Here is a 115,343-nt window from a genome sequence, read left to right on the forward strand (position 1 = left end):
CAGGAGGTGCGTCGACAGCTCCGACGGGCGGTCGAACATCAGGCGCCGGTCGCAGACCAGATCCACGCCCTGAAAACTTGCCGCGTACGTGAGGCCGTCCGGCGGGTACGTTGCCTCTCCCAGGACCTCCCCCCTCCGTCGGATCCGCACGACAGCCCGGGAAGACCCGGGCGATCAGCGCCGCTGTGTCCTCGGCTGTCGGCTCACCGGCCGCCCTTCAGCACCAAGGCCACATCTCCGTCCGCGTACGCCAGTAGCGCCGTCTTCGCTCCCATGCGCTGCACGCTATCCGGAACCACCGACATTCCAGCTGTCCCGAAAACGCCCGAATTGTGGGCGGCGCCCGGCTACCGGCCGCGTCCGCGCAGGTCAGAGCCACCCCGCTCCCCCACCCACCAAGCGCCTTCCAATTATCCGCTCTATCGGCAGGTCATCAGTTCACAGAGCACGTCGCACACCCTCCCTCGCAACCCTTCGCGAACGGAATGTCTGCGGCGCCCGGTAAGTTGGCTCCTTCTCAGGGATTGGGGCGCCGGTGGCGGAGCGCGGAGGTCAGGCAGCAGCAGATGGATTCCAGTATCAGTACCTCGTCACGCTGGAAGCGCTCCTCGATGCTGCGGAAGACCGCGTCTCTGGAGTCGCCGCCGCACTGATCGAACCGATGATCACCGCAGATCAAGATTCGACCGACCCCGACGCAATCGACTTTGAGCTTGTCGACCACGAGCGCACCAGCCTGCACGCCGTACAGGTGAAATCCGGCGGTTCAGGTGCGGAGATGTCGGCTCCCGACGCCTTCGGCATCCTCCTTCGAATGATCCGCGCACGTCCCCGGGCGCGGTCATACCAGCTGATCACGAATATGCGACTCCATCCCAAGGCCGTGCAACTGAACCGGATCTTGGGCATAGACGATCCACACGAGCTCCGCGAGCGGTTGCAACGGTTGATGGATCGCAGCCGCTGGCGTCAAGAACCTGCGGCGATGAGCGACGAAGAGGTGAGCCGTCTACGTCACGCACGAGTCTCGGTGGACCTCCGGGAGCGGTTTCAGCTACGCGATCAGCTTCGGGAGAGGATGCGACGGCTTCGCAACGAGCATCGCAGCGGTCTCGGCTACGAGTCTGCCGGCCGCCTCACGAATTACCTGGCGTTCGAAATCCACCGCCGCGCTTCGGGGGAGTTCGACGGGTTGTTCTCGCTCGCAGAGTTCCGCGAGGAACTCCTGACCCCGGGGCGCCATCTTGCTTATGAGCTGGGCGAGTTCGACTGGGGCATCATGGTCAATGCGGTGCCCGCTCCTCCGGACGTCCCCCGCCCGGACCTTATCGGTCACATCCGTGCGGCGCTGACCGGCGGCCGAGGGGAACGCGCGGTGAGCACCTGCGCGGTACTCGGCCCCTCCGGCATCGGTAAGACCAGTATCGCCGCCGCGTATGCCCACGACCTGGCAGATTCCTACGACCACATCTTCTGGGTCAACGGCGAAAGCAGCACATCCCTGCGCGCCTCCTTCCAGGGCCTCCATGACTGGCTGCTCCCCCGCAATAGCTATGACGCCGGTGCGGACACCAGCAGGCTCCGCGACCGGGTTCGTACCTTGCTCAGTGCCTCGGCGCGGCCTTGGCTCATGGTCATCGACAATGTCGTTGACCGTCGGCTCCTGCAGCCTTGGATGCCGACCAGCGGCCGTGGCCACGTCCTCATTACCTCGACCAACCAGGCCAGTTGGGCAACTCACCGGGCCAAGGTCGTGGTTCAGAGCATGACTCCCGATCAAGCCACGACACTGATCCGGATGCGCCTGAGCCAAGACAATGACTGGGACGCTCTCAGCGAACGGACTGCCTCAGATCTGGCACAGCGCCTGAAGTACTGGCCACTGGCTATGGAACTCGCCTGCGGCCATCTCGCCGGCTGCGAGTTCGGACTCAACGAGGCAGCCCGCTATCTCGAGCAGATCCGTGATTGGGCACTGGACGACACGGCCTCCATCCCGGATGGATACCCCGAAACGCTGGTCGGAGCGATCCGGTTGGCTCTGCAGCGGCTGATGGACAAAGACGAGCTGCAGCCAGCGTCCACAGGCGCAGCCCACTCACTCTTTCCCGCGGCATACTTCGCCTCCAGGCAGATACCGATCTGGCTGCTCTACTTCTCCACACTGATGTCCAGCGACAACGCCATCCAGGCCGGCCTTCGCCATCCGGCGGTCTTTAGCCCGGCAGCCAAGGTCCCCTTCACCGCCCACGAGATGCATCGCGCATTGCGCACCGAGTCCCTGGCCCAGCGCGATGAACCACTGTGCACGCTGCCCCAGCAGGAATGGTCGACCGCCCACTGCGAGGGCATCGATGACACCATCAGCATCAACGAGATCGTGCAGCACGTCATCCGCACACTGGCAGAGCGCAGCAGCGACGTGCCCGAAATCCTGAGCCAGGCCGCCTTCCACGCTCAGGGCTGGCTGACGGCATTCATCGAAGCGAATGACGAGAAGCACCTCCTCGCCGTCCTGCCTCACGTACAGAGCCTTGACGACCATGCAAGCCGGCTGGGCATCGCCACCGACACCCTGGCTGTCATGTGGGGCAACCTGGCTGGGGCGTACGTCCTGCGAGGGAGGCTAGACGATGCCCGAGAGGCATTTGAGAACGAACTGGCATACCTGCTTACCCGCAAGGAGCCCGCGCCCTTGCTGGAACTCAAAACCCGCACCCAGCTCGCCGACGTACTGCGAAACACCGGAGAAGCGTCAGCGGTATGGCTGCAACATCTCCACCGTGCCCGAGACCTTGCCTTTCAACTGGCCGACTCCCGGCCCGAGGACGTCTCCCTGGCTGTTGCGAACTGCCTGACGATCCTCGCCAGTCACAGCGGCCGTGGGGCTGCGCAACCAGAGGTGCAGACCCTCGCCAACGATCTCGAGTCGCTGCGCCAACGGATGCCGGGCACCCCCCGCTCGCAGGTTCAGCGCGAGATCGGCCAGATCACCTTCGCGTTGAGCACCGGGCACATGTCGGACGAGGAAGTAGCGCAGCGCTGTCGGTCACTCCTCGAGGGCGACAGCCTTCCCCGCCCGCAGCGCCTACAAGTGACCGGGTTGCTCACGGAGGCCCTGGCGTTTCAGCATCGATGGGGCGATGCCCTGGAACACCTGCAGGCCCTCTACGAGTACATGGTCAAGTGGCCGCTGCACCCACAGTTGATGGCCAGGACCCTGCACAATGTCGGTCTGCGTGTGGGGCTGGCCGTCGCCTCCGGCGTGCCCGAGTGCCGCACCGCGTTCACTGTTCTGATCGGCGGAGTCGACCCATCGCCCGCCCCTGAGTGCCGGCCACTCCTGTCCACTCTCCTCAACATGGTGACGCACATGCCTGCCGGACACCTCGGTCTGGAAGCCGAGGTGACATGCATGCCATACAAGATGCAGACGCTCCGCCTCCTCGATGCCGTATGCGATCAGGACCACGACAGGCTTCGCACGATCCACGGGGACCTGGCCAATCACGACTCGGCGGCCCTCGCCCGGGACAACGAATTCGGTTGGCGGCTGCTCTCCGATGCCGTCACAGCGTCGGCTGTCAGCATGACGCTGCGCGGTGCTTGATCTGTTCAAACCGGTCACCCTCGTGATTTCTTCGCTCGGGCTGCCGGTGAAGGTAAAAGAGCGTTCTGTTCTGGTAGGGGTGCTTGGTAACTGGCGCGATGCCGGCCGCTTGGGGTGGCCCGTGCTGGCAGGCGCTGGTCCCGGAGGGGCCGGACGACCTGTTCCTCGCCGGCGACCCGCACCAGCGGATCTACGACGCCCGGGTCTCCCTGCGCTCGCTCGGCATCTCCGTCGCGGGGCGCGGGGCCCGGCTGCGCCTCAACTACCGTTCCACGGAGGAGATCCTGCGCTGGTCGCGGGCGCTGCTCGACGGGGATCCCGTGATCGACCTGACCGGCGACGAGCCCGACTCGCTGTCCGGTTACCGGTCCCTGCTGCACGGTGAGCGGCCCGTGTGCGAGGGGCACGGGACGGAGTCGGCCGAGGCCGACGCCGTCGTCCGGCGGGTGCGCGACTGGGTGGCGGTAGGGGTCGCGCCCTCGGAGATCGCGGTCAGTGCCCGGTTCCACACGCAGACCGCGCGGATCGGGCAGCGGCTCGTCGAGGCCGGTCTGCCGGTGGTACGGGTCAAGGACGGCGAGTCCGACGACACGGCCGGGGTGCGACTTTCGAGCCTGCACAGCCTGAAGGGACTGGAGTTCCGCTGCGTGGCCGTGGCTGGGGTGACGGCCTCCGCGTTCCCGTTCCAGGCCGCGGTGACGCCGGCCGAGGTCGACCCGCTCCAGCACGCGACGGACCTCGCCGCTGAACGGTGCCTGCTGTTCGTGGCGTGCACCAGGGCCAGGGAGGCGCTGTACGTGTCGTACAGCGGGCGGCCGAGTGCGTTCCTCGACGGGGCGAAGAAGGCTGCGTGAACGGTCCCCGCCCGCCCTGTGAACAAAGTCAATGGTCGTAGTAGCCTGTCGGGCGCAGGGGGAGGACGGGTGGCTTGATCTCGTACCCGCGGTGGGGGAAAGTCCTCGTTCGATCAGAAAACGCCCTGGGAGTGCAGATGTCCACGTCGCGTGCCGTACCGGTGACCTTGGCGGAAATCGCCCGTCTCGCGGGTGTGGGGCGAGCCGCCGTGAGCAACTGGCGGCGGCGGCATCCTTCGTTCCCCGAGCGGATCGCGGGAACCGACGTCAACCCCCAATTCTCCATGACCGACATCGAGAACTGGCTGCGCGACAACAAGAAGCTCAAGAAGTCCGCCGAGCGGGAATGGCTCTGGCCGCGCTTCGAGGCTCTCGGCGGGCGCGACGAGACCGGGGCAGTCATCGCACGAGTGGGGCGGCTCCTCTCCGGCCGAGAGGAAGAGGAGGGCCAGGAGCTTCCGGACGAGACGCGAGCGCTGATCCGACGGGCCGTGGAACTCGGGCGGAGCGAGGGGGGCGCGGAAACGTTCACGTTCCTGCTGCGCCGTTGGCTCGACGTCCACGTACGCCAGATCGCCACCACCCCGGAGCCACTGGCCGCGCTCATGGCGGACCTCGCCATCGCGGCGGCGGCCGGTGTGCGGGGCGGGGCGCGCGCCGTCGGCCAGGGCGGTACGGGCCGCACTGGTGGTATCGGCGGCACGGGCCGCATCACGGTGACGGACCCGGCCTGCGGCACCGGTCACCTGCTCGCCGCAGCGGCCGAAGCGGTGAAGGCGTCCGGCGCCGGGGCGGTCACCCTCCTCGGCGGGGACCGCGACCCCGTGCTCGCCGCACTCGCGGACGCCCGCCTGGCCCTCGCCACGAAGGAGGGGGAGGCAGAGCGGCCTCTCATCGATGTGAGGGCCGGTGACTCGCTGCGCGACGACCCGTTCGCCGACACCCCCGCCGACATCGTCCTATGCAATCCCCCCTTCAACGAGCGGGACTGGGGATACGAGGAGCTGGCCACCGACGTCCGCTGGAGCCACGGCCTGCCCCCGCGCACCGAGCCCGAACTCGCCTGGGTCCAGCACTGCCTGGCAGGGCTGCGTCCCGGTGGCGCCGCCGTGCTGCTGCTGCCGCCCGCCGTGGCGGCCAGAAAGGCGGGCCGACGAATCCGTGGCTCGCTGCTGCGCACCGGCCATCTGCGGGCCGTCGTCGCGCTGCCGCCGGGATGCGCGGCGCCGCACAGCGTCTCCCTGCACCTGTGGGTGCTGCGGATGCCCGCACTCGGGGAGGAGGCGCGGGCGGGTGGCCGGCTGGTGGTCGCCGACGCCGCGTCACGCTTCCCCCGGACCTCGGCGCGGGAGTGGATCCCGGACTGGGCGGCGATCAGCGCCTTCGTACGCGAGGCCGTCGAGGAGACCGGCCCCCCGGAGGCTCCCGCCTATGTACGGCAGGTACCCGTCATCGAACTCCTCGACGACGAGGTCGATCTCACCCCAGGACGCCACATCGCCCCGTCACCGGCCGACGCCGTACCTCGACTGGCGGAATCCTGGAGGGAGTTCACCGGGATCTCCGCGAGCGTGGACAGGTCGGCCCGGCTGCTCGCGGCTCTCGGACTCGCCACGGCCACGGCGGACACGCCGACGGCGACCACGGTCGCCGAACTGGCCCGGGCCGGGGCGCTCACCTTGCGCGGCGGAGGACAACCGCCGGAGGCGTCGATCCGCACCGGCCCGTCGCCCGAGAACGGCATCCCACTGCTCACCGTCCCCGACCTGCTGATGGACGGGGAACCCCGAGGCTGGCTCGCCCCCGCCGACGCCGCGGCCCGTGAGGCCGTGATCGCCGAACCCGGGGACATCGTGGTGGTGGGGGTGGCCCGGAAGTTCTCCGCCTGGGTCCACGAGGGGCCGCCGACCGCCCTCGGCCCACAACTGCACGCCGTGCGGGTGCAACCGGAGCAGCTGGACGCCTGGTTCCTCGCGGGTTCGCTCCGGGCGCCGGCGAACGCCCGGCAGGCCGGAACGCACACGACGAGCTCCTCCCGCATCGACGTCCGCCGCCTCCAGGTCCGCCAGGTGCCCCTGGGCGAACAGCGGCGCTACGGCGAGGCGTTCCGCGAACTGGACTCCTTCGAGCGGATGGTGCGCCGCGTGGCGGACCTCGGCGCGGATCTCGTCCGTGACCTCGGCGACGAACTGGCGGCCGGACGCCTGGCGGGCGGGGCATAGGGGGGCGGTTCCGTCCGCCGCCCGCCCCGCACGCGCCGCCTCTGCGATGTACGGTCACGCCTCCATGTCCGGGCCGGCGAGCCGCGCCGCGAGCTGGGCGTCGACGGTACGTCGTACGGCCTCGACCCGTGCCCCGAGGTCCGACGGCAGGCCCGCGGCCGTGTGCCCCGCCGTGTCGACCGCGGTGATGACTGCCTCCAGTTCGCCGAAGGCGAGGCGGCATTCGGCGAGGCGCAGGCGGATCACCGCGCGTTCGGCCCGCTCGGCTGGACCGTCCCCGTGGATGAGGTCGTCGTCGATCCCCTGGTAGAGGCGGGCCGCGGAGCCGAAGTCACCGGCGAGGCGGAATCCGTCCGCCGCTCCCTGCCACACGCGGCGTACCAGGGGGCGGCGCTCTCCCCACTCCTTGCGGACCCGCGCCGTCAGCCCGCGCAGACGTCCAGCTCCGTCGCCCGGTTCGCCGGAGGCGATCTCCGACTCGGCCTGCGCGCAGAGCTGTTCTACCGCACAGGTGTCCAGCCACTCGTCCTCGCCGGGCGCGGCTGCGGCGGGCGGGACGGCGAGAGCGGGGCGCGGCCGTGACACCCTGTCCGGTGGCAGGCGCAAGGGGGCGGTGGGGTCGGGGTGGGTGCGCGGCCGGGGCTCGGGGTCACCGGGCCGCGGCCCGAACGGGGCGAGGACCCTCAGGACCTCGTCGACGGCCGGGCGCTGCTCGGGTTTCTTGGCCAGCATCCGCACCACCAGGTCGTCGATCTCCTCGGGGACGCCGGCGGCGTACACGCTCGGCGGCAGCGGCTTCTCGTGGAGGTGCTTGTCCGTCAGACCGGAGTCCACGCCGAGCGGGAACGGGGGGCGCCCGGTGAGGAGTTCGTAGAAGATGCAGCCGAAGCAGTAGACGTCCGTACGCGGGGTGGGCTCCAGCTCCAGGAGCTGCTCGGGCGCCAGATAGCCGCGGGTGCCCAGTGTCGAACCGTGCGCGGTGTACCGCGTGGCGTCGGCGCGCAGCGGTTTGGCGATGCCGAAGTCGATGAGAACGACCGCGCCCTCGTCGCCGATCATCATGTTCGCCGGCTTGAGATCCCGGTGCACCACAGGAAGTCTGTGCGCGCAGGCCAGTGCCCCGGCCATCTGTACGGCGACGGCGACCGCGGCAGCCAGGGGCAGCGGGTTGTGCTCGTCGAGGAAGGTCCGCAGACTCACCCCGGTCACCAGACGCATGGCGATGTACGGCATGCCCTGGTGTGATCCGCTCCCGTACAGCTCCGTGATGCCCGGGTGGTCGAGCGTGCCCAGGAGATCGGCCTCGCGTCGGAACCGGGCGTTCCTGACGGCGAGCTCTGCCTCCCGCTCGTGCGCGTCGAGGCAGTACAGGGCCTCGGAGTCGTGGCGCAGGAACTTCACCGCCACCTCCCGGCCATCTCCGGACACCTCACGGGCCCGCCAGACCTGAGCCATCCCGCCCTTGCCGAGCGAGTCCTTCAACTCGTAAAGCCCGTCGATCAGATCACCCGCGCCGGGCTTGTACGCATCCGCGTCCACCGCCGTACCCCTTCGCACTCCTGCGCCATCAGGCGCACCAGAGTAGCGTGAAGGATTCACCACACGGGGCATCCATGGACTGAGTTCACAGATGTATGGCATGCTCGGACCCTGCCCGGATCTCTTGGGAGTCTCCTCGTTCCGGGCACCTTCCTGCCCATGCCGCCCTCCACGGGGGTCACCATGCAGAATTCATCGGGCGTCACCGGCCACGACTGGCTGATCAGGGCGAGCCCCCGGATGGCCCGGCCCGATGCCAAGGCCTGTCCGACCCACCGGCGCACCGCGATGCGCCCCCTGCTCGTCGCCGAACCGCCCGTGCCGTTCCGCCCCGCCCCGCGTGAGGAGTTCCCGTTCGGACCGCTCTTCACGGCCCTCGATCTCTGGGAACACGACAACTGGCCCGTCGAGCGGGTGCGCGAGGAACTCCGCGACACGCGGGGCCCCTTCCGGGGTTGGGGCGCGCCGGTCCACCCCGCCCACCTGGCCTGGACCGCACACGCCCTGGAGCAGTACGTGGCCGCCCGCACCCGGGAACAGGCCGCCGCCGTCGAAGCCGGACTGCCCCCCACCGCGCCGGTCAAGCAGCCGTGGACGTGGCGCACCCGTCGCACGGACGCCCCCGACCCGCGCGGCGCCCGGCAGTACGAACACACCCTGTGGGGCCGCATGTACGCCTCCGCCGACGGGTCGGTGCGCGACTTGTGGCTCCCGTCCATGGGCCGGGCCAAGACCAACCGCCCCGACGCGGAACTCGCGGCCGTGGCGAAGGTGATGGCGTATGGCGCGCCCACGCCCCGGCGCAAGGCGCGCGCCGACCCCCCGCCCACCGCGACCGACGACACACGCTTGCCGGGACTGGTCCGCGTCTTCGACATCGGATGCGCCGACGGCTCCGTGGTGAGACTGCTCTCCGAAGGCCCCGCCGAGGCGGGGCGACGATTCGCGGACGACGCTGCGCCGGCGTTCCTTTCGGCCGCGACCGGCACCGGCGCACAGCCCGGGGAGAGCTGCGTCGACTGCAAGGCCATCGCCGGCTGTACGGACCTGAAGCGCACCCCTCGGTTGTGGGGTGGGGAGCCCCCGGCCCTCGTGCGCAAACGCCGCTCCGTGTCCGCCTGGGACCTGCGCCTGCACGCCGAATGTCCCGCCCAGTACCACCTGGTGCGTCGGCTGCACCTCAACGACCTGTCCACCGAGGACCGGGGAGCACAGCGCGGCCGGGCCGTGGACGCCTGGCTCGACGCACAGCACTCCGAGCGTCCGGTGCGCGGCTGCCGGGACCGCGAGATCCCCGACCTGGCCACGATTCGCACCCGTACGGGGCTCGACGACGCGTCCGCACGCGAGGCCGCGGGAATGCTCGCCGAGCACCGTCTGCTGTGCCCGCTCAACGGACTCGGCGCCGACGAGCAGGTGCTCGTGCAGCACCGGGTGACGGCCTACGTACCCGAACTCGACGTCGTCGTCCTCTCCAAACCCGACCTGGTGCACACCTATCGCGGCCGGTGGATCTGGCGCGAGACCAAGACGTCGGCCCGCCCGCTGTGGGAACGGCGGTCCCTGCTCCACGCCTACCCACAACTGGCCATCGGAGTACTGCTGTTCCATGCGGGAGCGCTCGGGGAGGACCCGCGCCGATCCTGGGTCGAACTGGAACATCTGCGCGAGGGCCACGGCGAGAGCCGGCTCGAACGCGTCGACCCCGGCCGTGCCGAGAACGTCGAGGAAGCCCGGACCGTCATCGCCGAACTCGCCCAACCGCTCCTGGACGACACCACGTACGAGCCGAGGACCGGACGCCACTGCCACGGCTGCCAGGCACGGGCCTGGTGCCGGCCCGGCAGCGCCTACGTAACCGATCATCCGCGCCCGGGAAGTCTCGACGCGCAGACCCCGCCGCGAGGAGACATCCCGACCCATGACTGACCGGCAACTCGTACCGGACTGGCTGTCCAACCCCGACGTCGTTCTGCTGCGGGACGTCGCCACCGCCGTCCTCCACCTGGCGGCCGTCGACCGTCTCGACTCCTTCAGCCTGCCTTACCCCGCCACCGCACAGCGGGCGGTGAACGCCCTGGTGCTCCAGTGCTTGCGCAATGGGTCCAAGCCCCCCGCCGGTGTGCCCGAGATGATGCGCTGGGCCCGTGCCCGCCCCCTGGGCAGCTGGCCGCTCGACCGGCTGCCCACCCATCTGTTCGACGCCGCCGACCGGCTGATCGACGAGGACTCGGGAGAGCCCACGCAGCTCTGCCACGAACTCGCTGTGCGGGGATACGGCGACAGCACCGGACGGCAGTACGACCGCTTGGTGATCCACGAGGCGCTCCGCTCCTGTCGTGCGGTGTCGGCACCCGAGTCGTACACGGCCTTCCGCCGCCTCCTGGTCACCCGGCCTGTCCTCACCGAGGAGGACTGGGTCGAGGTCAGCACCGATCTCTTCCTCGACCCGGTCCGCTTCCTCATCGAGGAGATCTACGCACCCGTGCCCCTCGGGTTCCGGCGGGGCGGCTCGTACCTCTGCTGTCACCGTTGTCTGACCCTGCTCCACCCGGTGTCCGACACCGAGTGGTGGTGCGAGCGTGACCAGTGCCGGTACCGGGGGCCCGCGCCGCACGGCCGGGAACTCGTCGCGTCGGAGGTCGGAGAACTGCGTCAACTGCGCAAGCCCCTCAGGCAGTTCGTCACCGGCCCCGGGCAGGCGGAGACCTCACTGGAGCGTGAGCTGCGTGCTCTGGGGCTCACCGTCGAGATGTGGCCCGGCTTCGACGCGTACGACCTGCGGATCACCTTCCCCGACGGTCACGTGTGGGCCGTCGACGTCAAGGACTGGGCCCACCCCGCCTTCCTCGGGCGCTCCGCGACCGCGGTCCGCTCCGAACCCCCGTACGACGAAGCCTGCTGGGTGGTGCCCGGCTTCAGGGTGCGCGCGCGCCGGGACTACCTCGACATCTACGCCAAGGAGCGAGGCGAGGAGGCCGGCGGCCTGCGCCTGCTCACGGACGACCAGCTGAAGCGCGCCGCGCGGCTGCGGCTGTCCGGCCGACGCGGGACCGACTCGTCCATCGGACCCCACCCCACCGACCTGGTCCCGCCCCCGAGAACGGACCGGAGAACCGGACATACGGCGTCGTCGCCGGCCGGAGAACACACGACGCCGACCGACGGCGCCGGAAAGGACGGAGCGAACCATGCGTGACCGCACCAGCTGGTACCAGCCGGTCGTCGCCGCACTGGGCCCCTGGCCCGAGGAGCACGCCCGGACCCGACCCGCCCTACTCTGCCAGGTCGAACTCGCCCTGCGGCTGATGGAGACCGTGGCACCCGGTCACGCCGCCGAGGGCGCGTGGACGCTCCTCGGCGGTTACGGTCTCCCCTTCACCCGTGCCGCGAAGCTCCCCACCGGTACGGCCGAACAGCTCGCGCTGGCCGCTGCCCGGCACCTGCTCTGGCCGATGCGCCGCCGCCGGATGTGGCGGCAGAGCCTGGACGCCTACGTCGAACTGCCCGAACGGCTGCGCGCGTACCGTGTCCCGACGGCCGGGGAGCCGGCCTACCGGGTCCCCCTCAAGGTGGCCGCCGACCGCTTCGCCGCCTACGACGCCGCACTCGCGAACCTCCCCGGCTTCGCCGCCAAACCGCTCCCCCAGGCAGAGGCGGGCGAACACCGCTTCATGGACCGCCGCCACCGGCGCACATCCGTCACCGTCCCCGCCGACCTCGTACAGGAGCCCTCGCCCTGCCACCCCCTCGCCGCCGAACGCCCGGCCACCGCAAGCGCCCTCGACGTACCACTGGACGAACTCGCCGACGTGGCACGGTGGATGGACGCGGAGGAACAACGACGCGGCCTGAAGGCGGGAAACTGGGCACAGCGCCTCGACCACCTCGACCTCGACACCCGCACCCCGGACGGGACAGCCTTCGAAGCGGCCTCCGCGTTGCCACTCGACCGGCTCACCCACCTCGTCGGTATGGTCGGCGCCGGCAAGTCGACCCTGATGACACTGCTCGCCGTCTGGGCACACCGGAACGGCCTGCGCATCACACTCGTCGTCGGCGATGTGGCAGAACAGCTGACCCTGACCGAACTGTTCCGCACGCTGAACCTGAGCGCCGCCCTTGTTCAGGGTGGCACGACGCGGCCCCAGCACACCCAGCGGCTGCACCGCAGGCTCGCCGCACGCGGAGCGCACTCGCTGCTGGCCCACACTGGCCCCGTTTTCACGCACCTCAGCACCGCCTGCCCGCTGGACGCCCTGCGCTCACTCGACACGTCAGAGCCTCTGCGCTACACCGACGCGCCGTGCGGCGCCCTCCACCCCACGCGTCGCGAGGAGACCGCCGAGGCGCCGGCCACCGAGCGCGCCGTACGCGAGCTCGAACGTGCCCGGGGAGTCACCGGCAAGGAGGCTCTCCCGGACGACGCGGACGAGGAGGACCTGGGTACCCCACACGCCTGCCCTCTGTGGAGCGCCTGTCCCCGGCACTCCTCCGCGCGCGACCTCGTGGACGCCCTGATCTGGGTCGCCAACCCCGCCAGCCTCGTCCAGACGGCGGTACCACATCAGCTCAACGCTGAGCGTCTGCGCTACCTGGAACTGGCCTGTCTGCGCAGTGACATCGTCATCGTCGACGAGGCCGACCGCGTACAGATGCAGCTCGATCAGATGTTCGCGCCTTCGGCCACGCTCGTCACCACCGGGGTATCCGACTCCTGGCTCGACCAGTTGCAGACCCACGAGATCGCCGAACTCGCCCGGCAGGGGCGACTACAGCTTTCCGACCAGGACGTGGAACGGTGGTCTGCCGCCCTGGACGTCGTCGGATCCGCCGCGGACCGGCTGTACGCCATGCTCATCGATGACGAAGGGCTGCGGAACTGGGCGCAGATCGACTACTTCAGCGCCTGGACGCTTCAGGAGAAGCTGCTGCACGCCTGGTACCCGCCGACGCGAGGCCGGGGAGCGGGGCTGCCGGATCGCACGGACGAAGGGGACATCGAGGACGAGAACGCGCTGTACGAGGACGAGGATGAGGACGGCCTCGGGGGCGACGGCAGCAACGTCCGGGCTCCGGAGTCACCTTGGGCACCGCGCCGCACCGAGATCACCGCGTTCTTCGACACGTTCCGGGACGATCCGCTCGGCGGGCACGGCCCCTACCTGACCCCCGCCGACAAGCTGACCGCCCTGGCCCACGACGTTCTGCACACCCTCGACGAAAGGCGGACGCGAGGCCGCGTCCGCGCGCTCCTCGACTCATTCCTCGTCGGATCTCCGGGGCCGGAGCAGCGCCCGGCACCCCTCACCAGCCATGGCAGGGAACCGGCACTTGAGGACGTACCCCTCACCGAGGAGTGGCGTGAACTCAACGCGCGGCGACTGGAGTTCACCCTCGTCCTCGCCGCGTTGCATCAGCGTCTGGACCGGGTGACGTTCCTTTGGCCGCAGGTGGAGGCCGCGTTGCGGCTCGACTCAGCGAGCCACGAACTGACCCGGCGCCCGCCCCTCGACTACGCGCCGCTGCTGCCCGAAGCACCCATGGGCAACGTCCTCGGCTTCCAGTACCTGGTGGACGAACGGGCCGCCGCCCGCAACAAGGAGGGGCACCGCACCGGAACCCTGCGGTTCTTCCGCTGCGCAGGCGTGGGCCGCGAACTGCTCCTGAACCTGCCCCAGCTCGGCGCCGACCCAGGCCGGGGGCAGTCCGGCCCGCACGTCCTGCTCATGTCGGGCACCAGTTGGGCCGGCACATCCACCCGAGCCCACGTCCTCGCCCCCGTCCGTGCGGTGCTCAAACCGCAGAGCAAGGCGCTGCGCTCCATCCGGGACACCGTGTTCCGCACCGAGTTTCTCCACGACGCGGCCGGGCAACCAATCCGGCTCTCCGGGCAGGACCCCGACCAGCGCGAGGACGTCCTGCGCCTGATGATCGACCAGCTCGCCCGGCCCCGGGGCGACGGAAGTTCTTCCCCGCTGCAGAGCGAACTCGCCCAGATCCCCGACCAGCGCCGCAAGCGCGCGCTGCTCCTGGTGGGCAGCTACGCGGAGGCCCAGGTGGCCGCCACCGCCCTGGATGAGATCCCGCGCTGGCGCGGCCGGGTACGTGTCCTGGCCGCCGACGACGCCGAGCTGGAGACGGCCATCGGCGGCGCGGCACCAGCCGGGAGTCAGGCAGCGAGCCCAGGAGCGGTGCGGCGCGGAGACCTCGCCTCCTTCGCCGATGACCCGGACGCCGAACTGCTCCTGGCCCCCCTCCTCGCCGTCGAACGAGGGCACAACATCCTTACCGCCCCTCAGCGGCCCGGCGAGGAGAAAGTGGCGGCGTTCGGGACGGTGTTCTTCCTGGTCCGACCGCATCCCCGCCCGGACGACCTCTCCCTGGCCGTCTTCGCCATCAACGACTGGGCGACCCGCTTCGTGCGCGGTCAACTGACGACTCCGGAAGGGACGTTCAGCGACTTGGTGACCGCGGCCGGCGGCCTGGAGGCGGCCGGGAGCTCCTTCAGGACCACCGCGCGCCGCGTCTGGCGGCACCTGCTGTCACGGCCCTACATCTACTCCTCCCTCTCCGACGACGAGAAGGAGTCCTTCGTCTGGGACCAGCTCGTCACCATCTGGCAGGTCATCGGCCGGCTCGTCCGCGGCGGCGTACCCGCCCGTGTCGTCTTCGTCGACGCCGCCTTCGCACCCCGGCTCGCGGCCGCACAGGCGCCCGCCGTCGGGCGGGAACAGCGCCGACGCCGCACCAGCGACCCGGGGCTGCTCGTGCGGATGCGGGACGTCCTCGCCCCGTACTTCGCGGACACCGAAACCGCCGCCGTCGGCACGCACCCTGACCCCGCCGACACCGAACTCGTCAAGCTGCTTTACCGCCCGCTGTACGAGGCGTTGTGCGCGCTGGAGGCACCGCCCGGCCCGTGAGGCGCCCGGCCGAAGCACGTCGACCACCTCCGGATCGACGCTGTCGAAGGGCGGCGCGCACCCGATCACGTACGACATCGCAGGAAGAACCCACGTGTACAAGAGCATCCGCCGATCCGCGTATCACCTGGCCGGGGACAGCACCCCCTGGACCGAGGACTTCCGCGTGCTCCCCTTCCCCGAACACTGGCGCGCCCGACTCATCGAACTGCACAACCACGGGCGGGACGAGGAGAAACAACGGCTGATCCTGCCCACCCGCCGACTCGACGGCGTGCTCCAGACCCTCGCCCCCGATGTGATCGTGCGCCCCCGGCCCCGGACCCCCGTCGAACCGGGACCGCAGACCGCCGAGGACTTCTGGATGTACGTCCCCGCCTCGGCGCCCGACCCCCTCCCGAGCCGCTCGATGCGGCAACTCCTCGACGCCTGGCTGCGCACACTCGGCCCCAAGGACGTCGCACAGGATCCTGGGTTCCGCTCGCTGCTCCTCGCGAGCAGCGCAGACCTGAAGGAGAACCTTCCCAAGTGGCAGCCGGTCACCGGTGTCGAACTGCTCAACACCGCGATCACCCCGAGCGGGACCTCGGCCCCCGAGCCGCGGCAGTTCCAGCTCGCCACCGACGCGCTCGCGCGCCGCATCCTGGCCCTCGGCGCCTTCCCCTTCGAGGGCGGCGAACTGCGCTTCCGGGCGCTGCCCCGCGGGCCGCGTGACCAGGGCGCCGAGCTCATGTCGCAGCCCCTGTGCCGGACCATCAAGCGCAAGGAGTGGTGGTTCTCCGTCGTCCTGAACATCTCCCTTCACACCACGCCGTTCGACCCCAGGCCGCGCCTCCATCTCCACTGGGGTGTACGCCGATGGGCCACCCACGCGCGCGCGGCCACCAAACGCCTCAACCTGCCTTACCGAGAGGCCACGACCGTCCACCTCCGGCCCACCATCCCCTGGCTGCCCGGAGCACCGGCCACCGAACGCTACGCACTCGCCCGCCTGCGCCGCGACCGGGCGGCCGACACCTTCGTCTGGTCGGAGAACGACACCGCCGGCATTCTGCACGGACTCAGCCTCGCCGGTAACTTCCCCGACCCCGAACAGCTCCTCACCGAACCGGTCTCCTGGATCGGCGAGGGCCGAGGCGTCCGCGCTGCCGTGGTCCATAGCACCCGGATGGGGAAACACGAGATCGGCACCGGTTTCATGCCCAACCAGCGGGCGCAGCTGACCGAATGGGCCGAGCAGGCCCTCCCTGAAGCGGTGGTCCGGGTACCCGACCTGCTGCGCGGACGCGGTAAGGGCATCGGCGCACCGAAGAACCGGCGCCCCAAGCTCCGAACCGACGAGGCCAAGAAGGCCGAGCTGATGCGCGAGACCCAGGCGCGGCGCGTGGCACTCGCGACACAGTCCCGGATGGCCGGTCACGGACTGGAACAGGACGGTCCGCCAGTGGTGGAGGCCCGGCTGCTGTGGCAGTCGCCCGAGGCGCGGAAGGAGGCGGTGGCGAAGTTCGCCGTGGCCCTGGGACTCGACGGCGACGGCGGCGTCTCAACCGCCCAGGTCACGGAACGGGACTTCGACCAGGCCAGGCCCGGAGCACCGGTCGTCCTCGAATGGCAGACGCCGGAACTCACCCTCCGACTGCGCTGCCTGCCCCTCGCCGATGGCCTCGGCGACCGGCTCGTGCCCGACCCGGCCGTCAAGGGAAAGGGCGCGGCCCTTGCGGCGGCCGTCAGCGAACGCCGCCGTGCCCTGCGCTCATGGCTCCGCGCGGACGGCGCGGACCCCCTCTGTCCCGAGCTCGCCCTGGTGGAGGTCGCGCACCGCAGCACCTTCCGCCCGGCGTCGACGGACCCCAAGTTCGCCGTCCGCCTGGGATGCGCCGACGCCGGACTGCTGACCCAGTTCGTCGTGACGCCGTCCGCCGACCGGCAGATCGACAACGTGGACAGCCTCGACCATCGCACGCACAGCGCCTGGCTCGACGGACTGCGCCAGCTCGGCGTCCGCGTCCTGCCTCAGCACACCCTCGGCGACGACCTCCCCGACGGGCTGCAGTACGCGGCGGTGTGGATGGTGAAGCGCCGCAAGGACGGCCCGACCCGACTGCCCAAGCACCTGCCGGTGGCTGTCCTCGTCACCCCACTGCCGGACGCGGAAGGTCTCGCGGCGGTACGCGGCTGGGACGACAGCGCGGGGGAATGGGTGCCCTATCCGCAGTTCCTCCTCGGCCTGGTGAAGCAGGCCGAGATCAACCCCGAGGCATTCGCGGAACCCGAGACTCCGGGCGACGGCGCCCACTCCGCGGCACCCCGAGTCACCGGCAAGCAGTGGCGCACCAACCTCGCCCAGCAACGCAAGGAGACCGCGGCGTTCCTCCAGCGCGTGCTGCACTCCCTCCGCGGCCAGCCCACCATGCTGATCACCCATGCACAGAACAGCAGGCTGCACTGGCCGTGGCTGCAGGACGGCCAGGCCGAACGGGACCTGATCAAGGCGGGTCACGCCCCGGCAGGCCGGCTCGACGACGAACTCCGTCTCGTGCGTGTACGCGGGTGCGGCGGCCGTGAGACCGCCCAGTGGTGGGGCCTGGCCGAACCTGGCAAGCCGCAGGGACAGCCAGCCGGTTTCTGGGCACAGTCCCCCCAGCAGCATGACAGGGAACCATCAAGGGCGCGAGTCTTCTACAGCACCACCGAGCGTCCCGGAACCCATGCGGTCTCGCCCGCCCTCGATCGCCTTGCCACCCGGGTCAACGCAGCAGGCAACCTCACTTCGCAGGCAGGCACCAATGCCTGGAACCCGACCCTGGTCGAGATCGTAGTTCTGGGCTGTCACGGGGACGACGACTCGACCGCCACCGCACCGGGATCCCCTGACGACGCCGAGGCGCTAGCCCTTGCCGTTCACCAGCTGCGCCAGGCACCGGACTACGCCGCAGCACTGTCCCTCCCACTCCCTCTCCATTTGGCGGGACTGGCCCAGGCGTACGTCCTTCCGACGCTCGCAGAGCGCGACGGGAGTCCCACCGAGGAGGCGATGGAGTCTACTGCGGAGCCGAACGTGGATGATCTGGACCCGGACCTGGCGGACGCGGCGGGACTGGCTACAGAACCCGACGCGCACGACAACGACGGGGCGGAATCCAGTAGCGCATCGTGATCCGCGCAGTTGTTTGATCGCCGGCGGATCTTCCCGTCGTTGCAGACTCGTCCACGAACTGCACCATCCAGCCCGACACGGAGAGCGAACCGCCGGCGGGCGACTCGATTCGAACACCTTGAGGTAGGTGAACGAGCAGCCGGCTCGTCGCGTCCGCGGACATATGAGCAGATCTGATGGAGCTTCGGAACGTGCGTCATTTGAACGTCAGTAGTCCGAAGAGTGCTCTGGTGACGCCAGCACCGGCAGCATCGACCCTGCTGAATCTGCAGGTCAGGCCGTTTCAACAAGAACCGCCTGACCTTCACTCTTTGTACACTCGGAAAGATGTCGAGCGGATGGAGAGCACAAGAAACCGCAGGTCAGGCGTCCTTCTTCACCGGCTCCAGGATCGCCACGCACTCCACGTGGTGCGTCATCGGGAAGAGGTCGAAGGCGCGGAGGGTGCGGACCTTGTAGCCGCGGGTGGCGAAGTAGGAGATGTCGCGGGCCAGGGCCGCCGGGTCGCAGGCGACGTAGGCGATGCGGCGGGCGCCGAGGCCCGCGAGGTGGTTGACCGTCTGCTTGCCGGCGCCTGCGCGCGGGGGGTCCAGGACGATGAGGTCGACGTCCGTGATGCCCGTGCGCGGGAGGACCGACTCGACCTTGCCCTGTTCGATGCGGACGCGGGGGAAGCCCTCCAGGTTGTGGCGGGCGTCCTCGACCGCGCGCTTGCCCGACTCGATGCCGAGGACCGCGCCCCGCTCGCCGACGCGGTCGGCGATGGCGCCCGCGAAGAGGCCGACGCCGCAGTAGAGGTCGAGGGCGGAGTCGCCCTTGCGGGGGGTGAGGCCCTGCATGACGGCGAGCATGAGGGTCTGGGCGGCCTGCGGGTGGACCTGCCAGAAGCCGCCGTTGCCGACGCGGTAGGTGCGCTCGTCGGCCCGCTCGCGGACGAAGGCACGGCCGTGGACGCGGTGGACTCCGCCGTCCTTCTCGTCGACGCGGAGGACGGAGACCGGCTTGTCGAGTTCGACGAGGGGAAGGCGGCCGCCGGGCTTCGGGGTCAGGATGACCTGGCGGTCGTTCGAGCCGGAGGCCGCGATGGCCTCGACCGTGGCCATGCCCTCCCAGGTGCGCTTCTCGATGCCGAGTTCCGAGACGCCCTCGGCGGCGATCATGCAGTGGTCGATGATCTCGACCTCGTGCGAGCGGTGCTTGCGCAGGCCCGCGTGGCCCTCGGCGTCGACCGCGTACTGGACGCGCGTGCGCCACTGCGGGACCTCGCCCGGCGGCAGCTTGTCGCCCTCGGCCGGCATGACGGTGCCGTCCCAGCCGGCCTCCTCCGGGGTGAGCCCGGCGAGCCGCAGCAGCTGCTCGGCGATGACCTCGCCCTTGAGCCGGCGCTGGGCGCCGGGCTTGGCGTGCTGCCAGTCGCAGCCGCCGCACTTGCCGGGGCCCGCGAAGGGGCAGGGGGCCTCGACGCGGTCCTTGGAGGGGTCGAGGATGGTGATCGCGTCGGCGCGGAGGAAGCGGGAGGTCTCCTCGCCCTCGGTGACGCGGGCGACGACCTTCTCGCCGGGCAGCGCGTGGCGGACGAAGAGGACGCGGCCCTCCTCGGTGCGGGCGATGCAGTGGCCGCCGTGGGCCACCGGGCCGACCTCTACCTCGTACTCCGCCCCGACCAGCGACGTAACAGGGGTGTTCTGCATGACCGGGGACTCCAGAGGAAGAAGAAGGTGGGCTGCCGTTTGCACGGCAGCCCACCAGTCTAGTTGTTCTTTTCGAGACGGTCGTTTCCAGCTGCTCCGGCTGCTCCAGCCGTTCTGGCCGTTCTAGCCGTTCTGGCCGTTCTGGCCGTTCTTTGCCGTCGGTTCCTTCTGGCGCTTCTCCACCGGGCCCCGGCGGACCGAGCCCGGCGCGTTCCACTCCTGGCGCTTCCGGGCCCGCTTCTTCGCGACCTCGGAGGACTGGAGCTGGTACGGGACGGAGGTCACCATGACGCCCGGGGTGAAGAGCAGCCTGCCCTTGAGGCGGAGTGCGGACTGGTTGTGGAGCAGGTGCTCGTACCAGTGGCCGACGACGTACTCGGGGATGTAGACGGAGACGGCGTCGCGCGGGCTCTCGCGGCGGATGCTCTTCACGTACTCGATCACCGGGCGGGTGATCTCGCGGTACGGCGAGTCGAGGATCTTGAGCGGGACGTTGATGCCGCGCCGCTCCCACTCCTCCCTGAGCGCCTTCGTCTCGACCGGGTCGACGTTGACGGTCAGCGCCTCCAGCTCGTTCGCGTGCATGAGCTTGGCGTAGGCGAGCGCGCGGAGGGTGGGCTTGTGGAGCTTGGAGACGAGGACGATGGAGCGGACCCGGGAGGGGCGGACGTACTCGTCGGGCCGTTCCTCCGCGGCGGCGATCTCCGCGGAGACGGAGTCGTAGTGCCTGCGGATCGCGGTCATCGTCCCGTAGAAGATCACCATGCCGAGCAGGGCGACCCACGCGCCGTGGGTGAACTTGGTGGCGAGGACGACGACGAGGACGAGGCCGGTGAAGAAGGCACCGAACGCGTTGATCGCGCGGGAGCGGATCATGTGGCGGCGCTTGGCCGGGTCCTTCTCCGTCCTCAGGTGCCGGTTCCAGTGCCGGACCATGCCGATCTGGCTCAGGGTGAAGGAGACGAAGACGCCGACGATGTAGAGCTGGATCAGCTTGGTCGAGTCGGCCCCGTAGACCCAGACGAGGAGCGCGGCGGCGCCCGCGAGGAGCACGATGCCGTTGGAGAAGGTGAGGCGGTCGCCGCGGGTGTGCAGCTGGCGCGGCAGGTACCGGTCCTGGGCGAGGATCGAGCCGAGGAGCGGGAAGCCGTTGTACGCGGTGTTGGCGGCCAGGAAGAGGACGAGCGCGGTGGCGGCGGCGAGGACGACGAAGAAGAACGTTCCGTCGCCGAAGACGGCGGCCGCGACCTGCGAGATGACCGGGTCCTGGACGTAGGTCTCACCGACCGGCGTGCCGTTGAGCAGCAGGTCTTCGGCGGGGTTCTCGGCCATCCGGACGTCGGTGGCCATGGCCAGGAAGATGATGCCGCAGAACATGGTGACGGCCAGGCCGCCCATGAGGGCGAGCGTCGTGGCGGCGTTCTTCGACTTCGGCTTCCGGAAGGCCGGGACGCCGTTGGAGATCGCCTCGACGCCGGTGAGCGCGGCACAGCCGGAGGAGAAGGCGCGGAGCAGCAGGAAGACCAGCGCGAAGCCGGCCAGTCCCGCGTGCTCGGGCTTGATCTCGAAGTCCGCGGTGGGGGCCTTCATGGTCTCGTCGAGGACGATCCCCTTGTACGCGCCCCAGGCGATCATGATGAAGACGCCGGCGACGAAGACGTACGTCGGGATGGCGAATAGGCTGCCCGACTCCTTCACCCCGCGCAGGTTCATCACGGTGAGCAGGATGATGACCGCGACCGCGCAGGCCACCTTGTGCTCGACCACGAAGGGGATCGCGGAGCCGAGGTTCTCGATGCCCGAGGCGATCGAGACGGCCACGGTCAGGACGTAGTCGACGAGCAGGGCGCTCGCGACGGTGAGTCCGGCCTTCGGCCCGAGGTTGGTGGTGGCGACCTCGTAGTCGCCGCCGCCGCTCGGGTACGCGTGCACGTTCTGGCGGTAGGAGGCGACGACCGTGAACATCAGGACGACGACCGCGAGCGCGATCCACGGGCTGAAGTGGTAGGCCGACAGTCCCGCGACGGAGAGGACGAGCAGCACCTCACCTGGCGCGTACGCCACCGAGGACAGCGGGTCGGAGGCGAAGACGGGGAGGGCGATCCGCTTCGGGAGAAGGGTTTCCCCGAGCTTGTCGCTGCGCAGGGCCCGCCCGATCAGGATCCGTTTGGGCACGTCGGTCAGTTTGGACACGGAGAGGATCGTAAGCGTTCGAAATCCGCCATGCTCACCGGCACCCCCGATCAGCACCGAATCTCCCTGAGTACCACCTCGGATGCGGTCCCCGCCAGCGTTGCCGCATAAGCTCGGACCGGGCAACCCGGCAGGGCGTTGCCCGCCGCGGCCCGGGCGGATCGGGCGAGGAAAGTTGTGGGCAGGGTGTTTTCGCAGGTCAGCAGGGCGATCAGGAGTGCGGGGTAAGGGGACGTGCACATCGTCATCATGGGCTGCGGGCGAGTGGGAGCCGCTCTCGCGCAGACCCTCGAACAGCAGGGGCACACCGTCGCGGTCGTCGACCAGGACCCGACGGCTTTCCGTCGTCTGGGGTCGGGTTTCGGCGGACGGCGCGTCACGGGCGTGGGCTTCGACCAGGACACGCTGCGTGAGGCCGGGATCGAGGACGCCGGTGCCTTCGCCGCGGTGAGCAGCGGCGACAACTCGAACATCATCGCGGCGCGGGTCGCGCGCGAGATGTTCGGCATCGAGAACGTGGCGGCGCGGATCTACGACCCGCGTCGCGCCGAGGTCTACCAGCGCCTCGGGATCCCGACGGTCGCGACGGTCCGCTGGACCGCCGACCAGATGCTGCGACGGCTGCTGCCCTCCGGCGCGGAGCCGCTGTGGCGTGACCCGAGCGGCGGCGTGCAGCTCGCGGAGGTGCACACCTCCCCCGCCTGGATCGGCCACAAGGTGAGCCGCCTCCAGGAGGAGACCGGCGTCCGCGTCGCCTTCCTCACCCGACTGGGCGAAGCGATTCTGCCGACCTCCCAGACGGTGCTCCAGGAAGGTGACCTGGTGCACGTGATGATGCGTACGGACGAGATCGCGAAGGTCGAGGAGGCCTTCGCCGAGGGTCCTGAGGAGGGCGGTCACTGATGCGTGTCGCTATTGCGGGCGCGGGTGCGGTGGGCCGTTCCATCGCGGGCGAGCTCCTGGAGAACGGGCACGAGGTCCTGCTGATCGACAAGGCGCCGACCGCCATCTCGGTGGAGCGGGTGCCGCAGGCGGAGTGGCTGCTCGCCGACGCCTGTGAGATCACGTCCCTCGACGAGGCGGCGCTCCAGCGCTGCAACGTGGTGATCGCGGCGACCGGCGACGACAAGGTGAACCTCGTCGTCTCGCTGCTCGCCAAGACCGAGTACGGCGTGCCGCGGGTCGTCGCCCGCGTGAACAACCCGAAGAACGAGTGGCTGTTCAACGAGGCCTGGGGTGTGGACGTCGCCGTGTCGACGCCGCGTCTCATGTCGGCCCTGGTCGAGGAGGCGGTGAGCGTCGGCGACCTCGTCCGGCTGCTCCGCTTCAGCCACGGCGACGCGAACCTGGTCGAGCTGACGCTCCCGCCGGAGTCGGCGGTCGCCGGCACCTCGGTCGGGGACGTGGCCTGGCCCGAGGACACCTCGCTGGTGACGATCATCCGCGGTTCGCGGGTGCTCACGCCGAGCGCGGAGGAGACCCTGGAGGCCGGCGACGAGCTGCTGTTCGTGGCCGCGCAGGCCCGCGAGGAGCAGCTGGAGGACCTGTTGCAGGTCCGCCGCGAGACCACCGAGTCCTGACCCCGGTCGGGATCGGGAAGACGTCTCGTACGTCCGTGCACGGAGAAGGGCCCGGAACCTGTCACCAGGTTCCGGGCCCTTCTCCGTCGTGCACCGGTGCAGCTCAGGCCTCCGGCCGGCTCCGAGCCGCTTCCTTGCGGGCCTTCTCGGCGCGCTCCTCGGCCTCCATCTCGGCGAAGACGTCGATCGGCGGCGGCGCCTTCGCGAGGAACATCCAGGTGAGGTAGACCGCGAGCAGGAACGGCGGGATCTTCAGGGCGACCAGGACCCAGCCGAACTTGGTCGTGTCGGCCCACCAGTACATGGGGAAGAGGATCGCGCACTTGGCGAGCAGGATGAAGCCCCAGGCCAGGCTGGCCTTCGCGTACGCCTTCTTGCGGCCGGGGTTGCGGGTGCGCCAGGAGAGGTTCTCCTTGAACACCGGGCCGAGGATCAGGCCGATCAGCGGGACGCCCGCGACCGTGGTGACGAGGTACGCCAGGGCGAGGCCGAGGGTGTACAGCATGCCCGGCAGGTAGAAGTCCTTGGCGTTGCCCGTCATCATCGCGAAGACGACACCGAAGGCGACACCGAAGACGCCGCTGAAGGCGTGCTTGACGGTGTCGCGCCGGATCAGCCGGACGGCGACCAGGACCAGCGAGATCGCGAGCGCGGCGATCGCCGAGCTGCGCAGGTCCTTGTTGATCGTGAAGATCGTGACGAAGAGCAGGCCCGGCACGACCGTCTCGATCATGCCCCGCAGGCCGCCGAAGGCCTCGAACAGCGCGGCCTCGGTGACCTCCTTCGAGGCCTGGGCGTCCTGTGGGGCCTGGGCGTCCTGATCCGTCGTCGGCTTGTCGAGGGACGTCACCGGCTACTCCTGTCCGAGCGGTCGGAGCTCGTATTTGGGGTTGAAGAGGACCCGCCGGCCGTGGCTCATGGAGATCCGGCCGGAGGCGATCAGCTTGCGGCCCGGTTCGATGCCCACGATGGAGCGGCGGCCCAGCCAGACGACGTCCAGGGGTGCCGTGCCGTCGAAGAGCTCGGCCTCCAGCGCGGGCACACCGGCGCGGGGACGCAGCGTGACCGTGCGCAAGGTACCAGTCACCTTGACTATCTGGCGGTCGGAGCAGTCACAGATGCGCGTGCACCCCGTGGCCTCGGCGTCCTCCTGGAGCTCCACCGACTCCAGGTCCTCCGGGGTGGAGGAGAGCCGGTCGAGCATCCGGCGGAACCTACCGGCCGGCTTCTCTGTACGCGGTGCAGCACTCATACAGAAAGCGTACCGGCCTCCACCGTCACCAGGACCGGCCGCACACACGACTCCCGCTTCACCGTTCGAAGCGGTACCCCATGCCCGGTTCGGTGACGAAATGGCGGGGGTGCGAGGGGTCGGCCTCCAGCTTGCGCCGCAGCTGCGCCATGTACACGCGGAGGTAGTTGGTCTCCGTGCCGTACGAGGGGCCCCAGACCTCCTGGAGCAGCTGCTTCTGGCTGACGAGCCGCCCGCCGTTGCGGACGAGGACCTCCAGGAGGTGCCACTCGGTGGGGGTGAGCCGGACGTCCCGGCCGTCGCGGTGGACCTTCTTCGCCGCCAGGTCGACGGTGAAGCCCTCGGTCTCGACGATCACGACGCCGTCCTCGGCACCGCCGACCGGCTCGGCGCGGCGTACGGCCGCGCGCAGCCGCGCGAGCAGCTCGTCCATGCCGAAGGGCTTGGTGACGTAGTCGTCGGCTCCGGCGTCGAGCGCCTCGACCTTCTCGTCGGAGGTCTGGCGGGCGGAGAGGACGAGGATCGGCACCCTCGTCCAGCCGCGCAGGCCCTTGATGACCTCGACGCCGTCCATGTCGGGCAGGCCGAGGTCGAGGACGACGACGTCGGGGTGGCGCTCGGCGGCCAGCCGGAGGGCGGTGGCGCCGTCGGGTGCGGCGTCGACCTCGTACTTCCGCGCCTTGAGGTTGATCACCAGGGCGCGGACGATCTGCGGCTCGTCGTCGACCACGAGGACCCGGGTCATGGAGGGGGACCTACCTTCTTCGGTGCCCGTTGCGGGCGGCTTGGGTGGGGGCGGTGGACTTGGCTGGGCGGGAGGAGTCGGTAGCGGTGGGAGGACCGGCGGAAGCGGTACGAGAGCGGGCCCTGCGCGGCGGCGGTCGCGGGACGGGAGCCGCCGCGGGGCTCAGCTCACGGCATGCGCCGGAAGCTCCACGACCTGTTCCGGGGGCCCGCCCCGCACGGCCCTGAGGGTGAGCACCATGGTCAGGCCGCCGCCCGGGGTGTCCTCGGCGGAGAGGGTCCCGCCCATGGCCTCGACGAAGCCGCGGGCGACCGCGAGGCCGAGACCGACTCCGGCGCCGCGAGGGGCGTCGCCGAAGCGCTGGAACGGTTCGAAGATCCCGTCCTTGCTCTCGTCGGGCACTCCGGGGCCGCGGTCCACGACGCGCAGTTCGACGCGTTCTCCCAGGGTGCTGGCGGCGACCGAGACGGGTTCCCCGCCGGGGCTGTACTTCACAGCGTTCTCGACGATGTTGGCGACGGCCCGCTCCAGGAGGCCCTTGTCCACCTCGACCATCGGCAGCGTCTCGGGGATGTCGAGCTCGGCGCTGCCGTCGGGCACTCCCCCGAGGGCCATCGGGACGACCTCGTCGAGGTCCACGGCCCGGATCAGCGGCGTGACGGTGCCGGTCTGGAGGCGGGACATGTCGAGGAGGTTGCCGACGAGGTGGTCGAGGCGGTCGGCGCCCGCCTCGATGCCCTCCAGGAGTTCGGCGCGGTCCTCCTCGGACCAGTCGACGTCGTCGGAGCGGAGGGAGCTGACGGAGGCCTTGATGCTCGCGAGCGGGGTGCGCAGGTCGTGGCTGACGGCGGCGAGCAGGGACGTACGGATCTTGTTGCCCTCGGCCTGCTTCCTGGCCTGCTCCGCCTCTCCGACGAGCCGCTGCCGGTCGAGGACGACGGCGGCCTGGGCCGCGAAGGCGCCGAGGACGCGCCGGTCCTCGGCGGGCAGGACCCGGCCGGTCAGCGCCAGGGCCAGGTGGTCGCCGACCGGCATGTCCACGTCGGCGTCCTCCGGCCGTGCGACCGGCTGGGGGCCCACGCTCGCCGCCCGGGTCCACGGCTCGATCCCGTCCGCCCGTTCGAGGAGGGTCACCGACTCCATCGAGAAGGTCTCGCGAACCCGTTCGAGGAGGGCGTCGAGGCTCGTCTCGCCGCGCAGCACACTGCCGGCGAGGTACGACAGCACCTCGGACTCGGCGCGGAGCCGGGCCGCCTGGTGGGTGCGCCGGGCGGCCAGGTCCACCACGGAGGCGACCGCCATCGCCACGCCGAGGAAGACGGCGAGGGCGACGATGTTCTTGGGGTCGGCGATGGTGATCCGGTGGACGGGCGGGGTGAAGAACCAGTTCAGGAGAAGGGAGCCGGCGGCGGCCGAGGCGAGCGCGGGCAGGAATCCGCCGAGCATCGCGGCGGCGACGGTCAGCGCGAGGAAGAGCAGCATGTCGTTGGCGAGGCCGAGGTCGGCGTCGACGTGCGTGAGGAGCAGGGCCAGGCAGACGGGCCCCGCGACGCCGACCAGCCAGCCGCCGAGGATCCGGGACCGTCCGAGCCGCGCCCCGCGCGCGACGGGCAGCCCCCGCCCCTTGGCGACCTCGCCGTGGGTGACGATGTGGACGTCGAGGTCGGTGCCGGAGTCACGGGCCACGGTCTGGCCGACGCCGGGGCCGAACACGTACTGCCAGGTGCGGCGGCGACTGGAGCCGAGGACGATCTGGGTCGCGTTGACCCCGCGGGCGAACTCCAGGAGCGCGGAGGGGACGTCGTCGCCGATGACGTGGTGGAACGTTCCGCCGAGGTCCTCGACGAGGGTCCGCTGGACGGCCAGCTCCTTCGGCGAGGCGGCGGTGAGGCCGTCGCTGCGGGCGATGTAGACGGCGAGGACCTCGCCGCCCGCGCCCTTCTCGGCCAGCCGGGTGGCCCGGCGTATGAGCGTGCGGCCCTCGGGGCCGCCGGTGAGGCCCACGACGATGCGCTCCCGGGCCTGCCAGGTGGAGCGGATGTTGTGCTCGCCCCGGTACTGCTGGAGGTACTCGTCGACCCGGTCGGCCGTCCAGAGCAGCGCGAGCTCGCGGAGGGCGGTGAGGTTGCCGGGGCGGAAGTAGTTGGAGAGGGCCGCGTCGACCTTGTCGGACGTGTAGATGTTGCCGTGGGCCATGCGGCGGCGCAGGGCCTGGGGCGACATGTCGACCAGTTCGATCTGGTCGGCGCGGCGGACGACCTCGTCGGGGACGGTCTCCCTCTGCCGTACGCCGGTGATCGACTCGACGACGTCGCCCAGCGACTCCAGATGCTGGATGTTGACCGTGGACACGACGTCGATGCCGGCCGCGAGGAGCTCGGCGACGTCCTGCCAGCGCTTGGGGTTCCGGGAGCCGGGGACGTTCGTGTGGGCGAGCTCGTCGACGAGCGCGACGGCCGGCTTCCTGGCCAGGACCGCGTCGACGTCCATCTCGGTGAAGCTCGTGCCCCGGTAGTCCAGGGTCCGGCGCGGAACCTGCTCCAGGCCGTGCAGCATCACCTCCGTACGCGGCCGTCCGTGGTGCTCCACGAAGGCCACGACGCAGTCCGTACCGCGCTCGATCCGACGGTGTCCCTCGGAGAGCATCGCGTACGTCTTGCCGACGCCCGGCGCAGCGCCGAGGTAGATCCGAAGCTTGCCGCGTCCCATGGCACGACCATACGTCCAGCCAATCGGACATTCCGCACGCGGACGGAGACCCCCGTGCGGTATTGACGTGATTCTGATGTCCGGACGGCCGCGAACCGACCGCCCGGGCTCTCCGTGCGTCCGCCCGGGCTCTCTGTGCGTCCGCCCGGGCGCTCAGTGCTCCATGATCTCGCCGTCGCTGAGTTCCAGGACCCGGTCCGCCAGGCCCAGGAGCTGGGGGTCGTGCGTGGCGACCAGGGCCGTGCAGCCCTCGCTGCGCACCACCGCGCGCAGCAGCTCCATGACGGCGAGCCCGGTCTCCGCGTCCAGCTGGCCCGTCGGCTCGTCGGCGATCAGCAGGGCCGGCTTGTTGGCGAGGGCGCGGGCGATCGCGACCCGCTGCTGCTGGCCGCCGGACAGCTCGCCCGGCCGCTGGGCCGCGTGGTCGGCGAGGCCCACGAGCGAGAGCATCAGCGCGACCCGCTCCTCGCGCTCCTTCGGGTCGGTGTTGCGCAGCCGGAGGGGTACGCCCACGTTCTCGGCGGCGGAGAGGATCGGGAGGAGCCCGAAGGACTGGAAGATGAAGCCGATCCGGTCCCGGCGCAGCTCCAGGAGCCCGTTCTCACCGAGCGTGGAGAGGTCGGTGCCGTCGATGACGATCCGGCCCCCGTCGGCGCTGTCGAGGCCGCCCACGAGGTTCAGCAGGGTCGTCTTGCCGGAGCCCGAGCGCCCCTTCAGGGCCACGAGCTCGCCGCGCGGGATGTCGAAGGAGACCCCGCGGAGGGCGTGGACGGCGGCCTCGCCCGTGCCGTACGAGCGCCGGAGGTCCTCGACCCGGACCATCGGCAGACCCGCCGGGTCCTCGGCGACGGCCGTTCCGGACCGCGTGCTGCTCTCACTCACCGTGTGCTCCCCCTCCTCGAACATGTGCGCCCGCCAGTATGGTCCGCCGCCGGGCCCCAGGGCCAGAGCCCGGGCGCGGACGAGGGGGCACCGGAGCACGTACGAAAGGGCAGAAAGGCCGGTGGGCCGCTTCCCGTACCTCTCGTACGGGAAGCGGCCCACCGCTCGTTTCTCGATGCTCGAGCGCGGCTCAGCGGATCTCGGAGACCTCCGGGCCGCGCTGGAGCTGGCCCATGCCGCCGGAGAAGCGCGAGTTCGCCTGCTCCTCCTGCTGGACACCGTCCGGCACCATCTGCGCGTCGTTCGGCAGCTTGAGGACGATCGGGTCGCGCGGGGCCATCGGGCCCTCACCGCGGACGACCACGGTGTCCCGCACGATCTGCTCCAGGAGCCCGGCCGCCTCAGGCTGCACCGCGCCCTGCCCGGAGATCACTCCGCGCAGGAACCAGCGGGGCCCGTCGACACCCACGAAGCGCACGAGCTGTACGCCGCGGTTGCCGTCCGGCAGCTGCACGGGCACCTGGGCCCGCAGCTCCCAGCCGAGGGGGCCCTCGACCTCGTCGATGACTCCGCCCTGCTGGACGATGCCCGTGGCGATCTCGTCACGGACCTCGCCCCAGATGCCCTCGTTCTTCGGGGCGGCGAAGGCCTGCAGCTGCACGGCGCTGTCGCGCAGCACGACGGTGGCCGCGACGATCGCGTCGCCCGCCACCTCGACCCGCAGCTCCATGCCCTCGACTCCGGGGACGAAGACGCCCCCGAGGTCGACACGGCCGTCCTCCGGGGTGGTGACCTCGGAGATGTCCCACGGTCCGTCGGGCCGGGGCGCCGGCGGAAGGTTCACCCGACGCGGCGCGTCGGCCGAACCGTCGGTGCCGACCTCGTCGACGACCTGCTCGGCCTCGCCCGCTGCGTCCTCAGCGGCACCGCTCTTCTTGCGACGTCCGAACACGTCACTGTCCTTCCCGGTCGGATACGACCGAAGCGTATCGATTCCCACCCGTTGAGCCGTCCACGGCGGCATGGCCGCCGGTGGACCCGAAGCCCCCCTCGGCCCGCGCCGAGCCGGGAAGCTCCGCCACCTCGTGGAAGCGCACCTTCTCGACCTGCTGGACGACCAGTTGGGCAATCCGGTCGAACCGCTCGAACCGCACGCTTTCGCGCGGGTCGAGATTGACCACGATCACTTTGATCTCTCCACGGTACCCGGCATCTACCGTCCCCGGGGCATTCACGAGTGCGACTCCGCAGCGGGCGGCCAGGCCGGAGCGCGGATGCACGAAGGCCGCGTACCCGTCGGGCAGCGCGATGGAGACCCCGGTGGGCAGCACGGCGCGCTCCCCGGGGGCGAGGACGGCGGCCTCGGTGGTCACGAGATCGGCGCCGGCGTCGCCGGGGTGCCCGTAGGCGGGGATCGGCACCTCCGGGTCCACTCGCCGGATCAGTACGTCGACAGGGTTGCGCATCAGGGGTTCACCTCGAAGGCGCGGGCGCGCCGGACCTGGTCGGGGTCGGACATGGCGGCCTGGATCTCCTCCGGCCGTCCGTTGTCGATGAAGTGGTCGACCTTGACCTCTATGAAGAGTGCCTCGGCACGGACGGCGACGGGGCCCTCGGGCCCGCCGATCCGGCCGACGGCGGTCGAGAAGATCTTGCGGCCGTGTACGGCGGTGACCGCGGCCTCCAGGTGGAGCACGGTGCCGACCGGGACGGGCCGGGCGAAGTCCGTCTCCAGTCTGCCGGTCACGGCGATGACCCGCAGCAGCCAGTTCAGGGAGCCGAGGGTCTCGTCGAGCGCGGTGGCGAGGACGCCGCCGTGCGCGAGGCCGGGGGCGCCCTGGTGGTCGGGGGTCACGGTGAACTCGGCGGTGACGGTCACGCCCTCGCCCGCCCGCGCCTCCAGGTGCAGGCCGTGGGGCTGCCCGCCGCCGCACCCGAAGCAGTACTCGTAGTGCGCACCGAGCAGCTCGCCGGGGGCCGGGGCGTCGGGGTGGCGTACCGGCGGTATGGCGTCGGCCGGCGGGGTGAGGGCGGCAGATGTTGCAGTCACAGGCGCAGACCTTACCCGCGCGGCCGGGCGCGGGTCGCGCCGTGCCAAGCTTGGACGCATGCAGCCTTCCGTGCCGTCCCCCGCCCCCTCCTCCGAGCCTTCGCCCGCGCCGTCCGCCGAGTCGCCCGCCGAGACGCCCGTCGCGTCGTCGCCGGTGACGGCCTCGGCGCCGGCCGCGCCACGCTTCGACGAGCGGCTGACGGCGCCCCGCTCGTGGTGGCTGATCGCGGGTCTGCTCGGTCTCTCCGGCGGCCTGATCATGTTCCCGATGGGTACGGTCCCGATGCTGGGCGGTCTGATCGTGGCGGCGGTGCTCGCCGGTGCGGCGGTCTCCTCGTACGGCTCCGCCCGGGTCCGGGTGGTGGCCGGTTCGCTGGTGGCGGGCGACGCGCGGATCCCGGTCTCGGCGCTCGGGGCGGCCGAGGTACTGGACGTGGAGGAGGCGCGCGCCTGGCGCACCTACAAGGCCGATCCGCGCGCCTTCATGCTGATGCGCAGCTACGTGCCGCGGGCGGTACGGGTCGAGGTCACGGACCCGGCGGACCCGACGCCGTACGTGTACCTGTCCAGCCGTGAGCCGGAGGCCCTGGTGGCGGCCCTGGATTCCGTACGCGCCGAGGCCTGATCCGGCGGTCGGGCCCGGGGTCCGGTCCGGGGCCCGGTCCGGCCTGACCGGCAGGACGCCCGATCGGCAGGACGCCCGATCCGGCCCGATCGGCAGGACGCCCCGGGCCGGGTTCTCGTCCGGCCCGGAGAGGGCGGCCGGGGCTCATCCGGCCATGATCCGCCGGGCAGGTCCTAGAAGCCGAGCTCCTTGGGGAAGCCGAGCTCCTTGGGATTCTCGGGCTGCTCCAGTGGGGGCAGCTCCGGGAGGGCGTCCCAGGGGATCTGGCGGGCGCGGAGGTCCTTGCGGATGTGCGCGGCGAGCTTCCTGGTGTCGCGCCGGTTCATGACCGCGCCGACGGCGGCGCCGACCATGAAGGGCATGAGGTTCGGCAGGTTCCGCACGAGGCGTTTGGTGATCTGCTGGCGCAGCTCGCGCTTGAGCTGCCCGCCGAGCGCCGCGTTGACCGTGGTGGGCTTGGTGGGGTCGATGCCCCGCTCCTCGGTCCAGGAGGTCAGATAGGCCGTCGAGCGCTGGGCGAGGCGGCCCGGCGGGCGCAGTCCGTACACCTCGTGCAGTTCGGCGATGAGTTTGAGTTCGACGGCGGCGACGCCGGTGATCTCGGCCGCCAGTTCGGCCGGCATGGCCGGGGGTACGGGAAGCATGGCGGCGGCGCCGACGCCCGCGCCGACGGTCGAGCTCGCGTTCGCCGCGCCCGTGACGAGCTTGTCGGCGAGCTGCTCGGGGCCGAGCCCGGGGAACTGTCTGCGGAGGGTCGCCAGGTCGCGGACCGGGATCCGCGGGGCGAGGTCGATCAGCCGGTCGGCCAGATGGCCGATGCCCGCCTTGGCGCTGTCACCGCCGCGCTTCACGCCGTCCTTGACGCTGCGCGTGACGCCGCGCCGGACGGCGTCGATCCGGTCGCTGTCGATCTTGATCTTGTCGAGCTGGGCCCGCGCGGGGTTGGCCAGCCGCCTGACGGCGTCCAGCCGTCCGTGGCGCGCCTCGCCCCGGCCCTCGCGCTGCTCCGCGGGGAGCCGTGCCGCGTCCGGCCCGGCGCCGTGACCGGCGCCCGGCTCGACGCGCGAACCGGTTGCCGCCTCGATGTCCGCGACGACCGCTTCGAGCGAGGCCGAAGGGCCCCGCTCGTCGTCACGTACGCCGAGGGAGGGCAGGGGGACGGCCGGCACGGCGTCGGGGGCCTCCTGGGCACCCTCTGCCGAGCTCGTGCCGCCCTTGTACGTCTCCGAGCTCCCAGGGAGCCGGAGACGCCGCTTCCGGGACGGTGTCTCGCCTGCCACGGCCGAGCGGTCTCAGTCGCAGTCGCGGCAGATCGGCTGGCCGTTCTTCTCTCGTGCCAGCTGGCTGCGGTGGTGCACGAGGAAGCAGCTCATGCACGTGAACTCGTCGGCCTGCTTGGGCAGGACCCGGACGGCCAGCTCCTCGTTCGAGAGGTCGGCCCCGGGCAGTTCCAGGCCTTCTGCGGCCTCGAACTCGTCGACGTCGACCGTCGAGGTCGACTTGTCGTTCCGGCGGGCCTTCAGTTCTTCAAGGCTGTCCGAGTCGACGTCGTCGTCGGTCTTGCGTGGGGTGTCGTAATCCGTTGCCATGTCGCTCTCCCCCTCTGGGTAGTTGCGGTGTCTCCAGCGCACGTAACGCGTGAGAGGTCGGACTTGTGCCCGACCTGAGGCGGAGATTTTGCCTCACATCAAGGTCTGTTACTCAATCGACACCCGTCGCGCCCTCTCGCGAGTGGTCGGCTTCGGGTGGCGAACCGGACCGTACACGGTCCTCCGGGCACCCTTCACAGGCGCCACCCCGTGTACTTCCCGTCATTCCGGGCCCCGGAAACCCGGACTTTTCCTGGTTTTCCGAGGGATTTCTCGGTCACGGAGAGTGGAGGTCCGGACACCCTCTCCTGTGATCGATCACACATGAGCGTCTCAGAATCGGGGCCAGAGAATTCCGCGCAAAGCGAACGGAACCGGTCGGCTTGTGCAGTGTGTCAGATCGGCAGAGTGACACGCATCACGAGACCGCCGCCCTCGCGGGGCTCCGCGATGATACGGCCGCCGTGGGCGCGGGCCACGGACCGCGCGATCGACAGGCCGAGACCGACCCCCTTGTCGCTGCCGGTGCGCTCCTGCCGGAGCCGCCGGAACGGCTCGAAAAGGTTGTCGATCTCATACGCGGGGACCACCGGTCCCGTGTTCGAGACGACCAGGACCGCCTGGCCGTGCTCGGTCTCCGTGGTGACCTCCACCCAGCCTCCTTCCGGCACGTTGTACCGCACGGCGTTCTGGAGCAGGTTCAGGGCGATCCGCTCCAGCAGGACGCCGTTGCCCTGGACGACCGCGGGTGCGCGCTCGCCCCGGATCTCCACGCCCTTGGCCAGGGCCTCGGCGTGCGTCTGGTCGATCGCCCGGGAGGCGACCTCGGCGAGGTCGACGGCCTTGCGCTCGATGATCTGGTTGTCGCTCCGGGCGAGCAGCAGCAGGCCCTCCACGAGCTGCTCGCTGCGCTCGTTGGTGGCGAGCAGGGTCTTGCCGAGCTGCTGGAGCTCCACAGGGGCCCCGGGGTCCGAGAGGTGGACCTCCAGGAGCGTGCGGTTGATCGCGAGCGGGGTCCGCAGCTCGTGCGAGGCGTTCGCGACGAAGCGCTGCTGGGCGGTGAAGGCCCGCTCCAGGCGCTCCAGCATCTCGTCGAAGGTGTCGGCGAGCTCCTTGAGCTCGTCGTCGGGGCCGTCCAGCTCGATCCGGCGGGCCAGGTCGGAACCGGCCACCTGGCGGGCGGTACGGGTGATCCGGCCGAGCGGGGAGAGCACCCGGCCCGCCATGGCGTAGCCGAAGGCGAAGGCGATGATGCTCAGGCCGAGCAGGGCGAAGAGCGAGCGGCGCAGGAGGTCTTCCAGGGCCATGTCGCTCTGGTGCCGCAGACAGACCGACACGGCGTCGTTGAACTGCTCACCGGTACCCGCGTTGGGCAGCCGGCACCAGGAGGTGGTGGGCAGCACCTCACCCTTGACGATCTTGAACGGCAGTTGGGCCGCGCTCTCGCTCAGGGTCTGCGCGGTGAAGAGGTAGATGATCGACAGCAGCAGGATGCCGGCGATCAGGAACATGCCGCCGTACAGCAGCGTGAGCCGTATCCGGATGGTCGGGCGCAGCAGCGGCCGGACGGGGTCCCTGGGGTCCCACGTCGGTTTCGGTGGCGCCTGGGGGTGGGGCGCGGAGGTCGTGGGCATCGGGTCAGATCCGGTACCCGGAGCCGGGCACGGTGACGATGACCGGGGGCTCGCCGAGCTTGCGGCGCAGGGTCATGACGGTGACGCGCACGACGTTGGTGAACGGGTCGGTGTTCTCGTCCCAGGCCTTCTCCAGGAGCTGCTCGGCCGAGACGACGGCGCCCTCGCTGCGCATGAGGACCTCCAGGACGGCGAACTCCTTCGGCGCGAGCTGGACCTCCTTGCCCTCGCGGAAGACCTCGCGGCGGTTCGGGTCGAGCTTGATGCCGGCGCGCTCCAGGACGGGCGGGAGCGGCACCGTGGTGCGCCGGCCCAGGGCACGCACGCGCGCGGTGAGCTCGGTGAAGGCGAAGGGCTTGGGGAGGTAGTCGTCCGCGCCGAGCTCCAGGCCCTCGACGCGGTCGCTGACGTCTCCGGACGCGGTGAGCATCAGCACGCGCGTGGGCATGCCGAGCTCGACGATCTTGCGGCAGACGTCGTCGCCGTGGACGAGCGGGAGGTCGCGGTCGAGGACGACGACGTCGTAGTCGTTCACCCCGATGCGCTCCAGGGCCGCGGCGCCGTCGTACACGACGTCGACTGCCATGGCCTCCCGGCGCAGTCCGGTGGCCACCGCATCGGCGAGCAGCTGCTCGTCCTCGACGACGAGTACACGCACGTCGTAGTCCTTCCCTTGAGCCGCGATCCGAAGGCGGACCGGCTGAAACCTGAGCACTGACTGTGCGTGTCCATCCTGCCCCTAACGCGCGTAAACCGGCTGTAAGACGGGTGTGCGGGGCCCGGGGCGCGGGGGTGGTGCGGTGGGGGCGTGCGGCGGGGCGCGTGACTCCTCCGGGGGTGGCCCGCGAAGAATTCACCTGATTCACGGGCCAGTTGAGGTTTCTGTGAGGAAGGGGGTGGGGAGGACGACTGCACACCCCGTGATCACGCCCTGTATGTGGCGCGCCACCTATCGCCTTCTGTCCCCCAGAGGCAACAGTGTGTGATCCACCCACCCTCGGCACACCCCCGTGCCACCGGACCCACGACGAGGGGGCGCACGATGGACGCTTTCACCGCAGGACTGCTGCACCGGATCAGGGCCGCGCAGACCGACCTCACGCGTGCTCGTGAGACGGGCGACGACTTCCTCGCGGACGTCGAGCAGGCAGAGCTGGACGACCTGCACCGCCTGGCCGCGGAGCACGGCGTGGAGGTCGCCGCGCCGGGCTACTGACCGGCTCGCACACACGTCGAGGGCCCCGGAGCCGTTCTGGCTCCGGGGCCCTCGCTCGTGCCGTCTCCCGGAGGATCGGGAAACCGTGGCCCTCCTAGTCGTGCCAGGCCCCGAGCTCCTCGAGGAGCTCCTGGAGGGTCGCGAAGACGCCCGGGGAGGCCGCCAGGGTCAGCTCGCCCGACTCCGGCTCCCCCGGTCGGCCGCCCGTCAGGGCGCCCGCCTCACGGGCGATGAGCGCCCCCGCGGCGAGGTCCCAGGGGTTGAGGCCGCGCTCGTAGTACGCGTCGAGGCGGCCGGCCGCGACGTCGCACAGGTCGATCGCGGCCGAACCGCCGCGCCGGATGTCGCGGACGCGCGGGATCACGCGCTGGGCGACGTCGGCCTGGTGGGCGCGGCGGGACTGGACGTATCCGAAGCCGGTGCCCACGAGGGCCTGGTCGAGCTCGGGCGAGGGCCGGGCGGCGAGCCGCCGCTCGCCCGCGTACGCGCCGCCGCCGAGGACCGCCCGGTAGGTCTCGCCGCGCATCGGCGCCTCGACGACGCCGACCACGGTCTCGCCGTCCCGCTCGGCGGCGATCGAGACCGCCCAGGTGGGCAGGCCGTAGAGGTAGTTCACCGTGCCGTCGAGCGGGTCGATGACCCAGCGGATCCCGCTCGTCCCGGGGCTCGACGCGCCTTCCTCGCCGAGGAAGCCGTCCTGCGGGCGGCGCTCGGCGAGGAAGCCGGTGATCAACTTCTCGGCGGCGATGTCCATCTCGGTGACCACGTCGATGGGGCTCGACTTGGTCTTCGCCACGACCAGGTCGTCGGGCCGGCCGTCGCGCAGCAGCGCTCCGGCCCGCCGCGCGGCCTCCAGGCCGAGGGCGAGCAGTTCGGCGAGCAGCGGGTCGCTCACATCGGTCACACCGTTCACGTCAGTCACGTCGTTCACACCGGTCACACCGTTCTGGTCGGTCACGGGGGCTCCTTACGCGTACGGGCTGTCGGCACCGGCCGCCGCCGGCCGCTCCGCCCTTGCCGGGCAGCAGCCGATCGGACACAGGTCGTGGGAGGCCCCGAGCGCGCCCAGGGCGCACCGCTCCACCCGGGTGCCCCGCTCGCCCGCCGCCCGCTCCAGGACGAGGTCGCGGACGGCCGCGGCGAAGCGCGGGTCGGACCCGACGGTCGCCGAGCGCCGGACGGGCAGGCCGAGCTCGGCCGCCTTGGCCGTGGCCTCCGTGTCGAGGTCGTAGAGGACCTCCATGTGGTCGGAGACGAAGCCGATCGGGACCATGACGGCCGCGGGCGCCCCGGCGCCGTGCAGCTCCTCCAGGTGGTCGCAGATGTCGGGTTCCAGCCACGGGATGTGCGGGGCGCCGCTGCGGGACTGGTAGACGAGCTTCCAGGGGTGGGCGACGCCGGTCGCCTCGCGGACCGCCTCGACGATCACCCGTGCCACGTCGAGGTGCTGCCGGACGTAGGCGCCGCCCTCGCCGTGCTCCGAGACCGGGCCGGAGCTGTCGGCGGCGGAGTCGGGGATGGAGTGGGTGGTGAAGGCGAGGTGGGCCCCGTCGCGCACGGACGCGTCGAGCTCGGCGAGGGAGGCGAGGACGCCCTCGACCATGGGCTCGACGAAGCCGGGGTGGTTGAAGTAGTGCCGGAGCTTGTCCACGCGCGGCAGCGGGAGCCCCTCCGCCTCCAGGGCGGCCAGCGCGTCGGCGAGGTTCTCGCGGTACTGGCGGCAGCCGGAGTAGGAGGCGTACGCGCTGGTGGTGAGGACGGCGATGTGGCGCCGGCCGTCGGTGATCATCTCGCGGAGGGTGTCGGTGAGGTACGGCGCCCAGTTCCGGTTTCCCCAGTAGACCGGGAGGCCGAGGCCGGCCTCCGTGAAGTCCGTCCGCAGCGCGTCGAGCAGCGCGCGGTTCTGGTCGTTGATCGGGCTGACGCCGCCGAAGAGGAAGTAGTGCTGCCCCACTTCCTTGAGCCGTTCCTTCGGAATGCCTCGGCCGCGCGTCACGTTCTCCAGGAACGGGACCACGTCGTCCGGGCCCTCGGGGCCGCCGAACGAGAGCAGCAGCAGGGCGTCGTACGGGGCGGGATCGTGCTGATCGGACATGGCACCGATCCTCCCACCCGCTTCCGACGCGGGAGGGCGCGCCCCGACCGACCGCGTCCGCACGGGGGTACACGTCCGAAATCACGGTGCTCGTCCAAAAAAGGGGGATGACCGATCGACTTCAACACCGTAGGCTTTAGCTGTTAATTACACGTGTTGAGTCGTCGCGCGGAGCCCGCTCCGAAGCACGGAGATCCGGAGAGCCTCTTGCCCAGCCCCTACCGCGCGATCTTCGCAGCGCCCGGCACGACCTCGTTCTCCGTCGCCGGTCTCTTCGGCCGCATGCCGCTGTCCATGATGGGCATCGGCGTCGTCACCATGATTTCCCAGGTCACCGGCAGGTACGGCCTCGCCGGCGCGCTCTCGGCGACGCTCGCGATGTCCGCAGCGGTCCTCGGCCCCCTGGTCTCGCGGCTGGTCGACCGGCACGGGCAGCGCAAGGTGCTCCGCCCGGTGACGCTGATATCGCTCGCCGGTGCCGCCGGGCTCCTCCTCTGCGTCCAGCAGGAGGCCCCGGACTGGACGCTCTTCGTCTTCACCGCCGTGATCGGCTGCGTGCCGAGCATCGGGGCGATGACCCGGTCCCGCTGGGCGGAGATCTACCGGGGCGACGAGCGGCGCCTGCACACCGCGTACTCGTGGGAGTCGATCGTCGACGAGGTGTGCTTCATCTTCGGGCCGATCATCTCCATCGGTCTGTCGACGACCTGGTTCCCGGAGGCCGGCCCGCTGTTCGCCGGGGTGTTCCTGGCCATCGGCGTCTTCTGGCTGACCTCGCAGCGCGCGACGGAGCCCGTGCCGCACCCCCGCGCGAGCGGCGAGAAGAGCGTGTCCGCGCTCCGCTCCCCCGGCCTCCAGGTCCTGGCGCTCGCCTTCGTCGCCACCGGAGCCATCTTCGGCTCGGTGGACGTGGTGACCGTGGCCTTCGCCGAGGAGCAGGGGCACAAGGCGGCCGCGAGCCTCGTCCTGGCCGTCTACGCGCTGGGCTCCTGTCTCGCCGGCGCCGTCTTCGGGCTCCTGCACCTCAAGGGCCAGCCGTCCCGCCGCTGGCTCCTGGGCATCTGCGCGATGGCCGTGAGTATGATCCCCCTCCTACTGGCCGGGAACTTGCCGTTGCTGGCCGTGGCGCTCTTTGTCGCGGGTCTGTCCATCGCACCGACGATGGTGACCACGATGGCCCTCGTCGAAGCGCACGTACCGCGCACCAAGCTGACCGAGGGCATGACCTGGACGGGTACCGGGCTCGCGATCGGCGTGGCGCTCGGCTCCTCGGCCGCCGGCTGGGTGGTCGACGCGTCCGGGGCCGAGGCGGGGTACGTGGTGCCCGTCGTCTCGGGTGCGCTCGCGGTCGCGGTGGGTCTCCTCGGACACCGCCGGCTGCGCAGGCCGGCTCCGGACCGGGAGGGGAAGCGTGAGCGGGACGACGACAGCAGCGGGGTCGGGGAGCACCAGGACGGCGAGCAGCCCGTGGCGTAACTGGGCGGGGAACGTCACCTCCCGTCCGGTACGGGAGGTGAGCCCGGCCTCGGCAGAGGAGCTCGCCGAGGTGGTGCGCAAGGCGGCCGAGGACGGCCTGCGGGTGAAGACGGTCGGTACCGGCCACTCCTTCACCTCGATCGCGGCCACCGACGGCGTACTGATCAGGCCGGGGCTCCTCACCGGGATCCGGCGGATCGACCGCGACGCGATGACCGTCACGGTCGAGTCGGGCACTCCGCTCAAGCGGCTCAACGTGGCGCTGGCCCGCGAGGGCCTGTCGCTCACGAACATGGGCGACATCATGGAGCAGACGGTCGCCGGGGCCACCTCCACGGGCACGCACGGCACGGGCCGCGACTCCGCCTCGATAGCGGCGCAGATCCGCGAGCTGGAGCTGGTCACGGCGGACGGGCAGCTGCTGACGTGCTCGGAGAAGGAGAATCCGGAGGTCTTCGCGGCCGCCCGGATCGGGCTCGGCGCCCTCGGTGTGGTCACGGCGATCACCTTCGCGGTGGAGCCGGTCTTCCTGCTCACCGCGCGCGAGGAGCCGATGACCTTCGACCGGGTCGCCTCGGAGTTCGACGCGCTGCACGCGGAGAACGAGCACTTCGAGTTCTACTGGTTCCCCCACACGGACAACTGCAACACCAAGCGCAACAACCGCAGCGCGGGCCCCGCCGCCCCGCCCGGGAAGGTCGGCGGCTGGATCGAGGACGAGCTCCTCTCCAACGGGCTGTTCCAGGTGGCCTGCTCGCTGGGCCGTGCAGTCCCGCCGGTCATCCCCTCGATCGCCAAGGTCTCCAGCCGGGCCCTGTCGGCCCGTACGTACACCGACATCCCGTACAAGGTCTTCACCTCGCCGCGCCGGGTGCGCTTCCTGGAGATGGAGTACGCGCTGCCGCGCGAGGCGGCGGTCGCCGCGCTGCGCGAGGTCAAGGCGATGGTCGAGCGCTCGCCGCTCAAGGTGAGCTTCCCGGTGGAGGTGCGCACCGCCCCGGCGGACGACATCGCGCTGTCCACGGCCTCCGGGCGGGAGACCGCCTACATCGCAGTCCACCTCTACAAGGGAACGCCCCACCGCGCGTACTTCACCGCGGTGGAGCGCATCATGACGGCGCACGGGGGGCGCCCCCACTGGGGCAAGGTCCACACCCGTGACGCCGCCTACTTCTCCGAGGTCTACCCGCGCTTCGCCGAGTTCACGGCGCTGCGCGACCGGCTGGACCCGGACCGGCTCTTCGCCAACGACTACCTGCGCCGCGTCCTGGGCGACTGACGGTCAGCCGCCGGTGCCCGGGGCCGGCGCCGACGAGGCCGGCGGGGCCGCCGGATCGGCGGCCCCGGTGGTCGGGGCCCCGGTCGGCGGGGCCGTCGTCGGCGGAGCCGTGGGCTCCGTCGGCTCGGCCGGCTCCGTCGGGTCGGTCGGCTGTGCCGGATCGGTCGCGGGGCCGGTCGGCGTCGGATCGGGCGCCGACCCGCCGTCGGTGGAGCCGGAGGACGTCGCGTCCGGGTCCGGGGTCGCGGTGCCGGTACCGCCGGTGCCCGGGTCGCCCGGGTCCGGCGTGGCGCCCGTCGCGGGGGTGCCGTCACCGTCCTCCCGCTGTCCGGTGTCGCCCGCGGATCCGGAGGGCGTCGGCGCGGGGTTCTCGCCCCGGTCCGGCGCGTCCTGTCCGGAGCTCCCGCCGCCGCGCACGACGGAGCCGAAGGTGGTGGTCCCCTGGGTGCCGCTGAAGTCCTGGCCGGAGACCAGCTCGTAGGCGGTGATGCCGCCCATGGTGACGCCGAAGACCAGGGCCGCGGCGATCGCCGGGCGCTTCCAGCCGCGGACGCGGGTGCCGTGCGTGGTCGCCGCGCCGAACTCCTCGTCGAGCTCCTCACCGGCATGCTCGCCGGTGTGCGCGCCGGTCCGCTCGCCTGTCTGCTCGCCGGTCTGATCCTCGTACGGGAGGGCGTACGCCCCGGGGCGCGCGACCGTGCCGAGCATCATGGTGTGCCGGTCCCCGTCCCCCGCGGGACGCGCGGCCGGGAAGGGCACCTGCCGGGCCTTGGGCTTGGCGGCGGCGGTCGCGTCGCGCACCTGCTCGCCCGTGCGCTTGAACAGGTGCTGGAAGAGCGGTCCGCCGCAGGTGGCGATGACGCTGATCACTCCGGCGCCGACGATCGTGCCGTACACGCCGAGGGTGGAGGCGAGCTTGGCGGCGATGACCGCGGCCAGGGCGCTGCCCGAGACCTGGGCCACGCTCAGGTCGATCCTTCTCCTCGGGGCCCTTTCCCCCTGTCCCACCTCCGTCTTCTCCGGATTCTCCGGTTCGTCCGTGTCGGTCTCCGGCCTGTGACGCATCTCCAACCCCTGATGGCTCATCCGTTCGCCTTGCACCCAGAAGGGACAAATGGGCGAAGTGAATAGTTCCGCTTCTACTGGTTCTGTGAAGAGGGACACGTATGGGGGAAGATCGCGGAGACTCAACTCCCGTACCGCCCGAGAAGTTGGGCGGCGCGCCGGTCCACCCAAGTGGCCCGAATGGAGTACATTGGCGAACCCTGGGTCCGGACGCCTTCACGGGTGCCCGGGATCGGGGAGGGGGCCGAACGCGGCACTCGAACCGGCGGCGTCGCGCACCGCACGGAGACCCGCTGCACAGCGTGACCGTCAGTCACTCTGAGTGGCGAACAGGTAACCGTGCCATAACGGCGCCCCAGGGTCCATGCCCGACACGCCGGGCAACTCGGCAAGGTAGTGGCAGGCTGCACCCGGGCAGGCCACACTCGACTAGCGGAAGCAGCGACGCACGTGACGTCGGCAGGCACCACCCGGGAGGTCCCCATGCCCGAACTGCGTGTCGTGGCCGTCTCCAACGACGGCACACGACTGGTGCTGAAGGCTGCTGACAGCACGGAGTACACACTTCCGATCGACGAGCGGCTCCGCGCCGCCGTGCGCAACGACCGCGCGCGCCTCGGCCAGATCGAGATCGAGGTGGAGAGCCACCTCCGCCCCCGCGACATCCAGGCACGGATACGAGCCGGTGCCTCCGCGGAGGAGGTCGCCCAGCTCGCCGGCATCCCCGTCGACCGCGTACGCCGCTTCGAGGGCCCCGTCCTCGCAGAGCGCGCGTTCATGGCGGAGCGGGCCCGCAAGACCCCGGTCCGCAGGCCCGGGGAGAACAGCGGCCCGCAGCTCGGCGAGGCGGTGCAGGAGCGGCTGCTGCTGCGCGGCGCCGACAAGGACACCGTGCAGTGGGACTCGTGGCGGCGCGACGACGGCACCTGGGAGGTGCTGCTCGTCTACCGCGTCGCGGGCGAGGTCCACACGGCCAGCTGGACGTACGACCCGCCCAGGCGGCTCGTCCAGGCCGTCGACGACGAGGCGCGGGCGCTGATCGGCGAGACGGACGACACGATCGCCGCCGCGCCGGAGCCCAGCTTCCCCTTCGTGCCGCGCATCGCCCGGCTGCCCCGGGACAGGCCCCTCGACCGGGCGCTCGACCGCCAGCTCGACCGGCTGGAGCGGCCCGCCCCGGCGCCCGAGCCGGAGGAGGAGCGGGACTCGCTGACGAGCCTCCTGGAAGCCGTCCCGAGCTTCCGCGGCGACATGATCGTGCCCGAGCCTCCGGACACGGAGCCCTCGGAGGATCCGGAGGCGGAGGAGCCGCCGGCCCCGGCCGCCTCGGCAGGAGCGGGCTCCGCGTACGCCGACGTCCTCATGCCGCGCGCCGTCTCCGGCCACCGCGACCGTCTCACCGGCACCACCGACCGCCAGGCCGAGGCCGACGGCGTCCGCCCCGGCCGCCGCGCCGCCGTGCCCAGCTGGGACGAGATCGTCTTCGGCACCCGGCGCAAGAAGCAGGAGTGACCGTGCGGGACGTGACCCTCACGGGAGTGATCCGCACGGGAACGACCCGCACAAAAGTGATCCGCACGGGATCCGCACAGGAGTGACCGGCGTCCGCGCCGGTACGGGAAGGCCCGCGCCGGGCAGATCGCCGGCGCGGGCCTTTCGCGTCCACACGGCCGCGGGAGCCGCCGAACCGTGCGCGGGATCTACTGCGGGTCCGGTCCCGTGGCCACCGGGCGGGCGGGGTCCCCGGACCACTCCGACCAGGAGCCGGCGTAGAGCGCGGCGGGGATGCCCGCGATCTCCAGGGCCAGGACCTCGTGGGCGCCGGAGACGCCGGAGCCGCAGTAGACCGCGACCGGGGTGTCCCCGTCCGCGCCCAGGGCGGTGAAGCGGTCGCGCAGGGCGCCGGCGCCCAGGAACCGGCCGTCCGCGTCCACGTTCTCCGTCGTCGGGGCCGAGACCGCGCCCGGGATGTGCCCGCCGACCCGGTCGATCGGCTCCACGTCGCCCCGGTAGCGCTCCGCCGCCCGGGCGTCCAGGAGCAGCCCGGCGCGGGCCAGCTCCGCCGCCCCGTCGGCGTCGAGCAGCCCCAGCGCGCCCGGCTCCGGCCGGAAGTCGCCGGGATCCGGCTCGGGGGTCTTCTCGGAGAGCTCTCCCGTCCAGGCCGCGAGGCCGCCGTCCAGGACCCGCACGTCCGGGTGGCCCGCCCAGCGGAGCAGCCACCAGGCGCGGGCGGCGCCCCAGCCGAGACCGCCGTCGTAGACGACGACGGGCCGCCCCGCCGAGACACCCGCCCGGCGCATCGCGGCCCCGAAGGCCGTCACGTCGGGCAGCGGGTGCCGACCGCCGCTCCCGGCCGGTCCCGCGAGGTCCGCGTCCAGGTCGACGTAGACCGCGCCGGGGAGGTGACCGGCCTCGTACGCGGGCCGTCCGGGCGGTCCGGCGAGCGTCCAGCGGACGTCGAGGAGCACCGGCGGCCGCGCCCCTGCCGACTCGCTCAAAAGTTCGCTTGCGGAGATGATGGGGTTCATGGGTGCCATCCTCGCGCAGCCGGCGCGGCCGCGGAGGAACAACCAGGCGCCCTCCCGCGACAACGCGCCCCCCGGAAGGCGGTGCGGCCGGGACGCGCCGCCCGCCCGTCGGTGCGACCATCGGCCATGAGGCACGCGACACGGCCACGACGATGGTCCGAGGAGAGAGTGACGATGACCGAGGCGACTCGGCGCACACCCGGCACACCCTGCTGGGTGAGCCTGATGGTGCACGGGCTTGACGGGACCCAGGAGTTCTACAACGCGCTCTTCGGCTGGGAGTTCGTGCCCGGCCCGCAGCACCTCGGCCCGTACGTCCGGGCCCTGCTCGACGGCAAGGAGGTCGCGGGCATCGGCCAGCTGCCGCCCGACCGGCACCTGCCCATCGCCTGGACCACCTATCTGGCCACCGACGACGCCGACGAGACCTCCGAGACGATCCGCTGCTGCGGCGGCACGGTCGCGGTCGGCCCGCTGGACGCGGGTGAGGCCGGCCGCCTGGCGATCTGCTCCGACCCGGTCGGCGCGGTCTTCGGCATCTGGCAGGCGGAGGCGCACCACGGCACGGTGGCCGCCGGGCCTCCGGGGACCCCGGTGTGGAACGAGCTCCTCACGTACGAGACGTCCTCGGTCGGCAAGTTCTACCGGTCGATCTTCGGGTACGAGGTGGAGCCGGTCGTCTCCGCCGACTTCGACTTCGCCACGCTCCACCTGGACGGACGCCCGGTGGCCTCGCTGCACGGCGTCGGGAACGCGCTGCCCCGGGACCGGGGCGCGCACTGGATGACGTACTTCGAGGTCGACGACACGGACGCGGCCGCCCGGCTCGTCGCGGAGCTCGGCGGTCAGGTGCTGAGGCCGCCGAGGGAGGGCACGGCGGGACGGCACGCGCTGGTGACGGACCCGGAGGGCGCGGTGTTCACGCTCGTCAGGTCCGTCGACCGCTGATCCCCTCGGGGATGTCGACCACTCGTCCCTTCGGGGGTGCGGGTCAGGCCCGGCGGGCCCGGGCGAGGCCGCGGCGGAACCGGGACGTGCCGGTGGCGGCCGACTCCGGGGCGGTGGCCTCCCCCGCGCCCGGCAGGCCGAGCTGGGTGAGCCGCTGGGCGTCGAAGTGGTGCGCGATGCCGGGCTCCGCGTGGTGCTCGGCCAGGAAACGGGTGGCCTCCTCCCGGAGCCCCGGGTGGCTCTTGTGCCGCATGCAGTAGCCGACGGCCCGTACCAGGGGCGCGAGCGAGTCCGGGGCCGCGCCGGGGACCGCGGGCTCCTCTCCCCCTTCCAGGTCCGCGACCAGGTGGTCGACGACGGTGAGCGGGATCCGGTTGCTGTTCTCGAAGGGGGTGAGGCGTTCGAGGACCTCGACCGTGCCCACGCGGGCGATCGGGATGCCGTAGTAGACGGCGGCGGTGAGCATCGCCGTGGAGAAGCAGCCGACGACGAGCCGCGGCCGGCACCGCTCGTAGAAGGTCTCGGCGAGCAGCGGGCCGTCGAGGACCGTCAGCCGTACGCCGAGCTCCGCCGCCTCCTCGTGGAGGGCCTGGGAGTAGCGGACGGGCGCGGTCGGGTGCGGCTTGAAGACCACTGAACCGTGTCCGGCCGCGGCGGCTCCGCGGAGCATCCGTACGTGCAGTTCCTCTTCCTCCTCGGCGGTGAGGAGGTTGAGGGCGGCGAGGTACTGGCCGAGCAGGAGGGCCGTCGGCTCGGCGGCGACGGCGCGCGCGATCGGCGAGTCGGTGTCCGGCGCCCCGTTCCCGTCCGCGTCCGCGCGCTCGTGGGCGCGCTCATCGGCGCGCTCGTCGGCACTGGAGGCTTCGGCGATCTCGGCGAGCACCGCGCGGAAGGCGCTGTCGGGGACGAGCTCGGGCTCGACCCCGTACTCGCTCAGGAGCAGCGGCCGCAGCCCCGGCACCAGGTCGAGGTGGAGGACCCGGCGGATGCGGATGGCGATCGACTGGGCGAGGTCGGAGCGGGTCGGGCCGTAGCTCATGAGGCCGTCCGCGTAGACGTCGACCGAGCTCTCGGGGAAGGCGGCGGCGAGTGCCTTGGCGGGGTTGACCTGGATCGATTCGACGATCAGCTCGACCCGGGCGCTGCCGAGGCCCCAGGCGGTCCGCAGGACGCGCTGCCAGAGCGGGGTCTCCTCGGGCCGGGGTGCCCAGGCGGCGGGGTGGTACGGGTGGATCGTCTCGTTCCAGTCGAGCGTGCCGTCGAAGCGGGCGGCGATCCGCTCGTAGCCGGTCATCGTCTCCAGGCGCAGCGCGGTCTCCGGGATCTCGGCGTTGTGCGAGATCAGCAGGAGGCGGCGGGCGTCCTCGCGGGGGCCGAACTGTCCGGCGTCCAGCGCGGCCGCGAGGGTGGCCGCGCCGTAGAGCGTGGAGACCTGGAAGATCTGTACGCGGCGGGGGTCGGGGGCCGTGCCGGAGGCCATGGCGGAGGTCGTGTCGGGAGCCATGGGTCAGGCGGTCCTTCCGGGTTCGCGCAGGCTCCGGAGGAGGGTGCTGCGCGGGATGTCCATGGTGGTCAGGGTCTCGTCGAGCACATGCTGCGGCATGCGGCGCAGGGCGTCGCCGACGTCGCCGCGCAGCTGTGCGGCGACCTCGGGCTCGTACTTCCCGACCTTGCCCATGTGGAAGGCGATCATCGCGCAGTAGGTGCGGACGGCCTTCGGGAGGAATCGGTCCGCCTCGGCGTCCCGGGAGACGTCGTCGAGCAGGAGATCGTACGAGGGGATGAAGTCCAGCTGCCGGTTGTCGGTGATCTGGGTGAGCGAGGTGGTGACGCCCCGCCGGTAGAAGACACCGTGCAGGGAAAGCGCGGCGAACGTGCTGGCTTTGAGGTGGAGACGCCAGATCCAGAGGCGGTCCTCCGCCGTTCTGAGAGAGGTCTCGAAACGCGAGGCGCCGTTCTCGAAGAGCCGTCCGCTGTAAATGCCGAAGGGAACGAAGGGATAGTCGACCATCGTCACCATGCTGGCGGGCGAGATGCCGTCCCTGGGGTCCATCACCGCGTCGCGGACCTTGGCGGGGGCGTAGCGGATCTGTCGCTTCCGGCCCTCCGCCAGGACGTGGTCGGTACGGGCGAAATCGCAGTCCAGGCGGGAGATTCCGGCGACGGCGGCGCTCAGGTGCCCGGGGGCGTACCAGTCGTCGCCGTCCAGGAAGGTGAGGTAGTCGCCGCGCGCCGCGTCGATTCCGGTGTTGCGCGCCTGGGCGACGCCGAGATTCGTCTCGTGGCGAATGACGGTGGCGTTCGGGAGGCGGTCGCGCCAGCGGTCGAGGATTTCCGGGGTGTCGTCCGTCGAGCAGTCGTCGATCAGCAGGAACTCGAATTCCGGGTTCGCGTTGTTCGCGAGACTGCGCAGGGTGTCGGGAGCATAGGGCCCGACATTGTGGAACGGGACGACGACGGACAGTTTTGGCACTCGGAATCCCCATACTGAATCGAACAATCAAACGCCGGTACGGCGGGCACAGTAGCCGTCCACTTTTCCGGCTGAACGAGCCACGGGTGCACTCCGGGTGAACTCTTGTCGTCCCCGGTGGAAACCCCCGTCAGGGCCGGACGCGGCGGGACCGCCGGTGCAGGAGCGCCGTCGCGGCCAGGGCCAGGAGCGCGGCCGCTCCGGCGGCGCCGCCGAGGCGGAGTCCCGGTGGCCGGAAGGAGCAGCCGACCGTGGTCGCCCGCCCGTCGAGGGGAACGGCGACGAGGCCCTGGTACGCGCGGGCGGGCGCGGCTTCCGCGTCGCCCGCGGCGCAGCGCCAGCCGGAGATCCGGGGCGCGGCGAGCACGGCGACGCCCGTGCTGCCCGGGGGCAGTTCGGCCGTGACGCCGTGGCCGCCGGCGTTCACGCGGGTGGCGCCGGTGGCGGTGAGGTGTCGTACGGCGGAGTCGAGCCGGGCCCGGACGAGGCAGCCGACGGGTTGCGGGGGCAGCCGGATCGCGGCCTCGGGCAGCAGGTCGATCCGCACCTCGCCGGAGTCGGGCACGGTCCCGAGGGCCCGCATGGGGGCGCGCACGGAGGGCGGCTTGCCCTCGAAGTCGACGGCGGTCTCCCCCGCCAGGGTCGCCGAGCCCTTGTACTCGGGGGCCCAGAACCAGACGTCGGAGCCCGCCGGGCAGCGGGCGGTGAGGGTGCGTCCGGTGCGGCGCGTGTCGCGCGGCAGCTCGTACACCGAGGAGCCGAGGAGGAGTTCCTGCCGGACGAAGGCGGAGTCCCCGGGACGCGGGGCGCGTGCCTCGCGCGGGCGGACGGTCACCAGGGGCGGTACGGGGGTGGTGACGGCGGTGACCTCGGCGCGGGGCCGCGCGTCCTGGCGTACCGGCTCCGTCGGCTCCGAGCGGATCCGGGTGCCGATGGAGAAGAGGGCGTCGGTCACGGGGTTGTCGAGGGTGACCGGGTGCCGGCCCTTGGCGTAGGAACCGAAGCCCAGCGCGGAGAGGGTGGAGGAGGTCACGTCGGCGGTGAGACTGCTGTAGACCTCGGCCCCTTGGCCGCCGACGAGCAGGACGTCGTTGCCGCCGGGCACCTCGCCGGGGTCCGTACGGTACCGGGGCCAGGCGTCGGCGCGGGCCGCCTCGCGGGCGGCGGAGGCGTGCCAGGGGCCGATCCGGGGCGACCAGGCGACCTCGCTCCGCTGCTGCTCGTCGATCCGCTTCCCGGTGACGACCGTCTCGCCGGCCTGGGCGGCGACGAGGAGGACCACGGCCAGGACGGGCAGGGCACGGAGAGCGGTCCGCCGGACGCCCTCCCGGGCGAGCAGGGCGGCGACGAGCGCCAGGGCCGCGGCGGCGAGGAAGGCGGGGAAGGTCCAGTCGTCGATGTCGACGCTCCCCCGGGCCGCCCAGGCCAGGACGCCGAGCAGAGTGCCGCCCGCGAGGAGCGCGCTCGGCCGGGGCACGCCCTGGGCGACCGAGAACCAGGCGGCGATGAGCAACAGCCCGCACAGGACGAAGGCCTGACGGTACGGAGCGCCGTTGGGCGAGGCTCCCGCGTGCCAGAGCAGATGGGTGGGCTCCCACTGGAGGGAGAGCGTCACCAGGACGACCGCCGCCGTCCACGCGGCCCGGACGCGCGGGGCGACGGCCCCGTTGAACGGCAGCGTCAGGGCGAGGGCGAGGGCGGGCGTACCGATGAAGAGCGCGGGGCTCGCGACGCTCGCGGTGGCGGGCAGGAACCGGGCGAGGAGGTCCGTCCAGGGGGCGGGCGCGAAGGTGGTCACGGGGGTCGGGTCGGCGACCTTGGTGGCGAGGAAGACGATCACGACGAGCGGCGCGGCGAGCCCGATGCCGATGAGCACGCCCCGGGCGGCGCGGAGCGCTCCCGCGATCCGCTGCCGGGCGGTCGCGCTCTCCTCGGCGGTGAGGAGCCGGACGGCCAGGAAGACGGCCGCGCCGAGGGTGGCCATGTAGGCGGTGTAGAAGTTGGCGATCCAGGCCAGGGCGACGACGACGGGACCGAGGACGGGACGGCGGCCGGTGCGGGCCCACTCGCCGACCAGGCAGAGCAGCGGGAAGGCGACGAGCCCGTCGAGCCACATCGGGACGGTGGCGCCGAGGTTGAGGGTCCAGCCGGAGAGGGCGTACGCGGTGCCGAGCACGGCGGCGACGGGCCAGGGGCCGGGGCGCAGTCGCAGGAGCAGCAGCGCCGCCGCGGCTCCCGCGGCGCTGATCTTGGCGGCGGTGACGACGTAGAGGGCGAGTTCGATCCGGTCCGCGGGGAAGAGGACGACGAGCAGATCGAAGGGGCTGCTCAGGTACGTGCCGATGTCGCCGAGGAAGTTGGAGCCGAAGCCGGAGTTCCAGTTGAGGAAGGCGTCGCCGTGCGTCTCCCCGAGGAGGAGGGCCCGCCAGTAGGCGTGGTACGGCAGGTACTGCTGGCCGAGATCGACGATGTTCCTGGTCACGGGCCCGAAGGGGTACGTGCGGGACAGCGCGGTCGCGAGGCAGAGGAGCGCGGCGGAGAACAGGGAGGCGGCGAGCGGGGCGGCGGCGGCCGGGGCGAGCCGGCCCTCCGGTCGAAGAACCGACCGAAGTGCCGACCGGGCTGCCGACCGGAGAACCGACCGGAAGCCCGGTCGGCGCCGGCCCCCGCCGGCCCCCTCCTCGCCGTCGACCTCGTCGAGCACGGTCTCGGCGGCGGGGGGCACACGTCCTCCAGGGGGCGCACGGAGCGGGGAACGCCCGGAGGGGAAGTCGTCACGGGCCGACCGCCATTACCGCCGAGGCGGGCGACCCGTAACCGATCATCAGGCGGTGTTCCGGTACACCCCGGGTGAACACCCGGTGCCGCGAGGGTGGGTGGTTCAGCCGTTCGAGGCCACGAGCTCGTCGACCGTGCGGGCGACGGTGCCGAACAGGTCGGAGACCGTCGTCAGGCTCGCGACCTGGAGCGCGTCCGACGCGACGACGGTGCCGTCCGGCGCCGGCAGGGGACGGGTGGCGGTGGCCTCGGCGACCACGGTCGGGCGGTAGCCGAGGTTGAAGGCGCCCTGTGCGGTGAAGAGCACGCACATGTGCGTCATGAATCCGGCGATGACGAGGTCGCCGCCGGCGCCGACGCCGAGGTCCTTGAGGGTCTGCTCCAGGTCCGTGGCGTGGAAGGCGTTCGGCACCTGCTTGACGACCACCTTCTCCCCCTCGATCGGGGCGACTTCGGCACTGATCGAGCCGATCTCGGCGCGGATGTCGTACGGGGTGCCCTCGCCGCCGTCGTTCACGACGTGCACGACGGGCGTGCCGGCGGCGCGGGCGGCCGCGAGCAGGCGCGCGCCGGCGGCCACGGCCTCCTCGGCACCTTCGAGCAACATGACGCCGGTGCGGTAGGTGTTCTGGAAGTCGATCATGATCAGGGTGGACTCGCCCAGGCGCGGGAGCTCCTGGGGCAGGCCGATCACCTCGCGCAGGGTGGTGGACGCGGTCATGGTGGTTCCTTTCGGTTCGTTGTCCGCTACGGGACGAGGGAGCGCCGAGCGCCTACGACAGGTCCTTCGTGGCGCCGTCGGGCGCGAGGTCGACGAGCTTCCCGTCGACGCCCTGCTCCCGGAAGGCCTTCACCAGGGACGTCAGGTCCTCGGAGTAGATGTTCCAGCTGTCGGTGTGGACCGGGACGACCTTGCGGGGGTCGAGGTCCTTCGCCACCAGGGCCGCGTTCTTCGAGGTGAGGGTCAGCGGCGCGTTGTCGAGGATCGCGGGCGTGCGGGCGGCACCGGCGAAGAGGACGGCCGTGTCGATGGGGCCGATCTCCTTCCTGACGCGGTCTCCGACCTCCTTGGCCACCTTCACCGAGGCGTTGTCGCCGGAGATGTACGTGGTGGGGACGCCCTTGCCGCTGAGGACGAAGCCGGTGACCTCGCCGTCCGCGCCGCGGTCCACTCCGTCCGGCCCGTGGAGGGCGGGCACCGCGGTGACCGTGACGGTGCCGCCGGAGGTCTTCAGCTCGTGGGTGGCCCAGGCCTTCATGCCGGTGACGTGGTCGCCGAGGCGCTTCCGCGCGCCGGGCGTGGAGAGCACGACGGGCACGGTCCTGAGCAGCTCGCGGCCCGTGTCGTCGAGGTTGTCGTCGTGCTGGTCGTGCGAGAGCAGGACGGCGTCGATCGTGCCGATCCCGTCGGTGCCGACCGCCGGGGCCTGCGTCTTCTCCAGGCCGCTCTTGTACTTCTTCGGCGCGTCGAAGGTCGGGTCGAGCAGGATGCGCAGGCCGCCGACCTCCAGGACCGTGGTCGGCCCGCCGACGTGCGTGGCGGTGAACGCGGCCTTCGCGGCGTCGGGCGCGGCCTCGGCACCGTCGGACGAGGCCGAGGCCTCGGCGGCGTCGGACGTGGCCGAGGCCTTCGCGCCGTCGGCGGTGCCCGTGCCGCCGCAGGCGGCGAGGAGGGCCACGCCCACCGCGGCTGCGACGGCGCCGGTGGCGACGCGGAGGAACGTCGAACGGTTCATCGGGGATTACCAGCTCTCTCATGGCGAACGGGCGACGTCGTCGCGGAGGCGGCCACCCCCCGGACGTTCTTCACGCTAACACATTTCGTAATCATCGATAACGCCGTTCTGTTAGCGCTGTTATCGTGGGAGCCATGTCGACGGCACGAGAGCGCATCCTGGAAGCCACCGAGGAACTGCTCGCCACCAAGGACGCCCTGGCGATCTCGACCCGGGCCATCTGCGACCGGGCGAAGGTCGGCATGCCCGAGATCTATCGCCAGTTCGGCGACAAGCAGGGGCTGCTCACGGCGGTCGCCGACATCGGCTTCGAGCGCTTCCTCGCCGCCAAGAGGCGCAATCCGCTGACGGACGATCCCGTCGCGGACCTGCGGGCGGCCTGGGACAGCCACGTGGCGTTCGCGCTCCGCAACCCGTACCTGTACCGGCTGATGTTCACGCCGACGGGCGACGCCAAGCCGCAGGCGATCAAGGAGGCGCAGGCCATCCTGCTGACGGCGGTGGAGCGCTGCCGGGACGCCGGACGGCTGCGCATGACCCCCGAACTGGCGGGGCAGTCGATCCTCTCCGCCAATGTGGGCGTGTGCATGATGGCGCTGTCGTTCCCCGAACTCTTCGCGGGCGACGACATCTCACGGGCCGTGCGCGACGCCGTGATCGGCAAGGCCACCGGTGACGAGCGCGAGGACACCCGGATCGGTACGGCGACGGTGCTCGCCCAGGCGCTGGTCGGCAGCCTCACGGGCGCGGCCCCCGTCAGCGCAGCCGCCCTCGACCACCTGACCCGCTCGCTCCGACCGCCTACCGCCGCCCCGGAGGCGTAACGGAGTCGAGGGCCAGTGCCTGTCCGACCCTGATCCGCTGGACAGGCCCTGGCACTTCGGAGCGCGACCGCGCCCGGAAGGTGCGCCGGTACGTGTCCGGGGGCACGCCGACCGTGCGGTTGAAGTGCCGGCGCAGCGTCGTGGCGGTGCCCATGCCGGTGGCCGTCGCGATGGCGTCGACGCTGTCGTCGGTGGCCTCCAGCAACTCCTGGGCGCGGCGGATGCGTTGGGTCAGCAGCCACTGCAACGGAGTGGTGCCGGTCGCCGCCCTGAAGTGGCGGCCCAGGTTCCGGGAGCTCATCCGCGCCCGGCGGGCCAGGTCCTCCACGGTCAGCGGGCGGTCGAGCCGTGCGACGACCCAGGGGAGCAGCGCGGTGAGCGGGTGGTCTTCCTGGGCGGGCACCGGGGCGGTGACGAACTGGGCCTGGCCGCCTGCCCGGTGCGGGGGTACGACCAGGCGGCGGGCGACCGTGTTGGCGACCGCCGAGCCGTGGTCGAGGCGGACCAGATGCAGGCACAGGTCCATCGCCGCGGCCTTGCCGGCGGAGGTGAGCACGCTGCCGTTGTCCACGTAGAGCACGTCCGGGTCGACCTCGACGCGGGGGTAGCGGTCGGCCAGGGCCTGGGTGTGTCCCCAGTGCGTGGTCGCGCGCCGGCCGTCGAGCAGCCCGGCGGCGGCCAGGACGAACGCGCCGGTGCAGAGGGAGGCCACCCGGGCGCCCGCCTCGTGGGCCGCGCGCACGGCGTCGACGAGCTCGGCGGGCGGGTCCACGTCGACGTCGGCCCAGCCGGGGACGATCACCGTGTCGGCGTAGGGCAGCCGGTCGAGTCCGTGGTCGGGCTCCAGGTGGAACCTGCCGACCCGCACGGCGCTCGGCCCGTGGACGGTGAATGCGTACCAGGGGTCGACCAGGTGGGTCAGGTCGGAGCCGAAGACCTCGTAGGCCACGGAGAGTTCGAAGTGCAGCATTCCGTCGGTGACGGCCAACGCGACTGTCTTCATGTCCGAAATTGTACGCACCATGTCGTTCCAGACACTCACCTTCGCGGATCTCCACCGTGCAAGATGTTCACAGTTGAACAAACGAGAGCGGCACGAGAGCGGTAGGAGAAGTCGATGACAGCGGGTCAGACGGTAGCGGTGTTCGGTGCCTACGGGCACACCGGTCGTTTCGTGGTGGCGGAGTTGCTGAACCGGGGGTTCGCCCCGGTCCTGACCGGACGCGACGCGGACAAGCTGGCGGCGCTCGCCGCCTCCCACCCGGGCCTCGCCGTCCGGCCGGCCACGGTCGACGACCCGGCCTCGCTGGACCGCGCCCTGGCCGGCACGGACGCCGTGATCAACGTCGCCGGGCCCTTCGCCTCGACCGCGGCCCCGGTGATCGAGGCGGCGCTGCGCGCCGGGATCCCGTACGTGGACGTGGCCGCCGAGCTGGAGGCCAACGCCGACACGTTCGCCCAGTTCGCGGACCGCGCCGCCGAAGCCGGCACGGTCGTGATCCCGGCGATGGCCTTCTTCGGCGGCCTCGGCGACCTGCTGGTCACCGCGGCGATGGGCGACTGGACCTCGGCCGACGAGGCGCACGTCGCGTACGCGCTGAGCAGCTGGCACCCCACCGCCGGAACCCGCAGCGCGGGCACCGTCTCCCGGGAGCGCAGGGAGGGCCGGCGCGTCGTGTTCAGCGAAGGCCGGATGCAGTACCGCGACGACGCCCCGCCGACGCTGAAGTGGTCCTTCCCCGACCCGACGGGCGTCCGGTCCGTCATCGGCGAGTTCACCATGGCCGACGTCGTCACCGTCCCGAGCCACCTGGCCATCCCCGAGGTGCGCACCTACATGAATGTGGAGGCGGCCAAGGACGTGATCGCTCCGGAGACGCCGGCGCCCACCGCGGTCGACGAGAGCGGGCGCTCGGACCAGACCTTCGTCGTCGACGTCGTCGTGCGCTCCGGCGACGAGGAGCGGCGCGCCACGGCGAGCGGCCAGGACATCTACGCCTTCAGCGCGCCGCTCGCGGTGGAAGCGGTCCACCGCGTCCTCACGGGACGGATCAGGACGGTCGGCGTCGCCTCGGCCGGTGCGATCTTCGACGCGCCCGACTTCCTCCGCGCGCTGTCCGAGCAGACGTCGCTGTCCCTCGAACCGCGTGGGTGATGCGCCGGTCAGGCGTTGTTGACGGGGAGGACGTCCGGCGAGAGGGCGCCCGCGTGGGCCGTGGCCGAGGTCATGAGACGGCGGTGGTGGCGACGGCAGAGGACCTCGTAACCGACCTCCCCCGCCGGTCGGTTCACGTCCCCGACCACCACCTGGGCACCCTCGACGACCATCTGGCCGCCCACCGTACGGGCGTTGTGCGTCGCCCTGGCCCCGCACCAGCAGAGCGCCTCGACCTGGAGCTGCTCCAAGCGGTCCGCGAGCTCGATCAGGCGCTGGGAGCCGGGGAAGAGCTTGGTCCGGAAGTCGGTGGTGATGCCGAAGGCGAAGACGTCCAGGCCGAGGTCGTCGACGATACGGGCGAGCTGGTCGATCTGCTCGGGCGCGAGGAACTGCGCCTCGTCCACGATGACGTAGTCCGCCCTGCCGCCCTGGGACAGCTGGGCGACGAGGTACGCGTACAGGTCCATGCCCTGCGGAGCCTCGACCGCCTCCGTCACCAGGCCGAGCCGCGAGGACAGCTTGCCCTCGCCCGCCCGGTCGTCACGGGTGAAGATCACGCCCTGGAGCCCGCGCGCGTCCCGGTTGTGGGCGATCTGGAGGGCCAGGGTGCTCTTCCCGCAGTCCATGGTTCCGGAGAAGAAGACCAGCTCGGGCATGACAGGCCGGGGACCTTTCGGGTCGTGGGGGGAAAGTGGGGGCGTCGGGGGGTCAGGAACGGACTTCGAGCAGCGGGACGAGCTGCTCCGCGGGGGTCATGGACCCGTGCATGCCGACCATCGCCGACTCGTGGGGCTCGTTGACGGACGCGGTGATCGCGACGTCGTCGTGGGCCGCGGCGACCACGTCGCCGATCCTGCCGTACACCCGCTCGTCGATCTCGTCGCCGAACCAGCCGAGGGCGATGGCCTCGTCCCGGCTCGCCACCCAGAACTGCTCGCCGATCACCTCGCGCCAGCAGGTGAGGACGTCCGCCTCGGCGCCGGGCACGGCGTACACATGGCGGGCACGGCCCTCGCCGCCGAGCAGGGCCACGCCCGCGCGCAGCTCCCAGTCCTCGTCGAAGTCGATGCGGTGCTGCTCGTCGAAGGGGATGTCGACCATGCCGTGGTCGGCCGTGACGTACAGCGCGGAGCGGGGCGGCAGCTGCTCGGCGAGGCGCTGCACGAGCCGGTCGACGAACATGAGCTGTCCGCGCCAGGCGTCGGAGTCGATGCCGAAGCGGTGTCCCGCGCCGTCGAGTTCGCTGTAGTACGTGTAGACGAGCGAGCGGTCGCCGGCGGCGAGCTGCTCGGCCGCGAAGTCCATGCGCTCCTCGCCGGAGAGCCGCCCGTGAAACGTTCCGCCGCTGAGCGCGACCTGCGTGAGCGGGGTCTGCTCGAAGATCGGGGAGGACACCTGCGCGGTGTGGATCCCGGCCTCGTGCGCCAGCTGGAAGACGGTGGGGTACGGCTGCCAGACGCGCGGCTCGGTCCACGGCCGCCAGCGCAGCTGGTTCATCAGCTGGCCGGTGTCGGGGTTGCGCACGGTGTAGCCGGGCAGCCCGTGCGTGCCGGGGTAGCGGCCGGTGCCGACCGAGGCGAGCGAGGTCGCGGTGGTGGCGGGGAAGCCGGCGGTGACCGGGCGGCCCGTGCCGCCGCGCGAGGAGCCGAGGAGCGAGGTCAGGTACGGGGCCTCGTCCGGATGGGCCGCGATCTGCTCCCAGCCGAGTCCGTCGATCAGGAAGACGCAGTTCCGGTCGGCCGGGGCCAGCTCGGCGATCCTCGGGGCGAAGCCGGGGACGCCCTGCGCCGCGACGAGCGTCGGGAGCAGGTCGCCGAGGGAGCCGAAGGTGTACTCGGGCACCGGCGCGGTGTCCGGGGACAGCGGAACCGGATCGTCGGGCCAGCCCTGGGCGACGGCGGTGGGCTGGACCATCAGCGAGTGGTCGCGGCGGTGGCCGCGATGGCTTCGGAGAGCGCCTGGGCGAAGGCGAGGGTCTGCCGGACGGTGTCCGGGCCGTCGCCGGCGTCGCTCACCCGCAGACTGAGGTCGTCGGCGGTGGCGTTGCCCGTGTAGCCGTGGTCGGCGTCGCAGTTGGGGTCGCCGCAGGCGGCGGGCTCCAGGTCGATGCGGGAGACGGCGCCCCAGCCGATGGTGAGCACGACCTCGCGGGGCAGCGTGCCCGGGGTGTACGACTCGGGGTTGGCGACGACACGGCTGACGACGACCGAGGAGATCCGGTCGAGCTTCACGGACTCGGTGGACGTCGTGGCGTACGGCGTCGGGGAGCTGGTGTCGGCGGCCTGCTCGTCGGTGTGGCTCACGATGAAGCGGTGCGGCGTCAGGACGAGGACGGTGACGTGGCGCCGGACCTCGTTCGCGTCGAAGGTGGTCTCCTGGTGCACCACGTACGACGCCACGGCCTCGCCGCCGACGGCGGCCTCCACCGCCTCGGCCACGAGGGCCGGGTAGTAGCCGCTGCGCTCGATCGCCGCGCGCAGCCCCTGGGTCGTCGTACCGCTCTTCGCCATGGACTCCATCCTACGGGGCCCTGGGCCCCCTCAGATCCTCAGTAACTCGGCAGGCGGCGCGGGCCGAGGTCCGTCCGGGGCGGGGGCGGGGCCAGCCGGACGGTGGCCCCGAGGACGGAGAGTCCGCCCGGGGCCACGACGACCGGCTCCAGGGAGACCGCCACCACCTCCGGGTGGTCGTCGACGAGCCGGGAGACCCTGAGGAGGAGTTCCTCCAGGGCGGGGGCGTCGACCGGGGCGGATCCGCGCCAGCCGAAGAGCAGCGGAGCGGTGCGGATCGAACGGACGAGCTCGGCGACGTCCCGGTCGGTGGCCGGGACCAGCCGGTGGGCCGTGTCGCCGAGGAGCTCGGAGGCCGCGCCGGAGAGCCCGAAGGAGAGGACGGCTCCGACGGCGGGGTCGATGGCGGAGCGGACCAGGGTGTCGACGCCCCGGGGCACCATCGCCTGGACGACGGGCTGGAGCTCCTCGGGCTTGCCGAGGACCTCGGTCACCTCGGCGTAGGCGGTACGGAGCTGCTCCTCGGTGGCCAGGTCCAGCCGGACGCCGCCGAGGTCGGGGCGGTGGCGCAGGTGGGGCGCGGTCGTCTTGAGCGCGACGGGGTAGCCGAGGCGGCGGGCGGCGGCGACGGCCTCGTCGGGGGTGGGTGCGGGGAGCGTGGGCAGGACGGTGATCCCGTACCGCGAGAGCAGCTCCCCCGCGTCCGCGGTGTCGAGGGTCACACCCCGCGCGTCCGCGTCGCCGCCGGCGCCGAGCACGCGCTCGATGAGCGCGGCGGCCCCGCCCTCGTCGATGTCCTCGTACTCGGGCACGCGCCCGGGCTCGGCGGCCTGCCGCCGCCACTGCCCGTACCGCACGGCCTCGGCCAACGCCCGCACGGCCCGCTCGGCGGCGGGATAGGCGGGAATGGTCGCCTGCGGGTCGGTGGGCGGGGGGACTGCGGAGCCGGGGGCGGTCGGGTCGGCGGAGCCGGGGGCGGCCCCCTCGGTGGCCGGCGTGGCCCTGTCGGTTCCGGCATCGCCGGTCGCCGTGCTGGTCGCCGGGCCGGTCGTGCGGGCGTTGGGCGCGCCGTCCGCCGCTCCGGTCACCGCTCCGTCCGCCGCCGGACGGGCCGGAGTCGACACCGTACGGCTCCCCGTCGGCGCCGGCCGGGTGCTCGTCGCGACCGCGAGGGCCTCCGCGAGGCCGCCCATCTCGACGTGGACGACGACGACGGGCTTCGCCGGGGCGGGGACGGACGCGACGGCCTCGCGCAGGGAGGCCGCGAGGACCTCCCCGTCGCCGGACTCGGTGGCACCGTTCTCCCCGACCCACGGGATCGCGGTCACCACGACCGCGTCGGACGTCTCGTCCGCGAGCGCCGCCGCCAGCGCGTCCCGGAAGTCCGTCGGGCCCGCCGCGGTCGTCAGGTCGAGCGGCCGCAGCGGACGCAGCCCCTCGGTCAGGCACGCGTCGTACGTGAGGAGGCCGAGCGACTCGGAGTTGCCGAGGATCGCGACCCTGGGCCCGGCCGGCAGCGGCTGGGCGGCGAGGAGCAGTCCGGCGTCCACGAGTTCGGTGACCGTGTCGACGCGGATCACCCCGGCCTGGCGCAGCAGCGCGGAGACCGTGGCGTGCGGGATGCGGGTGACGGGCACCCGGTGGCCGGGCGGCGCGCTGCCGCTGTGCCGGGCGCCCTTGACGACCACGACGGGTTTGACCGCGGCGGTGCGGCGGGCCAGCCGGGTGAACTTCCGGGGGTTGCCGATCGACTCCAGATAGAGGAGGACGACGTCCGTCCCCGGGTCGTCGTACCAGTGCTGGAGGAAGTCGTTGCCGGAGACGTCGGCGCGGTTGCCGGCCGAGATGAAGGAGGAGAGCCCCGCGCCGTGCCGGTGGAGCCCGGCGAGGAGCGCGATCCCGATCGCGCCGGACTGGGTGAAGAGCCCGATCCGCCCGGCGGCCGGCATGTGGGGGGCGAGCGAGGCGTTGAGCCGGACGTCCTCGGAGGTGTTGATGATCCCGAAGGCGTTGGGCCCGATGATCCGCATCCCGTACGAGCGGGCCTGCCGTACGAGCTGGCGCTGCCGCTCCCGGCCGGCCGGGCCGCTCTCCGCGTACCCGGCGGAGAGGACGACGAGGCCCCGCACCCCGTGCTCGCCGCAGTCGGCGACGACCTCCGGCACCCGCTCGGCGGGGACCGCGACGATCGCCAGGTCCACCGGTTCGCCGATGGCGCCGACGGAGGGGTGGGCGGGGATGCCGTCGAGCTCGGCGGGCCCGTCGGTGAGCGCGGCGTTCACCGCGTGGACGCGGCCGGTGAAGCCGGCGCCGAGGAGGTTGCGGAGGACGGTCCGGCCGACGCCGCCGGGTGCGCGCCCGGCGCCGACGACGACGACGGACCGGGGGGTGAGGAGCCGCTGGACTGATCGCGCCTCCGCCCGCTGCTCCCGCGCGCGCTGGACGGCGAGGGAGCGGACGGTCGGTTCGAGGTCGAGGTGGAGCCGTACGGAGCCGTCCTCGAAGCTCCGCTTCTGGGTGTAGCCCGCGTCGGTGAAGACCTTGATCATCTTGTTGTTGGCGGGGAGCACCTCCGCGGCGAAGCGCCGGATGTCCCGCTCGCGCGCGACCGCCGCGATGTGTTCGAGGAGGGCGGAGGCGACTCCGCGCCCCTGGTGCGCGTCCTGGACGAGGAAGGCGACCTCGGCCTCGTCGGCCGGTCCCGAGGCAGGCATGCCCCGGTCGTCGATGCGGTCGTAGCGGACGGTGGCGATGAACTCCCCGCCCACGGTCGCGGCGAGACCCACCCGGTCGACGAAGTCGTGATGGGTGAACCGGTGGACGTCCTTGGCGGAGAGCCGGGGGTAGGGCGCGAAGAAGCGGTAGTACTTCGACTCGTCCGACACCTGCTCGTAGAAGCTGACCAGCCGGTCGGCGTCATCGGCGGTGATGGGCCTGATGCGCGCGGTGCCGCCGTCCCGGAGCACCACGTCGGCCTCCCAGTGATCGGGATAGGCGTGCTCCGGTGATGCCGGTCGATCCGCCGCTTCCGACTGCTCCGACGCGCTCTGCATGGGGCCAGCCTACGGCCGGTGTACGACACCGGCACCGGTCGCGCGGCAGGGGCGTGCCGTGCAAGGTGGGGAGGACCGAAAGGCGGTCCGATCCGGGCCGAAGGTCGGCACGAGCACCGCGCGTCCCGTGAGAGACTGGTCTAGACAACCCGCTTGAGACTTGAAGGGCAACACCATGGCTGAGCGCCGCGTCAACGTCGGCTGGGCCGAGGGCCTCCACGCCCGCCCCGCGTCCATCTTCGTCCGTGCCGCCACGGCTTCCGGCGTTCCGGTGACGATCGCCAAGTCCGACGGCAACCCCGTGAACGCCGCCTCGATGCTCGCGGTGCTCGGCCTGGGCGCGCAGGGCGGCGAGGAGATCACCCTCGCTTCGGACGCCGACGGCGCCGAGGCCGCGCTGGACCGTCTCGCGAAGCTGGTCGCCGAGGGGCTCGACGAGCTCCCCGAGACCGTCTGACCCCGCCTTTCCCGTACGACGAGACCGCGGCCGCCGGAATTCCGGCAGCCGCGGTTTTCGCTTTTCCGAAACTTACGGAAACTCACGGAACCTTCCGGAATCCTCTGGAGCCTTCCGATGCCGATGTTTTCAGGCAGCACAATTCGGCTCCAGCGAATTTCTCTTCTTTGTATACGGTGCGCATGTTAATTCCGGCCGCTCGCCGTGTTGACGACATGTTGCGAAACCCTCACGCGCCCGCGCTCCGGCTTTTTGAGCCGGTGCAGCCCCAGCGAGCGCTCCGCGTGCAGCGCGGTCAGCGCCCTGGCCCGCTCGGCGTCGCCCCGCGCGACCGCGTCCACGATGGCGCCGTGCTCGGACCAGGCCTCCACGGCGTGGGCGGGCTGGTCGACCGCGTACATCCAGGCGATCTTGTGCCGCAGCTGGGTGAGCAGCGCCGTCAGGGCCGGACTGCCGGAGGCCTGCGCGAGCGTCTCGTGGAACCAGCCGCCGAGTGAGCGCAGGTCCTCGCCCTGGCCGCGCCTGGCCCGCTCCTGACCCAGTCTGACCAGGCCGCGCAACACCTTCAGGTGTGCCTCGGTGCGGCGCTGCGCGGCGCGGGCGGCGCCCAGGGGTTCGAGCAGGGCCCGCATGTCGAGCAGATCGGCCGCCTCCTGCTCCGTGGGCTCGGCGACATGGGCGCCGGCGTGGCGGCGGGTGACGACGAAGCCCTCGGACTCCAGGGTGCGCAGGGCCTCGCGGACCGGGACGCGGGAGACCCCGTAGCGTCGCGCGAGCTGCTCCTCGGTCAGCCGCGCGCCCCGCTCGAAGACACCGGAGACGATGTCGTCCCGGATCGCCGTGCATACCGATTGCGCGGGAACGCGCATGTCCGACCTCCGCCTTGATCCGCGAGAGACAATTCGAGCGACGCCTGTTCTGCGTCTGTTCCGCAAGTGTCCTGCGACTCTATTGCAGCAGGCCGGAATTTCCGATGGCCCCATGGAATCCGGCGATATGTTTCGGGCAGCGAAAAGCCCCGGCTCAGTACGAGCCGGGGCTTTTGCGACGCGATCCGCCGGGTGTCAGAGGCTGACGCCGCGGGCGCGGAGGTACGAGATGGGGTTCAGGTCGGAGCCGTACTCGGAGCTCGTCCGCGCCTCGAAGTGGAGGTGCGGGCCGGTCGAGTTGCCGGACGAGCCCGAGATGCCTATCTGCTGGCCCGGCTCGACGGTCTGGCCGACGTAGACCCCGATGGACGAGAGGTGACCGTACTGGGTGTACGTGCCGTCGTTCATCTGGATGACGATGTTGTTGCCGTACGCGCCGCCCCAGCCGGCCTCGACGACGGTGCCGGAGCCGACGGAGACGACCGAGCTGCCGTAGGAGGCGTGGAAGTCGATGCCGGAGTGGCTGCCGGAGGACCAGAGCGAGCCGCCGGTCTTGTACCCGGTGGTGACGTACGAGCCGGCCACGGGGAGCTGGAAGGAGTTGAGGCGGCGGCGCTCGGCCTCGCGGGCGGCGCGCTCGCGGTCCTCGCGGACTTCCTTGGCGCGGGCCTCGGCCTTGCGCTTCGCCTCGGCACGAGCCTCGGCCTGGGCCTTCGCCTTGGCGATGGCCTCGAAGGCCTCCTGCTCCTGGGCGGCGGCCTGGGCGTCGATCCGGTCCGCGAGCGAGTCCTCGGTGATCACCTGCGTGAGGCCGGTGTCCTCGACGGAGCGGTTGTCCGTGTCGGCGGCGAGCGCCGGGGAGGCGAAGGTTCCGATGACGCCGGTGGTGGCGAGCGTCGCTACGCCGGCGATGCCCACGCTGCGGCGCGCCATCCGGCTCGGACCACGATGCTTCCCGGTGGCACGGGTGAACGCCATGTAGGGGCTGATCCTTTCCTTCCTTCTCGCCTACCGGGTTAGCTGACGGGTTCGGAGCAGGAAGGTCTCCTACGAGCCCCTCCGCACATGGCGAAGGCGCCCGATTCACCCCAGGGACTGTGTGGGTCCCCGGCTCCCCAGGCTCGCGCCTGACGGGGACTCGGCGATGACTGTCCGCTGCCGCGACTGCGGCACGTGCACTGACGAACAGCCGGACCGACGCTATGCGGATCGTCTTTCAATCACCAAACAGACACGCCTGTTTGTAAGACATGCCACAGGGCAGACGGTCACCCTTGCCCCCAATCCGGACAAAACGGAAGGCCTCGGCGAAAGCGGGACGTCGAGGCCTTCCGCCGGTGATCGGCGCGGGCGATCAGCCGGTCACGACGGTGACTTCACCGATGCCGAGCGCACGCACCGGCTCCGCGATCTCCGCCGCGTCGCCCACGAGCACGGTGACGAGCCGGTCCACCGGGAAGGCGTTGACCACGGCGGCGGTCGCCTCGACCGTGCCCGTCTCGGCGAGCCGCGCGTACAACTGGGCCTGGTAGCCGTCCGGGAGGTGCTGCTCGACCTGGTCGGCGAGCGTCGCGGCGACCGAGGCGGCCGTCTCGTACTTGAGCGGCGCCACGCCCACCAGGTTCTGCACGGCAGTCTCGCGCTCGGCGTCGGTGAGGCCCTCCGCCGCGAGGGTCCGGAGCACCTTCCACAGGTCGTCAAGTGCCGGGCCGGTGTTGGGGGTGTCCACCGAGCCGCTGATGGCGAGCATCGAGGCGCCGTTCCCCTCGGCGTCCGAGCGGAGCACCTGGCCGAAGGCCCGCACGCCGTACGTGTAGCCCCTCTCCTCGCGCAGGACCCGGTCGAGCCGCGAGGTCAGCGTGCCGCCGAGGCAGTACGTGCCGAGGACCTGGGCCGCCCAGACGCTGTCGTGGCGGTCCGGACCGATCCGGCCGATCAGCAACTGGGTCTGGACCGCGCCCGGACGGTCGACGATGACGACCCGTCCGGTGTCGTCGGCGGTGATCGGCGGCATCGGCAGCGCCTCGGCCGGCTCGCCCGTCCAGGCGCCCAGCGTCTCGGCGAGGACCTTCTCCAGGTCGACGCCCGTCAGGTCGCCCACCACCACGGCGGTGGCCGTGCCGGGGCGGACGTACGCCTCGTAGAAGGCGCGGACCGCGGCGGCGTCGATCGCGGCGACCGTCTCCTCCGTGCCCTGACGCGGCCGGGACATCCGGGCCGCGGCCGGGAAGAGCTCCTTGGAGAGCTGCTTGGCTGCGCGGCGGCTCGGGTTGGCCGTCTCGTGCGGGATCTCGTCGAGGCGGTTGCGCACGAGGCGCTCGATCTCGGTGTCCAGGAAGGCCGGGGCGATCAGCGCCTCGGAGAGCAGCCCGAGCGCCTTGGGCAGCCGGGAGACCGGCACCTCCAGGGAGACCCGTACGCCCGGGTGGTCCGCGTGCGCGTCGAGCGTGGCGCCGCAGCGCTCCAGCTCGGCCGCGAACTCCTCGGCGCCACGCTGGTCCGTGCCCTCGGAGAGCGCGCGGGCCATGATCGTGGCGACGCCGTCGAGACCGGCCGGCTCGGCGTCCAGCGGGGCCGGCAGGAAGATCTCCACGGCCACGACCTGCTGGCCGGGGCGGTGGCTGGTCAGCACCGTCAGACCGTTGGCCAGGGAGCCGCGGTCCGGGGCCGGGAAGGCCCAGGGCCGGGCGACGCCCGGCTCGGGCTGCGGGTGGAAGTCCATGCTCGTCAAAGACACGGCAGCGTCGGTCACTGGTCCGCTCCCTCTTCCTCGTCGCTGTCGCTCTCGCTCTGTTCGGTGGCCACCGGCTCGTAGACGAGCACCGCGCGGTTGTCGGGGCGCAGCCGGGCCTTGGCGGCCGCCTGCACCTCCTCCGCGGTGATGTCGAGGACCCGGTCGACGGCGGTGAGGGCGAGCTGCGGGTCGCCGAACAGCACGGCGAACCGGCACAGTTCGTCGGCGCGGCCCGCGACGGTGCCGAGCCGGTCGAGCCACTCGCGCTCCAACTGGGCCTGCGCGCGCTCCATCTCCTCGGCCGTGGGGCCCTCGGCGGCGAACCGGGCGAGCTCCTCGTCGACGGCCGCCTCGATCTGCGGGACCTCGACGCCGCCGGAGGTCTTGACGTCCAGCCAGCCCAGCGAGGGGGCCCCGGCGAGCCGCAGCAGGCCGAAGCCGGCGGCGACGGCCGTCCGGTCCCGGCGGACCAGGCGGTTGTGCAGGCGGGAGGACTCGCCGCCGCCGAGGACCGTCAGGGCCAGGTCGGCGGCGTCGCACTCGCGCGTGCCGTCGTGCGGCAGCCGGTAGGCGGCCATGAGCGCGCGGGCCGGGACCTCCTCGACGAGGACCACACGCTGCTCCCCGCCCATGACGTCGGGCAGCGAGCCGTCACGCGGGGGCAGCTTGCCGTCGTGGGAGGGGATCGAGCCGAAGTACTTCTCGACCCAGGCGAGGGTCTGCTCCGGGTCGATGTCGCCGACGACCGAAAGCACCGCGTTGTTCGGCGCGTAGTACGTGCGGAAGAAGGCCCGCGCGTCCTCCAGCGTCGCCGCGTCCAGGTCGGCCATGGAGCCGATCGGCGTGTGGTGGTACGGGTGGCCCTCCGGGTAGGCCAGCGCGGTCAGCTTCTCGAAGGCCGTGCCGTACGGCACGTTGTCGTACCGCTGGCGGCGCTCGTTCTTGACGACGTCCCGCTGGTTCTCCATGGACTCGTCGTCCAGGGCGGCGAGCAGCGAGCCCATGCGGTCGGCCTCCAGCCAGAGCGCGAGCTCCAGCTGGTGGGTGGGCATGGTCTCGAAGTAGTTGGTGCGCTCGAAGCTCGTCGTGCCGTTGAGCGAGCCGCCCGCGCCCTGCACCAGCTCGAAGTGCCCGTTCCCCTGGACCTGCTTCGAGCCCTGGAACATCAGGTGCTCGAAGAGGTGGGCGAGGCCCGTGCGGCCCTCGACCTCGTGGCGCGAACCGACGTCGTACCAGAGGCAGACCGCGGCGACCGGGGTCAGGTGGTCCTCCGAGAGCACCACGCGCAGGCCGTTCGCCAACCGGTGCTCGGTCGCTGTCAGGCCGCCGGAGCCGGCCTCGGCCGTGGCCGTGTGACCCATGGGCATGTACGTCCCTTCGATCGCGATGTGAAAAAGTCCTGCCACTGTATGCAAGCGCGCCGACACCTGGCGAAGTTCCCGCCCCTTCCAGATGTCCCTCTTCCGGGTCGCGGTCGGCGTTGTCGGTGGCACGGTCCACAATGGTCCGCGTCAGATCAACCTTGTTGGTGAAGGAGCCGCAGCCGCGATGGCCCGCCGCAGCACGAAGACACCGCCGCCGGACGACGCGTACGAGGAGAGGATCCTCGACATCGACGTCGTCGACGAGATGCAGGGCTCCTTCCTCGAGTACGCGTACTCGGTGATCTACTCGCGCGCTCTCCCCGACGCCCGCGACGGCATGAAGCCCGTCCAGCGCCGCATCGTCTACCAGATGGGCGAGATGGGGCTCCGGCCCGACCGCGGGTTCGTGAAGTGCGCCCGCGTCGTCGGCGAGGTGATGGGCAAGCTCCACCCGCACGGCGACGCGTCCATCTACGACGCCATGGTCCGCATGGCGCAGCCCTTCTCCATGCGGCTGCCCCTCGTCGACGGCCACGGCAACTTCGGCTCCCTCGGCAACGACGACCCGCCCGCCGCCATGCGGTACACGGAGTCGCGGATGGCTCCGGCCGCGCTGATGATGACCGAGTCCATCGACGAGGACACGGTCGACTTCACGCCGAACTACGACGGCCAGGAGCAGGAGCCGGTGGCACTGCCCGCCGCCTATCCGAACCTGCTGGTCAACGGCGCGTCCGGGATCGCGGTCGGCATGGCGACGAACATGCCGCCGCACAACCTCGGCGAGGTGATCGCGGCGGCCCGCCACCTGATCCGCCACCCGGGCGCCGACCTCGAGACGCTGATGCGCTTCGTGCCCGGCCCCGACCTGCCGACCGGCGGCCGGATCGTCGGCCTGTCCGGCATCAAGGACGCGTACGAGAACGGCCGCGGCACGTTCAAGATCCGCGCCACGGCCACCGTGGACAACGTGACGGCGCGCCGCAAGGGCATCGTCGTGACCGAGCTGCCCTTCACGGTCGGCCCCGAGAAGGTCATCTCCAAGATCAAGGACCTCGTCGGCTCCAAGAAGCTCCAGGGCATCGCCGACGTCAAGGACCTCACGGACCGCAACCACGGCCTGCGTCTCGTCATCGAGATCAAGAACGGCTTCGTGCCGGAGGCGGTCCTGGAGCAGCTCTACAAGCTGACGCCGATGGAGGAGTCCTTCGGCATCAACAACGTGGCGCTGGTGGACGGTCAGCCACTCACGCTCGGCCTCAAGGAGCTCCTGGAGGTCTACCTCGACCACCGCTTCGAGGTCGTCCGGCGCCGCTCCGAGTTCCGCCGGACCAAGAAGCGCGACCGGCTGCACCTGGTGGAGGGCCTGCTCGTCGCGCTCCTCGACATCGACGAGGTCATCCGGCTCATCCGGGAGAGCGACAACTCCGCCCAGGCCAAGGAGCGCCTGAAGGAGCGCTTCTCCCTGAGCGAGATCCAGACGCAGTACATCCTGGACACCCCGCTGCGCCGCCTCACCAAGTTCGACCGCATCGAGCTGGAGACCGAGCGCGACCGGCTCAACGGCGAGATCGACGAGCTGACCGGCATCCTGGACTCCGACGCGGAGCTGCGGAAGCTGGTCTCGGCGGAACTGGCCGCGGTCGGCAAGAAGTTCGCCACCGACCGGCGGACCGTCCTGCTCGAATCGGCGGGCGCGCCCGTCGCGGCCGTCCCCCTGGAGGTCGCGGACGACCCGTGCCGGGTGCTGCTCTCCTCGACGGGTCTGCTGGCCCGTACGGCGACGGCGGAGCTGCCGCCGGCCGAGCCGGACGCGCCGCGCACCAAGCACGACCTGATCGTGTCGGCGGTGGCCGCCACCCAGCGCGGTGACGTCGGCGCGGTGACCTCGTCCGGCCGGCTGCTGCGGGTCGCGGTGATCGACCTGCCGCAGCTCCCGGACACCGCGGCCGCCCCCAGCCTCGCGGGCGGCGCCCAGCTCTCGGAGTTCCTGTCCCTGGAGGCGGACGAGTCGGTGGTCTGCCTGACCACGCTCGACGAGTCCTCGCCGGGTCTCGCCCTCGGCACGCTGCAGGGCGTGGTGAAGCGCGTGGTGCCGGACTACCCGGCGAACAAGGACGAGCTGGAGGTCATCACCCTCAAGGACGGCGACCGGATCGTCGGCGGGACCGAGCTGCGGACGGGCGAGGAGGACCTGGTCTTCATCACCTCCGACGCCCAGCTGCTGCGCTACCCGGCCGCGCAGGTACGGCCCCAGGGCCGGCCGGCCGGCGGCATGGCGGGCGTCAAGCTGACCCAGGGCGCCGAGGTGCTCTCGTTCACGGCCGTGGACCCGGCGGTGGACGCCGTGGTCTTCACCGTCGCGGGCTCCACCGGCACGCTGGACGCCTCGGCGGGTACGTCGGCGAAGCTGACCCCCTTCGACCAGTACCCGCGCAAGGGCCGCGCGACGGGCGGTGTGCGCTGCCAGCGGTTCCTGAAGGGCGAGGACGTCCTGATCCTGGCCTGGGCGGGCGCCACTCCGGCGCGGGCCGCGCAGAAGAACGGGACCCCGGTGCCGCTGCCGGAGGTGGACCCGCGCCGTGACGGCTCGGGCGTCCCGCTGCCCCAGCCGGTCGAGGTGCTGGCGGGCCCGGCGAGCTAGCGCTCCGTCGGACGGAAAGCCGGACGGAAAGCCGGACGGAAAGCCGGACGGGAAGCCGGACGAGGAAGCCGAGGAGGAACCGGACGGGAGCGGGAGCCTAGCTCTCGTCCGGTTCCTCGTCCGCCTGTCGTACGTACCGCAGGACGCCCCACATGCTGTGCTCGTCGGGGGCGTCCTGCGGGCCGTTCTGCTCGCATCCGGCGAGCTCCTTGCGCAGGCCGGCGGCGTCGATGCCGGAGCCGATCAGGACGAGCTGGGTGAGCCGCTCCTCCCCCGCGGGCCACGGCTCGGGGTAGAAGCGCAGGAAACGGCCGACGGCGTGCACCGTGTAGCGGTTGACGGGGTCGGCGGCGCCGAGGTCGACGAAGCCCTTGATCCGGTACAGGCCTTCGGGCCGCCCGTCCAGGAAGGCCATGAGCCGGCGCGGGTGGAGCGGGGTCGGCGCGGTCAGGGAGACCGTCTCGTACGCCGCGTGCGGGTGGGCGTGGGCCTCGTCCTCGGGGCCGTACAGGATGTCCTCGATGGACATCTGGCCCTCGATCTCGTACTCGGGCACGACACGGTCGAAGAGCAGCTCCGGATCGACCCGTCCGTGCGAGGCGTCGACCACGACGGCCTTCCCGGCGAGCTCGCCCACCGTCTCGCGGACGGCGGACAGCTCGTCCGCGGAGACCCGGTCCGCCTTGTTCACGACGACAAGGTCGGCGATCGTGAGGTGCCGGTCGGTCTCGGGGTGCCGCTGCCGGGTGGCCCGGAACTCGGCCGCGTCGACGACCTGGACGAGCCCGCCGTAGACGATCCGCTCGTTCTCGCTGGCGAGGACCATACGGACCAGTTCCTGCGGCTCGGCGAGCCCACTGGCCTCGATGACGATCACGTCGAGCCGGGACTCGGGCCGGGTCAGGACCTCCAGGTACTCGTCGAGCTCGCTCGCGTCGACCGCGCAGCACAGGCAGCCGTTGCCGAGGGAGACGGTGGAGCCCACCTGCCCCGCGACGGTCATCGCGTCGATGCCGATGTCCCCGAAGTCGTTGACCATGACCCCGATCCGGGTGCCCCGGGCGCTGCGCAGCAGATGGTTGAGGAGCGTGGTCTTCCCGGCCCCGAGAAACCCGGCGAGGACGACGACGGGGATCTGCTGCGTGGTCAAGGGTCGTGCCTCCGGTCGCGGGTTCCTTCCCACGGCCGTGGGAAAGCCCCAGGATAGGCGGGATCGTCCGGCACCGGCCCGGAGGTGGCGGTGCCCCGGGCCCCCGTGCGGCCCCGTATTTCCGGTCCCGGGTCCCGGCCGCTTACCTTTTCTGGCATGAGCCCCGCACAGACCAGCCCCGCGCGGCCCCTCGCGCGCCGTCGGCGGTTCGGGTGGCCCCGGCGGGTGTTCGCGCAGGTCCTGCTGATGCAGCTGGCCATCGCGACCGGTGTGACCGTCCTCGCCACCGGTCTCTTCCTCGCCCCGCTGAGCGCCCAGCTCGACGACCAGGCCATGCGGCGGGCCCTGGCCATCGCCGAGACCACCGCCTCCCCCGGGCTCGCCGCCGACCTCACCGGCACCCCGCCCTCCGCGCGGGGCCCGGTGCAGACGGAGGCCGAGCGGATCCGGGTGTCCACGGGCGCCGAGTACGTGGTGGTCATGGACACCCGAGGGGTGCGCTGGTCGCACACCGACCCCGCCCAGATCGGCCGGCGCGTCTCCACCGACCCGAGCGCCGTCCTCGCCGGGCGCGAGGTGATGGAGATCGACAGCGGGACCCTCGGCCGCTCGGCGCGCGGCAAGGCGCCGCTGCGCGACGCGGACGGCCGGATCGTCGGCGCGGTCTCCGTCGGCATCGAGTACGACAGCGTCCGCGACCGGCTCCTCGCCGCGATCCCGGGCCTCCTCGCGTACGCGGGCGGGGCGCTCGCGGCCGGGGCCCTCGCCGCGTACCTGATCTCCCGCCGGCTCCAGCGACAGACCCACGACCTGGCCTTCTCCGACATCTCCGCGCTGCTCGCCGAGCGCGAGGCCATGCTGCACGGCATCCGGGAGGGTGTCGTGGCCATCGACCGCACCGGCTCCGTACGGCTCGTCAACGACGAGGCGCAGCGGCTCCTCGGGCTCGGCCCCGAGGCGGCGGGCCGGCCCGTGGACGAGGTCCTCGGGAAGGGCCGTACCGCCGACGTCCTCACGGGCCGGGTCACGGGCGAGGACCTCGTCACCGTCCAGGGCCACCGGGTGCTGATCGCCAACCGGATGCCCACGGACGACGGCGGCGCCGTCGCGACCCTGCGCGACCGCACCGAGCTGGAGCGGCTCGGACGCGAGCTGGACTCGACGCGGGGCCTGATCGACGCCCTCCGCGCCCAGGACCACGAGCACGCCAACCGGCTGCACACCCTGCTCGGTCTCCTGGAGCTGGACATGCACGAGGAGGCGGTCGAGTTCGTCACCGAGGTCGTCGGAGTGCACCGGGCCACCGCCGAGCAGGTCACGGAGAAGGTCCACGACCCGCTGCTCGCCGCGCTCCTGGTCGGCAAGGCGACCGTCGCCGCCGAGCGCGGTGTGTCGCTGCGGATCTCCCCGGAGTCCCTGCTGCCCGACCGGCTCGTCGACCCCCGCGAGCTGGTCACGGTCGTCGGCAATCTGGTCGACAACGCCCTGGACGCCGTCGCGGGCACGCCCGGCGCCGGGATCGAGGTCGCGTTCCGCACGGAGGGCCGTACGGTCGTGCTGCGGGTCACGGACAGCGGCCCCGGCGTCCCCGAGGAGCGCCGTGAGCTGATCTTCACCGAGGGCTGGTCGACGAAGGAGCCGCCGTCCCACGGCAGGCGCGGGCTCGGGCTCGCGTTCGTCCGCCGGCTGGCCGAGCGCAGGGGCGGCACGGCCCGCGTGGCCGGGGGCCCGGGCGGGGGCGCGGAGTTCACCGTCGTCCTCCCGGACGCCCTGACGGAGCCGGAGCCCGGCGGAACCGCCCTCTCCCCCGAGCCCGCAGGGGAGGCGCGATGATCGACGTGCTCGTGGTGGACGACGACGTGCTGGTGGCGCGGATCAACGCCGCGTACGTCGCCAAGGTCCCCGGCTTCCGCGTCTCGGCCATCGCCCACTCGACCGCCGAGGCACTGACGGCCCTGGCCGAGCATCCGGTGGACCTGATCCTCCTGGACCAATACCTGCCGGACGAGAACGGTCTGGCCGCCGTACGAGAGCTCCGCGCGCGCGGCCACCAGTGCGACGTGATCATGGTGACGGCCGCCCGGGACGTGGCCACCGTGCAGGCGGCGATGCGCCACGGCGCCCTCCAGTACCTGGTCAAGCCGTTCAACTTCGCCGGGCTGCGGACCAAGCTGGAGGCGTACGCGGCGCTGCGGCGCGCCCTGGGCGGCGGGGGCGAGGCGGAACAGTCCGAGGTGGACCGGATCTTCGGCGTCCTGGCGGCGGGCACGGTCGCCCCCGACCTGCCGAAGGGGCACTCCCCCACCACGGCCGAGCTGGTCCGGCAGGTCCTGCTCGCCGCCGGCGGACCGCTCTCCGCGCAGGAGATCGCCGAGCGGGCCGGCGTGAGCCGCCAGACCGCGCAGCGCTACCTCAAGCTCCTCGAACGCACCGGCCGGGTGAGCCTCTCCCTCCGGTACGGCGAGACGGGCCGCCCCGAGCACCGGTACGCCTGGGCGTCCTCACCGCCCGCCGCCTGAGGCCCCCGTAGGGGGCTCGCCAGGAAAGGGGCCCGACAGGGGGCACGGAGGGGCCCGCAGGGCGCCTGAAGGGGCCCTTGCGCCTCAGACCGCCCCGGCCCCGGTCAGCGCCCGGACCTCGGTCTCGGCGTGCCGCGCCGCGTCGGACGGCTCGGCCGAGGTGACCGTACCGATCCAGCCCGCGAGGAATCCGAGCGGGATGGAGACCACGCCGGGGTTCTGCAGCGGGAAGACGTGGAAGTCGACACCGGGGAACAGCGCCTCCGGGCTGCCCGAGACGACCGGCGACAGCAGGACGAGCAGCACGGCGGGGACCAGCCCGCCGTACACCGACCAGACCGCGCCCCGGGTGGTGAACCTCCGCCAGAACAGCGAGTAGAGCAGCACGGGCAGGTTGGCGGAGGCGGCGACCGCGAAGGCGAGGCCGACGAGGAAGGCCACGTTGAGGTCGCGGGCGAGCAGCCCGAGGCCGATCGCGGCGGCGCCGATCCCGGCGGCCGCGAACCGCGCCACGGTCACCTCGCTGTACTGCCGCTTCGCGTGCCGGCGCCGCAGCGAGCTGTACAGGTCGTGGGCGACGGAGGCCGAGGAGGCGAGCGTGATCCCGGCGACGACGGCGAGGATGGTCGCGAAGGCGACGGCGGCGACGACGGCGAAGAGCACGGTGCCGCCGGTGGAGCCCGCGCCGCCGCCGAGGTCGAGCGCGAGCAGCGGGATGGCGGTGTTCCCCGACGCGCTGGAGGCGCGGACCTCGGCGGGCCCGATCAGGGCGGCCGCGCCGAAGCCGAGCACGATGGTCATCAGGTAGAAGCTGCCGATGAGGCCGATGGACCAGACGACGGAGCGGCGGGCGGCCCGGGCGGTGGGCACGGTGTAGAAGCGCGACAGGATGTGCGGCAGGCCGGCGGTGCCCAGGACCAGGGCGATGCCGAGGCTGATGAAGTCGAGGCGCGCGGTCCAGTCCCCGCCGTAGCGCAGGCCGGGGGCGAGGAAGCCCCGCCCGTGGCCGCTGCGGTCGGCCGCGGTCGAGAGCAGGCTGTTCACGTCGCCGTGGAAGCGGAGCAGGACGAGGACGGTGAGCGCGATCGTGCCCGCCATGAGCAGGACCGCCTTGACGATCTGGATCCAGGTGGTGGCCCGCATGCCGCCGAGCGACACGTAGATCACCATCAGCGCCCCCACGCCGATCACGGTCCAGGAGCGGGCCGCCTCGCTGGTGCCGCCGAGCAGCAGCGCGACCAGGCTTCCGGCGCCGACCATCTGCGCCACCAGATAGAGCACGGAGACGGCCACGGAGGACGTTCCGGCGGCGATCCGCACCGGCCGTTCGGACATCCGCGCGGCGACGACGTCCGCGAGCGTGAACCGCCCGCAGTTGCGGACGAGTTCCGCGACCAGCAGGAGGACGACGAGCCAGGCGACGAGGAATCCGACGGAGTACAGCATGCCGTCGTAGCCGTAGAGCGCGATCAGCCCGGAGATGCCGAGGAAGGAGGCCGCGGACATGTAGTCGCCGGCGATGGCGAAACCGTTCTCCAGAGGCGAGAACAGCCTGCCTCCGGCGTAGAACTCCTCCGCCGATCCGTGCCGGTTGCGGCTCACCCAGGTGGTGATCCCCAACGTGACGGCGATGAAGACGCTGAAGAGCACGAGCGCCAGGGTCTGGTGGTTGCCGCTCACCGCTGCGCCGCCCCTCGGGTCATCTCCTGCGTGTCCCAGCGCAGTTCCAGGGCCGCCCGGTCCCGGCGCAACCGCGCGTGGCGCGCGTACGCCCAGGTCAGCAGGAAGGTGGTGAGGAACTGTCCGAGCCCCGCGATCATCGCCACGTTCACCGCGCCGGCGACCGGCCGGGCCATGAGCCCGGGGGCCGCGGTCGCCGCGACGACGTACGCGAGGTACCAGAGCAGGAACGCGAGGGCGGCCGGGAAGACGAACCGGCGGTAGCGGCGGCGCACTTCCTGGAACGCGGGGCTCCGCTGGACCTCCAGGTAGATCTCCGCCGCGCTGGGATCGCGCTGCCGCGGCACTGCCGTGTCGTACTGCTCCACCGGCCAACTCTCCTTGTCAGCGAACCGTTTCGGTCGCGTGCCCAAGGATGGACAGAGCGGGAAGATCCCGGACTCTTCTCCTCCCTCACTTCACCCCATCAGGTGACAGTTCTCCCCTGTGGCCTGACCGGGCCGTGCTGATATGCGTACCGCACGGCCCGGTCTGTCGGCGGCCCTTGCCCTTGGCGCCGGTCAGGCGTCGATGCGCGAGCGGTCGAGGGTCGCCGCCGAGCTGGTGATGAACTCCTTGCGGGGCGCCACGTCGTTGCCCATGAGGAGGTCGAAGACCTGCTCCGCCGAGTCCAGGTCCCCGATGTTGATCCGGCGCAGGGTGCGGTGGCGCGGGTCCATCGTGGTCTCCGCGAGCTGGTCGGCGTCCATCTCGCCCAGACCCTTGTAGCGCTGGATGGAGTCCTTGTAGCGGACCCCCTTCCGCTGGAACTCCAGCAGGGTCTGCCGCAGCTCGTTGTCCGAGTACGTGTAGACGTACTTGTCCTGGCCCTTCTTGGGCTGGACGAGCTCGATCCGGTGCAGCGGGGGCACGGCGGCGAAGACGCGTCCGGCCTCGACCATCGGCCGCATGTAGCGCTGGAAGAGCGTCAGCAGCAGGCAGCGGATGTGCGCGCCGTCGACATCGGCGTCGACCAGCAGGACGATCTTTCCGTAGCGGGCGGCGTCGATGTCGAAGGTGCGGCCCGAGCCCGCTCCTATCACCTGGATGATCGCCCCGCACTCGGCGTTCTTGAGCATGTCCGAGACCGAGGACTTCTGGACGTTGAGGATCTTGCCCCGGATCGGCAGCAGGGCCTGGAACTCGCTGTTGCGCGCGAGCTTGGCCGTGCCGAGGGCCGAGTCCCCCTCGACGATGAAGAGCTCGCTGCGCTCCACGTCGTCGCTGCGGCAGTCGGCGAGCTTGGCCGGCAGCGAGGAGGACTCGAGCGCGGTCTTCCTGCGCTGCGCGTCCTTGTGCTGGCGGGCGGCGATCCGGGTCCTGGCGGCGGCGACGGCCTTGTCCAGGACGGCGCGGGCCTGCGCCTTGGCGTCGCGCTTGGTCGAGGTCAGGAACTCCTTGAGCTCCTTGGCGACCACGTTCGCCACGATCCGGCGGGCGGCGGAGGTCCCCAGGACCTCCTTCGTCTGGCCCTCGAACTGCGGCTCGGCGAGGCGGACCGTCACGACGGCCGTGAGCCCCTCCAGGGCGTCGTCCTTGACGATGTCGTCCTCGGCGACGCGCAGCATCTTGGCCGAGCGGAGCACTTCGTTCACCGTCTTGGTGATGGCCTGCTCGAAGCCGGAGACGTGGGTGCCGCCCTTGGGGGTGGCGATGATGTTGACGAAGGACTTGACCGTGCTGTCGTAGCCGGTGCCCCAGCGCAGGGCGACGTCGACGGCGAGCTCACGGGTGACCTCGGTCGGGGTCATGTGCCCGCGCTCGTCGAGGACCGGGACGGTCTCCTTGAAGGTGCCCGTGCCGGTGAGGCGCTGGATGTCGCAGACGGCCTTGTCCTGCGCGAGGTACTCGCAGAACTCGCTGATGCCTCCGTCGAAGCGGAAGGTCTCCTCGCTCTTGCCGATCCCGGCCAGGTCCCGCTCGTCGCGGACGACGATCGTGAGGCCGGGCACGAGGAAGGCGGTCTGCCGGGCGCGCTGGTGGAGCGTCTCCAGCGAGAGCTTGGCGTCCTTGAGGAAGATCTGCCGGTCCGCCCAGTAGCGGACGCGCGTGCCCGTGCGGGTCTTGGGGACGCGCTTGCCCTTCCGCAGGCCGTTGCCCGGGTCGAAGGGGCTGTCGGGGCCCTGCTCCGTGAAGATGCCGGGGACACCGCGGCGGAAGCTGATCGTGTGCGTGGAGCTGTTCCGGTCGACCTCGACGTCGAGACGGGCCGACAGGGCGTTGACCACGGACGCGCCGACGCCGTGCAGACCGCCGGAGGCGGCGTACGAGCCACCGCCGAACTTTCCGCCGGCGTGCAGCTTGGTCATGACGACCTCGACGCCGGAGAGCCCGGTCTTCGGCTCGACGTCGACCGGGATGCCGCGGCCGTTGTCGCGGACCTCGACGGAGCCGTCGTCGTGGAGGATGACGTCGATGTGGTCGCAGTAGCCGCCGAGGGCCTCGTCGACCGAGTTGTCGATGATCTCCCAGATGCAGTGCATCAGGCCGCGGCTGTCGGTGGACCCGATGTACATACCGGGGCGCTTGCGGACCGCTTCGAGCCCTTCGAGTACGAGCAGGTGCCGCGCGGTGTAGTTGGAACCGTCACGGTCTGCTGTCAGCAGCGCACTGGAAGGCACGGACGTTTCGGCGGTCACGCGGTTCGCTCCTCGCTGAATTTGAAAACTGGCCCGGTGGGGTAAGGCCCGGCGTCGTTCACCGGTCAGAGGGTACCGATGCCTGGTAGAGCCGTTGTCACGCCACCCTCCCCGGTTCCTCATGCTAGTCCAGAGTCGTATGGATGTTCGATCCCTCGAAGGGGTGACGCGAACATCACGTTCCCTTCCAGGCATGAACCATTTAGGCTCCGGGCACGTCCTCATCAACAACCGGCAACCACGCCGGGAGGATGCACCGAGACAAGCAACGCGAAATCCGTAGAGCGAAGCAATACGGCTCATTCGCCGCCAACCGGCAGCAGACAGCCACCTTGGGAAAAAGTTTCGAGGAAAAGCCACGAGCGGGAACGTTTCCGGCCTGGTTGGATGTTGACCCTGGTACGACAGCTCGTCGAGCTAGAGAAGAGGCGACGTGACTACTGTTCTGACCCCCGCGAGCCCCCTGACGGCCGCTGACCGTTGCGACCGCTGCGGCGCCCAGGCATACCTGCGTGTCGTCCTGACCAGCGGAGGTGACTTGCTCTTCTGCGCCCACCACGGCCGCAAGTTCGAGCCGGAACTCAAGAAGATCGCCGCTGAGATACAGGATGAGACGGACCGGCTCACGGACGTGCCGGCCCGCACGACGGGCGACGAGCACTGACGCCTCGCACACCCGACGAGCCCAGAGCCGGTAGCTGTCGCTGACCGGACGACGGGCGGCCACCCCGCAGTCAAGGGGGGTGGCCGCCCGTTCTCGTACCCGTCGTACCGGCGCGCGCCCGCCGGGGCGCGTCAGATCCGCGCCGGCAGCACCGCCGAGACCCTCGTGTAGACACCCGGGTTCTCCGCCTGCCCACAGCCGCTCCCCCACGACACCAGGCCGACGAGAAGCCCCTTGGCCACCAGCGGTCCCCCGCTGTCGCCCTGGCACGCGTCCGTGCCGCCCTGCGGGTCGCCCGCGCACAGCATCGTCTCGCTGCGGTACGCGACGCCCAAACCGCCCGGGTACGCCCGCCGGCACGAGGCATCAGGCAGCACCTGGACGCGAGCCGTCCGCAGCGTGGAGGCGTAGGTCCCGTTGCCGGTCGTGTCACCCCAGCCGTAGACGTCCGCCTCCGTACCGGCCGTGTACGCCGCGTCGCCCGCGCGGGCGACGCCGATCACGTACGACTGCGGCAGCGCGCTCGCCAGCGTCAGCACGGCGAGATCGCCCGAGTTCGTCGTCGGGTCGTAGTCGGGATTGATCCAGGTCTCCGAGATCGCGACCTCCTGCCCGCCCTGCCCGCGCAGCGCGGCACGGCCGGCGATGACCACGAAGTCGCGCACCTCCCACGGCTCGCCGCCGAGGACCTCTCGGCCCAGGCAGTGGGCCGCCGTGAGCACCTTGGTCGGCGCGACGACCACGCCCCCGCAGAACTGCCCCGCCCGGGTACCCCCGAACCGGTCACGACTGGACAGCGCCACGACCCAGGGCGCGTCCGCGATCAGGGCCTGCCGGCCGCCCACGACGACGCTGTCGGCGGCTGCGGGGGCGGCGGTGGCGAGCTGCCCCACCGCCGCCGTGATCAGGCCCAGGGCACCCGTCAAGGCGCGGGTGAAGGGACCACGCATGGAGCCTCCTGACTCTCCGGTGATGTCGGTTCACCCAGCGTCCAGCACGCGTCCGTCCCCTGCACCCGCGCACACGCGAAGGGCCCGGTTCCGCCCTTTCGGGGAACCGGGCCCTTCGCGTGTCGCTCTGTGCCTCGGAAGGATCAGTCGAGGTAGTCGCGCAGGACCTGCGAACGCGACGGGTGACGCAGCTTCGACATCGTCTTCGACTCGATCTGACGGATCCGCTCGCGCGTCACGCCGTAGACCTTGCCGATCTCGTCCAGCGTCTTCGGCTGGCCGTCGGTGAGGCCGAAGCGCATCGAGACGACGCCCGCCTCACGCTCGGAGAGGGTGTCGAGCACGGAGTGCAGCTGCTCCTGGAGGAGCGTGAAGCTCACCGCGTCGGCCGGCACGACCGCCTCGGAGTCCTCGATGAGGTCACCGAACTCGCTGTCACCGTCCTCACCCAGCGGGGTGTGGAGGGAGATCGGCTCGCGGCCGTACTTCTGGACCTCGATGACCTTCTCCGGGGTCATGTCGAGTTCCTTGGCCAGCTCCTCCGGGGTGGGCTCACGGCCCAGGTCCTGGAGCATCTGGCGCTGCACACGCGCGAGCTTGTTGATGACCTCGACCATGTGCACCGGGATACGGATGGTGCGGGCCTGGTCGGCCATGGCGCGGGTGATCGCCTGACGGATCCACCAGGTGGCGTACGTGGAGAACTTGTAGCCCTTGGTGTAGTCGAACTTCTCGACCGCGCGGATCAGACCCAGGTTGCCCTCCTGGATCAGGTCCAGGAAGAGCATGCCGCGGCCGGTGTAGCGCTTGGCCAGGGAGACCACCAGACGGAGGTTGGCCTCCAGGAGGTGGTTCTTGGCCCGGCGGCCGTCCTCGGCGATGATCTCCAGCTCGCGCTTGAGCTTCGGAGCGAGCTTGTCCGAGTTCGCCAGCTTGTCCTCGGCGAACAGACCGGCCTCGATGCGCTTGGCGAGCTCGACCTCCTGCTCGGCGTTGAGCAGCGGGACCTTGCCGATCTGCTTGAGGTAGTCCTTGACCGGGTCGGCCGTGGCACCGGCGACGGCGACCTGCTGCGCCGGAGCGTCGTCCTCGTCCTCGTCGGACAGGACGAAGCCCTTGCTCTCGCCCTCGGTCTCTTCCTCTTCGCCCTTGCCGGGCGCGGCGTCCTCAAGGAGCTCCTCGCCCTCGGCGAGCTCGTCGCCGTCCTTCTTGGACGTGGACTTCTTGGCCGCCGTCTTCTTGGCGACGGTCTTCTTGGCCACCGCCTTCTTGGCGACGGTCTTCTTCGCGGCCGCCTTCTTGGCAGGCGATCCGGCCTCGTCGACCAGATCGTCACCGTCCGCCGCGGAAGCCGTGGCGGACGAGACCGTGGTCTTCGTCACGGTCGTCCTGGCGGTGACGGTCTTGGTGGCGGTGCGCTTGGCCGGGCTCTTCGCAGCGACGCTCTTGCGGGCGCGCTTCGGCGACTCCGCTGCACTGACCATCAGCGTCACACCCTCTTCCTCGAGGATCTGATTGAGGCTGCGCAGAACATTCTTCCACTGGGTTGGCGGAATCTGGTCGGCTTCGAAGGCCCGACGCACGTCATCGCCGGCGATCTGCCCATCAGCCTTTCCCCGCTCGATGAGCGCCATCACAGACTCGGACTCGGCGATCTCCGGCGGGAGCGTACGGGATGTGCTGGCCGACACGAACAACCTCTCGGAACGATGGAAACGGCTTCCGGCCCCGCCCTGGATAGGGCCGGAGCCGACGACCGTCGGCGGGAAATGTGCCGACGGCGCGGGTTGGGCCGGGGAACTGCACAGCGCCTGCAACGGCTGCTGTATTCCTTCCTCGGCTGTCACCTCTTAGGTCATCGCACGGCTCGGAGGAGTGTTACGCCCAATCTTCGTGGCCCGAGTCACACCTCATTCGCGGCGAAACGGCCGAAGCGGTAGATCATGGCACATTCGCGCCGCCGGAACCCTGGCGCCATCCGGGGAAACGCTGACGGGCTCCCCGGACCGCGCTCGGACCCGGCGGCACGTGATGCGTCCGCGTCCGCGCTCCCGGCCACGGCCCGCGGTCAGTGTTCGCGGGGGGCGGGAACGACGCGCTCCACCTCGGGGTGAACGGTCAACAGCTGACGCATGGCGGCCTCGGCGGCCTGCGCGTCGCCCGCGGCCAGCGCGTCGACGATCCGGGCGTGGTGGCCGAGGCACGCCTCGCTCGGACGGTCACAGCCCGTGGCGGGACCGCCGGAGACCTGGAGCGCGGAGCCGACGATGCCGGAGAGGTGCTCCAGCATGCGGTTCCCGGCGAGCTGGATGAGCAGGGAGTGGAACTCGGTGTCCGCGCGGGAGAACGTGATCGCGTCACCCTGCGCGTACGCGTGCCCCATGATCTCGACCATGTCGGCGAGGCGCTGCTGGACGTCCTCGCGGCCGTGTCCGGCGGCGAGGCGGGCGGCCAGGGGCTCGATGGTCCAGCGCAGCTCGTTCAGCTCGCGGCGCTGGTCGTCGCGCTGTGGGCCGAAGGCGCGCCACTCGATGATGTCGGGGTCGAGGAGGTTCCAGTCGCTGACGGGCCGCACGCGGGTGCCGACGTTGGGACGGGCGCTGACGAGGCCCTTGGCCTCCAGCACGCGCAGCGACTCGCGCACGACGGTGCGTGAGACCTCGAACCGCTGGCCGATCTCCTCGGGGACGAGGGGGCGGTCGGCTCCGAGGTCGCCGGAGACGATCATCTGACCGAGCTGCTGGACGAGCTGGCCGTGGAGCCCCCGGCCCCGGTTGCCGGCACTGCGGCGGCCGACACGGCCCAGGTCGGTGTCCACGCCCTCCCAGGAGGGCGGGCCCACGCGGCCGGCGCCGGGCGCCTCCGCGTAGGGGTAGCGGTCGAGATCGCCCGGGGCGCCGAGGCCTGACTCGACGGAACGGGCGGCGGTCATCATGGTGTGCGCAAGGGTACTCACGCATCCTTTGTCGGCGTTGCCTCCGTGACCCTTGAGGTCTTTGGTGAAAAGCACACGAAAGGGTGATCGGCACCCGCTACACAATTGACGATTATTCGGACATAGGGGGCAATTTTTAAGAGAGTTGTCCGAAAAGCGGAACCATTCGATCTGCAAGTGATCACCAACTGGCCCTCCTCCGAAGCCCGGTGAACACATAGGCGCAGAGCAGGCCGGTCAACACGAGCGAGAGGGCCACCCCCGCGGGCTGTCCGACCACTCTCAGCGCCCCCGTCAACCACCGGTCCACGGCCGGGGACCACTGGGGGCCGGCGATCTCGCGCAACCGCGCCGGCAGCCCGGCGGCCGAACGCACCGACGGGCCGGTGAGCACCTGCTGCAGCAGCGGAACGAAGGCGACGGGTACGGCGAGGACCGCGGCCACACCGGCGGCGGCGGCCCGGAACACTCCGGCGCCGAGCACCCCCGCCCAGGCACATCCGACGAGCAGCCCCAGCCAACTCGCGCAGAGCGACGGCCAGTTGTCCGGTACGGGAATCAACTCGACGCCGTAGACGAGTCGCAGGGCCCCCAGATTCGCCGCCACGACGAGCGCCCCGAGACCGAGGGCCACGGCCGCCGCCACGACGAGCTTGGCGAGCAGCAGGCCGAGCCGCCGGGGCACGGCGCCGCGGCCGGCGGTGAGCGCGGGGTAGCGGTACTCCTCGCCGAAGGAGAAGGCGCCGACGAGACCGGCCCCGAGGGCGGCGGGCGGCAGGGGGGAGATCGCGGGCCACCCGGCGAGGACGACGGGCAACGCGGTCGAACCCCCGCGCCCGAGGAGCAGGGCGAGCGTCACGGAGACGAGCAGGACCACCGCCACGACGAGCGGGGTGCTCGGCACGCCGACGAGCCGGCGGAGCTCGTACCGCAGCGGGCGCGAAGGCGAGCGGGCCGGCCTCCGGGCGGAGGTCCGCCCCTCGGCCGAGTCGCCGCGCCCGGTGCCGCCGGACGCGGTGACGGCGGACGCGGTGACGGCGGGCGTGGTGCCGCCGGGCGCCCGGTCGGCGTCCCGTGAGGGCGGGAGGCGGCGCCGGGGGGAGTCCGGCCCGGGCGCGTCACGCCCGGGATCGGCGCCCTCCGGTGCGCGGGGTGCCGGTGCCGTGTCGCCGGTCTCGTCGGCGAGCCGGTGGACCACCACGCCGTGCCGGAACGCGGTGTCGCCGACGGCGGCGCAGTCACTCCCGTAGACCGACAGCCGGTTGCCGTCCTCCGCGACCACCTCGACCGGCCGACGGGCGGCCCTGGCCTCCTGGGTCACGGCGGCGGCCAGTCGCGCGACGTGGGGGGTGCGGACGGCGACGCGGGGACGCAGCCGGGTGCGCGCGAACTCGGTGGCGTCCTGGTCGGCGACGACGCGGCCGCCTTCGAGCGTGACGACCCGGTCGGCGTTGCGGGCCGCGTCCTTGGGGTCCGCCGTGGTGTAGAGCACCGTCCCCCCGCCGGCCGCGTGCGCGCGCAGGAGTTCGTACACCCACACGCTGTCGGCGCCGGAGAGACCGGCCCCCGGCTCGTCGAGCAGCAGGGCGTGCGGGGCTCCCAACAGGGCACACGCCAGACCGAGTCGGCGTTCGGCACCGAGCGGCAGGGTGCCGATCCGCCGCCCTTCGAGGCCCGCGAGGCCGACGGAGCGCAGCACGTCCCCGGCCCGCGCGACGGGAGTCCCGGAAGCGGCGCAGAGCATCCGCAGCTGCCCGCGGAGCGTGCGGGCGGGGTGCCCGGGGACGTCGCCGAGGAACACGCCGACCTCGCGCGGCGGGTGGGCGACGCCGTGCAGCGGCCGGCCCCGGAAGTAGGTGACCCCTCGGCCGGGATCGAGGTCGAGCATGAGGCGGAGCGTGGCGGTCTTGCCGGAGCCCGGGGGGCCGAGGAGCGCGGTCACGGCACCCGGCCGCGCGTCGAAGGTCAGATCGTCCACGGCGGGCGGGCGATCGCGGCGGGGGGTGCTGGTCAGTCCGATTGCCTGGAGCATCGCTTCTCTCGCGGTAGGTGACACCGCTCCGCGGCAGGGCGGCGCTACCGCAGCAAGATAACGCTACATTTCGGACTTTCGGCGCAGGGTTGGCGCCCTGGGGCGCCGGACGGCCGGGTCGGTCAGACCTCGGGGCGCAGCATCGGCGGGTTGAGGAGAGTGGCTCCACCTGCCCTGAAGAGCTGGGCGGGGCGGCCTCCCTGACGGGTCGTGGTGCCGCCGGCGGGGACCAGGAAGCCGGGCGTGCCGGTCACCTTGCGGTGGAAGTTGCGCGGGTCGAGGGCGACGCCCCAGACGGCCTCGTAGACGCGCCGCAGCTCTCCGACCGTGAATTCGGGCGGACAGAAGGCCGTGGCCAGGGAGGAGTACTCGATCTTGGAGCGGGCTCGCTCCACCCCGTCGGCGAGGATCTGGGCGTGGTCGAAGGCGAGCGGCTCGGCTCCCGCTCCGGCGGGCCCGTCCTCCCCGAGCAGTTCCTCGACCGGGGCCCAGCGGGCGCTGTTCGCGTCTCCGCCCGCCCGGGGCGCGGGAAGGTCCGGGGCCAGCGCCAAGTGCGCGACGCTGACCACCCGCATCCGCGGGTCGCGGTCGGGAGCCCCGTACGTGGCCAGCTGCTCCAGGTGTGCGCCGTTGCCCGGTACGGGCGGCGGGTCGCCCGGGTCGTGGGCGCGGAGTCCGGTCTCCTCGACCAGCTCACGCGCGGCCGCGGCGCCGAGGTCCTCGCCCTCGCGGACGAATCCGCCGGGGAGCGCCCAGCGCCCCTGGAACGGCGGTTCCCCTCTCCTCACGATCAGAGTGCAGAGCGCATGGCTCCGCACGGTGAGCACGACCAGATCGACGGTGACAGCGAAAGGCGGAAAGGCCGACGGGTCGTAGGGAGACATGCCGCGATCATAGTCGTCTCCCTGACGATAAGCACGCCTCGCGGAAGGATCGGCGACGACTTCTTCGCCGCGCCGTGAAGCTTCCGTCGTGTCTGCGCCCGGCATCCCGTCACACCCCCAGTTGAAGGCCCTCTGCGGCCTCCTCGACCATACCGAGACCGAGCCTGCCGACCCGTACGGCGAACGGCTCGCCCGCCACCACGAGTCCCGAGAGCCGGATCGCGCCCAGCGGGGCCGAGGGCATCGGGTGCACCGACACGGAGCGCCCCGGCGCGTCGGGGCGGATCCCGGCGAGGGCGACGAGCGCCTGGACCGCTCCTGCGGCCGCGACGGCCGCCGGCCTGCACGCGGCCGGGTGCGGCACCGGACGCCCTCCCGCCGTCCGCTGCTCCCCCGCGTACATCTCGGGCAGCCGGTGGGCGAAGGCCTCGGCGGCGTCGAGCAGCCCGCGGAGCAGGGCGGCGGCCTCCTTCTCGTGCCCTGCGGCGGCGAGGCCGGCCACGGCGACGGCCGTCTCGTGCACCCGGACCGCGCCGGCCCGGTGGCCGAAGGGGTTGTGGCCGGGCTCCTTCGTTCCCAGCCCCCGCAGGCCCCAGCCGGAGTCCAGGGCCGGCGTGGCGAGCAGTCTGGCCACCTGCTCGGTCTCCGCCCTGTCGAGCAGTCCCTGCGCGTATCGGCCACCGCCCAGGAGTCCGGTGTCGAGCAGGTGCGCGGCCCAGCCGCCCAGCTGGGACCAGGTCCGGCCGTCCGGTGCGCGGGCGACGGCGGGCCGGCCCCCTGCCCGGTCGTCGAGCCAGAAGTCGCGCCGGAACCGCTCGCGCAGTGCTCGTGCCCCGTCGCGCAGGGCGTCTCCCCCGGGCCGCCCGCAGGCGTCGAGCAGGTCGGCGCCCAGCAGCGCGGCACGGTGCGCGTGGGCCTGGGTCTCCGCCCGCCAGGGCCCGGCGGGCCCCGGGTCGGGTACGAAGCCGGTGTCGCCGATCGTGCGGCGCAGCCAGCCGAGGCATCGCTCCGCCACGGGAAGCAGCTCCTCCAGGTCCGCGGCGGGCAGCCCCCAGCGACGGGCCTCCGCGAGCACGACGGGAAAGGCGAGGGTGGCCTCGATGCCCGTGCAGCGGGGCGGGAGGTGCGGGCCCGCGTCTCTGAGGGGTCCGGGGACCCGTCCGGACTCGGGCCCGGTTCCCTGGAGTTGGGCGCGGCCCAGGGCACGGAGCGTGGTCGCGGCCAGCCGGGTCCCGAGGGGCAGGACCATGCGGGCCGCCCAGAGGGCCTCGGCGGTGACCGGTCCGCAGCGCCAGGGGACCCCGGCCGCGAGATGGACGTCGGCGGGGTGGTTGGGGTCCCGCTGGAGCAGGGCGCGCAGGTCCTCGACGGAGCCGCGGAGCAGCTCCCCCGGCCGCGGGTCGTCGCCCTCGGCCCGCGCCTCGGCGATGAGGTGCCCGCCGGGTCGCCCTCCGCCGCCTCCCGAGGAAGGGGCGGCCCCGGCCGCCCGGTCGCCGCGTACCCGCAGCCGGATCGTGAACGGCGCTCCGGGCGCCAGCTCGGCCTCCCAGCGCAGGACGCCGGCCGCCGCCAGGGAGTCCATGGGCGGCGGGTCCGCGGTGACGGCGACGGATCGTCCGTCTCCGGCGGTCCAGCGCAGTCCGGTGCCGTGGACGCTCGGGGCGAGCTCGGGTCCCGTCCTGCCGGACGCCACCGCGCCCAGGTCCGCGAGATCGGTGCCCAGAGCGATTTCCACGGGGAGGCGGAGGGAGCGGGCGGTCGCGTTGCGCAGGGTGATGCGCTCGGTTCCGTCGGCGCCTCGCGAGCGCTCGACGGAGAGCCCGGGGTCGGGTCCCACGTCCCCGGGGACGCGCAGGACACCGAGGAAGACGGCCCGGTCGGCGGCCGCCATCCGGCCTTGGAGCGCGACGGGTTCGCGCCCCGCCACCCGCAGGACGCAGCGGGACAGGAGCCGTCGTCCCGCCGCGTACACGCCCTCCAGTCCGTCTCCCGTGAGCTGGCCGTGCTCGGCGCAGACGGCGAAGGCGGGCAGGGCGACGCAGAGGAGCGCGCCGTGCACCGAGGGCAGTTCACCCGGCCGCGCCGCCCGTGGGGGCGCGGTTCCCACGCCGGACGGGTGTCCGTGTGCGGGTCCCTTCGGGTGTCCTGCGGGGCGTCCGGGGGCCGGTACGGGGCTGAGGGCCATGGCGGGTATGGGGTGCTCTCTGTGCGGTCCGGGCGGCCGGCGGGGCGTGGGCGGTACGGTGCGTCCGACTCCGCCGGAGTGGTGAACGCGCGCGCGGGCGGCCGGGTCACGGTCCTCATCGACCGCTCCTGCTGCCGCGCTGCCCGCCCTGCCGCGGGGCTCCGCTCCGCGGCCTGCCCGTGGCCGGGCCGCTCGGCCGGACCCCGGCGGGAGCCCCTCGGTCCCCGCCGGTCTGCCGTCCGGGCTTCCTGAGGCTCTGCCGGGCGCCCTGGGGACGGGCGGCGGTCCGGGTCCTGACCCGCCGGGAGGGCGTGGGAGCGGCCTGTTCCGCCGCGGCCCGGGAGTCCCGCTCGCTCCTCAGGCAGGAGCGCAGTGACTCGGGGTCCAACCCCTCGTTGCAGGCCTGGTGCAGGAGGCGGGCGAAGACGTATTCGGGGTCGGCGTCGAGGGCGAGTCCCAGGGCGACCCGGGCGGTCGGTTCGTCGCCGGTGGACCAGGCCGTCCAGCCCACGAGGGCGAGCGGCGCGGCGGCGTGCTCCTGGTAGGGGATGACGCAGCGGCGGGCCAGGACGCGCCAGAGCCGCAGGGCGGCGGTGCCCTCCCAGCCCTCCATCCATTCGGCGACGCGGTCCCGGGTGTCCCGGTCCTGGAGGCCCAGGATGAGCGCGGCCGCCTCCTCCGTCCCGATCAGGGCGTCGTCGGCAGCGTCGGCCGCCGCGACCCCGCCGGAGGCCTGCGTGCGGGCCGCCGGGTCGGCGAACCGCCGGAGGATCTCGCGGGCGGTGCGCAGCGTCGCCTCGCGCACTTCCCCCCGCCCCTGGCCGGGCGGGCCTTCGAGGATCCGGGGCACGATCGAGGCGGCGGCCGCGTCGAGGGCGGCGCGCTGCGTCTCGTCGCCGGGCGTGCCGTACGGCTTGAGCCGGGCCTCCATGTCCCGCAGCGTGCCGCGTACCCGCACTCCGGCGTAGGCGGCGGTCGCCGCCGTCACCGAGGTGCCGGTGAGGCCCATGGGTGTGCCGCCGGGCGGGCAGCACCGTTCGTTGGGGCAGCAGTAGGAGAAGTAGAGCCCGTCGGAGATGCAGAGGGCTTCGTAGACGGGGATGTCGAGGGCGCCGCAGGCGGTGCGGAGTCGCTGCGCGAAGGGGCGCAGCCGCTCCATGACCCTGCTGCCGGTCTCGCCGGGCTCCGGGTCCTGGCACAGGAAGACGACGATCCCGTCCGGCCGGTCGCCGTTCCGGTCGCCGCTCTCGACGAGGCATTCGGCGAGGTGGTCGGCGGTGGACGCCCATTCGCGGGGTGAGCGCGGGATGCCGAGCCTGACCCGGCCGCCGAAGCGGCCGCGCTCGCCGTGGAGGGCGACCAGGACGACGGAGTCGGTGGGGTGGAAGCCCAGCATGAAGGGCAGGGCGTCGGCCAGCTCCGCCGGGCTGCGCAGGGTGATCCGCTGGGTACGGGAGGGTCCGCTGGATTCGTGGTGATTCGCGTTCATGGTCACGACGGTCTCGTGATCTCCCGAATCACGAAACCCCTGTGGATAACTACCGGAACGAGACGCTCGCGGCCCCATGGAGTTGTCCACAGGGCCGACGTCACGACGGCTCCGAAACCCCTATGCTCGTGACCGTTTGACGGCGCGTGAGGAGTCCGGCGGTCAGCCCGCGGCGGCGAGGACCAGCGGGAGCACCTGTTCGGCACCGGCCTGGCGGAGCAGGCGGGCGGCGACCGCGAGGGTCCAGCCGGAGTCGGTGCAGTCGTCCACGAGCAGGACGGGGCCGGGGGTTCCCGCCAGCGCGCCCGCCAGGTCCTCCGGGACCGCGAAGGCACCGGAGAGCGCCCTGAGGCGCTGGGCGGAGTTGCTGCGGCGTGCCGCGTGCGCGCCGTCCGGCCCGGTGTACGTCAGGGTGCCGAGGAAGGGGAGGCGGCCGATGGCCGCGATCCCCTGGGCGAGGGAGCCGACGAGCTGCGGGCGGGTCAGGGACGGTACGGCGACGACGCCCACCGGCCGGGCGGAGGCGTCCGGGACGTTCGGCGCCCAGCCGCCCGGCGAGCGCGCCCAGTCGGCGAGGACGGCCACCGCGGCCTTCAGGACGTCGTCGGGGACCGGCCCGTCGGGTGCGTTCTCGGCCAGCAGCGGGCGCAGCCGGTTGCCCCAGCCGATGTCCGAGAGCCGCCCCAGGGCGCGGCCGGTGGCGCACTGCTCTCCGGCGGGGATGCGTCCCTTGAGGTTGACGCCCAGTGCGGGCATGCCCGTCGGCCACATCCGGCGCGGCTCGACCTCCACGCCCGGGCGGTCCAGTTCCTTCGCCGCTCCGGTCAGCGTCTCCGCGGAGACGGAGGAATCCGCCCAGGGCCCCGCGCAGTTGTCGCAGCGGCCGCACGGCACGGCCCCTTCGTCGTCCAGCTGCCGGCGCAGGAACTCCATCCGGCACCCCGTGGTGCTCACGTAGTCGCGCATGGCCTGCTGCTCGGCCGCCCGCTGCCGGGCGACCCACGCGTACCGCTCGGAGTCGTAGGTCCACTGCTGACCGGTGGAGCTCCACCCGCCCTTCACCCGCTTGACGGCCCCGTCCACGTCGAGGACCTTCAGCATGGTCTCCAGCCGGGTCCGGCGAAGGTCCACCGCCGCCTCCAGAGCCGGTACGGACAGCGGCCGTCCCGCGTCGGCGAGGGCCGAGAGGGTCTGCCGGACCAGGGCCTCGGGCGGGAAGGCGGTGTCGGCGAAGTAGCGCCAGATGGCCTCGTCCTCCTTGCCCGGCAGCAGGAGGACGTCGGCGTGCTCGACGCCGCGCCCCGCACGGCCGACCTGCTGGTAGTAGGCGATGGGGGACGACGGCGACCCCAGGTGCACCACGAAGCCCAGGTCGGGCTTGTCGAAGCCCATGCCGAGCGCCGAGGTCGCGACCAGCGCCTTGACCCGGTTCTCCTGCAGGTCGACCTCGGCCTGCAGCCGGTCGGCGTTCTCCGTACGCCCCGTGTAGGAGGCGACGGTGAAGCCGCGCTGGCGCAGGAAGGCGGTCGCCTCCTCGGCGGCGGCCACGGTGAGGGCGTAGATGATCCCCGAACCCTGCAGCTCGTCCAGGTGCTCGGCGAGCCAGGCCAGCCGGTGCGCGGCGTCCGGGAGCCGGACGACGCCCAGGCGCAGGCTCTCCCGCTCCAGCGTCCCGCGCAGCACGAGGGCCTCGCCGGCCCCGGTGCCCAGCTGCTCGGCCACGTCCGCGGTCACGCGCGCGTTGGCGGTCGCTGTGGTGGCCAGGACCGGCACTCCGGGGGCGAGCTCGGCGAGCATCGCCCGCAGCCGGCGGTAGTCGGGCCGGAAGTCGTGGCCCCAGTCCGAGATGCAGTGCGCCTCGTCGACCACGAGGAGACCCGTCGTGGCCGCCAGCTTGGGCAGCACCTGCTCCCGGAAGTCCACGGAGTTGAGGCGCTCCGGGCTGACGAGGAGGACGTCGGTCTCCCCGCGCTCGACCTCGTCGTAGATGGTGTCCCACTCCTCGGGGTTGGCCGAGTTGATCGTGCGGGCCTGGATGCCGGCCCGCGCCGCCGACTCGACCTGGTTGCGCATCAGCGCCAGCAGCGGCGAGATGATCACCGTGGGGCCCGAGCCGCGCCGCCGCAGCAGAGCGGTGGCGACGAAGTACACCGCCGACTTGCCCCAGCCGGTCCGCTGCACCACCAGGGCCCGCCGGCGCTCCTCCACCAGGGCCGCCACGGCCTGCCACTGGTCTTCCCGCAGCCGCGCCGGACCCCCGGGGGCACCGACGAGCTCAGCGAGGATGGCATCGGCTTCGGCGCGGAGCTCCTGGTTGTCCATGCCCCCATGCAACCCGATGGCACGGACAATCGCCCAACTCACCCAGAGCGACACTTCACTCACACACGGTTCACTCGCCGCAGGTCGCCCCCTCGTCCGCCGCACGAGCGACCGAGGGCGGCCGTAGGCGGAACGAGTGTTTCCGCTGAGGCTCCCGCCCCAGAGGTGAAACAGGAGGGGAAACGGGGAGTGAACAATGGGCAACTGGGCAGGGATATGAAAGGCATACCGTCGCATACCCGTCAGTGACCTCAATTGCTCATTGCCGCTCACGCACGGGCCAAGCAAGAATTGGGAAACCGCCCCGCACGGCCCGTCAGCGGCCCTGAAGGACCGTGCCGTGGTGCGCCCTCACCCGACTTTGCCCGCAGCGCGGGCGCGTATCCGAAGGGAGGACCGTGACCCTCGGATTCGCTCCGTCCACAGCCACCTCGACCATGTCGTCGTCCGAGTCCGCCAGCCGCCTCTCACGGATACTCGAACCGGCCGAGTGGGCCGCGGCGGGAATCCCCCTGCTCGGCAATCCGCGCGAGGTCGTCAGCGGACTGCACTCGCGCCACACCCCCACGCCCTCGACGGCGGTCGTGGCGGTCCTGGACCACGAGGAACGGCTCACCGCCAGCGCCTCGTTCGTCCGCCGCCCCCTGCCGGCGGACGGCTGGGAGTTCCGCAACGCGCTCCTCGCGCACCTGCGGCGCGTCCTTCCGCACGACCTCCGGCGCCGTGCCCCGGTGCGGACCGCGGTCCTGCTGTACTGCCGCGAGGGCGACGAGCGCTGGACCGAGGAGGACGGAGCCTGGATGTGGGGGCTCCGGGACGCCTGCACGCTGCACGGACTCCGCTGCGGCGCGTACATCACGCTGACCCGAGGGGGCTGGCAGGTGCTCGGCGAGGGCCGGGGAGGCCGTCGGCCGAGCTCCGACTCGCACCCGGTCCCTCTCGGGAGCGAGGCGGCCGAACTGGGCCACCTCACACCGAGAACGGCAAGCGGCGCGGCCGAACCCCTGCGCCGGGTCGCCGCCCGCTGACGACCGCCCGGACGACAACCGCCCGCTGACGCCCGCCCAGACGACGACCGCCCGCTGACGACCGCCCAGACGACGCCGGAGCGAACGCCTTCCCGCCGGCCCGGCTTGCGGTCCGACGGGAGAGACGGGCGGAACGGGAGAGGCAGGCGGGACGGCCGGTCAGCGCCGGAGACGATCGGCCGGCGAGCGGTCCGCTCGACGGCCGGGACGTCCGGTCAGACGCCGGCGCCGACGAGCGCCGCGACGCGCTCGGGATCGCCGCAGACGATCAGCAGCGCGCCCGCGCGGGCCATCGCCAGGGGCAGGGCCCGGGCAGCGGTCTCGTCGCTGCCGCCGTTGACGGCGACGATCACCACGGGCCGGACGGCGGCCCGCTCGACGGCGGCCGCGTCCGCGAAGAACACGTCGTCGCCGGTGTCCTGCTGCGCCCAGTAGGCGGTCTCGCCGAAGGACAGCTCGTGCGCCGCCCACGGGTGCTGGTCACCGGTGGTCAGCACCAGGACGTCGCCGGGCGCGCGGCCGCTCTCCAGGAGCAGGTCCAGGGCCTCCTCGGCGGCGTCCAGGGCACCGTCGGCCGAGGCCGGGATCACCTGGAGCTGCGGAGTGGACCGCTGGTCGGAACGATTCTCCGGGCCGGTGGCCGGGGACTGCGCGGCACCGGGGTGCGGACGCGGGGCCGGCGGCGCGGGCCTGGCCGGGCCGGGGCCCGGATGTCCGGGACGCGGAGAGGCCGCGGAACGCGGGCCGGGTACGGGACGGGGGGTCGACGCGGGACGGCCGGCGGCCGCGGTGGCGCGGGGACCCTGGGCACTCTCGTGAATCTGAGGCTCCTCGGGGGTGAGAGGCATGGGTGGATGTCTATCAAACGCCGCTGCGCGGGGCATCGGCGGGTGGGCACACAGGTGCGCCCCGGCTGCTCGGGCGGCCCTGGAGAAGGGCTCGGCAGCCGGAAGTTCAGAAGTCGAAGCCGAGTTGGCCCCCGCTTTCCAGCGCGGCCGCCTCCGCGGAGAGGCGGACCTTTTTGAGGTGGCGCCACTGGGGCAACGCGTCCAGGTACGACCAGGAGAGACGGTGGTACGGGGTGGGCCCCAGCTCCTCCAGCGCGGCCTTGTGGACCGGCGAAGGGTAGCCCGCGTTCGCCGCGAACCCGAAGGCCGCACACCCCTCGGCCTCGGTCCCGAGCTCCGCCATGACGCCGTCCCGGCGGACCTTGGCGATGACGGAGGCGGCGGCCACGGCGACGCAGGACTGGTCGCCCTTGATCACCGTACGGACCTGCCAGGGGCTGCCGAGGTAGTCGTGCTTGCCGTCGAGGATCACCGCGTCCGGCCGGACGGGAAGCCCTTCGAGGGCCCGGACCGCCGCGAGCCGGAGCGCCGCGGTCATGCCGAGTTCGTCGATCTCCTGCGGGGAGGCGTCACCGAGCGCGTACGCCGTGACCCACTGCTCCAGCTCCGCGGCCAGCGCGGTACGGCGCTTGGGGGTGAGCAGCTTGGAGTCGGTGAGTCCGGTGGGCGGCCGGCGCAGTCCGGTGACGGCTGCGCACACCGTGACGGGACCGGCCCACGCCCCGCGCCCGACCTCGTCGACTCCGGCGACGATCCTGGCGCCGGTGGTCGCTCGGAGCGATCGCTCGAGTGTGTGGGTGGGAGGTTCGTACGGCATGGCGCCAGCCAGGTTACGCCGCCCGGCACCGCCCGCGATACCCGGATCCCCCTCGGACCGCCATCAAGCCGACGTCGGCCCGACTCCGGCCCGACCTCAGACCGCCCCGACCCGGAGCAGCGGCACCATCACCCGGTCGATCATGTCGGCGATCTCGCGGTCGGTCCATTCGCTCCCGCACACCTTGGAGCGGTACATCATCATCGCGGGAACCACGTCGAGCACCAGGTCGTCGATCGCGTCGGCCCGCACGTCACCGCGCTCGATTCCCCGCCGCAGCACGTCCTTGAAGAGCCGCGTCGAAGGTTCGGTCACCCCCGCGACGATCAGATCATGGAACCTCCCCGCGGATTCCGCGTCGCATTCGTGAAGGACCGCACGAAGGGCGTGGCCGGGCTTGGAGAACATCACGTCCCGCACCCGGAGGCACAGCGCGTACAGGTCCTCACGGACACTCCCCCGGTCCGGAGCCTCGTCGAGCGTCGGCAGTCCGGCCTGGAGGGCGTCCGCGACGAGATCTTCCTTCGACGGCCAGCGCCGGTACACCGCCGCTTTGCCCGTCTGCGCGCCGACCGCGACACCCTCCATCGTCAGACCGTTCCAGCCGACGCTGCCCAGCTGTTCGAGCGTGGCCTCCAGAATGGCCCGTTCCAGTACGGGGCCGCGGCGTCGCGGGGATGCCCCCTCCGGCCGGGCGGCGGCCGTGGAGCGCGAAGTAACCATCAGGATCTCTCCGTTGAGCAAGTCGATCGGGGCGGGGCCAGGGGTGGGGCGGGGACGAATCGGGGCGGCGGCAGTGCTCAGTGAACGGTTGCGTTCACTGAGGGGGACTCACTACCGTGGGGAACAGTGAACGGGTGCGTTCACTAATTCTTCCGTGGGGGATCCATAGTGACAACTTCTCCGGTGGACACACAGACCAAGAACGGACCTGCACGCGCCGGAGGCCGGCGGGGCATCGCCCTGGCCGTCATCGCCGCCTGCCAGCTCATGGTCGTCCTCGACGCCACCATCGTGAACATCGCGCTGCCGCACATCCAGGACGCGCTGTCCTTCTCGACCACCGACCTCTCGTGGGTGCTCAGCGCCTACACGCTCACCTTCGGCGGGCTGCTGCTCCTCGGCGGACGCGCGGGAGACATCCTGGGGCGCCGCCGGGTCTTCATGGCCGGCATCCTCGTCTTCACCCTCGCCTCCCTGCTCGGCGGCTTCGCCCAGGAGCCGTGGCAGCTGCTCGCGGCGCGCGCCCTCCAGGGCGTCGGCGGCGCCATCGCCTCGCCGACCTCGCTCGCGCTGATCACCACGACGTTCCCCGAAGGGCCCGAGCGCAACCGTGCGTTCGGCGTGTTCGCCGCCGTGTCCGCCGGCGGTGGCGCGATCGGGCTGCTCGCGGGAGGCATGCTCACCGAGTGGCTCGACTGGCGCTGGGTCCTCTTCGTCAACGTGCCGATCGGTCTGCTGATCGCCTTCCTCGCCCCGCGCTACATCGAGGAGTCCGAGCGTCACCCGGGCCGGTTCGACATCGCCGGCGCCATGACCTCGACGCTCGGCATGGCGGCGCTGGTCTACGGGTTCATCCGCGCGTCCGAGAAGGGCTGGAAGGACTCGCTGACCGTCGGTTCCTTCGTCGCGGCGGTGGTCCTGCTCGTGGCCTTCGGCCTCGTGGAGTCGCGGGCCAAGGAGCCGATCACCCCGCTCAGGATGTTCGCCGAACGCAACCGCTCGGGCACGTACGTCATCATGCTCAGCCTGTCGGCCGCCATGTTCGGCATGTTCTTCTTCATCGTCCTGTGGGTCCAGAACGTCCTCGGGTACAGCCCGATCCAGTCCGGCCTCGCCTTCCTGCCGGTGACGGTCGCCATCGGCACCGGCGCGGGGCTCGCACAGCGACTGCTGCCGGTCCTCGGCCCCAAGCCGTTCATGGTGGGCGGTTCGGCGTTCACCGGGATCGGCCTGTTCTGGCTGACGTTCATCAGCTCGGACAGCACCTACTTCGGCTCCGTCCTCGGCCCCATGGTCCTGTTCGGTTTCGGCATGGGGCTCAACTTCGTGACGCTCACGCTCACGGCCGTCTCCGGGGTGGCCCAGCACGAGGCGGGCGCCGCGTCGGGCCTGCTCAACGCCACTCAGCAGGTCGGCGGTTCGCTCGGCCTGTCCATCCTGGTCACGGTCTTCGGCACGGCGAGCCGCGAGGAGGGCGAGAAGCAGGCGCCGGACTTCCTCGCGAACGCGACGCCCGAACAGCAGGCGGAGTTCGCGAAGACGCACGAGCTGCCCGCCCCCTGGGGCCATGAGGTGCTGACCTCGGGCATCGCCTCGGCCTTCACCGCCGCCGTCGGGATGGTGCTGATCGCGCTGGTCACGGCGGTCCTGGTGATCCGGGTCCGCAAGAGCGACCTGGAAGCGCTCAGCGGCCGGGCGGAGGCGGCCGGCCCGGCGGCCTGAGCCCACACCGCTGCCCACCACCTGCCGCCCGCCGCCTGCTGTCTGAACAGGCACGTACGCCCCTGAAGTACGCCGATGTCCCCCGGGCCGCTCCACAGGCCCGGGGGACATCACACGCTTCAGGCAGCCGTCCCGTCCGGGACCCAGCCCGGAAGGTCCTCGGTCTGCCGCAGCCACTCGGCAGGCGGAGCCCCGTGCACCGCGGAGGCCACGACGCCGCCGGCGATGGCGCAGGTCGTGTCGACGTCGCCGCCGACCTGGGCGGTCGTCCAGAACATCCGCTCGAAGTCGCCCAGCGCCCGCGCCGCCGACCAGAGGGCGAAGGGCACCGTGTCGTGCGCGCTGGTCCGCCGGCCGCTGCCGAGCACCGCGGCGACCGTGCCCGCGTCCCCGTAGTCGAGCATGTCGCGCGCCCGGCGCAGGCCCGCCCCCACCGCGCTGCGCGGCACCAGGGCGACCACCCCGTCGAGCAGCGCCTCGGGCGTGGGCGGTCCGGCCGGATCGGCGGCGAGGGCGGCGGCGGCCGCCACGGCCATCGCGCCCACCACGGCCTCACGGTGCTGGTGCGTCGTGTACGCGGAGATCTCGGCCTGGTGCGTCGCCTGCTCCGGGTCGTCCGCGTACCAGGCACCGAGCGGGGCGATCCGCATCGCGGCGCCGTTGCCCCAGGACCCCTGCCCGTTGAAGAGCGCGGCGGACAGCTCCCGCCAGTCCGCGCCCTCCCTGACGAGCCGGAGCATCCGGTTGACCGCCGGGCCGTAGCCCCGGTCGAAGTCATGGTGGTGCGCGAAGGACAGGGCGAGGGCGTCCTGGTCGATGCGGTCGTGGCCGACGAGGACGGCGAGGACGGAGCAGGCCATCTCGGTGTCGTCGGTCCACTGCCAGGGGCCGGGCGGCAGCTCGCGCCGCTTCAGCAGGGGGTAGTGGGCGGGTACGAAGAACTGGGAGCCCAGGGCGTCTCCCACGGACAGCCCGCGCAGGCTGGCCAGGGCGCGGTCGAAGCGCCGGTCGAGTGAGGAGTCAGCGGTCATCGCTCAGCCACTCTATCCGGTGTGCCCGTACGGTTCCGGGGTGCGCCAGCGTGCGAACGGCCTGTCCAGCCGGTACCTCCCGTCCTCGCCCAGCAGGAGCGTGCGGGTCTCGGCGTTCCCGGGGTTCGACAGCGACTCGAAGTCCGCGACCGTCCAGTGGAACCAGCGCATGCAGAACAGCCGCATGGTCAGTCCATGGGTGACGAGGAGAACGTTCGGCGGATGGTCGGGGGCCTCGAAGCTGCGGTAGAGGCTCTCCAGGAAGGCCCCGACCCGGTCGTAGACGTCCGCCCCGGACTCGCCCTGGGCGAAGCGGTAGAAGAAGTGCCCGTACGCGTCCCGGTACGCCTTCTGCAGGCGCACGTCCTCCCGCTCCTGCCAGTTGCCCCAGTCCTGCTCCCGCAGCCGCGGCTCCTCCCGCACCCTCATCTGCTCCCGGGGCAGCCTGAAGGCCCGGAGGGTCTCATGGGTGCGGCGGTACGGCGACACGTAGACGCTGACCTGTTCGTCCCCGAACAGCTCCCGCAGTCCCTCCCCCGTCTCCTCCGCCTGCCGCCATCCGGTCTCGGTGAGCCGGAGCGCGTGATCGGGCTCGCGTTCGTACACCGTGTCATCGGCATTGCCCTCGGACTCTCCGTGCCGTACGAGAACGATGCGCCGCGGTCGTGCCATACCCCGACCCTAGATCGACTCCCCCGGACAGGCTCGGCCGAGGGGGCGCTCGGAGCCCATCCGGGGTAGAAGGCCCTCGGACGGTCAGACCGTCCAGGCCGCTTCGAGCTGCACCACGTCGCCGCTCAGCGCCGCCACGTCGGCATCGGTCTTCGCGCGCAGACCGAGCCGCTCGACGCGCTCCACCCGGTACTTGCCGTGCTCCGCGGCGGACCGCCACATCGACAGCACCATGAACTCGTTGCCCGGCGCCTCGCCGAACAGGCCCCGCAGCATGCCGGGGGACCCGGCCATCGCCGGGTTCCACACCTTCTCCTGCATGAGCGCGAAGTGCTCGGCACGGTCCTCGTGGACACGGCAGTGCGCCACCCGCGCCACGTCGGCGTCGCCGAACTTCGGCTCGAACCCCGTCTTCACATCGAAGCGGTGGTCGAACAGCTTGACCTGGATGTCCTTGTACGAGCCCACCTGCGAGGCCGCCAGTCGGTCGTGCGACCGCGCCATGAACGAGTCGTAGAACGCCCGGCTCTCCCAGAACGCGAAGACATGGGCGACGTCCGGCCGAGCCCGGCTCCACCCGCCGCCCTGGCCCCGGAATCCCGGCTCACCGAGCAGCCCCGCCCATTTCCGCTGTCCCCGCTCGAACCCACGACGGTCCACGACGGTGCAGCGAATCCACTTGACCAGCACCGCGCCATCGTACGGGCCCAAGGAGCGCCCCGGCAGTGCGCGTCAGACACCCACCGGGTGCAACCGCTCCAGACCCGCGCGCTCCTCGTCGTCGACCTCGATCCCGAAGTCGTCCGCCAGCGTCGCCGCCAACTCGCCGACGGTCAAGATCCGTTCCTCGGCGACGCCGTCCGTCCGCACGGTCGTCAGCGTCTCGCGGACCAGCGCCCTGCGCACCTCGGCCCCGGGCCGCTGCGCCACGACCTGGCCGAGGAAACGCGACTCCGGATGGCTGGAGCTGAAGTGGTTCATGACGGTGAAGTCGCCCGGGTACAGGGTCTGCGGAGCGAACGCGTACAGATCGGTCCAGCCCTGCGGGCACAGGGAGCGCAGTACGTGGATGCCCTCGTCCTCGGCCCCGATCCCGAAGGTCCAGCCGCCCTGCTCCACGCGCGCGCCGTCCCGCAGGGGAACGGGCTCCAGGGGCCCCTGCCATCCGAACCCCGCGTCGGCGAGCCACTGTTCGCCCTCCGCCTCGACGACCAGCAGGGCGTGGGTGACGGGCAGCAGCGCCGCACCCCGCGTGCGGTTGCGGGCGCCGCGCCCGGCCACCCGGAAGCCGATCCGCTCCAGGGCCGCCGCGAGGAGCGAGTTCTGTTCGTAGCAGTAGCCGCCCCGGCGGCGGCGGACGAGCTTGGCCTGGAGGCTCTCCAGGTCCAGGGGGACCTGCCGGCCGAGGGCCACGTCGAGGTTCTCGAACGGAATGGACCGGACGTGCGCCCGGTGTACAGCGGTCAACGTCCGGAGATCCGTGGAGAGTTCCCCGTCCCGGCCGATGTCGTAGCCGATTCGAGCCAGATATGCGTCGAGATCCAGCTCGTCACCACTCCACAAACCGCTCTCCCCCTCAACCGTCGGGTCCACTGTCGTAGCCCCATGACACCATGAGCAATCACCCCGCAACCACGGGCTTTTGACGTGGAGGCGGGACGACGGTCGAGGCGAGACGTACGCGGGGGCGTGCGGGGAGAGGGGAAGCACCGTGAGCGGACTCAGCAAGGGCGTGGCGAGGGTCGAGGTGACGCTCAAGTGGGACCCGGCCCCGAGCGGCGCGCCGGCCCACGACCTGGATCTCGTCGCCGGCGTCTTCACGGCCGACGAGCCGCACGGTGCCCCGGCCTACCTGGTGCACTTCGGCAGCCGCTCCCCCGACGGCACGATCACGCTCCACCGTGACAGCCGTACGGGCCAGGGCTTCGGCTACGACGAGGCGATGACGCTGGAGCTCGACCGGCTCGCGCCCCGGTACGCGCGCGTGGTGGTGGGCGTGACCGTGCAGCAGGGCGGCGGCAGGCTCACCTTCGGCGACATAGAGAACACCGGCATACGGGTCCGCGAGGGGTACACCGACCTTCTGGCGCACGACTTCGCGGACGTGCCGGGCGCCCTGTCGGCGACGGTCGTGGAGTTCACCCGGGACGGCGCGGACGGCTGGTCGTACCGCTCCCTCAGCCGCGGCTTCGACGCCGACCCCCGAGCCTTCGCCACCGTCCTCGGTTCCACGCCGGTCTGAGGTCCGACGGGCGCGCGAAAGTGGTCCGACGGGCGCGCGAAAGAGGGTGTCGACCGATGGTCGACACCCTCTCTCACGTGCGGCTCAGCGCCCCGGGCGGCAGCTGCTCACCGCCGCGCCGGACGCGCTTGCGCTCGTGTCAGCTGCAGCCGCTGGTGGAGCCGCAGCCCTCGCAGATGTAGCAGGAGCCGGCGCGCTGCATCTTCGTACCGCAGGAGAAGCAGAGCGGGGCGTCGGCGCTGATGCCGAGCTGCATCTCGACGAGCTCCGCCGAGGTGTGCGCCTGCTTCGGCGCCGGGACCTCGGCCTGCGGGGCCGGGACCGGGGCCGCGACGGCCTTCAGTTCCTGGGCGCGGGGCGCGGACTGGGCCAGCGCCTCGACGTCGACCTCGTCCTCCTCGGCCTGCTCGTACGAGCCGGTGTCGAGGTGGCGCTGACGCTCCTCGGCGGAGTGGATGCCGAGGGCGGAGCGGGTCTCGAAGGGCAGGAAGTCGAGCGCCAGGCGGCGGAAGATGTAGTCGACGATCGACTGCGCCATCCGCACGTCCGGGTCGTCCGTCATGCCGGCCGGCTCGAAGCGCATGTTGGTGAACTTCGAGACGTAGGTCTCCAGCGGAACGCCGTACTGCAGACCGACGGAGACGGCGATGGAGAAGGCGTCCATCATGCCGGCGAGGGTCGAACCCTGCTTGGACATCTTCAGGAAGACCTCGCCGAGACCGTCGTCCGGGTAGGAGTTGGCGGTCATGTAACCCTCGGCGCCACCCACGGTGAAGGAGGTGGTGATCCCCGGGCGGCCCTTGGGCAGACGCTTGCGGACCGGGCGGTACTCGACGACCTTCTCGACGGCCTCGCGGATCGTCGCCTCGGACTTCGCGGTGACCTCGACCTTCTCCTCCTCCTTCTCCTTCTTCTTGGCGGAGAGGGGCTGGCCGACCTTGCAGTTGTCGCGGTAGATCGCGAGCGCCTTGACGCCCATCTTCCAGGCCTCGAAGTAGACCTCCTCGACGTCCTCGACCGTCGCCGTCTCCGGCAGGTTCACGGTCTTGGAGAGGGCGCCCGAGATCCACGGCTGGATGGCGGCCATCATGCGGACGTGGCCCATCGCGGAGATGGAACGCTCGCCCATGGCGCAGTCGAAGACCTCGTAGTGCTCGGTCTTCAGGCCGGGGGCGTCGATCACATTGCCGTGCTCGGCGATGTGGGCGACGATCGCCTCGATCTGCTCCTCCTGGTAGCCCAGGCGGCGCAGGGCCTGCGGGACGGTGCCGTTGACGATCTGCATCGAGCCGCCGCCGACGAGCTTCTTGAACTTGACCAGGGCGAGGTCGGGCTCGAGGCCGGTGGTGTCGCAGGACATCGCGAGACCGATGGTGCCGGTCGGGGCGATGACCGAGGCCTGCGCGTTGCGGAAGCCGTTCTTGGCGCCGAGGCGGACGACGTCCTGCCAGGCCTCCGTCGCGGCGGCCCAGATCGGCGAGTCGAGGTCGTCGAAGCGGACGGCCTTGGTGTTCTCGTCGGCGTGCTGCTGCATGACGCGCTGGTGCGGCTCGGCGTTGCGGGCGTAGCCGTCGTACGCGCCGACGACCGCGGCGAGCTCGGCGGAGCGCTTGTACGAGGTGCCGGTCATCAGGGAGGAGATGGCACCGGCGAGGGCGCGGCCGCCGTCGGAGTCGTACGCGTGGCCGGTCGCCATCAGCAGGGCGCCGAGGTTGGCGTAGCCGATGCCGAGCTGGCGGAAGGCGCGGGTGTTCTCGCCGATCTTCTCCGTGGGGAAGTCGGCGAAGCAGATGGAGATGTCCATCGCGGTGATGACGAGCTCGACGACCTTGGCGAAGCGCTCGACGTCGAAGGACTGGTGGCCCTTGCCGTCGTCCTTGAGGAACTTCATGAGGTTCAGCGAGGCGAGGTTGCAGGACGTGTTGTCCAGGTGCATGTACTCGCTGCACGGGTTCGAGCCGTTGATGCGGCCGGACTCGGGGCAGGTGTGCCAGTGGTTGATCGTGTCGTCGTACTGGATGCCCGGGTCGGCGCAGGCCCAGGCGGCCTCGGCCATCTTGCGGAAGAGCGACTTGGCGTCGACCTCCTCGATGACCTCACCCGTCATGCGGGAGGTGAGACCGAACTTGCCACCGGACTCGACGGCCTTCATGAACGTGTCGTTCACGCGGACGGAGTTGTTGGCGTTCTGGTACTGGACGGACGTGATGTCGTCGCCGCCCAGGTCCATGTCGAAGCCCGCGTCACGGAGGGCGCGGATCTTCTCCTCCTCCTTGACCTTGGTCTCGATGAAGTTCTCGATGTCCGGGTGGTCGACGTCGAGGATGACCATCTTGGCCGCGCGACGGGTCGCACCGCCCGACTTGATCGTTCCCGCGGAGGCGTCGGCGCCGCGCATGAAGGAGACCGGGCCGGAGGCGTTGCCGCCGGAGGAGAGCAGCTCCTTGGAGGAGCGGATGCGGGAGAGGTTCAGGCCGGCGCCGGAGCCGCCCTTGAAGATCATGCCCTCTTCCTTGTACCAGTCGAGGATGGACTCCATGGAGTCGTCGACGGACAGGATGAAGCAGGCGGAGACCTGCTGGGGCTGCGGGGTGCCGACGTTGAACCAGACCGGCGAGTTGAAGCTGAAGATCTGGTGCAGGAGGGCGTAGGCCAGCTCGTGCTCGAAGATCTCGGCGTCGGCCGGCGAAACGAAGTAGCCGTAGTCCTCGCCGGCCTTCGTGTACGTCTTCACGATCCGGTCGATGAGCTGCTTGAGACCGGTCTCGCGCTGCGGGGTGCCGACGGCCCCCCGGAAGTACTTGCTGGTGACGATGTTGACCGCGTTCACCGACCAGAAGTCGGGGAACTCGACGCCACGCTGCTCGAAGTTGATCGAGCCGTCGCGCCAGTTGGTCATGACGACGTCACGACGCTCCCAGGTCACCTCGTCGTACGGATGCACGCCAGGGGTGGTGTGGATGCGCTCGATACGCAGGCCCTTGCTCGCCGACTTGGCTCCCTTAGCGCGGGAACCACGTGCCGGGCCGCTCGCCGTCTCTGTCATGCCGCCTCCCATATACGGGCAAAACACACTTTGGCACCCAGAAAGTCCCAGGGCACCGTCTTCTGTACGTCTTTCGGTACTGCTGCCACGAGGACCAGAACAGGTCACCCGGGGCACGTCTGTCGGGCCGCTCGGCGGCCGATCGCCGGGCCGTGGTCGGCCCGGACCGCCGATCAGTCGGCGGCGGTGGCGGGAACGGGGACCTCGGGGGTCGCGCCGGTCCCACAGTTCTCAGCGGGAGACCGCTCGCGGAGTTCCACGATGGCGGTCTCGAAGTCTTCGAGGCTGTCGAAGGCCTTGTACACGGACGCGAAGCGCAGGTACGCGACGAGGTCGAGCTCCTGCAACGGGCCGAGGATGGCCAGACCCACGTCGTGGGTGGTCAGCTCGGCGCTCCCGGTGGCGCGCACCGCCTCCTCGACCCGCTGGCCGAGCTTGGCGAGGGCGTCCTCGGTGACCGGTCGCCCCTGACACGCCTTGCGCACGCCGGAGATGACCTTGGTGCGACTGAAGGGTTCGGTGACACCGGACCGCTTCACGACCATGAGCGAGCACGTCTCCACCGTGGTGAAGCGGCGGGAGCAGTCGGGGCACTGGCGACGGCGTCGGATCGACGTCCCGTCGTCGGTGGTGCGACTGTCGACGACACGGCTGTCGGGGTGCCTGCAGAAGGGGCAGTGCATGGCTTCCGACCCTCCCTCACGGCACGACTGATGAGCTTCGCCCGGCCCGTCAAGGCCCTGCGAAGCGACCTCCAGCATAGGTGATGCGAGCGGCCCCGGCAGACCGGGGACCACTACCCCTGGGTGGCCGATGCCATACAACCACTAGATCTTGGGTTAGGGGCGATTCGACCGCCTCCGCGTGTCGCGGACCGCGGGCTCCCGCGATTCCGCGTTCCCGGGTGCGACACTGGGCAGGCACACCGGATGTCCGCGACCCAGCGGCGAAGGCTACCGTAATGACCGAATTGGGTTCGCGGGGTGCTGCGGAGTGCTGCGGAGTGACGGTACTCATACACCCCCACACGTACACGCGTAAGGCAATCTGCGAATTTTCACTCGAACGTGTGTTTGGCGCAACCTTTCGAAAGCCACTACCGTTGTGCCAGCCAGGGAGACAAATTCGAGAGGGGCCGACGACGTGACCACCACCGCAGACAGTGCCACCATCACCGCCCAGGACCGCTCCCAGGGCCGACTCGAGCCGGTGCATGCCATGAATGACTCAGCCATGAACGGCGAGGAGCCCGGGCGACCCGCCCGCGCCCTTCCCGGGCGACCTCCAGGCATCAGGGCCGACAGCTCGGGCCTCACCGACCGGCAGCGCCGTGTCATCGAGGTCATCCGCGACTCGGTCCAGCGGCGCGGCTACCCGCCGTCGATGCGCGAGATCGGCCAGGCCGTGGGACTGTCCAGCACGTCGTCGGTGGCTCACCAGCTCATGGCGCTGGAGCGCAAGGGCTTCCTCCGCCGTGACCCGCACCGCCCCCGGGCGTACGAGGTGCGCGGCTCGGACCAGCCGAGCACGCAGCCGACGGACACCACGGGCAAGCCCGCCGCGTCGTACGTCCCTCTGGTCGGCCGGATCGCGGCCGGTGGCCCCATCCTGGCCGAGGAGTCCGTCGAGGACGTCTTCCCGCTCCCCCGGCAGTTGGTCGGCGACGGCGAGCTGTTCGTCCTGAAGGTCGTCGGCGACTCGATGATCGAGGCCGCCATCTGTGACGGCGACTGGGTCACCGTCCGCCGCCAGCCCGTCGCGGAGAACGGCGACATCGTCGCCGCCATGCTCGACGGCGAGGCCACGGTCAAGCGCTTCAAGCGCGAGGACGGCCACGTCTGGCTCCTCCCGCACAACGCGGCGTACCAGCCCATCCCCGGCGACGAGGCCACCATCCTCGGCAAGGTCGTGGCGGTGCTCCGGCGGGTCTGACACACCTCGCCGGCTCTGACCGGGCCCCGGGACCCACTGCGCCGGTCCCGGGGCCCTGCCGTGTGCCGAGACACACGGCAGGGCGATCAGTCGCTCGCGGCCGCCTTCGACGCCGCGTCGATCGACGCCAGGGACTTCCGTACCTGATTGCGGTCCGTGGTGTACCAGAAGTCGGGCAGCGAGGCCTTGAGATAGCTGCCGTACCGCGCCGTGGCCAGCCGGGGGTCGAGCACCGCGACGACACCCCGGTCGCCCGTCGCCCGCACGAGCCGGCCGGCGCCCTGAGCCATCAGCAGGGCCGCGTGCGTGGCCGCGACGGCCATGAAGCCGTTGCCACCGGCCTCCTCGACCGCCTTCTGGCGCGCGCTCATCAGCGGGTCGTCCGGCCGTGGGAACGGGATCTTGTCCATGACCACCAGCTGGCAGCTGGCGCCCGGAACGTCCACGCCCTGCCAGAGCGAGAGCGTGCCGAAGAGGCAGGTCTTCGGATCCGCGGCGAAGTTCTTGATCAGCTCACCGAGGGTGTCCTCGCCCTGGAGCAGGATCGGCAGCTCCGGGTTCCGGCTCCGCAGCTCCTCCGCCGCCTGCTGAGCCGCCCGCATCGACGAGAAGAGGCCCAGCGTGCGGCCGCCGGCCGCCTCCATCAACTCGGCGAGCTCGTCGAGCATGTCGCCCCGCTCGCCGTCCCGCGCGGGGCGGGACAGGTGCTTGGCGACGTACAGGATCCCCTGCTTCGGGTAGTCGAACGGGGAGCCGACGTCGAGGCCCTTCCAGACCGGCAGGTCGTCCCCCGTGGTGCCCTCGGGCGCGAGGCCGAGCGAGGCCCCGACCCCGTTGAAGTCGCCGCCGAGCTTGAGCGTGGCCGAGGCCAGCACCACGGACCGCTCCGTGAAGAGCTTCTCCCGCAGCAGGCCCGAGACGCTCAGCGGCGCGACCCGCAGCGAGGCACCGAAGCGGTCGTGCCGCTCGTACCAGACGACGTCCCACTCCGAGCCCTGGGTGATCCGCTCCGCGACACCGTGGACGGTCTCCACGGAGGCCATGGCCTGCTTGCGGACGGCGTCCTCGTCCTGCACGGAACGGTCCCGGGTGGAGCCCAGGGCCGTGATCACGGCGCGGGCCGCGTCGCGCAGCGCCATCAGCGCGTACGCCAGATCCTCGGGGATCGTCTCCAGGCGGCCCGGCAGGGCGAGCTCCATGACCCGCTCGAAGCCCTCGGCGGCGGTCTGCAGCTGGTCGGCGACCTTCTCGTCGACCAGCTTCGCGGACCGGCGCACGGCGCGGTTGACCTGGCCGGGCGTGAGCTCGCCGGTGGCGACGCCCGTGACCCGGTTGACCAGCTCATGGGCCTCGTCGACGATCAGCACCTCGTGCTGCGGGAGCACAGGGGCGCCCTCGATCGCGTCGATGGCGAGCAGCGCGTGGTTGGTGACGACGACGTCGGCGAGCTTGGCGCGCTCGCGGGCCGCCTCGGCGAAGCACTCCGCCCCGTACGCGCACTTGCTCGCGCCCAGGCACTCCCGGGAGGAGACCGAGACCTGGGCCCAGGCCTTGTCGGAGACGCCGGGGGTCAGGTCGTCCCGGTCGCCGGTCTCCGTCTCGTCGGACCAGTCGCGCAGCCGCAGCAGGTCCTGGCCCAGCTTGCTGGAGGGCGCGGCCGCCTCGAAGGGGTCGAAGAGGCCGTCCTCCTCGTCCTGCGGGACGCCCTCGTGGAGCCGGTGCAGGCAGAGGTAGTTCGACCGGCCCTTGAGCATGGCGAACTGCGGGCGGCGGCGCAGCTGCGGATGCAGCGCGTCGACCGTCCGGGGGAGGTCGCGCTCGACGAGCTGGCGCTGGAGCGCCAGGGTGGCGGTGGCGACCACGACCCGCTCCCCCTGGGCCAGCGCCGGCACGAGATAGCCGAGCGACTTGCCCGTGCCGGTTCCGGCCTGGACGAGGAGGTGGGAATTGTCGTCGATGGCCTCGGCCACGGCCTCGGCCATGGCGACCTGGCCGGGGCGCTCCGTGCCGCCGACGGCGGAGACGGCGGCGTGGAGCAGATCGGGGAGGGATGGCTTCGTCATAGCGCTTCCAGCCTACGGGGCGGCACTGACAGCCAGGGCACGCGCGCGCCTCACGCGAGCGGGTTGGGGACGGTCCCGTGGACGGCCGCGTGCGGGCGCTCGGGCCGGTCGCGGTAGCCGTCCAGGTGCAGACGGTTGCGGTTGAGGCAGAGCCGCTCGATCCGGGGCGTGAGGAGGTCGAACTGCTCGAACCGTTCCTTCAGCTCGGGGAAGCGTGCCTGGTGGCGCAGGATCTCCGCGCGGACGAGGGACCAGAATTCCGTCTCGGGGACGGCGAGTTGTTCCTCGCAGAGCGGCGCCAGATAGCGGAAGACACCGACGAAGAGCCCCGAATGGATGAACTGGGTGAGGAAGTCGGGTTCCTCGGTGAGGAGCACCGCGCGGACGTCGTCCGGCATCGTGTCGTGCTCGGGGAGCGGCTGGGCGCTGATGTTCACATCGTCGACGAAGTCCTTGATCGCCAGACGTACGGGGACGTCCTGGCCGTCGCAGACGACGATCGCGTTCTCGCCGTGGGGTGAGAAGACGGTGCCGTACCGGTAGAGGAAGTGCAGCAGCGGGGGCAGGAGGGCGCCGAAGAGGTGCCGGAGCCAGACGTCGGGAGCGAGTCCGGACCGCTCGACGAGCTCCGCGACGAAGGCCCGCCCGTTCGGGTCGGTGTGGAGCAGCGAGGCGAGGGTCCGGGCGCGCTCGCCGGGGGGCAGCCGGAGCGGCTCTCGCCAGATCGCGCCGAGGAGTTCCTTGTACTGGTAGGGCACTTCGGGCAGCCGGTCGTAGAGGGGGTGCTCCACGGTGACGGACGCGACCTCGCCGAGGAGGATCACTCCGCACTCGTCGCGCAGGAACGGATCGGCGTCGCGCAGCCCGTGGACCCAGGCGGTCACCGCGGGGGCGGCGAGGGTCCGTTCGGTGGGGAGTCCGCGCCAGACGAGGGTGTTGAGCACGGACAGCGGGAGTTTGACGGTGTGCCGGTCGGGGCGGCTGGTGTTGAGGAAGGTGCGGACGGACTGCTGCGGCAGGCGGAGGTCGCCGTCGGCGGAGAGCGGGACGACGGTGCCGGCGGCGACGGCGGGGGCGTAGAGCGGGAGCAGGACCTCGTCCCACTGCCAGGGGTGGACGGGCAGCAGGAGGTAGCCGTCGGGTTCGTGGCCGCGGGCGGTGAGTTCGGCGCGGAAGGCGGCGTGGACCTCGGGGTCCAGTTCCTGGGTGTAGAGGCGGTCGGGGGTTTCGAGGCCGGCGATGCCGCGGTAGGCGGCGATGCGGTTGCTGACGGCGATCCACGGCAGTCGGGTGGCGCGGCGGGCCTCGGGGGCCCAGCGGGCGGCGTCCGAGGCGGCGAAGCCGATGCGGCCCTTGTTGAGGACGAGCCAGGGGTGGCCGGTCTGGTGGCCTTCGAGTTCGGCGTAGGAGAGCTCGGCGAGCCGGTCGGCGGTGAGGGCCGTGTGGTCGAGGCGGGCGTCGGCGGCGAGGGTGGCGGAGAGCTCGCGGATGAGGTGGCCGAGGGTGGCGCCGTCGAGGCGGAGGAGGTTCCGGGCGCGGACCAGGAAGTCGAGGGGGTCGGTCATGGGCCGGCCCTCGTGGGTGATGGAGTCGGCGGCGACCCGCCAGCCGCCGTAGGCGCCTCGGCGGGCGCGGAAGGTGAGCGTGGTGCCGTCGTCGAGCCGGAGCGCGTGGCGGTCGGGCTCGCCGCCGTCGGCCGGGACGGGTTCGACGATCTCCTCGTAGGCGAACTCGGCGAGGGCCTTGGCGAGGAGGCGGGAGGAGACGCGGGTCCAGGCGGCGGGAGTCAGCTCGGGGGGTGCGAGCAGCTCGGGTGCCGTCGCGGTCGCGAGGGGCGTAACGGGCTGTGCGGAGTCGTGGGGTGCAGGGGACGTCGACACGAGGACTCCTCGGGGTGGGAACCGCTGTGGGTCGAGCGGTGTATGTACGTCAGAGGGGTGTTCACAGAGCGTGACGCAGGGCGCGGTCACGGATCATGAGCGCGGCTCGTTTGTCGGGGAGGTCGACTTCCGCCGCGTAGCGGAAGCCGGCGCCGAGGAAGGCCGAGACGGAGGGGGTGTTGCGGATGTCGGGTTCGGCGACGACCCGGGTGCATCGGGGACGGTGGTCGAGGACGAGTTCGGCGACGGCGTGCAGGAGGGCGGTGCCGACGCCGCGGCCACGATCGCTCACGCCTCCGACGAGGAGATGGATGCCGGTGTCGTGGGGGCGGGCCGGGTAGTGCCGGGCGAGCGGGTCGAGGTCGGCCCGGTAGATCTCGAAGTAGCTCATGGGCACGTCGTCGAGCACGCCGAGGCAGGGGACGCTCCGGCCGTCGCCCTGGAACTGGGCGCGGAGGTGCTCGGCGGTCACGGTCTCGGGTCCCGCGAGCTCCCAGAAGGCGGCGACCGCGGGGTCGTTCATCCACCGGGTGAGGAGCGGCAGGTCACGGTCGAGGCGTACGGGTACGAGCTGGAAGGCGCCGAAGCGGGTGGGGGTCGCGTCCCAGTCGGCGACGGAGTCGAGCAGGTCTCCGCCGGAGGGGTCGCCGCCCGGGGCGGGTGACGGGTCTCCGGCGGCGAGGAGGGCGACGAGGTCGTCGACCCTCAGGTCGAGGGTGTCGTCCCCGGGTGGGTCCACCGGGGGTCGGGTGGGTGGCACGGTGTCGCTCTCCTCTCGGCGGTGCGCTCGGGCGTGGGGTGCTCCGGCGGCGGGTTCAGGTGCGGAGGGGGTTGGTGACGGTGACGTAGACGGACTGGGTGTCGACCGGCCCGACGAGCTCGTCGAGGCCGTGCAGGCGGGTGAGGAGGTTGGCCTTGCTGCGCAGGGTCGCGGCCTCCAGGAGCCGGTGCGGAAGGGGGGAGCCCAGGCTCGTGGCGGAGGTGAGGAAGCTGCGGAAGGCGGCGAGCAGGACGCGCTCGTCGGCGAGGTGCTGGGCGCCGAAGGCGCCGATCAGGCCGAGGACGTTGTTGATGCCGAGGTAGTAGGCGAAGCGTTCGTCGGTGACCTGGTCGGAGACGAAGGTGTCGCTGTGGGCGCCGATGCCGGGGAGTCGGGCCTCCAGTTCGGCGCGGTGGGACTCGCGGAAGTAGTAGCCCTGGTTGTCGCGGTAGCGGCCGCCGACGGGCCAGCCGTCCGGGTCCAGGAGCACCAGGGTGTTCTGCTGGTGGGCCTCCAGGGCGATGCCGGCGTGTCCGTCGAGCCACAGGACCGGGCGGACGACCTGGTCGAGGTAGCGGAGGAACCACTCGGCGGCGACGGCCGTGGTGGTGCGGCCGGTGCGGGTGGAGAGCCGGCCGATGACATCGGCGAGCCGGGAGCGCATGGTGGCGGCTCCGGGCCAGGGGCGGGGGGTGGTGAGGGAGGCGATGCAGACGGCGTCGTCGCCCGACCCGAAGGGGTTGTGGCGGATCATGACGTCGAGTCCGGGGACGGGGGTGCCGTCCGGGGTGTCCACGGCGAGCCAGGCGGGGTCGCGGACGATGTCGAAGCCGGGGTGGGCCGCCTGCCACTCGTCGACGAGGCCGGTGCGCAGGAGGCGGTGGACCTCGACGCCGCGGTGGAGTTCCTTGCGGAGGTTCTCGCGCCGGGAGTTGGTGATGCGCAGGCCGAGGGAGAGCTTGAGCATCGCCCGGGCGCCGGGGCGGTGGACGGTGCGGACGGAGGAGGTGGGGTGCCAGGGGCTGCCGTGCGGGCCGAGGTCGTGGAGGAGGCCGGCGTCGAGGAGCTCGCGGACGTCGGAGCGGTGCAGGAGCTCGCGGGCCTGCCAGGGGTGCAGGGGCAGCGGGGCGGTGCCGGCGGGGACGCTGAGTCCTTCGGCGAGGCCGGCGGCGAGCTGTTCCGCCGTGACGTGGCGGCCCTGTTCGGTCCAGGCGGAGTCGGCGGCCAGGAGGGTGGGGTCGACGGCGATCCAGTGGAGGGGGAAGGAGCCGTGGAGTTCGGGTGAGTAGAGCCGCGCCTCGGCCTCGGAGAGTCCTTCGCGGCTCTTGGGGGTGGGGTGGAGGGGGTGGCCGAGCAGCAGGGCCTGTTCGGCGGCGAGGAAGAGGTCGGCGTCCGGGTGGGGGTGGGGGCTGTGGCGCCGCTCGGTGAGGAAGTCGGCGGTGCGCCGGGCCGAGTCGGCGACCCGGCCGACGAGTTCGGTGCCCTCGGGGCGGCCGGTCTCGCGGCTGAGCAGGGCGGCGACGGTGACGGCGTCGGCGGTCGGCGCGGAGGCCGGGAGGCCTTCGAGGGAGGGGGCGCCGAAGCGGTGCCAGCCGGTGGCCGACCAGTAGCGGACGGGGACGAGGAGGGCGGTGCCGCTGGCGTCGAGGGGGACGCGCAGGGTGGCGGAGTCGGGGGCGGGCAGGTTCTTCTCCCGGATCCAGCAGCGGAGCAGGTTCTCGATGGTCGCCACGTCGGCGGCGCGCTGCGGGTCGGGGTCGTCCAGCGGGTCGGGCGCGGTGGCCCCGGGGGCGGGGCGGGTCGGCCGTGGGTCGTACGGTCCGGCGTGCTGGCGCGGGACGGTGGGTTCCTCGACGGCGGGGGGCGCTGCGGTCTCGGTCGCCGGGGAGGTGGGGGTGGCGTTCACGGGGGCTTCCTTGGGGTGGGGCCGGGGGCGGTCCGGGGTCAGTGGGACGGTCCGGGGGTGGTCCGGGGGGCACCCGTCGTGGGGGTGTGGGCCCGCTCCGCCGCGGCCAGGGCGTCGGCGAAGCGGTCGAGGACCGCGGTGGCCTGCTCGTCGGTGAGGGTGAGCGGGGGCAGGAGCCGGACCACCGCGGAGTGGCGGCCGCCGAGTTCGACGATGAGTCCGCGGGCGAGGCACTCCTGCTGGACGGCGAGGGCCAGGGCGGGGGCGGCGGGCGGGACGGGGTCTTCCGGGCCGGCCGCGTCGGGGTCGACGAGTTCGACGCCGATCATCAGGCCCCGGCCGCGGACGTCGCCGACGCAGGGGTGGGCGGCGGCGAGGCCCTGGAGTCGGCCGAGGATACGGGCGCCGAGGATGCCGGCCCGCTCGGCGAGCCTGTTCTCGCGGACGTACGCGAGGGTGGCCGTTCCGGCGGCCATGGCGAGCTGGTTGCCGCGGAACGTGCCCGCGTGGGCGCCGGGTTCCCAGGCGTCGAGCTCGGACCTGTAGACGATGACGGCGAGCGGGAGGGAGCCGCCGATGGCCTTGGAGAGGACCATCACGTCGGGCACGACACCGCTGTGCTCGACGGCCCAGAAGGCGCCGGTGCGGCCGACGCCGGTCTGGACCTCGTCGACGACGAGCGGGACGGAGCGGTCGGCGGTGATCCGGCGCATCCGGCGCATCCAGTCGTCGGGGGCGGGAATGACCCCGCCTTCGCCCTGGACGGCCTCGACGATCATTCCGGCGGGGGTGGGGACACCGCTCTTGGGGTCGTCGAGGAGGGTCTCGGTCCAGCGGGCGGAGAGTTCGGCGCCGCGGTCACCGCCGACGCCGAAGGGGCAGCGGTAGTGCTGCGGGTAGGGCAGCCGGGTCACGCGGACGTCGGTCGCCCCGCCGGAGGCGGAGAGGGCTCCGGCGGTCATGCCGTGGTACGCGCCGGTGAAGGCGAGGAGTCCGTCGCGGCCGGTGGCGGTGCGGACGAGTTTGAGGGCCGCTTCGACGGCGTCCGTGCCGGCCGGTCCGCAGAACTGGATCCGTGCGTTGTCCGCGAGTCCGCCCGGCAGGGTGGCGAACAGCTCCGAGGTGAAGGCGTCCTTGAGGGGGGTGGCGAGGTCGAGGACGTGGAGCGGTGCGCCCGAGTCGAGGACCTTCCGGATCGCTTCCAGGACGACGGGGTGGTTGTGGCCGAGGGCCAGCGTCCCGGCGCCGGAGAGGCAGTCCAGGTAGCGGCGGCCGTCGGCGCCCTCGATGGTCAGGCCGCGGGCCCGCACGGGGACGATCGGCAGGGAGCGGGCGTAGGTGCGGGCGGCGGACTCGCGCTGCGACTGGCGGCGCAGGATCCCCTCGTACGCGCCCCTGTGGTCCGGCGCGTCGTCCGCCGGGTTCCGCACCCGCGCGGCCGGTGCGCCGGCAGGAGCTGATTCGGTCACGGCCACGGCTCGGTGTCCTCCCGCTGTAACGGTTGCGTTGCACATGTGGGCGGAGCGGAGCCGCCGCAAGGGCCGTCCTGAGCGCCGCCGTTGTGTCCCCCGTACGTACCAACGACGGGAACTGCCGGGGATCACGGGCCGGGTGACAAGAAGTTGGCGTGTCCCGGATCACGGCACGGCAACGGCTGAACGGCATCCGGAACCGGCGGCGGGCCAGGTACCGTCCCCTCCGGCACCGGCATAGTTGGGGGCCGTCGGTCGCCGTCCGCGAGGACGCGGCCGCCGTTCACCCATGCACACGTTGATGTAGTTCCAGGGGGATCACGAGATGCGATCGATTCGTCCGCTGCTGATGGCGGCTTCCGCCGTCGCGGCGCTGACGCTCACCGCGACGGCTTGCGGGCCGAGCGAGGAGAACGCGGGAGACAAGCCCAGCGCGCCCGCGAGCCTGAACCCGGCCGACAAGATCAAGATTCCGGAGGACCTGAAGGAGCGTCTGAAGGAACACGGGATCGACCTCGACAAGTGGCGCGACGGCGAGTGGAAGAACTGGGACCGCGACAAGTGGCTCCGTGAGGCCAAGGACTTCGTCAACCCGATCATCGAGGACCTGTGGGACCCGGACCGGATGCGGGAGGCCGAGCGCCCCGACAAGCCGGTCGAGGAGGAGGACATCTCGGGTGACGAGGGTGTCACCGACCCGACCCCGGCCGCGGTGAAGGCGAAGGCCGTCGCCCCGAAGTACCACGGCAACGCGGCCGAGGCGGGGAAGGTCTTCTTCGACGGTCCCGAGGGCTCGATGGTCTGCTCGGCCACCGTGGTGAAGGACCCGGCCCACCCGGGCAAGTCCAACCTGGTCTGGACGGCCGGGCACTGCGTGCACAAGGGCAACCAGGGCGGCTGGTACCGCAACATCGCCTTCGTGCCCTCGTACAACGACAGCGCGCTGCCGACCTCCGACCTGGAGAAGGCGACGCGGGAGCAGATCGCGCCGTACGGCGTGTGGTGGGCGGACTGGGTCAAGACCTCCGACCAGTGGATCGCCGAGGGCGCGTCCACGGGCGGCGCCGGTGCCCCCTACGACTTCGCGGTCATCCAGGTGACCCCGGAGAAGGGCGCCTCCGGCAAGTCGCTCGAGGAGACCGTCGGTTCGGCGCTTCCGGTGGAGTTCAACGCGCCGGCCGTGCCGAAGATCGCGAGCCTGACGGCGACCGGTTACCCGGCGGCGCCGCCGTTCGACGGCCAGAAGATGTTCCAGTGCCAGGACAAGCCGGGCCGGCTGTCGCTGAAGGCAGAGCAGCCGACGATGTACCGGATCGGCTGCACGATGACCGGTGGTTCGTCCGGCGGTGGCTGGGTGGCCCAGGGCAGTGACGGCAAGCCGGCGCTGGTGTCGAACACCTCGATCGGCCCGTCGACGGCCGGCTGGCTCGCGGGTCCGCGCTTCGGACCGGAGGCCAAGGCCATCTTCGACGAGGTCAGCAAGAAGTACGCCGGGCAGTAGGCGCGGCACGGAGGCGGGGCCCCTGGGGTCCCGCCTCCACCCATGCCCGGCCGACGGCTCATGTCCGGCATACCACCTGTGTCCGGTATGCAGCCCACGGCCGGTCCCGGACACGCACCACACCACAGGGGGAATTCACGTCATGCGTTCTGTACGACACATACCCGCCGTCCTCGGCCTGGCGGCGGCGCTCGCGCTGACCGCCACGGCCTGCGGCCCCACCGAGACCCCGGCCGCCGACAAGCCGGCCGCGGGGGCGAGCAGTTCCGCTCCCGCCGGCGACGACGCCGGTGGCGACCTCGCCAAGGACCTCGCCGACAAGCTCAAGAAGCACGGCGTGGACCTGGACAAGTGGAAGGACGGCGAGTGGAAGAACTGGGATCAGGCGACCTGGCTCCGTGAGGCCGAGGACTTCGTCAACCCGGTGATCGACGGCCTCTGGGACCCGACGCGCATGCAGTCGGCGAAGAGCCCGGAGCAGACGATCACCGCGCAGGCCGGCACGGGCGGCACCGATCCGACGCCCCGGCCCGTCAAGGCGCAGCGCGAGAAGACGCCGTACCACCGCAACGCGGCCCCGGTCGGGAAGATCTTCTTCGACGCGCCCGAGGGCCACATGGTCTGCTCCGGCACCATCGTGAAGGACCCGCGACGGCCCGGGAAGTCCAACATGGTCTGGACGGCCGGGCACTGCGTCCACGCGGGCAAGCAGGGCGGCTGGTACCGCAACATCACCTTCGTGCCGGC

The 115,343-nt window shown here is 71.9% G+C and carries 87 protein-coding genes, 1 pseudogene and 1 riboswitch (2 of these 89 running past the window's edge); of the genes and pseudogenes, 28 read left to right on the plus strand and 60 right to left on the minus strand.

Features of this window, described 5'->3' with window-relative positions:
* Positions 1–150 carry the 5' portion of a DUF6928 family protein gene (locus tag ACFC0G_RS11845; RefSeq protein WP_376401038.1) on the minus strand. Its footprint begins 381 nt before the window's first position, so the window shows 150 of its 531 coding nt (coding positions 1–150); it begins with the start codon at positions 148–150; its stop codon lies beyond the left edge, outside the window.
* Between the two features lie 385 nt (positions 151–535).
* Between ACFC0G_RS11845 and ACFC0G_RS11850 the strand changes: the two genes are divergently transcribed.
* From ACFC0G_RS11850 to ACFC0G_RS11860, 3 genes and pseudogenes are all read left to right on the plus strand, one after another.
* Positions 536–3,610, plus strand: coding sequence for an NB-ARC domain-containing protein (locus tag ACFC0G_RS11850; protein WP_376401041.1), 3,075 nt, complete (start codon positions 536–538; stop codon positions 3,608–3,610).
* Positions 3,611–3,725: 115 nt separating this feature from the next.
* Positions 3,726–4,464, plus strand: a pseudogene (locus ACFC0G_RS11855) (3'-5' exonuclease); the annotation flags it as partial.
* A 137-nt stretch (positions 4,465–4,601) separates the two neighbouring features.
* On the plus strand, positions 4,602–6,686 hold the full coding sequence (locus ACFC0G_RS11860) for an N-6 DNA methylase (RefSeq protein ID WP_376401044.1): 2,085 nt from the start codon (positions 4,602–4,604) through the stop codon (positions 6,684–6,686).
* A gap of 54 nt (positions 6,687–6,740) precedes the next feature.
* On the opposite strand, the gene ACFC0G_RS11865 is transcribed toward ACFC0G_RS11860, so the two are convergent.
* A complete protein-coding gene (locus ACFC0G_RS11865; RefSeq protein ID WP_376401047.1) occupies positions 6,741–8,225 on the minus strand; it encodes a serine/threonine-protein kinase in 1,485 nt (494 codons plus the stop codon).
* Between the two features lie 183 nt (positions 8,226–8,408).
* On the opposite strand from ACFC0G_RS11865, the gene ACFC0G_RS11870 reads away from it, so the two are divergent.
* The 4 genes from ACFC0G_RS11870 to ACFC0G_RS11885 all read left to right on the plus strand — a co-directional run bounded on the left by ACFC0G_RS11870 (position 8,409) and on the right by ACFC0G_RS11885 (position 18,308).
* A complete protein-coding gene (locus tag ACFC0G_RS11870) occupies positions 8,409–10,154 on the plus strand; it encodes a PD-(D/E)XK nuclease family protein (protein WP_376401050.1) in 1,746 nt (581 codons plus the stop codon).
* Positions 10,147–11,424 carry a hypothetical protein gene (locus ACFC0G_RS11875; RefSeq protein WP_376401053.1) on the plus strand — a complete coding sequence of 426 codons (1,278 nt, stop codon included), beginning with the start codon at positions 10,147–10,149 and terminating at the stop codon, positions 11,422–11,424. Before ACFC0G_RS11870 ends, ACFC0G_RS11875 begins: the two co-directional genes overlap by 8 nt.
* On the plus strand, positions 11,417–15,151 hold the full coding sequence (locus ACFC0G_RS11880; protein WP_376401056.1) for a hypothetical protein: 3,735 nt from the start codon (positions 11,417–11,419) through the stop codon (positions 15,149–15,151). Before ACFC0G_RS11875 ends, ACFC0G_RS11880 begins: the two co-directional genes overlap by 8 nt.
* Positions 15,152–15,245: 94 nt before the next feature.
* Complete coding sequence (locus ACFC0G_RS11885) at positions 15,246–18,308, plus strand: pPIWI_RE module domain-containing protein (protein WP_376401061.1); 3,063 nt, start codon at positions 15,246–15,248, stop codon at positions 18,306–18,308.
* A 362-nt stretch (positions 18,309–18,670) separates the two neighbouring features.
* Here the strand turns inward: ACFC0G_RS11885 and ACFC0G_RS11890 are convergent, their stop codons facing one another.
* Both ACFC0G_RS11890 and ACFC0G_RS11895 read right to left on the minus strand, forming a co-directional pair.
* Positions 18,671–19,999, minus strand: a complete 1,329-nt coding sequence (locus ACFC0G_RS11890) for a class I SAM-dependent RNA methyltransferase (RefSeq protein ID WP_376401064.1) — start codon at positions 19,997–19,999, stop codon at positions 18,671–18,673.
* Between the two features lie 123 nt (positions 20,000–20,122).
* Complete coding sequence (locus tag ACFC0G_RS11895; RefSeq protein ID WP_376401067.1) at positions 20,123–22,192, minus strand: APC family permease; 2,070 nt, start codon at positions 22,190–22,192, stop codon at positions 20,123–20,125.
* 234 nt (positions 22,193–22,426) lie between these two features.
* On the opposite strand from ACFC0G_RS11895, the gene ACFC0G_RS11900 reads away from it, so the two are divergent.
* Positions 22,427–23,095, plus strand: a complete 669-nt coding sequence (locus ACFC0G_RS11900; RefSeq protein ID WP_030321520.1) for a TrkA family potassium uptake protein — start codon at positions 22,427–22,429, stop codon at positions 23,093–23,095.
* Positions 23,095–23,772, plus strand: a complete 678-nt coding sequence (locus tag ACFC0G_RS11905) for a potassium channel family protein (RefSeq protein ID WP_376401069.1) — start codon at positions 23,095–23,097, stop codon at positions 23,770–23,772. Before ACFC0G_RS11900 ends, ACFC0G_RS11905 begins: the two co-directional genes overlap by 1 nt.
* Positions 23,773–23,875: 103 nt before the next feature.
* Here the strand turns inward: ACFC0G_RS11905 and ACFC0G_RS11910 are convergent, their stop codons facing one another.
* The 8 genes from ACFC0G_RS11910 to ACFC0G_RS11945 all read right to left on the minus strand — a co-directional run bounded on the left by ACFC0G_RS11910 (position 23,876) and on the right by ACFC0G_RS11945 (position 31,410).
* The gene (locus ACFC0G_RS11910) at positions 23,876–24,622 is read right to left on the minus strand and encodes a DUF3159 domain-containing protein (protein ID WP_376401072.1); all 747 of its coding nucleotides are present in this window, start codon (positions 24,620–24,622) and stop codon (positions 23,876–23,878) included.
* A gap of 3 nt (positions 24,623–24,625) precedes the next feature.
* Positions 24,626–25,024, minus strand: coding sequence for an OB-fold nucleic acid binding domain-containing protein (locus tag ACFC0G_RS11915; protein ID WP_079039299.1), 399 nt, complete (start codon positions 25,022–25,024; stop codon positions 24,626–24,628).
* 58 nt (positions 25,025–25,082) lie between these two features.
* Positions 25,083–25,769 carry a response regulator gene (locus ACFC0G_RS11920; RefSeq protein ID WP_376401075.1) on the minus strand — a complete coding sequence of 229 codons (687 nt, stop codon included), beginning with the start codon at positions 25,767–25,769 and terminating at the stop codon, positions 25,083–25,085.
* Between the two features lie 162 nt (positions 25,770–25,931).
* Positions 25,932–28,478 (minus strand): ATP-binding protein, encoded by a 2,547-nt coding sequence (locus tag ACFC0G_RS11925; RefSeq protein ID WP_376401078.1) that lies wholly within the window; start codon positions 28,476–28,478, stop codon positions 25,932–25,934.
* Between the two features lie 153 nt (positions 28,479–28,631).
* Positions 28,632–29,384: an ABC transporter ATP-binding protein gene (locus ACFC0G_RS11930; protein WP_376401080.1), complete on the minus strand. Its 753-nt coding sequence runs from the start codon at positions 29,382–29,384 to the stop codon at positions 28,632–28,634.
* A 166-nt stretch (positions 29,385–29,550) separates the two neighbouring features.
* Positions 29,551–30,312: a DUF3710 domain-containing protein gene (locus ACFC0G_RS11935; RefSeq protein WP_376401082.1), complete on the minus strand. Its 762-nt coding sequence runs from the start codon at positions 30,310–30,312 to the stop codon at positions 29,551–29,553.
* 1 nt (position 30,313) lies between these two features.
* Positions 30,314–30,826 carry a dUTP diphosphatase gene (gene dut, locus ACFC0G_RS11940; RefSeq protein ID WP_024758522.1) on the minus strand — a complete coding sequence of 171 codons (513 nt, stop codon included), beginning with the start codon at positions 30,824–30,826 and terminating at the stop codon, positions 30,314–30,316.
* Entirely contained in the window at positions 30,826–31,410 is a 585-nt protein-coding gene (locus tag ACFC0G_RS11945) for a PaaI family thioesterase (protein ID WP_376401086.1), read from the minus strand. Before ACFC0G_RS11945 ends, dut begins: the two co-directional genes overlap by 1 nt.
* Before the next feature lie 58 nt (positions 31,411–31,468).
* Here ACFC0G_RS11945 and ACFC0G_RS11950 point away from each other — a divergent pair, with 58 nt between their 5' ends.
* Positions 31,469–32,035 carry a DUF3093 domain-containing protein gene (locus ACFC0G_RS11950; RefSeq protein WP_376401089.1) on the plus strand — a complete coding sequence of 189 codons (567 nt, stop codon included), beginning with the start codon at positions 31,469–31,471 and terminating at the stop codon, positions 32,033–32,035.
* A gap of 173 nt (positions 32,036–32,208) precedes the next feature.
* Here the strand turns inward: ACFC0G_RS11950 and ACFC0G_RS11955 are convergent, their stop codons facing one another.
* The 4 genes from ACFC0G_RS11955 to ACFC0G_RS11970 all read right to left on the minus strand — a co-directional run bounded on the left by ACFC0G_RS11955 (position 32,209) and on the right by ACFC0G_RS11970 (position 35,916).
* Complete coding sequence (locus ACFC0G_RS11955; protein ID WP_376401092.1) at positions 32,209–33,315, minus strand: hypothetical protein; 1,107 nt, start codon at positions 33,313–33,315, stop codon at positions 32,209–32,211.
* Positions 33,316–33,327: 12 nt separating this feature from the next.
* On the minus strand, positions 33,328–33,624 hold the full coding sequence (locus tag ACFC0G_RS11960) for a DUF4193 domain-containing protein (RefSeq protein WP_003955561.1): 297 nt from the start codon (positions 33,622–33,624) through the stop codon (positions 33,328–33,330).
* 395 nt (positions 33,625–34,019) lie between these two features.
* Entirely contained in the window at positions 34,020–35,258 is a 1,239-nt protein-coding gene (locus ACFC0G_RS11965) for a sensor histidine kinase (RefSeq protein ID WP_376401095.1), read from the minus strand.
* Between the two features lie 4 nt (positions 35,259–35,262).
* Positions 35,263–35,916 (minus strand): response regulator transcription factor, encoded by a 654-nt coding sequence (locus ACFC0G_RS11970; protein ID WP_024758527.1) that lies wholly within the window; start codon positions 35,914–35,916, stop codon positions 35,263–35,265.
* Between the two features lie 384 nt (positions 35,917–36,300).
* Between ACFC0G_RS11970 and ACFC0G_RS11975 the strand changes: the two genes are divergently transcribed.
* On the plus strand, positions 36,301–36,474 hold the full coding sequence (locus ACFC0G_RS11975; RefSeq protein WP_376401099.1) for a hypothetical protein: 174 nt from the start codon (positions 36,301–36,303) through the stop codon (positions 36,472–36,474).
* A 94-nt stretch (positions 36,475–36,568) separates the two neighbouring features.
* Here the strand turns inward: ACFC0G_RS11975 and ACFC0G_RS11980 are convergent, their stop codons facing one another.
* On the minus strand, positions 36,569–37,369 hold the full coding sequence (locus ACFC0G_RS11980; RefSeq protein ID WP_376401468.1) for an inositol monophosphatase family protein: 801 nt from the start codon (positions 37,367–37,369) through the stop codon (positions 36,569–36,571).
* 72 nt (positions 37,370–37,441) lie between these two features.
* Positions 37,442–38,569: a ferrochelatase gene (locus tag ACFC0G_RS11985; RefSeq protein WP_376401101.1), complete on the minus strand. Its 1,128-nt coding sequence runs from the start codon at positions 38,567–38,569 to the stop codon at positions 37,442–37,444.
* Between the two features lie 207 nt (positions 38,570–38,776).
* Between ACFC0G_RS11985 and ACFC0G_RS11990 the strand changes: the two genes are divergently transcribed.
* Together ACFC0G_RS11990 and ACFC0G_RS11995 are read left to right on the plus strand one after the other, a co-directional pair.
* A complete protein-coding gene (locus tag ACFC0G_RS11990) occupies positions 38,777–40,045 on the plus strand; it encodes an MFS transporter (RefSeq protein WP_376401104.1) in 1,269 nt (422 codons plus the stop codon).
* Positions 39,981–41,324 (plus strand): D-arabinono-1,4-lactone oxidase, encoded by a 1,344-nt coding sequence (locus ACFC0G_RS11995; RefSeq protein WP_376401107.1) that lies wholly within the window; start codon positions 39,981–39,983, stop codon positions 41,322–41,324. The genes ACFC0G_RS11990 and ACFC0G_RS11995 overlap by 65 nt, the downstream gene beginning before the upstream one ends.
* Positions 41,325–41,327: 3 nt before the next feature.
* Here ACFC0G_RS11995 and ACFC0G_RS12000 read toward each other — a convergent pair whose 3' ends face one another.
* Entirely contained in the window at positions 41,328–42,287 is a 960-nt protein-coding gene (locus ACFC0G_RS12000) for a hypothetical protein (RefSeq protein WP_376401110.1), read from the minus strand.
* Between the two features lie 552 nt (positions 42,288–42,839).
* Here ACFC0G_RS12000 and sepH point away from each other — a divergent pair.
* Complete coding sequence (gene sepH / locus ACFC0G_RS12005; RefSeq protein WP_376401113.1) at positions 42,840–43,901, plus strand: septation protein SepH; 1,062 nt, start codon at positions 42,840–42,842, stop codon at positions 43,899–43,901.
* A gap of 188 nt (positions 43,902–44,089) precedes the next feature.
* Here the strand turns inward: sepH and ACFC0G_RS12010 are convergent, their stop codons facing one another.
* On the minus strand, positions 44,090–44,917 hold the full coding sequence (locus ACFC0G_RS12010; protein WP_376401115.1) for a sulfurtransferase: 828 nt from the start codon (positions 44,915–44,917) through the stop codon (positions 44,090–44,092).
* 174 nt (positions 44,918–45,091) lie between these two features.
* Here ACFC0G_RS12010 and ACFC0G_RS12015 point away from each other — a divergent pair, with 174 nt between their 5' ends.
* Positions 45,092–45,865, plus strand: a complete 774-nt coding sequence (locus ACFC0G_RS12015) for a VOC family protein (RefSeq protein WP_376401118.1) — start codon at positions 45,092–45,094, stop codon at positions 45,863–45,865.
* Positions 45,866–45,908: 43 nt separating this feature from the next.
* Here the strand turns inward: ACFC0G_RS12015 and ACFC0G_RS12020 are convergent, their stop codons facing one another.
* From ACFC0G_RS12020 to ACFC0G_RS12040, 5 genes are all read right to left on the minus strand, one after another.
* A complete protein-coding gene (locus ACFC0G_RS12020; protein WP_376401121.1) occupies positions 45,909–47,369 on the minus strand; it encodes a polysialyltransferase family glycosyltransferase in 1,461 nt (486 codons plus the stop codon).
* A 3-nt stretch (positions 47,370–47,372) separates the two neighbouring features.
* Positions 47,373–48,338 carry a glycosyltransferase family 2 protein gene (locus tag ACFC0G_RS12025; protein ID WP_376401124.1) on the minus strand — a complete coding sequence of 322 codons (966 nt, stop codon included), beginning with the start codon at positions 48,336–48,338 and terminating at the stop codon, positions 47,373–47,375.
* A gap of 130 nt (positions 48,339–48,468) precedes the next feature.
* Positions 48,469–51,063, minus strand: a complete 2,595-nt coding sequence (locus ACFC0G_RS12030; protein WP_376401127.1) for a YfhO family protein — start codon at positions 51,061–51,063, stop codon at positions 48,469–48,471.
* Between the two features lie 156 nt (positions 51,064–51,219).
* On the minus strand, positions 51,220–51,837 hold the full coding sequence (locus tag ACFC0G_RS12035; RefSeq protein ID WP_376401129.1) for an isochorismatase family protein: 618 nt from the start codon (positions 51,835–51,837) through the stop codon (positions 51,220–51,222).
* Between the two features lie 52 nt (positions 51,838–51,889).
* Positions 51,890–52,852 (minus strand): MBL fold metallo-hydrolase, encoded by a 963-nt coding sequence (locus ACFC0G_RS12040; protein WP_376401132.1) that lies wholly within the window; start codon positions 52,850–52,852, stop codon positions 51,890–51,892.
* Between the two features lie 134 nt (positions 52,853–52,986).
* Here ACFC0G_RS12040 and ACFC0G_RS12045 point away from each other — a divergent pair, with 134 nt between their 5' ends.
* A complete protein-coding gene (locus tag ACFC0G_RS12045) occupies positions 52,987–53,676 on the plus strand; it encodes a TetR/AcrR family transcriptional regulator (protein ID WP_376401135.1) in 690 nt (229 codons plus the stop codon).
* Here ACFC0G_RS12045 and ACFC0G_RS12050 read toward each other — a convergent pair.
* The gene (locus ACFC0G_RS12050; RefSeq protein ID WP_376401138.1) at positions 53,654–54,679 is read right to left on the minus strand and encodes a helix-turn-helix domain-containing protein; all 1,026 of its coding nucleotides are present in this window, start codon (positions 54,677–54,679) and stop codon (positions 53,654–53,656) included. The two genes, ACFC0G_RS12045 and ACFC0G_RS12050, sit on opposite strands and share 23 nt — an antisense overlap.
* Before the next feature lie 114 nt (positions 54,680–54,793).
* Between ACFC0G_RS12050 and ACFC0G_RS12055 the strand changes: the two genes are divergently transcribed.
* Positions 54,794–55,831: a saccharopine dehydrogenase NADP-binding domain-containing protein gene (locus ACFC0G_RS12055; RefSeq protein ID WP_376401142.1), complete on the plus strand. Its 1,038-nt coding sequence runs from the start codon at positions 54,794–54,796 to the stop codon at positions 55,829–55,831.
* Between the two features lie 8 nt (positions 55,832–55,839).
* Here the strand turns inward: ACFC0G_RS12055 and ACFC0G_RS12060 are convergent, their stop codons facing one another.
* The 4 genes from ACFC0G_RS12060 to ACFC0G_RS12075 are packed head-to-tail and all read right to left on the minus strand — an operon-like array spanning position 55,840 to position 61,397.
* On the minus strand, positions 55,840–56,490 hold the full coding sequence (locus ACFC0G_RS12060; RefSeq protein ID WP_376401145.1) for a thymidine kinase: 651 nt from the start codon (positions 56,488–56,490) through the stop codon (positions 55,840–55,842).
* Positions 56,491–56,542: 52 nt separating this feature from the next.
* Positions 56,543–57,748, minus strand: coding sequence for an alkaline phosphatase family protein (locus tag ACFC0G_RS12065; protein ID WP_376401147.1), 1,206 nt, complete (start codon positions 57,746–57,748; stop codon positions 56,543–56,545).
* The gene (locus ACFC0G_RS12070; RefSeq protein WP_024758334.1) at positions 57,748–58,344 is read right to left on the minus strand and encodes a DUF5998 family protein; all 597 of its coding nucleotides are present in this window, start codon (positions 58,342–58,344) and stop codon (positions 57,748–57,750) included. The genes ACFC0G_RS12065 and ACFC0G_RS12070 overlap by 1 nt, the downstream gene beginning before the upstream one ends.
* Before the next feature lie 38 nt (positions 58,345–58,382).
* On the minus strand, positions 58,383–61,397 hold the full coding sequence (locus ACFC0G_RS12075) for a GNAT family N-acetyltransferase (protein ID WP_376401151.1): 3,015 nt from the start codon (positions 61,395–61,397) through the stop codon (positions 58,383–58,385).
* A 175-nt stretch (positions 61,398–61,572) separates the two neighbouring features.
* Here ACFC0G_RS12075 and ACFC0G_RS12080 point away from each other — a divergent pair, with 175 nt between their 5' ends.
* Positions 61,573–61,854 (plus strand): HPr family phosphocarrier protein, encoded by a 282-nt coding sequence (locus ACFC0G_RS12080; protein WP_376401154.1) that lies wholly within the window; start codon positions 61,573–61,575, stop codon positions 61,852–61,854.
* Between the two features lie 185 nt (positions 61,855–62,039).
* On the opposite strand, the gene ACFC0G_RS12085 is transcribed toward ACFC0G_RS12080, so the two are convergent.
* The 4 genes from ACFC0G_RS12085 to ACFC0G_RS12100 all read right to left on the minus strand — a co-directional run bounded on the left by ACFC0G_RS12085 (position 62,040) and on the right by ACFC0G_RS12100 (position 66,818).
* Entirely contained in the window at positions 62,040–62,723 is a 684-nt protein-coding gene (locus ACFC0G_RS12085) for a GntR family transcriptional regulator (protein WP_376401157.1), read from the minus strand.
* Between the two features lie 195 nt (positions 62,724–62,918).
* Complete coding sequence (locus tag ACFC0G_RS12090) at positions 62,919–63,701, minus strand: M23 family metallopeptidase (protein WP_376401160.1); 783 nt, start codon at positions 63,699–63,701, stop codon at positions 62,919–62,921.
* Between the two features lie 12 nt (positions 63,702–63,713).
* Positions 63,714–63,877, minus strand: a riboswitch (cyclic di-AMP (ydaO/yuaA leader).
* 200 nt (positions 63,878–64,077) lie between these two features.
* Positions 64,078–65,445, minus strand: a complete 1,368-nt coding sequence (locus ACFC0G_RS12095; RefSeq protein WP_376401470.1) for a M16 family metallopeptidase — start codon at positions 65,443–65,445, stop codon at positions 64,078–64,080.
* A gap of 26 nt (positions 65,446–65,471) precedes the next feature.
* Positions 65,472–66,818, minus strand: coding sequence for a M16 family metallopeptidase (locus ACFC0G_RS12100; protein ID WP_376401473.1), 1,347 nt, complete (start codon positions 66,816–66,818; stop codon positions 65,472–65,474).
* 187 nt (positions 66,819–67,005) lie between these two features.
* On the opposite strand from ACFC0G_RS12100, the gene ACFC0G_RS12105 reads away from it, so the two are divergent.
* Entirely contained in the window at positions 67,006–69,465 is a 2,460-nt protein-coding gene (locus ACFC0G_RS12105; RefSeq protein ID WP_376401163.1) for a DNA topoisomerase (ATP-hydrolyzing) subunit A, read from the plus strand.
* A 97-nt stretch (positions 69,466–69,562) separates the two neighbouring features.
* Here ACFC0G_RS12105 and ACFC0G_RS12110 read toward each other — a convergent pair whose 3' ends face one another.
* Positions 69,563–70,615, minus strand: coding sequence for a CobW family GTP-binding protein (locus ACFC0G_RS12110; protein WP_376401166.1), 1,053 nt, complete (start codon positions 70,613–70,615; stop codon positions 69,563–69,565).
* Positions 70,616–70,771: 156 nt separating this feature from the next.
* Here ACFC0G_RS12110 and ACFC0G_RS12115 point away from each other — a divergent pair, with 156 nt between their 5' ends.
* Together ACFC0G_RS12115 and ACFC0G_RS12120 are read left to right on the plus strand one after the other, a co-directional pair.
* Positions 70,772–72,448 carry an ATP-binding protein gene (locus ACFC0G_RS12115; protein ID WP_376401169.1) on the plus strand — a complete coding sequence of 559 codons (1,677 nt, stop codon included), beginning with the start codon at positions 70,772–70,774 and terminating at the stop codon, positions 72,446–72,448.
* The gene (locus ACFC0G_RS12120; RefSeq protein WP_376401172.1) at positions 72,445–73,134 is read left to right on the plus strand and encodes a response regulator; all 690 of its coding nucleotides are present in this window, start codon (positions 72,445–72,447) and stop codon (positions 73,132–73,134) included. Before ACFC0G_RS12115 ends, ACFC0G_RS12120 begins: the two co-directional genes overlap by 4 nt.
* A gap of 84 nt (positions 73,135–73,218) precedes the next feature.
* Here the strand turns inward: ACFC0G_RS12120 and ACFC0G_RS12125 are convergent, their stop codons facing one another.
* The 3 genes from ACFC0G_RS12125 to ACFC0G_RS12135 form a co-directional block, all read right to left on the minus strand.
* Entirely contained in the window at positions 73,219–74,814 is a 1,596-nt protein-coding gene (locus ACFC0G_RS12125) for a cation acetate symporter (RefSeq protein ID WP_376401175.1), read from the minus strand.
* Positions 74,811–75,248 carry a DUF485 domain-containing protein gene (locus ACFC0G_RS12130; protein ID WP_376401476.1) on the minus strand — a complete coding sequence of 146 codons (438 nt, stop codon included), beginning with the start codon at positions 75,246–75,248 and terminating at the stop codon, positions 74,811–74,813. The genes ACFC0G_RS12125 and ACFC0G_RS12130 overlap by 4 nt, the downstream gene beginning before the upstream one ends.
* Positions 75,249–75,374: 126 nt before the next feature.
* Positions 75,375–77,492: a type IIA DNA topoisomerase subunit B gene (locus ACFC0G_RS12135; protein WP_376401178.1), complete on the minus strand. Its 2,118-nt coding sequence runs from the start codon at positions 77,490–77,492 to the stop codon at positions 75,375–75,377.
* A 433-nt stretch (positions 77,493–77,925) separates the two neighbouring features.
* Here ACFC0G_RS12135 and ACFC0G_RS12140 point away from each other — a divergent pair, with 433 nt between their 5' ends.
* Complete coding sequence (locus ACFC0G_RS12140) at positions 77,926–78,156, plus strand: hypothetical protein (protein ID WP_024754955.1); 231 nt, start codon at positions 77,926–77,928, stop codon at positions 78,154–78,156.
* Between the two features lie 131 nt (positions 78,157–78,287).
* On the opposite strand, the gene ACFC0G_RS12145 is transcribed toward ACFC0G_RS12140, so the two are convergent.
* From ACFC0G_RS12145 to ACFC0G_RS12180, 8 genes are all read right to left on the minus strand, one after another.
* Positions 78,288–79,106: a serine protease gene (locus tag ACFC0G_RS12145; RefSeq protein ID WP_376401182.1), complete on the minus strand. Its 819-nt coding sequence runs from the start codon at positions 79,104–79,106 to the stop codon at positions 78,288–78,290.
* A 143-nt stretch (positions 79,107–79,249) separates the two neighbouring features.
* The gene (locus tag ACFC0G_RS12150; protein ID WP_376401479.1) at positions 79,250–80,797 is read right to left on the minus strand and encodes an RNA polymerase sigma factor; all 1,548 of its coding nucleotides are present in this window, start codon (positions 80,795–80,797) and stop codon (positions 79,250–79,252) included.
* A 377-nt stretch (positions 80,798–81,174) separates the two neighbouring features.
* Positions 81,175–82,062, minus strand: coding sequence for a FadR/GntR family transcriptional regulator (locus tag ACFC0G_RS12155; protein ID WP_376401185.1), 888 nt, complete (start codon positions 82,060–82,062; stop codon positions 81,175–81,177).
* Positions 82,063–82,222: 160 nt separating this feature from the next.
* A complete protein-coding gene (locus tag ACFC0G_RS12160; protein ID WP_376401188.1) occupies positions 82,223–84,073 on the minus strand; it encodes an ATP-binding cassette domain-containing protein in 1,851 nt (616 codons plus the stop codon).
* 122 nt (positions 84,074–84,195) lie between these two features.
* Entirely contained in the window at positions 84,196–84,957 is a 762-nt protein-coding gene (locus tag ACFC0G_RS12165; protein ID WP_376401191.1) for an NUDIX domain-containing protein, read from the minus strand.
* Between the two features lie 109 nt (positions 84,958–85,066).
* Positions 85,067–87,142 (minus strand): glycogen debranching N-terminal domain-containing protein, encoded by a 2,076-nt coding sequence (locus ACFC0G_RS12170; protein WP_376401194.1) that lies wholly within the window; start codon positions 87,140–87,142, stop codon positions 85,067–85,069.
* Positions 87,143–87,257: 115 nt separating this feature from the next.
* The gene (locus ACFC0G_RS12175; RefSeq protein WP_376401197.1) at positions 87,258–88,631 is read right to left on the minus strand and encodes a DUF4192 domain-containing protein; all 1,374 of its coding nucleotides are present in this window, start codon (positions 88,629–88,631) and stop codon (positions 87,258–87,260) included.
* A gap of 162 nt (positions 88,632–88,793) precedes the next feature.
* A complete protein-coding gene (locus ACFC0G_RS12180; RefSeq protein WP_376401200.1) occupies positions 88,794–90,953 on the minus strand; it encodes a RecQ family ATP-dependent DNA helicase in 2,160 nt (719 codons plus the stop codon).
* Positions 90,954–91,351: 398 nt separating this feature from the next.
* Here ACFC0G_RS12180 and ACFC0G_RS12185 point away from each other — a divergent pair, with 398 nt between their 5' ends.
* Positions 91,352–91,981 (plus strand): hypothetical protein, encoded by a 630-nt coding sequence (locus ACFC0G_RS12185; RefSeq protein ID WP_376401203.1) that lies wholly within the window; start codon positions 91,352–91,354, stop codon positions 91,979–91,981.
* 215 nt (positions 91,982–92,196) lie between these two features.
* Here the strand turns inward: ACFC0G_RS12185 and ACFC0G_RS12190 are convergent, their stop codons facing one another.
* The 3 genes from ACFC0G_RS12190 to ACFC0G_RS12200 form a co-directional block, all read right to left on the minus strand.
* Positions 92,197–92,829 carry a hypothetical protein gene (locus tag ACFC0G_RS12190; RefSeq protein ID WP_376401206.1) on the minus strand — a complete coding sequence of 211 codons (633 nt, stop codon included), beginning with the start codon at positions 92,827–92,829 and terminating at the stop codon, positions 92,197–92,199.
* A 106-nt stretch (positions 92,830–92,935) separates the two neighbouring features.
* Positions 92,936–93,646: a ribonuclease HII gene (locus ACFC0G_RS12195; RefSeq protein ID WP_376401209.1), complete on the minus strand. Its 711-nt coding sequence runs from the start codon at positions 93,644–93,646 to the stop codon at positions 92,936–92,938.
* Positions 93,647–93,742: 96 nt separating this feature from the next.
* Positions 93,743–94,369 (minus strand): TetR/AcrR family transcriptional regulator, encoded by a 627-nt coding sequence (locus ACFC0G_RS12200; protein WP_376401212.1) that lies wholly within the window; start codon positions 94,367–94,369, stop codon positions 93,743–93,745.
* A gap of 168 nt (positions 94,370–94,537) precedes the next feature.
* On the opposite strand from ACFC0G_RS12200, the gene ACFC0G_RS12205 reads away from it, so the two are divergent.
* Positions 94,538–96,091: an MFS transporter gene (locus ACFC0G_RS12205; RefSeq protein ID WP_376401215.1), complete on the plus strand. Its 1,554-nt coding sequence runs from the start codon at positions 94,538–94,540 to the stop codon at positions 96,089–96,091.
* A 119-nt stretch (positions 96,092–96,210) separates the two neighbouring features.
* On the opposite strand, the gene ACFC0G_RS12210 is transcribed toward ACFC0G_RS12205, so the two are convergent.
* From ACFC0G_RS12210 to ACFC0G_RS12225, 4 genes are all read right to left on the minus strand, one after another.
* A complete protein-coding gene (locus tag ACFC0G_RS12210) occupies positions 96,211–97,122 on the minus strand; it encodes an ADP-ribosylglycohydrolase family protein (protein WP_376401218.1) in 912 nt (303 codons plus the stop codon).
* Between the two features lie 12 nt (positions 97,123–97,134).
* Positions 97,135–97,794 carry a histidine phosphatase family protein gene (locus ACFC0G_RS12215; RefSeq protein WP_329620810.1) on the minus strand — a complete coding sequence of 220 codons (660 nt, stop codon included), beginning with the start codon at positions 97,792–97,794 and terminating at the stop codon, positions 97,135–97,137.
* An 84-nt stretch (positions 97,795–97,878) separates the two neighbouring features.
* Positions 97,879–98,484, minus strand: a complete 606-nt coding sequence (locus ACFC0G_RS12220; protein ID WP_376401222.1) for a YdbC family protein — start codon at positions 98,482–98,484, stop codon at positions 97,879–97,881.
* A gap of 42 nt (positions 98,485–98,526) precedes the next feature.
* Positions 98,527–99,261 carry an arylamine N-acetyltransferase gene (locus ACFC0G_RS12225; RefSeq protein ID WP_376401225.1) on the minus strand — a complete coding sequence of 245 codons (735 nt, stop codon included), beginning with the start codon at positions 99,259–99,261 and terminating at the stop codon, positions 98,527–98,529.
* A gap of 244 nt (positions 99,262–99,505) precedes the next feature.
* Between ACFC0G_RS12225 and ACFC0G_RS12230 the strand changes: the two genes are divergently transcribed.
* Positions 99,506–100,036, plus strand: coding sequence for a TerD family protein (locus ACFC0G_RS12230; RefSeq protein WP_376401228.1), 531 nt, complete (start codon positions 99,506–99,508; stop codon positions 100,034–100,036).
* Between the two features lie 139 nt (positions 100,037–100,175).
* Here the strand turns inward: ACFC0G_RS12230 and ACFC0G_RS12235 are convergent, their stop codons facing one another.
* On the minus strand, positions 100,176–103,082 hold the full coding sequence (locus ACFC0G_RS12235; RefSeq protein WP_376401231.1) for a vitamin B12-dependent ribonucleotide reductase: 2,907 nt from the start codon (positions 103,080–103,082) through the stop codon (positions 100,176–100,178).
* 173 nt (positions 103,083–103,255) lie between these two features.
* Complete coding sequence (nrdR, locus tag ACFC0G_RS12240; RefSeq protein WP_055640973.1) at positions 103,256–103,765, minus strand: transcriptional regulator NrdR; 510 nt, start codon at positions 103,763–103,765, stop codon at positions 103,256–103,258.
* Positions 103,766–104,225: 460 nt separating this feature from the next.
* On the opposite strand from nrdR, the gene lexA reads away from it, so the two are divergent.
* Positions 104,226–105,014 carry a transcriptional repressor LexA gene (gene lexA / locus ACFC0G_RS12245; protein ID WP_376401234.1) on the plus strand — a complete coding sequence of 263 codons (789 nt, stop codon included), beginning with the start codon at positions 104,226–104,228 and terminating at the stop codon, positions 105,012–105,014.
* Positions 105,015–105,100: 86 nt separating this feature from the next.
* On the opposite strand, the gene ACFC0G_RS12250 is transcribed toward lexA, so the two are convergent.
* From ACFC0G_RS12250 to ACFC0G_RS12270, 5 genes are all read right to left on the minus strand, one after another.
* Positions 105,101–107,077 carry an ATP-dependent DNA helicase gene (locus tag ACFC0G_RS12250; RefSeq protein ID WP_376401237.1) on the minus strand — a complete coding sequence of 659 codons (1,977 nt, stop codon included), beginning with the start codon at positions 107,075–107,077 and terminating at the stop codon, positions 105,101–105,103.
* A gap of 50 nt (positions 107,078–107,127) precedes the next feature.
* Positions 107,128–108,957, minus strand: coding sequence for an IucA/IucC family protein (locus ACFC0G_RS12255; RefSeq protein ID WP_376401240.1), 1,830 nt, complete (start codon positions 108,955–108,957; stop codon positions 107,128–107,130).
* A gap of 61 nt (positions 108,958–109,018) precedes the next feature.
* A complete protein-coding gene (locus ACFC0G_RS12260) occupies positions 109,019–109,717 on the minus strand; it encodes a GNAT family N-acetyltransferase (RefSeq protein ID WP_376401243.1) in 699 nt (232 codons plus the stop codon).
* Positions 109,718–109,772: 55 nt separating this feature from the next.
* Positions 109,773–111,623 (minus strand): IucA/IucC family protein, encoded by a 1,851-nt coding sequence (locus ACFC0G_RS12265; protein WP_376401246.1) that lies wholly within the window; start codon positions 111,621–111,623, stop codon positions 109,773–109,775.
* Between the two features lie 38 nt (positions 111,624–111,661).
* Positions 111,662–113,098 (minus strand): diaminobutyrate--2-oxoglutarate transaminase family protein, encoded by a 1,437-nt coding sequence (locus ACFC0G_RS12270; RefSeq protein ID WP_376401249.1) that lies wholly within the window; start codon positions 113,096–113,098, stop codon positions 111,662–111,664.
* A gap of 322 nt (positions 113,099–113,420) precedes the next feature.
* Between ACFC0G_RS12270 and ACFC0G_RS12275 the strand changes: the two genes are divergently transcribed.
* A complete protein-coding gene (locus tag ACFC0G_RS12275; protein ID WP_376401252.1) occupies positions 113,421–114,596 on the plus strand; it encodes a trypsin-like serine peptidase in 1,176 nt (391 codons plus the stop codon).
* 142 nt (positions 114,597–114,738) lie between these two features.
* A protein-coding gene (locus ACFC0G_RS12280; protein WP_376401255.1) for a trypsin-like serine peptidase crosses the window boundary here: on the plus strand, positions 114,739–115,343 show its 5' portion. The gene runs 562 nt beyond the window's last position; the window shows 605 of its 1,167 coding nt (coding positions 1–605); the start codon lies at positions 114,739–114,741; the stop codon falls past the right edge of the window.

Origin of the sequence: Streptomyces sp. NPDC056169 (assembly GCF_042268445.1) — a bacterium.
Lineage (GTDB): Bacteria > Actinomycetota > Actinomycetes > Streptomycetales > Streptomycetaceae > Streptomyces.

Coding starts and splice junctions, on each gene's coding strand:
- ACFC0G_RS11860 (WP_376401044.1), top strand. CDS start 4,602: ATGTCCACGTCGCGTGCCGTACCGGTGACCTTGGCGGAAATCGCCCGT.
- ACFC0G_RS11870 (WP_376401050.1), top strand. CDS start 8,409: ATGCAGAATTCATCGGGCGTCACCGGCCACGACTGGCTGATCAGGGCG.
- ACFC0G_RS11875 (WP_376401053.1), top strand. CDS start 10,147: ATGACTGACCGGCAACTCGTACCGGACTGGCTGTCCAACCCCGACGTC.
- ACFC0G_RS11880 (WP_376401056.1), top strand. CDS start 11,417: ATGCGTGACCGCACCAGCTGGTACCAGCCGGTCGTCGCCGCACTGGGC.
- ACFC0G_RS11890 (WP_376401064.1), bottom strand. CDS start 19,999: ATGCAGAACACCCCTGTTACGTCGCTGGTCGGGGCGGAGTACGAGGTA.
- ACFC0G_RS11905 (WP_376401069.1), top strand. CDS start 23,095: ATGCGTGTCGCTATTGCGGGCGCGGGTGCGGTGGGCCGTTCCATCGCG.
- ACFC0G_RS11915 (WP_079039299.1), bottom strand. CDS start 25,024: ATGAGTGCTGCACCGCGTACAGAGAAGCCGGCCGGTAGGTTCCGCCGG.
- ACFC0G_RS11920 (WP_376401075.1), bottom strand. CDS start 25,769: ATGACCCGGGTCCTCGTGGTCGACGACGAGCCGCAGATCGTCCGCGCC.
- ACFC0G_RS11925 (WP_376401078.1), bottom strand. CDS start 28,478: ATGGGACGCGGCAAGCTTCGGATCTACCTCGGCGCTGCGCCGGGCGTC.
- ACFC0G_RS11930 (WP_376401080.1), bottom strand. CDS start 29,384: ATGTTCGAGGAGGGGGAGCACACGGTGAGTGAGAGCAGCACGCGGTCC.
- dut (WP_024758522.1), bottom strand. CDS start 30,826: ATGCGCAACCCTGTCGACGTACTGATCCGGCGAGTGGACCCGGAGGTG.
- ACFC0G_RS11950 (WP_376401089.1), top strand. CDS start 31,469: ATGCAGCCTTCCGTGCCGTCCCCCGCCCCCTCCTCCGAGCCTTCGCCC.
- ACFC0G_RS11960 (WP_003955561.1), bottom strand. CDS start 33,624: ATGGCAACGGATTACGACACCCCACGCAAGACCGACGACGACGTCGAC.
- ACFC0G_RS11965 (WP_376401095.1), bottom strand. CDS start 35,258: ATGCCCACGACCTCCGCGCCCCACCCCCAGGCGCCACCGAAACCGACG.
- ACFC0G_RS11975 (WP_376401099.1), top strand. CDS start 36,301: ATGGACGCTTTCACCGCAGGACTGCTGCACCGGATCAGGGCCGCGCAG.
- ACFC0G_RS11985 (WP_376401101.1), bottom strand. CDS start 38,569: ATGTCCGATCAGCACGATCCCGCCCCGTACGACGCCCTGCTGCTGCTC.
- ACFC0G_RS12010 (WP_376401115.1), bottom strand. CDS start 44,917: ATGAACCCCATCATCTCCGCAAGCGAACTTTTGAGCGAGTCGGCAGGG.
- ACFC0G_RS12015 (WP_376401118.1), top strand. CDS start 45,092: ATGACCGAGGCGACTCGGCGCACACCCGGCACACCCTGCTGGGTGAGC.
- ACFC0G_RS12020 (WP_376401121.1), bottom strand. CDS start 47,369: ATGGCTCCCGACACGACCTCCGCCATGGCCTCCGGCACGGCCCCCGAC.
- ACFC0G_RS12035 (WP_376401129.1), bottom strand. CDS start 51,837: ATGACCGCGTCCACCACCCTGCGCGAGGTGATCGGCCTGCCCCAGGAG.
- ACFC0G_RS12040 (WP_376401132.1), bottom strand. CDS start 52,852: ATGAACCGTTCGACGTTCCTCCGCGTCGCCACCGGCGCCGTCGCAGCC.
- ACFC0G_RS12045 (WP_376401135.1), top strand. CDS start 52,987: ATGTCGACGGCACGAGAGCGCATCCTGGAAGCCACCGAGGAACTGCTC.
- ACFC0G_RS12050 (WP_376401138.1), bottom strand. CDS start 54,679: ATGAAGACAGTCGCGTTGGCCGTCACCGACGGAATGCTGCACTTCGAA.
- ACFC0G_RS12055 (WP_376401142.1), top strand. CDS start 54,794: ATGACAGCGGGTCAGACGGTAGCGGTGTTCGGTGCCTACGGGCACACC.
- ACFC0G_RS12060 (WP_376401145.1), bottom strand. CDS start 56,490: ATGCCCGAGCTGGTCTTCTTCTCCGGAACCATGGACTGCGGGAAGAGC.
- ACFC0G_RS12065 (WP_376401147.1), bottom strand. CDS start 57,748: ATGGTCCAGCCCACCGCCGTCGCCCAGGGCTGGCCCGACGATCCGGTT.
- ACFC0G_RS12070 (WP_024758334.1), bottom strand. CDS start 58,344: ATGGCGAAGAGCGGTACGACGACCCAGGGGCTGCGCGCGGCGATCGAG.
- ACFC0G_RS12075 (WP_376401151.1), bottom strand. CDS start 61,397: ATGCAGAGCGCGTCGGAGCAGTCGGAAGCGGCGGATCGACCGGCATCA.
- ACFC0G_RS12080 (WP_376401154.1), top strand. CDS start 61,573: ATGGCTGAGCGCCGCGTCAACGTCGGCTGGGCCGAGGGCCTCCACGCC.
- ACFC0G_RS12085 (WP_376401157.1), bottom strand. CDS start 62,723: ATGCGCGTTCCCGCGCAATCGGTATGCACGGCGATCCGGGACGACATC.
- ACFC0G_RS12090 (WP_376401160.1), bottom strand. CDS start 63,701: ATGGCGTTCACCCGTGCCACCGGGAAGCATCGTGGTCCGAGCCGGATG.
- ACFC0G_RS12095 (WP_376401470.1), bottom strand. CDS start 65,445: ATGGACTTCCACCCGCAGCCCGAGCCGGGCGTCGCCCGGCCCTGGGCC.
- ACFC0G_RS12100 (WP_376401473.1), bottom strand. CDS start 66,818: ATGGGTCACACGGCCACGGCCGAGGCCGGCTCCGGCGGCCTGACAGCG.
- ACFC0G_RS12105 (WP_376401163.1), top strand. CDS start 67,006: ATGGCCCGCCGCAGCACGAAGACACCGCCGCCGGACGACGCGTACGAG.
- ACFC0G_RS12115 (WP_376401169.1), top strand. CDS start 70,772: ATGAGCCCCGCACAGACCAGCCCCGCGCGGCCCCTCGCGCGCCGTCGG.
- ACFC0G_RS12120 (WP_376401172.1), top strand. CDS start 72,445: ATGATCGACGTGCTCGTGGTGGACGACGACGTGCTGGTGGCGCGGATC.
- ACFC0G_RS12145 (WP_376401182.1), bottom strand. CDS start 79,106: ATGCGTGGTCCCTTCACCCGCGCCTTGACGGGTGCCCTGGGCCTGATC.
- ACFC0G_RS12160 (WP_376401188.1), bottom strand. CDS start 84,073: ATGCTCCAGGCAATCGGACTGACCAGCACCCCCCGCCGCGATCGCCCG.
- ACFC0G_RS12165 (WP_376401191.1), bottom strand. CDS start 84,957: ATGTCTCCCTACGACCCGTCGGCCTTTCCGCCTTTCGCTGTCACCGTC.
- ACFC0G_RS12170 (WP_376401194.1), bottom strand. CDS start 87,142: ATGGCCCTCAGCCCCGTACCGGCCCCCGGACGCCCCGCAGGACACCCG.
- ACFC0G_RS12175 (WP_376401197.1), bottom strand. CDS start 88,631: ATGAACGCGAATCACCACGAATCCAGCGGACCCTCCCGTACCCAGCGG.
- ACFC0G_RS12180 (WP_376401200.1), bottom strand. CDS start 90,953: ATGGACAACCAGGAGCTCCGCGCCGAAGCCGATGCCATCCTCGCTGAG.
- ACFC0G_RS12190 (WP_376401206.1), bottom strand. CDS start 92,829: ATGCCTCTCACCCCCGAGGAGCCTCAGATTCACGAGAGTGCCCAGGGT.
- ACFC0G_RS12195 (WP_376401209.1), bottom strand. CDS start 93,646: ATGCCGTACGAACCTCCCACCCACACACTCGAGCGATCGCTCCGAGCG.
- ACFC0G_RS12200 (WP_376401212.1), bottom strand. CDS start 94,369: ATGGTTACTTCGCGCTCCACGGCCGCCGCCCGGCCGGAGGGGGCATCC.
- ACFC0G_RS12210 (WP_376401218.1), bottom strand. CDS start 97,122: ATGACCGCTGACTCCTCACTCGACCGGCGCTTCGACCGCGCCCTGGCC.
- ACFC0G_RS12215 (WP_329620810.1), bottom strand. CDS start 97,794: ATGGCACGACCGCGGCGCATCGTTCTCGTACGGCACGGAGAGTCCGAG.
- ACFC0G_RS12235 (WP_376401231.1), bottom strand. CDS start 103,082: ATGACAGAGACGGCGAGCGGCCCGGCACGTGGTTCCCGCGCTAAGGGA.
- nrdR (WP_055640973.1), bottom strand. CDS start 103,765: ATGCACTGCCCCTTCTGCAGGCACCCCGACAGCCGTGTCGTCGACAGT.
- ACFC0G_RS12250 (WP_376401237.1), bottom strand. CDS start 107,077: ATGACGAAGCCATCCCTCCCCGATCTGCTCCACGCCGCCGTCTCCGCC.
- ACFC0G_RS12275 (WP_376401252.1), top strand. CDS start 113,421: ATGCGATCGATTCGTCCGCTGCTGATGGCGGCTTCCGCCGTCGCGGCG.